The organism is Tepidicaulis marinus, assembly GCF_000739695.1.
In the GTDB taxonomy this organism is placed as follows: domain Bacteria; phylum Pseudomonadota; class Alphaproteobacteria; order Parvibaculales; family Parvibaculaceae; genus Tepidicaulis; species Tepidicaulis marinus.
Window position 1 is genome coordinate 1 of the sequence record NZ_BBIO01000017.1, and the last position, 86,743, is coordinate 86,743.

78 protein-coding genes, 1 tRNA gene and 3 pseudogenes are annotated in these 86,743 nt (G+C 60.2%); 45 read left to right on the forward strand and 37 right to left on the reverse strand.

All coding sequences use genetic code 11. From position 1 onward, the window contains the following. Positions 1-788, reverse strand: a pseudogene (locus M2A_RS13835) (IS3 family transposase); the annotation flags it as partial. Positions 789-989: 201 nt separating this feature from the next. Between M2A_RS13835 and M2A_RS13845 the strand changes: the two are divergent. From M2A_RS13845 to M2A_RS18215, 6 genes are all read left to right on the forward strand, one after another. Beyond that, complete coding sequence (locus tag M2A_RS13845; RefSeq protein ID WP_045448687.1) at positions 990-2,165, forward strand: thiolase family protein; 1,176 nt, start codon at positions 990-992, stop codon at positions 2,163-2,165. Beyond that, positions 2,162-2,554 carry a Zn-ribbon domain-containing OB-fold protein gene (locus tag M2A_RS13850; protein WP_045448689.1) on the forward strand — a complete coding sequence of 131 codons (393 nt, stop codon included), beginning with the start codon at positions 2,162-2,164 and terminating at the stop codon, positions 2,552-2,554. The genes M2A_RS13845 and M2A_RS13850 overlap by 4 nt, the downstream gene beginning before the upstream one ends. A 171-nt stretch (positions 2,555-2,725) precedes the next feature. Beyond that, complete coding sequence (locus tag M2A_RS13855) at positions 2,726-4,336, forward strand: acyl-CoA synthetase (protein WP_045448691.1); 1,611 nt, start codon at positions 2,726-2,728, stop codon at positions 4,334-4,336. Between the two features lie 57 nt (positions 4,337-4,393). Beyond that, on the forward strand, positions 4,394-5,146 hold the full coding sequence (locus M2A_RS13860) for a glucose 1-dehydrogenase (protein WP_045448693.1): 753 nt from the start codon (positions 4,394-4,396) through the stop codon (positions 5,144-5,146). 256 nt (positions 5,147-5,402) lie between these two features. Continuing rightward, positions 5,403-5,600, forward strand: a complete 198-nt coding sequence (locus M2A_RS18410; protein WP_244444464.1) for a Rieske 2Fe-2S domain-containing protein — start codon at positions 5,403-5,405, stop codon at positions 5,598-5,600. Positions 5,601-5,912: 312 nt separating this feature from the next. Continuing rightward, positions 5,913-6,266 (forward strand): 4-hydroxythreonine-4-phosphate dehydrogenase PdxA, encoded by a 354-nt coding sequence (locus M2A_RS18215; protein WP_052379509.1) that lies wholly within the window; start codon positions 5,913-5,915, stop codon positions 6,264-6,266. 18 nt (positions 6,267-6,284) lie between these two features. Here the strand turns inward: M2A_RS18215 and M2A_RS13875 are convergent, their stop codons facing one another. The 4 genes from M2A_RS13875 to M2A_RS13890 form a co-directional block, all read right to left on the reverse strand. Then, positions 6,285-6,731 carry a MaoC family dehydratase gene (locus M2A_RS13875; RefSeq protein WP_244444460.1) on the reverse strand — a complete coding sequence of 149 codons (447 nt, stop codon included), beginning with the start codon at positions 6,729-6,731 and terminating at the stop codon, positions 6,285-6,287. Between the two features lie 109 nt (positions 6,732-6,840). Beyond that, entirely contained in the window at positions 6,841-8,106 is a 1,266-nt protein-coding gene (locus M2A_RS13880) for a cytochrome P450 (protein ID WP_045448696.1), read from the reverse strand. 217 nt (positions 8,107-8,323) lie between these two features. Further along, complete coding sequence (locus M2A_RS13885) at positions 8,324-9,178, reverse strand: enoyl-CoA hydratase/isomerase family protein (RefSeq protein WP_244444461.1); 855 nt, start codon at positions 9,176-9,178, stop codon at positions 8,324-8,326. Between the two features lie 92 nt (positions 9,179-9,270). Next, on the reverse strand, positions 9,271-10,059 hold the full coding sequence (locus tag M2A_RS13890) for an alpha/beta fold hydrolase (protein WP_244444462.1): 789 nt from the start codon (positions 10,057-10,059) through the stop codon (positions 9,271-9,273). 240 nt (positions 10,060-10,299) lie between these two features. Here M2A_RS13890 and M2A_RS13895 point away from each other — a divergent pair, with 240 nt between their 5' ends. The 6 genes from M2A_RS13895 to M2A_RS13920 all read left to right on the forward strand — a co-directional run bounded on the left by M2A_RS13895 (position 10,300) and on the right by M2A_RS13920 (position 16,445). After that, on the forward strand, positions 10,300-11,118 hold the full coding sequence (locus M2A_RS13895; RefSeq protein ID WP_197052951.1) for a FadR/GntR family transcriptional regulator: 819 nt from the start codon (positions 10,300-10,302) through the stop codon (positions 11,116-11,118). Between the two features lie 115 nt (positions 11,119-11,233). Continuing rightward, positions 11,234-12,367, forward strand: a complete 1,134-nt coding sequence (locus M2A_RS13900; protein ID WP_045448700.1) for an NAD(P)H-dependent flavin oxidoreductase — start codon at positions 11,234-11,236, stop codon at positions 12,365-12,367. Positions 12,368-12,419: 52 nt separating this feature from the next. Then, positions 12,420-12,866, forward strand: a complete 447-nt coding sequence (locus M2A_RS13905; protein WP_045448702.1) for a PaaI family thioesterase — start codon at positions 12,420-12,422, stop codon at positions 12,864-12,866. 110 nt (positions 12,867-12,976) lie between these two features. Then, positions 12,977-14,617, forward strand: a complete 1,641-nt coding sequence (locus M2A_RS13910) for a flavin-containing monooxygenase (RefSeq protein WP_045448703.1) — start codon at positions 12,977-12,979, stop codon at positions 14,615-14,617. 161 nt (positions 14,618-14,778) lie between these two features. Beyond that, on the forward strand, positions 14,779-16,032 hold the full coding sequence (locus M2A_RS13915; protein WP_045448704.1) for a cytochrome P450: 1,254 nt from the start codon (positions 14,779-14,781) through the stop codon (positions 16,030-16,032). A gap of 86 nt (positions 16,033-16,118) precedes the next feature. Beyond that, positions 16,119-16,445 (forward strand): 2Fe-2S iron-sulfur cluster-binding protein, encoded by a 327-nt coding sequence (locus tag M2A_RS13920; RefSeq protein ID WP_045448706.1) that lies wholly within the window; start codon positions 16,119-16,121, stop codon positions 16,443-16,445. A 159-nt stretch (positions 16,446-16,604) separates the two neighbouring features. Here M2A_RS13920 and M2A_RS13925 read toward each other — a convergent pair whose 3' ends face one another. The 4 genes and pseudogenes from M2A_RS13925 to M2A_RS13935 form a co-directional block, all read right to left on the reverse strand. Continuing rightward, positions 16,605-16,838 (reverse strand): hypothetical protein, encoded by a 234-nt coding sequence (locus M2A_RS13925; protein ID WP_045448708.1) that lies wholly within the window; start codon positions 16,836-16,838, stop codon positions 16,605-16,607. Between the two features lie 271 nt (positions 16,839-17,109). Beyond that, positions 17,110-17,452 (reverse strand): annotated as a pseudogene (locus M2A_RS18415) (IS3 family transposase); the annotation flags it as partial. A gap of 22 nt (positions 17,453-17,474) precedes the next feature. Then, the gene (locus M2A_RS13930) at positions 17,475-18,563 is read right to left on the reverse strand and encodes an LLM class flavin-dependent oxidoreductase (RefSeq protein WP_045448710.1); all 1,089 of its coding nucleotides are present in this window, start codon (positions 18,561-18,563) and stop codon (positions 17,475-17,477) included. Between the two features lie 39 nt (positions 18,564-18,602). Further along, the gene (locus M2A_RS13935) at positions 18,603-19,415 is read right to left on the reverse strand and encodes an enoyl-CoA hydratase-related protein (protein ID WP_045448711.1); all 813 of its coding nucleotides are present in this window, start codon (positions 19,413-19,415) and stop codon (positions 18,603-18,605) included. A gap of 158 nt (positions 19,416-19,573) precedes the next feature. Between M2A_RS13935 and M2A_RS13940 the strand changes: the two genes are divergently transcribed. Genes M2A_RS13940 through M2A_RS13950 form a run of 3 tightly spaced genes read left to right on the forward strand, consistent with a single transcriptional unit; the run spans position 19,574 to position 23,326 of the window. After that, entirely contained in the window at positions 19,574-20,677 is a 1,104-nt protein-coding gene (locus M2A_RS13940; RefSeq protein ID WP_045448713.1) for an amidohydrolase family protein, read from the forward strand. Between the two features lie 58 nt (positions 20,678-20,735). Beyond that, the gene (locus tag M2A_RS13945; RefSeq protein ID WP_045448716.1) at positions 20,736-22,418 is read left to right on the forward strand and encodes an N-acyl-D-amino-acid deacylase family protein; all 1,683 of its coding nucleotides are present in this window, start codon (positions 20,736-20,738) and stop codon (positions 22,416-22,418) included. A 14-nt stretch (positions 22,419-22,432) separates the two neighbouring features. Next, positions 22,433-23,326, forward strand: a complete 894-nt coding sequence (locus tag M2A_RS13950; RefSeq protein WP_045448718.1) for an alpha/beta hydrolase — start codon at positions 22,433-22,435, stop codon at positions 23,324-23,326. Here M2A_RS13950 and M2A_RS13955 read toward each other — a convergent pair whose 3' ends face one another. Genes M2A_RS13955 through M2A_RS13970 form a run of 4 tightly spaced genes read right to left on the reverse strand, consistent with a single transcriptional unit; the run spans position 23,327 to position 27,759 of the window. Then, the gene (locus M2A_RS13955; protein ID WP_045448720.1) at positions 23,327-24,166 is read right to left on the reverse strand and encodes an IclR family transcriptional regulator; all 840 of its coding nucleotides are present in this window, start codon (positions 24,164-24,166) and stop codon (positions 23,327-23,329) included. Between the two features lie 55 nt (positions 24,167-24,221). Further along, positions 24,222-26,267, reverse strand: a complete 2,046-nt coding sequence (locus tag M2A_RS13960) for an NADPH-dependent 2,4-dienoyl-CoA reductase (protein ID WP_045448826.1) — start codon at positions 26,265-26,267, stop codon at positions 24,222-24,224. A gap of 19 nt (positions 26,268-26,286) precedes the next feature. Then, on the reverse strand, positions 26,287-27,135 hold the full coding sequence (locus M2A_RS13965) for a MaoC/PaaZ C-terminal domain-containing protein (RefSeq protein ID WP_052379510.1): 849 nt from the start codon (positions 27,133-27,135) through the stop codon (positions 26,287-26,289). A 54-nt stretch (positions 27,136-27,189) separates the two neighbouring features. Beyond that, positions 27,190-27,759 (reverse strand): carboxymuconolactone decarboxylase family protein, encoded by a 570-nt coding sequence (locus M2A_RS13970; RefSeq protein ID WP_045448722.1) that lies wholly within the window; start codon positions 27,757-27,759, stop codon positions 27,190-27,192. Between the two features lie 149 nt (positions 27,760-27,908). On the opposite strand from M2A_RS13970, the gene M2A_RS13975 reads away from it, so the two are divergent. From M2A_RS13975 to M2A_RS14000, 6 genes are all read left to right on the forward strand, one after another. Next, positions 27,909-29,003 (forward strand): zinc-dependent alcohol dehydrogenase, encoded by a 1,095-nt coding sequence (locus M2A_RS13975; protein ID WP_045448724.1) that lies wholly within the window; start codon positions 27,909-27,911, stop codon positions 29,001-29,003. A gap of 30 nt (positions 29,004-29,033) precedes the next feature. Further along, a complete protein-coding gene (locus tag M2A_RS13980; RefSeq protein WP_244444463.1) occupies positions 29,034-30,260 on the forward strand; it encodes a thiolase C-terminal domain-containing protein in 1,227 nt (408 codons plus the stop codon). 2 nt (positions 30,261-30,262) lie between these two features. Then, positions 30,263-30,685: a Zn-ribbon domain-containing OB-fold protein gene (locus M2A_RS13985; RefSeq protein ID WP_045448726.1), complete on the forward strand. Its 423-nt coding sequence runs from the start codon at positions 30,263-30,265 to the stop codon at positions 30,683-30,685. Between the two features lie 38 nt (positions 30,686-30,723). Beyond that, positions 30,724-31,917 carry an acyl-CoA dehydrogenase family protein gene (locus M2A_RS13990; RefSeq protein ID WP_045448729.1) on the forward strand — a complete coding sequence of 398 codons (1,194 nt, stop codon included), beginning with the start codon at positions 30,724-30,726 and terminating at the stop codon, positions 31,915-31,917. A gap of 11 nt (positions 31,918-31,928) precedes the next feature. Then, on the forward strand, positions 31,929-33,014 hold the full coding sequence (locus tag M2A_RS13995) for an acyl-CoA dehydrogenase family protein (protein WP_045448731.1): 1,086 nt from the start codon (positions 31,929-31,931) through the stop codon (positions 33,012-33,014). Positions 33,015-33,247: 233 nt separating this feature from the next. After that, positions 33,248-34,447, forward strand: a complete 1,200-nt coding sequence (locus M2A_RS14000) for an acyl-CoA dehydrogenase family protein (protein WP_045448833.1) — start codon at positions 33,248-33,250, stop codon at positions 34,445-34,447. A 27-nt stretch (positions 34,448-34,474) separates the two neighbouring features. On the opposite strand, the gene M2A_RS18060 is transcribed toward M2A_RS14000, so the two are convergent. Further along, a complete protein-coding gene (locus M2A_RS18060) occupies positions 34,475-34,828 on the reverse strand; it encodes a hypothetical protein (protein ID WP_197052952.1) in 354 nt (117 codons plus the stop codon). A gap of 230 nt (positions 34,829-35,058) precedes the next feature. On the opposite strand from M2A_RS18060, the pseudogene M2A_RS17850 reads away from it, so the two are divergent. Continuing rightward, positions 35,059-35,917 (forward strand): annotated as a pseudogene (locus M2A_RS17850) (integrase core domain-containing protein). A 4-nt stretch (positions 35,918-35,921) separates the two neighbouring features. On the opposite strand, the gene M2A_RS18220 reads toward M2A_RS17850, so the two are convergent. Further along, positions 35,922-36,080: a hypothetical protein gene (locus M2A_RS18220; RefSeq protein WP_158597206.1), complete on the reverse strand. Its 159-nt coding sequence runs from the start codon at positions 36,078-36,080 to the stop codon at positions 35,922-35,924. A 446-nt stretch (positions 36,081-36,526) separates the two neighbouring features. Here M2A_RS18220 and M2A_RS14020 point away from each other — a divergent pair, with 446 nt between their 5' ends. The 3 genes from M2A_RS14020 (at position 36,527) to M2A_RS14030 (ending at position 42,021) form a co-directional block, all read left to right on the forward strand. Beyond that, a complete protein-coding gene (locus M2A_RS14020; RefSeq protein ID WP_052379511.1) occupies positions 36,527-39,079 on the forward strand; it encodes a sensor histidine kinase in 2,553 nt (850 codons plus the stop codon). A gap of 249 nt (positions 39,080-39,328) precedes the next feature. Then, positions 39,329-39,784 carry a (2Fe-2S)-binding protein gene (locus M2A_RS14025; protein WP_045448735.1) on the forward strand — a complete coding sequence of 152 codons (456 nt, stop codon included), beginning with the start codon at positions 39,329-39,331 and terminating at the stop codon, positions 39,782-39,784. An 11-nt stretch (positions 39,785-39,795) separates the two neighbouring features. Further along, positions 39,796-42,021, forward strand: a complete 2,226-nt coding sequence (locus tag M2A_RS14030) for a xanthine dehydrogenase family protein molybdopterin-binding subunit (RefSeq protein WP_045448737.1) — start codon at positions 39,796-39,798, stop codon at positions 42,019-42,021. A 62-nt stretch (positions 42,022-42,083) separates the two neighbouring features. Here M2A_RS14030 and M2A_RS14035 read toward each other — a convergent pair whose 3' ends face one another. From M2A_RS14035 to M2A_RS14045, 3 genes are all read right to left on the reverse strand, one after another. Next, positions 42,084-43,430 (reverse strand): DUF2254 domain-containing protein, encoded by a 1,347-nt coding sequence (locus M2A_RS14035; protein ID WP_052379512.1) that lies wholly within the window; start codon positions 43,428-43,430, stop codon positions 42,084-42,086. A gap of 112 nt (positions 43,431-43,542) precedes the next feature. Further along, positions 43,543-43,863: a 2Fe-2S iron-sulfur cluster-binding protein gene (locus M2A_RS14040; protein WP_045448740.1), complete on the reverse strand. Its 321-nt coding sequence runs from the start codon at positions 43,861-43,863 to the stop codon at positions 43,543-43,545. 70 nt (positions 43,864-43,933) lie between these two features. After that, positions 43,934-45,166, reverse strand: a complete 1,233-nt coding sequence (locus tag M2A_RS14045) for an NAD(P)/FAD-dependent oxidoreductase (protein WP_045448743.1) — start codon at positions 45,164-45,166, stop codon at positions 43,934-43,936. Positions 45,167-45,457: 291 nt separating this feature from the next. On the opposite strand from M2A_RS14045, the gene tsaE reads away from it, so the two are divergent. The 6 genes from tsaE (at position 45,458) to trxA (ending at position 54,781) form a co-directional block, all read left to right on the forward strand. Then, positions 45,458-45,982, forward strand: coding sequence for a tRNA (adenosine(37)-N6)-threonylcarbamoyltransferase complex ATPase subunit type 1 TsaE (tsaE, locus tag M2A_RS18420; protein WP_081875647.1), 525 nt, complete (start codon positions 45,458-45,460; stop codon positions 45,980-45,982). A 2-nt stretch (positions 45,983-45,984) separates the two neighbouring features. Then, positions 45,985-47,097 carry an aminoglycoside phosphotransferase family protein gene (locus M2A_RS14055; protein WP_052379513.1) on the forward strand — a complete coding sequence of 371 codons (1,113 nt, stop codon included), beginning with the start codon at positions 45,985-45,987 and terminating at the stop codon, positions 47,095-47,097. 3 nt (positions 47,098-47,100) lie between these two features. Beyond that, positions 47,101-47,814 carry a nucleotidyltransferase family protein gene (locus M2A_RS14060; RefSeq protein ID WP_045448745.1) on the forward strand — a complete coding sequence of 238 codons (714 nt, stop codon included), beginning with the start codon at positions 47,101-47,103 and terminating at the stop codon, positions 47,812-47,814. A gap of 24 nt (positions 47,815-47,838) precedes the next feature. Next, entirely contained in the window at positions 47,839-50,877 is a 3,039-nt protein-coding gene (gene addB, locus M2A_RS14065) for a double-strand break repair protein AddB (protein ID WP_045448748.1), read from the forward strand. Then, the gene (gene addA / locus M2A_RS14070) at positions 50,874-54,308 is read left to right on the forward strand and encodes a double-strand break repair helicase AddA (protein WP_045448750.1); all 3,435 of its coding nucleotides are present in this window, start codon (positions 50,874-50,876) and stop codon (positions 54,306-54,308) included. Before addB ends, addA begins: the two co-directional genes overlap by 4 nt. Before the next feature lie 152 nt (positions 54,309-54,460). After that, positions 54,461-54,781, forward strand: coding sequence for a thioredoxin TrxA (gene trxA / locus M2A_RS14075; protein ID WP_045448752.1), 321 nt, complete (start codon positions 54,461-54,463; stop codon positions 54,779-54,781). A gap of 254 nt (positions 54,782-55,035) precedes the next feature. Here trxA and M2A_RS14080 read toward each other — a convergent pair whose 3' ends face one another. The 13 genes from M2A_RS14080 to aroA all read right to left on the reverse strand — a co-directional run bounded on the left by M2A_RS14080 (position 55,036) and on the right by aroA (position 67,194). After that, a complete protein-coding gene (locus M2A_RS14080) occupies positions 55,036-56,379 on the reverse strand; it encodes a bifunctional folylpolyglutamate synthase/dihydrofolate synthase (RefSeq protein WP_045448755.1) in 1,344 nt (447 codons plus the stop codon). A 45-nt stretch (positions 56,380-56,424) separates the two neighbouring features. Further along, on the reverse strand, positions 56,425-57,339 hold the full coding sequence (accD, locus tag M2A_RS14085; protein WP_045448757.1) for an acetyl-CoA carboxylase, carboxyltransferase subunit beta: 915 nt from the start codon (positions 57,337-57,339) through the stop codon (positions 56,425-56,427). Positions 57,340-57,380: 41 nt separating this feature from the next. Beyond that, on the reverse strand, positions 57,381-58,223 hold the full coding sequence (gene trpA, locus M2A_RS14090; RefSeq protein ID WP_045448759.1) for a tryptophan synthase subunit alpha: 843 nt from the start codon (positions 58,221-58,223) through the stop codon (positions 57,381-57,383). After that, a complete protein-coding gene (trpB, locus tag M2A_RS14095) occupies positions 58,220-59,437 on the reverse strand; it encodes a tryptophan synthase subunit beta (RefSeq protein ID WP_045448847.1) in 1,218 nt (405 codons plus the stop codon). Before trpB ends, trpA begins: the two co-directional genes overlap by 4 nt. Before the next feature lie 5 nt (positions 59,438-59,442). Further along, positions 59,443-60,114: a phosphoribosylanthranilate isomerase gene (locus M2A_RS14100; RefSeq protein ID WP_045448761.1), complete on the reverse strand. Its 672-nt coding sequence runs from the start codon at positions 60,112-60,114 to the stop codon at positions 59,443-59,445. Positions 60,115-60,147: 33 nt separating this feature from the next. After that, positions 60,148-60,861, reverse strand: a complete 714-nt coding sequence (pyrF, locus tag M2A_RS14105) for an orotidine-5'-phosphate decarboxylase (protein ID WP_045448764.1) — start codon at positions 60,859-60,861, stop codon at positions 60,148-60,150. 59 nt (positions 60,862-60,920) lie between these two features. Further along, the gene (locus M2A_RS14110) at positions 60,921-61,418 is read right to left on the reverse strand and encodes a YtoQ family protein (RefSeq protein ID WP_045448767.1); all 498 of its coding nucleotides are present in this window, start codon (positions 61,416-61,418) and stop codon (positions 60,921-60,923) included. A gap of 164 nt (positions 61,419-61,582) precedes the next feature. Next, positions 61,583-61,885, reverse strand: coding sequence for a LapA family protein (locus M2A_RS14115; protein WP_045448770.1), 303 nt, complete (start codon positions 61,883-61,885; stop codon positions 61,583-61,585). 46 nt (positions 61,886-61,931) lie between these two features. Then, on the reverse strand, positions 61,932-62,240 hold the full coding sequence (ihfB, locus tag M2A_RS14120; protein ID WP_045448773.1) for an integration host factor subunit beta: 309 nt from the start codon (positions 62,238-62,240) through the stop codon (positions 61,932-61,934). Positions 62,241-62,293: 53 nt separating this feature from the next. After that, complete coding sequence (gene sppA / locus M2A_RS14125) at positions 62,294-63,244, reverse strand: signal peptide peptidase SppA (protein ID WP_045448775.1); 951 nt, start codon at positions 63,242-63,244, stop codon at positions 62,294-62,296. Between the two features lie 86 nt (positions 63,245-63,330). After that, positions 63,331-65,037: a 30S ribosomal protein S1 gene (rpsA, locus tag M2A_RS14130; RefSeq protein WP_081875643.1), complete on the reverse strand. Its 1,707-nt coding sequence runs from the start codon at positions 65,035-65,037 to the stop codon at positions 63,331-63,333. Between the two features lie 193 nt (positions 65,038-65,230). Continuing rightward, entirely contained in the window at positions 65,231-65,866 is a 636-nt protein-coding gene (gene cmk, locus M2A_RS14135) for a (d)CMP kinase (protein WP_045448777.1), read from the reverse strand. Further along, the gene (gene aroA / locus M2A_RS14140) at positions 65,863-67,194 is read right to left on the reverse strand and encodes a 3-phosphoshikimate 1-carboxyvinyltransferase (protein ID WP_045448780.1); all 1,332 of its coding nucleotides are present in this window, start codon (positions 67,192-67,194) and stop codon (positions 65,863-65,865) included. The genes cmk and aroA overlap by 4 nt, the downstream gene beginning before the upstream one ends. 180 nt (positions 67,195-67,374) lie before the next feature. On the opposite strand from aroA, the gene M2A_RS14145 reads away from it, so the two are divergent. The 6 genes from M2A_RS14145 to M2A_RS14170 all read left to right on the forward strand — a co-directional run bounded on the left by M2A_RS14145 (position 67,375) and on the right by M2A_RS14170 (position 71,966). Continuing rightward, positions 67,375-67,740, forward strand: a complete 366-nt coding sequence (locus tag M2A_RS14145; RefSeq protein ID WP_045448783.1) for a TIGR02300 family protein — start codon at positions 67,375-67,377, stop codon at positions 67,738-67,740. 172 nt (positions 67,741-67,912) lie between these two features. Beyond that, a tRNA-Ala gene (locus M2A_RS14150) sits at positions 67,913-67,988 on the forward strand. A 252-nt stretch (positions 67,989-68,240) separates the two neighbouring features. Beyond that, the gene (locus M2A_RS14155; protein WP_045448785.1) at positions 68,241-69,377 is read left to right on the forward strand and encodes a helix-turn-helix domain-containing protein; all 1,137 of its coding nucleotides are present in this window, start codon (positions 68,241-68,243) and stop codon (positions 69,375-69,377) included. Beyond that, on the forward strand, positions 69,352-70,623 hold the full coding sequence (locus tag M2A_RS14160; RefSeq protein ID WP_045448787.1) for an erythromycin esterase family protein: 1,272 nt from the start codon (positions 69,352-69,354) through the stop codon (positions 70,621-70,623). The genes M2A_RS14155 and M2A_RS14160 overlap by 26 nt, the downstream gene beginning before the upstream one ends. Before the next feature lie 3 nt (positions 70,624-70,626). Further along, positions 70,627-71,307, forward strand: coding sequence for an alpha/beta fold hydrolase (locus tag M2A_RS14165; protein ID WP_156101774.1), 681 nt, complete (start codon positions 70,627-70,629; stop codon positions 71,305-71,307). Beyond that, positions 71,304-71,966, forward strand: coding sequence for a phosphoribosyltransferase (locus M2A_RS14170; RefSeq protein WP_045448789.1), 663 nt, complete (start codon positions 71,304-71,306; stop codon positions 71,964-71,966). The genes M2A_RS14165 and M2A_RS14170 overlap by 4 nt, the downstream gene beginning before the upstream one ends. A gap of 39 nt (positions 71,967-72,005) precedes the next feature. Here M2A_RS14170 and recQ read toward each other — a convergent pair whose 3' ends face one another. The 5 genes from recQ to doeB2 all read right to left on the reverse strand — a co-directional run bounded on the left by recQ (position 72,006) and on the right by doeB2 (position 79,126). Then, positions 72,006-73,802 carry a DNA helicase RecQ gene (gene recQ, locus M2A_RS14175; RefSeq protein ID WP_045448791.1) on the reverse strand — a complete coding sequence of 599 codons (1,797 nt, stop codon included), beginning with the start codon at positions 73,800-73,802 and terminating at the stop codon, positions 72,006-72,008. Between the two features lie 133 nt (positions 73,803-73,935). Continuing rightward, positions 73,936-75,306, reverse strand: coding sequence for an NAD-dependent succinate-semialdehyde dehydrogenase (locus tag M2A_RS14180; protein WP_045448793.1), 1,371 nt, complete (start codon positions 75,304-75,306; stop codon positions 73,936-73,938). A gap of 3 nt (positions 75,307-75,309) precedes the next feature. Beyond that, positions 75,310-76,572 (reverse strand): ectoine hydrolase, encoded by a 1,263-nt coding sequence (gene doeA, locus M2A_RS14185; RefSeq protein ID WP_045448797.1) that lies wholly within the window; start codon positions 76,570-76,572, stop codon positions 75,310-75,312. Position 76,573: 1 nt separating this feature from the next. Beyond that, positions 76,574-77,812, reverse strand: coding sequence for an aspartate aminotransferase family protein (locus M2A_RS14190; RefSeq protein WP_045448799.1), 1,239 nt, complete (start codon positions 77,810-77,812; stop codon positions 76,574-76,576). 126 nt (positions 77,813-77,938) lie between these two features. Then, entirely contained in the window at positions 77,939-79,126 is a 1,188-nt protein-coding gene (gene doeB2 / locus M2A_RS14195) for a N(2)-acetyl-L-2,4-diaminobutanoate deacetylase DoeB2 (RefSeq protein ID WP_197052953.1), read from the reverse strand. 214 nt (positions 79,127-79,340) lie between these two features. Between doeB2 and M2A_RS14200 the strand changes: the two genes are divergently transcribed. Continuing rightward, positions 79,341-80,186 (forward strand): hypothetical protein, encoded by an 846-nt coding sequence (locus tag M2A_RS14200; RefSeq protein WP_045448801.1) that lies wholly within the window; start codon positions 79,341-79,343, stop codon positions 80,184-80,186. A gap of 151 nt (positions 80,187-80,337) precedes the next feature. Here the strand turns inward: M2A_RS14200 and M2A_RS14205 are convergent, their stop codons facing one another. Then, on the reverse strand, positions 80,338-80,907 hold the full coding sequence (locus tag M2A_RS14205; protein ID WP_052379516.1) for a TetR/AcrR family transcriptional regulator: 570 nt from the start codon (positions 80,905-80,907) through the stop codon (positions 80,338-80,340). A 129-nt stretch (positions 80,908-81,036) separates the two neighbouring features. On the opposite strand from M2A_RS14205, the gene M2A_RS14210 reads away from it, so the two are divergent. From M2A_RS14210 to M2A_RS14245, 7 genes are all read left to right on the forward strand, one after another. After that, positions 81,037-81,621, forward strand: coding sequence for a hypothetical protein (locus tag M2A_RS14210; RefSeq protein WP_197052954.1), 585 nt, complete (start codon positions 81,037-81,039; stop codon positions 81,619-81,621). After that, the gene (locus tag M2A_RS14215) at positions 81,618-83,165 is read left to right on the forward strand and encodes an FAD-dependent oxidoreductase (protein WP_045448806.1); all 1,548 of its coding nucleotides are present in this window, start codon (positions 81,618-81,620) and stop codon (positions 83,163-83,165) included. The genes M2A_RS14210 and M2A_RS14215 overlap by 4 nt, the downstream gene beginning before the upstream one ends. A gap of 10 nt (positions 83,166-83,175) precedes the next feature. Continuing rightward, entirely contained in the window at positions 83,176-83,553 is a 378-nt protein-coding gene (locus tag M2A_RS14220; protein WP_045448808.1) for a hypothetical protein, read from the forward strand. Then, a complete protein-coding gene (locus tag M2A_RS14225; protein WP_045448811.1) occupies positions 83,546-83,923 on the forward strand; it encodes a hypothetical protein in 378 nt (125 codons plus the stop codon). The genes M2A_RS14220 and M2A_RS14225 overlap by 8 nt, the downstream gene beginning before the upstream one ends. 836 nt (positions 83,924-84,759) lie before the next feature. Continuing rightward, positions 84,760-85,248, forward strand: coding sequence for a hypothetical protein (locus tag M2A_RS14235; protein ID WP_045448816.1), 489 nt, complete (start codon positions 84,760-84,762; stop codon positions 85,246-85,248). Between the two features lie 97 nt (positions 85,249-85,345). After that, positions 85,346-85,849 (forward strand): hypothetical protein, encoded by a 504-nt coding sequence (locus M2A_RS14240; protein WP_045448819.1) that lies wholly within the window; start codon positions 85,346-85,348, stop codon positions 85,847-85,849. 116 nt (positions 85,850-85,965) lie between these two features. Then, positions 85,966-86,538, forward strand: a complete 573-nt coding sequence (locus M2A_RS14245; protein WP_045448822.1) for a TetR/AcrR family transcriptional regulator — start codon at positions 85,966-85,968, stop codon at positions 86,536-86,538. The last annotated feature ends 205 nt before the right edge of the window (positions 86,539-86,743 follow it).

The window sequence follows — 86,743 nt, forward strand, 5'->3', positions numbered from 1 at the left end:
TCGGCTTGCCCCGGCGATGGATGAGAACATCGAGTTCGCGGGCGACACGCATGCCCGAGAGCGAGGTGTCCGCCACGAGGCAGAGGCACTCACGCGTGTAGTCATCGGCCACGGCCAGGATCCGGAAGCGGCGGCTGTCCGTCAGCGTGTCGCTGAGAAAGTCCAGCGACCACCGCTGGTCTGGTCCTTGTGGCAAGGTCAGCGGCGCCCGTGTCCCAAGAGCTCTCTTGCGCCCGCCCCGGCGTCGCACCTGGAGGCGTTCTTCCCAGTAGAGCCGTCTCAGCTTCTTGTGGTTCAGCCTCACTCCTTCCCGCGCCAGCAGGATATGAAGGCGGCGATAGCCGAGCCGGCGGCGCTCAGCGGCCAGCTCCCACAAACGCTCGCGGATATCTCCATCATTCGGGCGATGCGAATGTTGCCTGACCGAACTGCGGTCGGCTCCGATGACGGAACACGCCCGGCGCTGGCTCACGCCGTGCTCCTTGCACAGGTGAGCCACGGCTTCCCGCCTGGCTCCGGGCGCTACCATTTTTTTGAAGCGATATCCTTCAACATGGTGTTGTCCAGCATGGCTTCGGCCAGAAGCTTCTTCAGCCGGGCGTTCTCGTCTTCAAGGACCTTCAGCCGGCGGGCTTCCGAGACGCCATGCCACCATACTTCGCCTTGTACTTGTAGAGGGTCGCTTCGCTGATCCCATGCTTGCGGCAGACATCAGCCGTCTTCACGCCAGACTCCCGCTCCCGCAGGATCGCGATGATCTGCTCTTCCGTGAACCTCGATCGCTTCATCGTCCGTCTCCTTCTTCTCGACGGACTCTACCTATTTTTGGAGGAGTTTGCGGGGCTCACGTCACGTCCCCCATCCGTCCCTCCCTCGCTCGACATGTCCTTCCGATCGGCCATAACCGACGCTTCCGTCTTTCGTGGACGGGGTGGACGTATCCCCCATGAATGCGCTAAGCAATAAGAAAATCATGATAAGGGATAGAGATGGGTATCAACGGAAAGTCCTATATAGTCGGAATCTACGAGCATCCGTGCCGCGCGGCGCTGGACAAGACGCTGCCGCAACTTCATGCCGAGATCGCGAAGGGCGCGCTGGCGGACGCTGGTCTTTCAAAGGACGATGTTGACGCATATTTCTGCGCCGGCGACGCACCGGGGTTGGGCCCGATCAACATGATCGAATATATGGGCCTCAACAATGTGCGTCATATGGACAGCACGGAGACCGGCGGGTCTTCCTACATCGTCCATGTCAATCACGCAGCGCAGGCCATCGCCGCGGGGCATTGCAATGTGGCGCTGATCACACTGGCAGGCAGGCCGGTTGCCGACGCGAAAGAAGGTAAGCCCGTCCGTTACTACAACCAGCAAGCGCCGGACTTTCCGTTCGAAATGCCCTATGGCCCCAACGTCACGAATATGTACGCCATGTGTGCGATGCGGCATATGTACGAATACGGCACTACCAGCGAGCAACTCGCATGGATCAAGGTCGCCGCATCCCATCACGCCCAGTACAATGAACATGCCAGGCTCCGCGACGTTGTGACCGTGGAGGATGTCGTCAATTCGCCGATGATTGCCGATCCATTGCACAGGCTCGACTGTTGCGTCATCACCGACGGCGGCGGCGGCATTGTGATGGTGAGCCCGGAAGTGGCGAAGTCGCTGAAGCGTACCCGCGTCAAGGTTCTCGGTGCCGGTGAGGCACCCAAGCATCTCGCGGCGGGCCAGGTCGATCTGACCTATTCCGGCGCGCGTTGGAGCGGGCCCAAAGCGTTCGCTGAAGCCGGTGTCACGACCGCCGACATTAAATACGCCTCCATCTATGATTCTTTCACTATTACAGTGCTGGAAACGCTCGAAGATCTGGGTTTCTGCAAAAAAGGCGAGGGCGGGAAGTTCGTCTCGGACGGCAATCTGATTTCCGGCGTCGGCAAGTTGCCCTTCAATACGGATGGCGGGGGATTGTGCAACAATCATCCGGGCAATCGCGGCGGCATGACCAAGGTTCTTGAAGCGGTTCGTCAGGTTCGCGGTGAGGCTCATCCGAAGGTTCAGGTTCGCAACTGCGATATTGCACTGGCGCATGGAACCGGCGGGCTTCTGGGATCGCGTATGGGCAGCGCAACCGTTATTTTGGGGAATGAAGACGCATGAGCACCGAGCAGAAAAACAAGATCAATCTTGTGGCCAATTCCGAGAGCAAGCCCTATTGGGAAGGTGCCGCCAAGGGGCAACTCCTGATCCGGACTTGCAACGCCTGCGGCAAGGCGCATTACTATCCGCGGACGATTTGCCCGCATTGCTTCTCGGAGGACACGGCATTCGTCGAGGCTTCGGGCAATGGCGTGATCTACAGCTATTCGGTCACGAGGCAGGCCAAGCCGCCTTATGTCATCGCTTATGTAACGCTTGACGAAGGGGTTTCGATGCTCACGAATATCGTCGATTGCGAAATCGACAAGATTAGCATCGGACAGAAAGTCAAGGTCAAATTCAACGAGGCCGAAGACGGATATGCGCTGCCGGTGTTCACGTCCGCATGATGCGGAATTTTCGTCAAACGGCATTCCGGCGGGTTTGACTTCCTGCCGGAACGTCCGGCGACGGGTCGGTTGAGACAACGGACGGTTAAGACAACGGACGGTTAAGGACGGAACGGCTTGATCGCAAAAAAAAGCCGACCCCCGAGGACCGGATTTTTCAGGGAGGATTATATGGCGTGGAATTTCGGCGACATTCTCGACAGTATCTCGGCGGTTTTACCGCAGGATGCGCCTGCCCTAATTCATGGTGATCGGGTGATCACATGGGGAGAGACGACACGGAGGTCCAACAATCTCGGGCACGCGCTTATCGCGCGCGGAGCCAGGCCCGGCGACAAGGTCGCGTTCTATATGCGAAACCGGCCCGAATATGTCGAGACCATGGCGGCCTGCTTCAAGAGCCGTCTCGTCCATGTCAACATCAACTACCGCTACAAGGCGGACGAAGTTTTCTACATCTTCGATGACTCCGACGCGCAAACGGTCGTTTACGGTTCCGAGTTCCGGGACATCATCGTCGAACTGAAAGACCGGCTGACGAAAGTCGTCACTTTCATTGAGGTGAACGAAAACGGATCCGCCGCGCCCTTCGCGGAAAATTACGAAAAGATCGTCACTGGCGGAGATGGCGCGCCGCTCGGCATCGAGCGGTCTCCGGACGATTTACTGTTTATCTATACGGGTGGCACGACGGGCATGCCCAAAGGCGTCATGTGGCGCCACGACGACATGCGCGAAGCTCAGCTTACGACGCTTCGAGCGCTGGGCCCGATCCCGGAGACACTTCCTGCGTTGGTCGAATTTATCAAGACTTCCGGTCCGGGCCCCAAGGCGATGCCTGCCTGCCCGCTGATGCATGGCACCGGCTTCATTACGGCTATCGGCAATATGATGAGCGGCGGCTGCATCGTTACGCTGGAGAGCCCGACCCTCGACGCGCATGAACTCTGGTCGGTGGTTTCGCGCCGTGGTGTCAATTCGCTGGCGATCGTCGGCGACGCTTTCGCCCGGCCGATGCTGGCGGCGCTCGACGAGGCGCCGGGCAAATACAACTTGGCCAGCGTCGTCTCGATTGTTTCTTCCGGTGTTATGTGGAGCACGGAAGTGAAGCGCGGCCTGCTCAGGCATTTGCCGAATGTCATCCTGATGGATTCCTTCGGCGCCTCGGAGGGACTGGGTTTTGGCAGTTCGATCATGACGAGCGCCGGCGAGGTCAAGACCGCCAAGTTCCAGATCGGCGGCCGGTGCCGCGTGTTCGATGAAAACGATCAGCCGGTCGAACCCGGCAGCGGCAAGCCGGGCATCATCGCCCTGGGTGGGCCGATTCCCGTTGGCTATTACAAGGATCCGGAAAAGACCGCCAAGACCTTCAAGACCATCGCCGGGGCCCGCTATTCCATTCCCGGCGACTGGTGCGTTGTGGAAAAAGACGGCAGCCTGACATTGCTGGGACGCGGCAGCGTCTGCATCAACACGGCGGGCGAGAAGGTCTACCCGGAGGAGATCGAGGAAATTCTGAAGACGCATCCCGCCGTCGAGGATGCGCTTGTCGTCGGTGTGCCCGACCAGAAATGGGGTCAGGCGGTCACCGGCATCGTCATGCTGGCGAGCGGCGCGAAGTTCGACGAAGAGGATTTGCGCAAGCACGTCCGCTCGCATCTCGCTGGCTACAAAACGCCCAAGCGCATTCTGGTTGGCGCCGTGCCTCTTCGCGCGTCGAACGGCAAGGCCGACTACAAGAGCGTTACCGATTTCGCAAAGCGCGAGCTTGGGGTTGCCTAGACGACAACTTGAGTGACTGCGCCGGAGACGGCGCGGCATCTGCAACGGGAGGACTGCATGGGACGGGTAGACGGGAAAATCGCCTTTGTGACGGGCGGCGCCAACGGCATGGGGCGTTCCCACGCCTTGCTGCTTGCGCGCGAGGGCGCAACGCTGATCGTGACCGACATGGACGAGAAGGGCGGCAACGCCGTGGTCGAGGAGATTAACGATCACGGTGGGCAGGCGCGATTTTTCAAACACGATGTGTCGAGCGTCTCGGATTGGGAACGGATTTCACAGGAGGCGATGTCCACTTTCGGACGCGTCGACATCCTTGTGAACAATGCCGGTATTCTCGTTTTTTCTGCTGTCCAAGACACCTCGAATGAAGACTTCGCACGTGTTCTCGACGTCAATGTAAAAAGCGTATTCTATGGTACGAAGTATATATTACCCGCGATGAAGGCGGCTGGCGGTGGTTCGATCGTCAATATTTCCTCGATCTACGGACTGATTGGCGCGCCTGCCACGGCGGCGTATCAGGCATCGAAGGGTGCCGTTCGCCTGCTGACAAAATCGACGGCTGTGGATTATGCGCCTTTCAAGATTCGTGTGAATTCCGTACACCCCGGAATCATTCGCACAAATATGACCAAGGATCTTCTCGGCGATGCGGATGTCGCCAAACAGGTCTTGAGCGCCACGCTTATTGGTCGGCCGGCCGAACCCGTCGAGGTTTCCTATGCGGTCCTGTTTTTGGCATCCGATGAGTCCTCTTATATGACCGGCTCCGAGGTTGTCGTTGACGGAGGCTACACGACCATATGATGCGTTGCGATGCGACGGACTCCTGATTCGTTGAAGGTCGAAGGAGGGTTGTCGCTGGGGTGGAAAAACAATCGCGTGCCGGTCTTGTGGCCGGCCAAACGGCGAGGAAGGAAGCGCTATGAGTACATCCGCTGTGAGCAACTCATTCAACCGCATTCGCCACGATCTCGATTCGTGTCTTGTCGAGGACCCATCGAGCGGTCGCTTCATGCTCGACCGCGCCATATTCACTGATCCTGAATTGTTCGATCTCGAGATGAAGCACATCTTTGAGCGCAGTTGGGTGTTTCTCGCCCATGAAAGCCAGCTCGTCAACGAAAGCGCCTTTCTGACCCTGACAATCGGTCGTCAACCCGTGCTTCTGATCCGGAACCGGCCGGGTGATTTGAAATGCTTTGAAAATGCGTGCACGCATCGCGGTGCGCGGCAGGGAGGCGTTGGCGCCGTGGCTTGACGAAACGAGCGCCCTTGCATCCGGCGGTACCATAGCGGCTGGCGTCATGGCGCCAATCAACTACGGTTCCCTCAAACTTGCCCGCAAGGTGCCGGGCATCGCCAGTCCGGCCCACCGGCGAAAGCTATCTTGTTCTACTGATCGGACCGTTCCGCGTCCCGCATCAGACCGACCATATTCCGCTTCGGCGCGTTTGCGAAATCATCAGCCCCGATCTCGTGGCGCTTGCCTTGCGGCAGATAGTGGGCGCCGTGCGGAACTGGGGGGATCGCCCGTCCGCAGATTGTTGTCGCAGGTCTCAACCCTCACGCGATGGGAAATGAAGATTGCGAAGCCATCGCGCCCGGCGTCGCGCGGGCGTGGGCAGAAGGCATCGATGTTGAAGGGCCAGTAAGTCCTGACGCCGTGTTCCGGCAATGCGTCGAAGGTCGATACGACATCGTTCTCGCTATACATCACGATCAGGGACACCTCGCGGTCAAGACATGGGGCTTTTCCGGCAATTGCGCCATCATCCTCGGGCCGTCCTACCTGCATGTGACGGTCGCGCATGGGGCGGCCTATGACATTGCGGGCAAGGGCATCGCCGATCCGGTGATGATGCTGAGCGCCATGCGCACGGCGGCCTCTCTTGCTGCGGGCCGGGGATTTCCCGAGGAACGCTGACGGGCCGGACGCCGGGTTTTATGTTCGGGCGGCGTCAGACCGGCCAGCCACCATTCGCAATGGCGTATATTCGATCACCGTTTCGTTCCGTTGAGTCACGATCCGGTTGTGGGTGCGCACCAGACCGTGACCCTTGGATGTCGGTCGCGCCTGAAGCACTTCGCATTCCACATGAATCGTGTCGCCGACAAATGTCGGTCCGTTGGCGTTAAAATCCATGTGAAGAAAGGCGAGGCCCGTCTCCTGCATCATCGACTGAACGAGCAAACCTTCCGCCATGCAATAGACCAGCGCCTCGGACACCACACGACCGTTCATAGGGCCGTGGGCCTTGAGATATTCGACATCGGTGAAGAGAACTTCCACCATACCTGTCGTATTGATGAAATTGATCAGGTCGGTTTCGGTGATCATCCGGCCGATGGTGCGGAACTCCTCGCCGGCGGTGAGGTCGTTCCAGCACATGCCAAGTCCTATTTTTCGCATGCCCTCTCCTTGCAGGTAGCGGCGGCGACACGGCCCCGCCCGCGATATCCTGTGACTGATGCCCGGAAATGCGTTCCGGTGTTTTGCATCAGCCTGGAATTCTGACCGGCATGCTCGAGTAACCCTTGATCAGATTTGAAAAAACCCGTGTCGGTTCGCCGACCACTTCGATCGGCTTGTCGGGCCAGCGTTTCAGGATTTCCTCCCAGACGACGCGGAGCTGCATTTCCGCCAGCCGGTTGCCGACGCAGCGATGGATGCCGAAGCCGAAGGACAGGTGCTGGCGTGGGTGCTTGCGGTCAATGATGAAGCTGTTGGCGTTTTCGATTGCCTCCTCGTCCCGGTTTCCCGAGACGTACCACATGACGACTTTGTCGCCTTTCTTGATCTGCTTGCCGCCAAGCTCCGTATCCTGAAGCGCGGTGCGGCGCATATGCGACAAGGGTGTCTGCCAACGAATGATTTCGGGGACCATGGATTCGACGAGCGCCGGGTTGTCCCGCAGCTTCTTGTATTGAACCGGGTTCTCGTTCAGGGCCAGAAGGCCGCCGGTGATCGAGTTGCGGGTCGTGTCGTTGCCGCCGACGATCAGGAGAAGAATGTTTCCCAGATACTCCATCGGCCCCATGTTTTTCGTCGCTTCGCCTTGGGCCAGCATGGTGATGAGATCGTTGCCCGGCTCGGTTGCGTTGACGCGCTGATTCCACAACTCGGTGAAGTAGGCGGCGCAATCGCGCAATTCATTCCTGCGGGCCTTCTCGGCCTCCTCGTCGCCGAAGGCGGTGCCTGCGGTGGCGACATCAGACCAGCGGGTGAGCTTCCGGCGTTCTTCCCAAGGGAAATCGAAAAGGGTAGCGAGCATTTGCGTCGTCAACTCGATCGACACGCGGTCCACCCAGTCAAAGGTTTCATTGATGGGCAGGGAATCGAGAATTTTGCCGGCGCGCTCGCGGATCGTGCTTTCGAGTTTCGCCAGATTGCCGGGTGCGACGATCGGGCTCACAACCTTGCGCTGCGCGTCGTGCTTCGGCGGGTCCATCATGATGAACATGGGCAGGAAGAAACCTTCTTCCTGATTGCGGAGGGCGACGCCGCCCAGGGTCGCTTCAGACGAATAGATGCCGTGGTTGGTGTCGACATGCATGATGTCTTTGTATTTTGTCACCGACCAGAACGAGCCGTATTCGCTTTCCTTGCAGTAATGGACCGGATCTTCGCGGCGCAACCGCTCGAAATACGGCCAGATCGCATTCGCCCTGAAGAGCTCCGGATTGCTGACATCGATCTTCTCAAGCGGGATCGCGTAGGCGTCCGCAATCGGCTTGTCTCGATCGGCACCCAGGGATTCACTCATGACGGCGTCTCCATTGCGTTTCCAGAAGCCTGCGAATGCGTGACATAGGGGGTGCCGGTTAGCCGACTCTCTCCCATTAAATCATTATAAGCATATTCCCGTGGATTGTCAGGTTGCATTTCCGCATCGTCTGGGAAGAAATTCTGAAGCGTCGGCCCGACAAGCCGATCGAAGTGGTCGGCGAACCAAAGCGGGTCTTTTCCAACTTCATCAGGGGCTATAAGGAATTGTCGGTAAGAATCCCGGGCTGAACATGGATGAGGCGGGTGGAAAACGTCCACCCGCCACATAAGATCGAAGGAGGTCGAAGGCAGCGCGGCGCGTGGCCGCCGTCATTTTTTCCGAATGAGGCGACCCGTTCGCGCGCGTCGTAGCAGGCACCGGGGCTATGCGCGAGTTCGTAGGCCAGTCCCGCCTGGGCGGTCATGCCATCGGTCGCGCCCAGCAGACTTTTGTTGACCTGATTGCTGTAGGTTGAATTGACGGCGATACGCTGAGCAAGGTCATTTGTCGCCTGTTCCAGTTCGGCATCGTCGACACACATGTCGACCAGCCCCATGCGCTCGGCCACCTCCGCCGTGAAAATATCGGAGGTAAACATCATCTGCTTGGCCTTCGACAGCCCGACGCGACGTGGCAGTCTTTGCGTCATGCCCCAGAGCGGGCTCAGTCCCCACTTGCTATGCGTGTCGCCGAACTTGGCGGAGCGCGCAGCGATGATGATGTCTGCCGCGAGCGCAAGTTCCAGTCCGCCAGTATAGCAATGCCCACGGATGCAGGCGACGACCGGTTGCGGCAGTTCGGCCAGCGCCTGAATGATCTTCGCCTGGAAATGCGGTTCCGGCTGGCGCTCGCCTTTCTGGATGTCCTTCAGGTCGTGGCCGGCTGAAAAAGCCTTGCCCGCGCCCGTGATGATGACGCATGCCACCTCGTGAACCTGTCCACGAAGCGCATCTACATGCATGCGCAATTCTTCGAACAGCGGGACATTGAGCGCGTTCAAAGTTTCCGGACGGTTGAGCGTTAGCGTACAAACACGTCCGCTGTCCTTGCGAAGAATCAGATTCGACATCGGCTTTCTCCCTTCTTCTTCTCGATCTTTATTTGTTTGGGTTGTCTTCATCTGTCGAAGACGTACACGCGTGAATGAATCCACCCGTGGAGCTACGATGTGCTCGCGGCAGGCGCCATTCGCGTCAGAAAATCCAGAACGGCGCTTGTAAATATGTCGTTCTTGTCGCCCGCTACCATATGGCCCGCATTTGCGACATCGATAAACTCGGAATGAGGAACAATTTCGGCGAATTGTCGCGCCGCTTCGACCGTCACGAGGTCGCTGTCGCGGCCCCGGACAAGGAGCGTCGGTATTTTCAGGGAACGTGCCGCCATCTGGAGGCGTTCGGGTTCGCGGCTGCCTTGCGGCTTTTGCGTGCCGGTGATGAAACGTGGATCCCAATGCCAGTAGTAGCGGCCGTTTTCCCTGAGGCGAAGGTTCTTTGCCAGTCCGCTCAGGTTTTTGGGGCGAGGCCGACCGGGCATGTAGCGCGAGATCGTATCGGCTGCTTCCTCAAGCGAGGCGAAGCCTTCTTCCAGATTTGACGCCATGAATCCGAGGATTTTCTGAACCCCCTCCATGTTCATCTGAGGGGTGATGTCGACGAGGACCAGCGCCGCAAACCCGCGCCGTCCGGCCTTTGCGTATTCTCCCTGCGCGATCATGCCCGCGATGCCGCCCAGAGATGCGCCGACCAGGACCGGAGGCACGGAGAAGCCGTCCGCGATGTCGAGGAGATCCTCCGCAAAACGCTCCATCCTGTAGTCTCCGTCCGGAGACCAGTCGCTTTCGCCGTGCCCGCGCAAATCGACGGAGAGGGCGTAATACCCGTTTTCCCCCAACCTTTTACCGCAGGCTTGCCAAGCGTGGCGCGTCTGCCCGCCGCCATGGGCGAGCATGACCGGCCGCGCCTGGTCGGGACCGAATGCGTCAGCGGCAATTTTGAGATTTTGGGCAAGGGTGAACAAGGTCCGGTTTGCTGACATCAAACGCTTTTTCCAATGCTTTTCGTGTGTGTATTAAAGGCCAAAATCCATTATGATGAATTTCTGAGATGTTGCAAACACCGACGACGGTGTTGTAGTCGGCTTCTCCCGACCGTTCCCTGATCAGGGGGAGATTGGTCTTGAAAATGAAAAATGCGGGTATCTGAAATGAAAGCAATCTTGTCCGGTTCACGAGTCAGCCGATTTCCGAAAGGGTCCGGCAAGCGTGCCCTCACAGTTGCGAGGCAAATTGTCGACGACATTGAGCAGCAAGGTGCCGAGGTCGGAGATCGCTTGCCACCGGAACAGGAGATGCTCTTACGGTATGGCGTGGCCCGCGCGACTTTGCGGGAGGCGCTCAGGTTTCTGGAACTGCAGGGCATCATTTTTCTGCGGCCCGGCCCCGGCGGCGGGCCGGTTGTTCAGGAGCCTCGACCGAAAGATTTTGCCAGTACAATGGCGTTGCTGCTGCAGTTTCTCGGCACCACATTCCGTTCGCTGATTGAAGTGAGGCAAGCGGTCGGCCCGACCATGGCGGCGCTTGCGGCGGAGCGTGCGTCCGATGAGGATATCGACAAGCTGAACACGTCATTGGCCACTTTGAAGACGCTGTCCGTATCTTGCGACTCCTATGCGGAGGAGAACAGGCGTTTCCACGATGTGCTTGCATGGGCGTCGGGCAATCCCTTGATCGGATTCTTGATCAGTTCGCTTCACAACATTACGAATGCGTCGGAAGTTGGCATAACTTATACAGAGGGTGAGCGTGACTATCAGATCAAGGCGTACGGACGACTTCTCAAGGCGATTGAAGATCGCAATCCAGACCTCGCTTTCACCGAAATGTCCCGGTTCATAAGCCGATCCGACAAGTATCTGGAAGCTCGTCATCCCGACATTATGTCCAAAATCGTGCGTTGGCAGGATGCGGACGACCTGAGTGTGTCGCGGGTTCCCCGACGGAAACGCTAGGCGAGTGTTCGCGATTTCGATGTCGTTTTTGCGACACTTGCGCCGCTCCTCTGGCGTCGCTAATTTATGATCATAAATAACGCGGCCAACGAAGTCGCCCCATGGGAGGTTATCTATGACTCTGCATAGTCGAGTATGTGATATTCTGGGTATTAAATACCCGATCTTGCTGGCCGGTATGGGCGGCGCGAGCGTTCCACGGCTTGCGGCGGCAGTATCGAATGCGGGCGGTCTTGGTGTGCTTGGTGCGGCTGCTTGTTCTCCCGATCAGTTGCGCGAATGGATTCGCGAAACGCGATCATTGACAGACAAGCCATTTGGTGTGGACACCCTGCTACCAGCCTCCGTGCGTAGGGAAGCCTACAAAGGCAAGGCCGGTCCGTCTCCGATGGATCTGCTGCCTGAGTACCAAAAATTCGCGCAAGATTTTCTAAAGAAAGAAAAGATACCGCCGTTGAAATCGAGACAGCGGGAATCCGAGGAAGCTCACCGGTCGTCCAAATCGAACGCGCCTCTTTTTTCGAAAGAATTCTTCGAAGCGCAAATGGAAGTCATTGTTGAGGAGCGGGTTCCTGTCTATGCGGCGGGTCTTGGCAATCCAGGTCCTTGGCTTGATCGGCTCCACGCCAACGGCACCAAGGTGATGGCAGTTGTCGGCGCGGTAAAGCATGCACTGCAGGTGGTCAATTCCGGCATCGATCTGATCGTCGCGCAAGGCCATGACGGAGGCGGGCACAATTCACCTGTCGGAACGATGGCGCTCATCCCGCAGGTTGTCGATGCGGTTGCGGGCCGCATTCCCGTGCTCGGCGCGGGCGGCATTTCCGACGGGCGCGGGATCGCGGCTGCAATGATGCTCGGCGCCGAAGGTGCCTGGATCGGTACGGCGTTTCTCGCGACCGACGAGGCGGGCATCGAGGACTTCCAGAAGGAAGCGATTGTCGAGTCGGGTGACGGTGACACACTTGTTTCTCGAACGGTCACCGGAAAGCCGGCCCGGATCATTCGCAACAAGTGGTCCGAGGCTTTTGCCGAGGCGGGGCTGGAGCCGTTGCCCATGCCGTTCCAGCCTATGGTAGCGATGCCGGTTCTGGCGGCGGCGGCGGCGGTAAAGCGGAAAGACATCGCTCCCGGTTTCGCAGGGCAGGGCATGGGCCTCATTCACAAGGTAAAGCCGGCTGCAGAAGTCATGGCCGATCTCGTGAAAGATGCCCAGAGCTCGTTGAGCAGCGCAAACGCCTATCTGTAAGCCTCGGCTGCGCGCCCTGGGGATCATTTATTGAAGGTTCGGAGAAAACGAAATGACAATTGTTGCAAAACTGCCGGAGTTCAACCGGGAGATCGCAGAGGGCTTCATAAACGCCAGCAATTCAATGAAAGGGTTGCCCGAATTTCTGGGAGTCCGCATCACGCATATCGAGCCGGGCAAGCTCACTGCCGAGATGGAAGTTTCCGACCGGCTGTTGACGCCGATCGGAAACATGCATGGTGGGGTGCTGGCTGCGATGTGCGACCATGTTCTCGGCTGCGTTTGCTATCCGCATATGCGGAAAGGGCAGTGGGCGGCCACGACGGAGTTTAAGCTCAATCTGCTGGCGCCGGTATCTTCGGGTAAGGTGACAGCGGTGGCCGAACTGATTGCGATGACAAAATCGACTGCGGTGGTCCGTATTGACGTGACGAACGAGGGCCGAGCCTGTTGTGCGGCCCAGGGCACCGTTCTCATTCGTGATCCAAGGCCCGCTTAGGCATCGCACCCCTCTACCGGCGTTGCGAGAAAGATTGCTTGCGACAGAATATGGTTTAGATAACGACACTGACCGCTTCGCGGCGGGGGATATGAAGGGATGTGGTTTCCATGAGTTCGGTACAATCCAGCCAGACGCAAAAACAAAAAGATGATGATGCCGAAGTATTGGATGCCCTCATTGTCGGAGCGGGATTCAACGGCATTTATCAGCTTCACCGCTTGCGGCAAGAAGGTTTCAAAGTGCGCCTGTTTGAGGCCGGTGCCGACATGGGGGGCATCTGGTACTGGAACTGCTATCCTGGCGCGCGGGTCGATTCTCATGTCCCGATTTATGAATTTTCGATCGAGGAATTATGGCGCGACTGGAACTGGACCGAGAGGTTTCCGGCTTGGGACGAGCTGCGCCGCTACTTCCACTACGTCGACAAAAAACTCGATCTCAGCCGTGACATAAGATTTGGCACGCGCGTCTGCGCGGCGGAATTCGACGAAGCGCGCGATCAATGGGTCATCCGCACGACCGATGGCGCCGTAGTGCGCGCCCGGTTCTTTATCCTTTGCACAGGTTTTGCGTCGAAACCCTATATTCCGAACTACAAGGGTCTTGAAAGCTTCGCGGGAGAATCATTTCACACGGGATTGTGGCCTCAGGAAGGCGCCAGTTTCACGGGCAAGCGGGTTGGCGTCGTGGGAACCGGAGCGAGCGGCGTTCAGGTGGTACAGGAAGCCAGCAAGGATGCGGCACATCTGACGGTGTTCCAGCGCACGCCGATCCTCGCTCTGCCGATGCAGCAGCGCAAGCTCGATGTCGAGACGCAGCAGCGGATGAAGGCCGATTATCCGGAGATATTCCGTGTACGGCGGGAGACGTTTGGCGGATTCGACATCCTGAGGGACGAAAGGTCCGCGCTGGAAGTGCCGCCGGAAGAGCGCTGCGCGCTTTATGAAAGGCTTTGGCAGAAAGGCGGCTTCCACTACTGGATTGGTGGATTTTCTGACATCCTGACGAATGAGGAAGCAAATCGTACCATGTACGATTTCTGGCGCGACAAGACCCGCGCCCGGATCAAGGATCCGGCATTGGCCGACAAACTCGCGCCGATGGAGCCGCCACATCCCTTCGGCGTCAAGCGGCCTTCGCTGGAGCAGTGGTATTACGAAGTGTTCAATCAGGACAACGTCAGCCTGATCGATGTGCGCGAGACGCCCATCGCGGAAATAGTTCCCGAAGGCGTGCGCACGGCAGATGGTCTGGTTGAACTCGATATGCTTGTTCTGGCGACGGGATTCGACGCCGTGACCGGCGGGTTGACACAGATCGATATACGCGGGACGGGCGGTGTGACGCTCAAGGAAAGATGGACCGAAGGCGCGCGTACTTATCTCGGTTTCGCGACGTCGGGATTCCCGAACATGCTTTTTCTTTACGGTCCGCAGAGTCCTTCCGGATTCTGCAACGGCCCGACATGCGCCGAATTGCAGGGTGAGTGGGTCGTCGGTTGCCTCAAACATATGCGCGAGAATAACAAGCGGCGGATCGAGGCGACCGCTCAAGCGGAGGAAGAATGGACGCAGTTCCTGAACGCCATCGCCGACATGACGCTCTTTCCCCGGGCCGATTCCTGGTACATGGGTGCCAACGTTCCCGGGAAGCCGCGTCAGCTTCTGAATTTCCCCGGCGTGCCCATGTATATGGACCGGTGCAATACCGTTGCGGCCAAGGATTATGAGGGATTCGTCTTGGATTGATGGATCTGCGGCAGCCTCGCTGCCGGTTTTTGGGAGCGCCTGCAGGACAAAAGCGTTTGACGCTGAATCGTCCATATGATTTATTATAATGAATTACACAAAAGATTGCATGCGCCATGACGGGGGGATGCCGCGTAGCTGTCGATCGGGAGGACGGAGAGATGACGACCGACACATTGACTAGAGATCCGGCTTCGACGGTCCCGCTTTCTCAGATGGATGTCAGCGATCCAAAGCTCTTTCAAAGCGACACGATCGGGAGCTACTTCACACGGCTGCGGCGGGAAGACCCCGTCCATTATTGCCCCGAGAGCGCCTATGGCCCTTACTGGTCGGTAACGAAATTCAACGACATCATGCAGGTCGAAGTGAACCACCAGACGTTCTCCTCGGAGTCTAAACTTGGTGGTATCACCCTGCAGGACATGCAAAGCGGCGAAGCGTCGCTTGAACTTGAGATGTTCATTGCGATGGATCCGCCCAAGCATGACGCTCAGCGCAAGGCAGTCAGTCCGGCTGTCGCCCCGTCCAACCTTGTTCTGCTGGAGCCCATCATCCGCGAGCGCGCGGGGTTTATTCTCGATTCGCTTCCCGTCGGCGAGGAGATCGACTGGGTTGACCGGGTTTCCATCGAGCTTACGACGATGACGCTGGCGACACTGTTCGACTTCCCCTGGGAGGAGCGGCGCAAGCTCACTCGCTGGTCGGATGTTGCGACCGCGACGCCGGAGACGGGCGTGGTTTCTTCGTTTGAGCAGCGCCGCGAGGAGCTCCTCGATTGTGCGCAATACTTCAAGGGCCTTTGGGACAAGCGGGCCAACGAGCCGCCGAAGCCCGATCTGATCTCGATGATGGTGCATTCGCCCGCGACGCGGGACATGCCGTATCTCGAATTTCTGGGCAACCTGATTCTCCTGATCGTCGGCGGTAACGACACCACGCGCAATTCCATCAGCGGCGGGGTGCTCGCCCTTAATCAGAACCCGGCCGAATACCGCAAGCTCATGGCCGATCCAGGCCTCATCCCGAAAATGATCCCCGAGATCATCCGCTGGCAGACGCCGCTGACGCATATGCGTCGGACGGCACTCATGGACGCCGAAATCGGTGGCAAGAAGATCAGAAAGGGCGACAAAGTCGTTATGTGGTACCTCTCGGGAAACCGGGACGACGAGGTAATTGACCGCCCGAACGAGTTCATTATCGACCGCCCGAATTCCCGTCACCATCTTTCCTTCGGTTTCGGCGTCCATCGCTGCATGGGGAACCGCGTGGCGGAGTTGCAGTTGCGCATCATCTGGGAAGAAATCCTGAAGCGTTTCAGCAAGGTGGAGGTCGTCGGCGCGCCCGAGAGAACGCTGTCCAACTTCATCCGCGGGTTCACCCGTCTGCCGGTGAAGCTGCGCGGGCATTAGTTCGCGACGGAGCGGCGCCCCCGATTCATCGCGAAAACGAACGCTCCACTCGCCGTTTCATCCAGCATGATCGAAAAGAGAAAAATATGCCCACAGTCATTTTCATCGAGCCGGACGGCGCTGAATATCCTATCGCGGTCAAGAGTGGCACGACTGCGAGGGACGCCGCGGTCAACAACGGTGTGCCGGGCATCGACGGCGATTGCGGGGGCGAATGCGCCTGCGCGACCTGCCATGTGCATGTCGATGCCGCCTGGATGTCCCGGGCCGGCATGGCCGAGCCGGGCGGCATGGAAGCCAACTTGCTACAATTTGCCGAAGGTTCGACGGAAAACAGCCGCCTTGCTTGCCAGATCACAATGACCGACGATCTCGACGGTCTCATGTTGAGAATACCCGACGGTCAGCACTAGTCGCAGTCGGCGTGCGGATTTCGAGGTTCCTCCCCCGATCCTCCCCTTGAAAGACGGGCGTCGACTGCCCCTTGGGTCGAGATGGATCTCCCCGACCCGAACCTCGTCTTCGTGCTGATCCCGAAAGTCGGCAGCGTTGGAACGCTGAATCAAACAAAATCATTTGCCTTCGACGGCGCCGCTCTTCCCGGGTATCAGCATAACAGCCCTGTTATCGTCTTTTCCGGCCTGCGAAGTTTGTTTATTTCGTGAGGGTTCTATCTTGCGTGTGCCGTCTATGAACATTCCGTCGATCGCGAATTTGAGCAGTACATGCATGTCATTCTTGAGGGCACTGTGGCTGACATCAGAGCCCAGCCAGGTTTGCGGCTGCTGACAGCGGGCGGCGAACATGCATCGCGCTGCTTCGACCGGATCAAATTCCGCGCGAATTTCGCCGCGTACCTGAACCGCCGCGGCAGAACATACGCTCGATGACGTTGTAGCCCTTGTAGGCGTTCGTGTTGTCACGATGCGGATGCTTGCGGGTCGGGTTGGGCGGGATCCCGGCCTTGATGCGGCGCAGGGCGAGTTCATCGCGCAGGTTTTTGGCGTCGTAGGCCCTGTCGGCCAGCAGGGAACGCGGACGGCGGACTGGGCTGCTGCCGGTCTCGCAGATGTCGAGTTAAGCTAACAGAATCTTCTTTTCGAACTCCATGGGCTCAGATACCCGAGCGTCGAGTGCCGGCGCAGGAGATCATAGAAGTGTTCGATGCCATCCGATGCGTCGGCCCAGACCCGGTCTCTTGTGTGGTCAATCTTGCGGGCCACGCCTTCGATCTTAAGCGAGGAGAGGCGCTCGCCATCGCTGCACTGTCCCGGCAATTTCCAGACCGGCTCATCGAGCATGCATCCCTGTGATCGGAGAAATGCATCGGCGCATCCGGCTTTCCACGCCGCCAGATCGCCGTTACCAAGACATCGACGACAAGCCGGGTCGTCGCCGAATTCATGGACCAGACCGCCACGAGGCTTCCAGAAGCGGACGCGTCAAGCCACCTTGCGTTTGCTGCTCTTTCTCAGGGCCGGTATGACGTGTCTGGCAAACGAACGCATGCTTTCGGCTGCTTCCTCGTAGCTCATGCCACCGAAAAGGAAGCAGGGATTGATGTCGAATTCGCCCAGAAGCGATTTGCGATATTCGAACTTCTCGACGATTTCCTTGGGCGTCCCCCAGGCAGTGACATCGAGGTAGGTCTTGGCCATTCCATCCTTGCCGAGCGCGCGAATGGCGTCGACGGCCTGGGCGTAGGACTCGTAGCCCTTGGCGTTCTTAAAATGCTCGCCGGCCAGTTCATAGTGATCGAGTACCGAAAGCAGATAGTTGGTCACATATTTCTGTCCCAACTCCTTCGCGCGAGCAGGATCGGTGTCGCAATAGGTGAAGTCGCATATCATGATCGGCGGTGCGTCTTCGCCATGCTGCGCCTTGTACGCAGCCTTGTATTCCTTGACGGCCTCGGCCTGAGCTTCCCACGGCTTTTGAGCAAAGATCACCATCCGCGCGCCAGCCTTCGCGCACTGAAGAACGGATTCCGGCGACATGGCGACCTGATAGATGCGCCCCTTGAAGGAGCCGCGCGGATTGGGACGGATTTCTATCCGCTTCTGCGGATAGAAGGGGCCGCTTCCTTCGATGAAGCCGGTCTCGAGAGCGTCTATAATCATCGGGCTTGCTTCATCGAAGCGTTGGCGGGCTTCGTCCATGTTCACGCCCATGCCGTCATATTCCTTGCGCGCCAGGCCGCGCCCCATCCCGAAGAGCGTTCGGCCTTGGCAAAGGTGATCCAGCAGGACGACCTTTTCCGCGATCCGAACGGGCACATTCCAGGGAAGGATGACAGCGCCGGTGCCCAACTTGATGCGTTTGGTGCGCGCCGCCATGTAACTCAGGAACTGGGTGTTGTCGGGACAAAACGAATAGTCCTCGAAATGATGCTCGACGGGCCACAATGCGTCGAAGCCGAGTTCTTCCGCCAAAAGCCCGAGACGGATCTCCTCGTCATAGACCTGGCCGTCGGTTACGCCGGAGTTGGCTCTGTCGAAATTCTGAAAAACCATCTGAATGCCGAACTGCATCGGAATGTCTCCCCGTGGTAATGATTTCGGTTTCTTGCTTCAACGGCCCTTATAGTTTGGCTTGCGCTTCTCCATGAATGCCTTGGGGCCCTCGCGGGCATCCTCGGTCTTGAACACGGGGGCTGCGAAGCGCGACTCCATACCCATCGCCTCGCTCTCGGGGCGTCCCAGACATTCGCGGGCGGATTTGCGAATCGCCTGAACGGCGATCGGCCCATTCGCGGCGATCTTCTCCGCGAGTTCGAATGCTGCGTCGAGCACCTGCTTCTGGGGGACGACACGATTCAGGAATCCCAGATCGTAGGCCTCCTGCGCGCTGATCAGGTCGCCGGTGAGCAGCAGTTCCATCGCCCTTGCATAAGGTATCTGGCGCGGAAGACGCACCGTTGAGCCGCCGCCCGGAAAAATCGCCCATTTGACCTCCTGCACGCCGAGCTTTGCCGTATCCGCGGCGATACGCATGTCCGTTCCTTGCGCCAGCTCCATCCCGCCTGCGACGGCAAAGCCGTTGATCGCGGCGATGACCGGCTTTGTCACATCGAATGTGCGCAACAGGCCTTTGGCCAGGATATTCGGATCGTCCAGAATTTTCTGGTCCCATTCGTTTTGCGGTTTGCGTGCGCCATTTATGAGCGGGATGAGTTGCCCGAGATCGGCGCCCGAACAAAACGCCTTGTCTCCGGCGCCGGTGACGATGGCGACGCGGATATTCGCGTCGTCGCGCACTTCTTCCCAATGACCGGCAAGCCGGACCAACATTTCCGGACTGAACGAGTTACGTGCTTCCGGGCGGTTGAGCGTGATCAGCGCGATATGGCCCCTTTTTTCGAGCAGGGCCGGTTCCATCGTCATATTCGCGTCTCCCCTGAATAACAGATATGTGTTTTTGATTGCATGAATATAATTTATCTGGACTCGGGTTGTGCCGCCAGCGAAGATTTATGATCAGAAATTGTCAAATTATAAAGAGTCGCGACCTTGAAACCAAATGCGACGCTGGGAGAGCGCCAATGATCAAGAAGCCCATATCCGCGGATTCGCACATCACCGAACCTCCGCATTGCTATGTTGATTACATTGATCCCAAATTCCGCGATCGCGCGCCGCGCATCCAGAGGATCGACAAGATTGGCGATGCTTTCATCGTCGAGGGTATGGGGTCTCCAGTTCCGATGGGGCTGGTGGCCGCCGCCGGCAAGGATCCGGCGGAGATCACGACAGACGGCGTCGCCTTCGAAGACCTGTGGAAGAGCGGCTGGGACGCCAGATTCCGCGTCGCGGACCAGGAGAAGGACGGCGTTGCGGCCGAATTCATCTATCCGACGGTCGGAATGGTGATCTGCAACCATCCCGACTTCGACTACAAGAAAGCCTGCTTCGAGGCTTATAATCGTTGGCTGCAGGAATACTGCGCTGAGGCACCCGACCGTCTTTACGGTCTTGCGCAGGTTTCCATGCGATCACCGGAAGATGGCGTTGCGGAAATCAGGCATGCGAAGGAGATGGGCTTCAAGGGTGTGATGATGCCCGGAAACCCCGCCGTCGAGGATTATGATTCAACTGTATACGACAAGGTCTGGGCGACCGCTGTCGAGTGCGACATGCCACTCTCGTTCCACATCCTGACCGGCAAATCGGACAGTCTTTCGGGGCAGGTCCGGGGTCCGCGTATCAACGGCTTCCTGTCGATCATTCGTGGCTGCCAGGACGTGATGGGCACTTTCATATTCGGCGGTGTCTTCGATCGCTTCCCCGACCTCAAGGTTGTCTGCGTCGAGGCCGATGCGGGCTGGGTTCCGCACTACATGTATCGCATGGACCATGCCTACAAGCGTCATCGCTACTGGATGAAGGCGCCGCCGCTCAAGCGGATGCCGAGCGACTATTTCAACGACAACATCTATGTGACGTTCCAGGACGACTGGGTTGCCTTCAGGATGAAGGATATGTGCAATGTTCGCCGTTTGATGTGGGCGAACGATTTCCCGCATTCGGATTCGACCTGGCCCTGGTCGCAGGCAATGCTGGAAGAGCACACGAAAAATCTGAGCGAGCAGGAACGCAATTGGATATGCCACGACAACGTCGCTGAACTCTACAAGCTCGCCGTTTGACGATCCGTATGCTGATGTCAAGGCGCGGGTTTTTTTGATTCACGGGGAGGACGTTTTCATGGGCTACGATCTGAAGATCGTGGGTGGATTCATTGTCGACGGCACCGGCTCTCCGGGCTATGCCGGAGACATCGGTATTCGCGACGGCAAAGTTGTGGCTATGGGGCAGGCCCCCGCCGGGGCGAGGACGGCTATCGACGCCCGGGGGCAGGTCGTTGCCCCCGGCGTCGTCGATATACATACGCATTACGATGCCCAGCTTCTGTGGGACAGGAATCTGTCGATCTCGCCGTGGCACGGTGTGACGACGGTCGTGGTAGGCAATTGCGGGTTTGGCATTGCGCCGACGCGCAAGGAGCATCGCGGTCTTATTTTGCGGACGCTCGAAAATGTCGAGGGCATGAGCGTCAAGGCGCTGGAGGCCGGTCTCGGCGACGAATGGGGGTTCGAGACGTTTCCCGAATATCTCGACGTCGTGGAAAAGAAGGGTACGTTGATCAACGTGGCCGTTCTTCTGGGGCATACGCCGCTTCGCCTCTATGCCCTCGGGCCTGAATCCACCGAACGGGCGGCGCGGCCGGAGGAGGTCGGGCATATGAAAAGCCTGATGCGCGAGGGCCTCGAAGCGGGCGCACTCGGTTATGCGACATCGAAATCGCCGACGCATGTAGGCTACGAGGGCAGGCCGGTTCCAAGCCGGCTGGCGGCGTTCAGCGAGATACGGGAGATTGCGTCGGCGCTGGGCGAGGCGGGCGAAGGCGTGATACAGGCGACTGTCGGCAAGGAACTGTCATTCGACGAATTCGCGGAATTGAACCGCGTTTCCGGTCGCCATGTCAGTTGGACGGCGTTGCTGGGCGGTGGCGGGGTGCTGAATGTCGGCTCCGCAGCCGAGCAGTTGGCGCGCTCAAACGAACTTCAGTCGGCTGGTTACGCGGTATTTCCGCAGGTCACCTGCAGCCCGCTCAATTTTGAATTTCGATTCGATCAGCCGTTTCTGTTCCAGAGCATGCCGGTCTTCGCGCCGGTGAACAAATCGGACCACGCGGAAAAACTGAAGCTTTACGCCGATAACTCTTTCCGGGCGGGATTCCGGGATGCGATGCGTGGTCCGATCCTCAATGCATGGGACAAGGCGGTCATCGCTTATTTTCCGGATCGGCCGGAATTCGCGGAACGGCTGGTGCGCGACGTCGCAGCGGAACTCGGATGCAACTCGATCGATCTTGCGTTGGATCTCTCGATTCAAAGCGATCTGCAGACACGGTTCCGCCTGCCTGTCGCAAACGCCGACGAAGACGAAGTGGCAGCGTTGCTGCGCGATTCCTGCACGGTGCTCGGCCTCTCGGACGCAGGCGCGCATGCGAGCCAACTCTGCGATGCATGTTTTTCCACGCATCTTCTCGGAAGATGGGTCCGTGAAAAGCGCGTTTTGACGCTGGAGGAGGCGGTCCGGATGCTGACATCGCGGCCCGCCGAGGTGTTCGGCATCAAGGATCGCGGTCGCCTCGCTGTGGGAATGCCCGCCGATGTCCTGATCTTCGACGCCGAAACGCTTGGCGCAAGTTCCCTTCGCAGGGTCTATGACCTGCCTGCTGGCGAAGACCGGCTGATTTCCGATGCCTCGGGCATTTCGGCCGTCGTCGTCAACGGGACATTGATCCGGCGCAATGGCGTCGATGTGTTGGGCGCCGAAGGTCGTTTGCCGGGCCGTCTGCTGCGCCATGGCGCAGCAGCCTGAGGAGGGCGTGAAGAATGAGTCTTGAGGAACTTGCTGTCGTTCGTCAGCTGCTTGCGGGCCTTGTGACCGGGGAGGCTCGTTCTCTTGAGGATTTTCGTACCTCGTATGACGAGGCTGGCAAGGCGTTCGGTCTTCCCGAAGGCGTGACGGTCACGCCGGTTTCCGCCGGCGGGGTTCCCGGCGAATGGCTGGCGCCGGCTGCCGGTGCCGGCAAGCGGGTTTTGCTCTATCTGCATGGAGGAGGCTATGCGCTTGGTTCTCTCGACTCGCATCGCCATCTTGCGGCGCACACAGCTCTTGCCCTGAATGGCCGGGTTCTGCTGATCGACTACAGGCGGTCTCCAGAGCATCCATTTCCGGCGGCGGTCGATGATGCGCTTGCTGCTTATCGCTGGTTGATCGAGACGGGCGTCGACCCGGCGAAGCTCGCTGTGGCGGGAGATTCAGCCGGCGGCGGCCTGACGGTCGCCGTGCTTCTGGCGGCGCGCGATGCCGGTCTCAGACTTCCGGCTGCGGCCGTTTGTATTTCGCCGTGGGCCAATCTTGAAAATAAAGGTGCCTCTTATGGCGCGAAAGCGAATGTGGACCCGATGGTGCGCTATGCCGATCTTGAGCTATGGACGGCGGCCTATCTGGGAACTTCAACCCCGCGCAGGACGCCTCTGGCATCGCCGGTATATGCTGATCTCAAGGGATTGCCGCCATTCCTGATTCAGGTAGGCAGTTCGGAGGTTTTGCTCTCGGATAGCCACTTATTGGCCGATAGATTGAAAGAGGCTGGCGTATCCGTCAATCTCCATGTCTGGCCGGAGATGATTCATGTCTGGCACTGGTTTGCGCCGGTCTTGACCGAAGGCCGCGCGGCGATCGACGAGATGGCCAGCTTCCTGAATACAAAGCTCGGATGATTATGGCGCTGTATCGTCGTCGATTTCAAGTTGGTCCTCGTCGTCTACAGTCTCCTTAAAGCCTTGCCCGTTTTGTGATATGTGCTCGGCGATAGCGTTTTTCAGTAACGTCGTGAACGGTTGTTTACGATTGCGAAAATACTCGTTGGGAGCGGCTATGCCGATCGCGACCGAGCGTCCGGACGGACCCATCGGAATGGGCATCGCCAGCATGGTCGCTCCCGGCGTCACGAGATCGCTGTAAAGCGCAAGCCCGCGTTTTCTGATTCTTTGCAGTTCGTCTTCGATCTCCTGCATCGATTCCCGCCGCTCTGGCATGGCGGCAAGGGCATCATGAATCAAACGTCTCGCTTCGGGCAACGGAAGTTCGCTCAGCAGAACGCGGCCAATCGTCGAAAAAGCGAGCATTCGCTTGGTGCTTGGCTTGACATGGAAGCGGATGGGCGACGTACCTTGAATCACCTTCACATATTGAGCATAAGCCCCTAGACTCGCAGCGAGGATGATCGTGCATCCCGTATCGGCCGAAAGCCGTCTCATAAGGCGCTGGACATTCCGGATCGGTAACGCCTCGGCTTCCACCCAGTTTCCCAGCAGAGATATCCGGATGCTTGGAAAAAAAGTTTTGCCCCGGTCGTCGTGCTCCAGATAGCCGAGGCTCACGAGGCTTTTCAGAAGGGCGGCGGTGCTGGAATGAGGATAACTCAGCGCCTGCGCTACGTCTTGAATCGTCACCGGGCGTCTTACTTCGTCGAAATACTCGAAAATCTCCAGAACACGGGTCGCGGATTTTACCGTTGCAGCCGAGGGCTGTTCGGATTTGAGGACGTTAGCGTTCATGGCGACAACTCTGATTTATATGGTCTCTTCCGCGCCTCGTTTTTCGTTTGCTTCCTCAAAGAGAGAGCGCGAGGCGCATGCCATCTTCGATCGCCCTCACAGCATCGAGTTGTTGAGGCTTGTCGACACCGCCGATTGCGTGAACGGGTTTGCCCAGGGACCGCGCCAATGACAACGCATCGTCCGCCGATTCCTGTCCGGCGCAGACGACAATTGTGTCGACTTTCAACGTCTGCGGCTTGCCGCCTGCCTCGATGTGGAGCCCGGCATCGTCGATCTTCCGATAGGTTACATCGCCGGTCATCGTAACGCCGCGGAACATCACCTCCAGAAAATTCGCCCATCCCCTGGTCTTGCTCAGGCTGGCACCGAAGCTGGCACGCGGCTTGCGCTGGAGAAGATGAATCTTGCGCGATGAAGACCATTGATGATTGGCCGGCAGCAAAGCGCCTGGCTGCGTATAGCTCAAGTCGATTCCCCACTCGGAGGAAAATCCTTCGATATCGGGATGCGACGGATCGTGCGGGCCGTGCGGATGAGACAGGAGCGTCGCCACGTCGAAGCCTATGCCGCCGGCACCGACAATGGCAACCTCGGCACCGACGCGTGCGGTGTCCGTGATTGCCTCTACATAGGTCATAACCGATGGGTGATCCGCACCTGGAACGTCGAGATGGCGCGGGCGAACTCCGGTTGCGACGACGATTTCGTCAAATCCCCCGCTCTCCAAGTCGGCGAGTGAAGCCGGCCGGCCGCAATGGACCTCGACGCCCAGTTCGTCGAGCCGGTTCCTGAAATAGCGGATAGTCTCGGCATAATCCTCCTTGCCGGGAATCCGCCGTGCCAGATTGAATTGACCGCCGATATCGATGTCGGCTTCGAATAGCGCAACCTTGTGGCCACGTTCGGCCGCCGTTACCGCGCAGGCAAGACCTGCCGGGCCGCCGCCAAGGACCGCAATGCATTTTCCTCGGGTCGCTGGTACAATCTTGAATTCGACTTCCCGGCATGCCGCAGGGTTGACCATGCAGGTCGTCAGCCGTCCGGTGAAGGCGTTGTCGAGGCAGGCCTGATTGCAACCTATGCAAGTATTGATTTTCGACGATGCGCCCGATGCCGCTTTCGCAACAAAATCGGGATCGGCCAATAGTGGACGCGCGAGCGAAACCATGTCGGCTTGTCCGTGTGCAATCAGTTGCTCCGCTTGCTCCGGCGTATTGATCCGGTTGGACGCGACCACGGGTATCGCGACTTCCGCCTTGAGCCGCTTGATCGCCCAGGTGAAAGCTCCGCGCGGCACCATATGAGCGATCGTCGGCACACGCGATTCATGCCAGCCTATGCCGGTATTGAGGATGTTTGCTCCGCTTGCCTCGACATCTTTTGCGAGGGCGGCGACGTCCGGCCAGGAATTGCCCCCCTCGACAAGATCGAGAACGGATATCCGGTAAGCGATAATGAAGTCCGGTCCGCAACGCTTGCGGACACGCCCGACGACCTCAACCGGCAAGCGCCGCCGGTTCTCCGCCGAACCGCCCCAGCTATCTGTGCGCTGATTTGTACGTGCCGCGGTGAACTGATTGAGAAAATAGCCCTCCGAACCCATGACTTCAACGCCGTCATATCCGGCTTCGCGTGCGAGCGCCGCAGCAGTGCCAAAATCCTCGATGGTCTGGAGGATTTCATCTTCGCCCAAGGCGCGGGGCGTGAGCGGATTGATGCGGGATCTGACAGCGGAGGGAGCCACCAGTTCTTCATGTCGACCGTAGCGCCCCGCATGCAGGAGCTGGAGAACGATCTTTCCGCCCTCATCGTGGACGGCGCGTGTAATTACACGATGACCCTCAACGAGGTCTTCAGTCATGACCGACGCGCGCTCCGCAAGCCTTCCCGCCCTGTTCGGCGAGATACCGCCGGTGACAAGAATTCCGACGCCACCCTTAGCGCGTCTTGCGAAGAATTTTGCCTGTCTCTCGAAACCGTCAGGCATTTCCTCGAGGCCGGTATGCATTGACCCCATCAACACGCGGTTTCTGAGCGTAGTAAACCCGAGATTAAGTGGTGCAAGCAGATGAGCAAAGATATCTGGCGTTTTTTTCACTTCGACCAATTTCCGTCCGTCAGGGCTTGAATGCCGCTTTGGCCTGAGACAGCACGACATTACCGTTTTGCGTCTCGGCCTGCACGATTGCGACTCCGTCGCCCGTTTTCCAAATCTTCGTTATAATGGTGTCGCCGAAATAGACCTGAGCGGCAAAGCGTCCGCTGAGAGATTTGAAGCGGGCGGGATCGTTGCCGCAAAGCTCGCGCAGCACCGCACGGCCTACGAAGCCATATGTGCAAAGCCCGTGAACGAAGGGCTTTTCAAAGCCACCCAGTTTGGCGAAGTCCGGATCGATGTGGATCGGATTGCGGTCGCCCGAGAGGCGGTAGATTGCCCCTTGCTCGGGGCGCGTCACATCCTCGACCACGGCGTCAGGCGTCCGGTCCGGCGGCGTCGAGTCGACGCCCGAAGGGCCGCGCTCTCCGCCGAATCCGCCGGCGCCGCGCACAAATAGTGTTGCGTGAGTTTTGAAGAGGGGCCCCTTCTCGTCGGAACCTGTGCTCTCAACCCCGATAACGGCCGCCTTGCCTTTGTCCCAAACCTCGGAAACGCGTCCCGTTACCTTGATCTTGGCCGATGAGGGCAGGGGACGCAGCAACTCGACGGATTGCTCGCCATGCAGCAGCATTTCCAGCTTCATCTCGACGCCGCTCATCAGCCCGGCGAGCCCTCGCCCGCCAGGGATGACGGCGTAAGTCGGCAAAACTTTCGGTCCCCGGCCTTCGTAAATGAAATCAAGCCCGTCGGCGGGACGAGCGCCGACGCCGAGTGCATAGAGCATCGTGTCCTTGTCGGACCATTCCACATCGACGGCCGGAAACGTCATGCCGACCAAATCCTTCGAAATCGCCTTTTTTCCGCTCATTGTCGCGATCCTGTTCTTGAATTGTTATTCCTCGAATTGTTATTCCTCGCCAGATCAAGGCTTCTTGCCATCCGGTGGCCAGGCGACGACGCCATCCTCAAGCGGGATTTTCAGGCTTTTGAGCAGTTGCGAGAAAAGCGTCCAGTTGCCGATGGCGACAACCAGTTCGATGCGTTCTTCGGCCGTTTTCAGGTGTGCCGCACAGGCAGTCCATGTGGCGTCCGAAATCATGCCGCCGTCGAGCGTCTCGTCGGTCGCGGCGAGAACGGCGCGGTCGGCGTCTGACAGGCAGGAAGCATTTTTCCAATCCCGCGTGGTGACCAGATCCGCCTCCGGAATGTCCAGCATGCGGGCGACCCGCCAATGTTGTGTCCATTCATAGAGCGATTTCGTCTTCCAGCCGATACGCATGATGATGAGTTCGCGCAGTCTTGCATCGAGCCTGTTGCCCTGGAAAAGCAGGGTGTTCAGCGTCGAGGCAAGCTCGCTCGCTACATCGGGATGCCGGAGCAAGACCCTGAAGACGCTGAGTGGCGCCATTTGTTCGGATATGCCGGCCTTCGCGGCCGCGGCCGCCGCTTCCGCCATCGACAGCAGGGGAACCCTGGGCGTTTCATCGGTCATTATTATTTTGTCCTCCCCAAAATTTTGTGAAGCCGGAAGTTTAGGGCTTCGCATCCTACCTTTGAGCCTCTATAACACATACGAAGATAAAAAAATATATATGTGTTATCGACGCGTCGTCGGCGCCGACACGAAACAGGGAGTTGAAAATGTTGCCGAAAAAATCGATGGCGATGGTGCAAACGGCTCCGCGCAAACTCGAAGCCCGCGATTTACCGATCCCCCAGATCGCCGACGACAGCGCCATCCTCCGCATCGAAGCCTGCGGCATTTGCGGCAGTGATTACGAACAATACGAAGGGGTCTTGCAGACTCCGATGCCGGTGATTCCGGGCCACGAACCTCTCGGGATTATCGAGGCAATCGGCGACAAGGCCGCCAGGCGCTGGGGCGTCGATGTTGGTGATCGGGTCGCCATCGAGACGATGTTGTCATGCCATTGCTGCGACACCTGTGTCGGCGGGCATTATCACCTCTGCGACCGTCGCCAGATCTACTCATATATTCCGCTCACGGAGTCACCGGGCCTCTGGGGTGCCTATTCGCAATATATGTATCTCGCGCCCAACACGATCCTTCACAAGATGGACAAGAACCTTCCGGCGGAACTGGCGGTCATGTTCAATCCGCTGGGCGCCGGTTTCCGCTGGGCGGTAGAGATTCCGCAGACGCAGGTTGGCGATACCGTTTTGATTTTTGGGCCCGGACAGCGCGGGCTTGCGAGCGTCGTTGCCGCACGTGAAGCCGGCGCGGGAAAGATCATAGTCACGGGGCTTGCGGCCGATTCAAACAAGCTCCAGATGGCGCTTGCTCTGGGCGCCGATCACATCATCGACGTGCAGAACGAAAATGTTGTCGATCGCGTGCGGGCGTTGACAAACGGAAAGGGCGCGGACGTCATCGTTGAGGTTACATCCTACGCGACTCAGCCGGTCCGTGAAGCCCTGGATTGTGTCCGTATGGGCGGAACGGTCGTCCTTGCCGGCGTCAAGGGATTTAAGCCCGTCTCCGATTTTGTGTCCGACCTTATCGTCATGAAGGAAATCACCATCAAGGGCGCGATCGGCGTTACGTCGTCGGGATACAAGAAGGCGATCGAGATGATCGAGCGCCGCAAATATCCTCTTGAGCTCATGCACACTCATAATTTCGAGCTTGAGGAAGCTGAACTGGCGATCAAGACGCTGGCGCGCCAGATCGAGGGGCAGGAATCCGTCCATTCCTGTCTCATTCCGGCGACTTGATCTGTCTACAGAATATTTTCTACGGAAGGTGTGCGGCGGATCAACGAAAAGGCTGCGTGCCTGGGCAATGATGATGAGGGCAGTTTCGTGAAGAATTTCAGCGACAAGGCTGCGATCGTCGGGATCGGCGAGACCGGCTATGTAAAAGGGTCGGACCAGACGGCCGTGGCCATGATGCTAGACGCCGCCAGGCGAGCCATCGCGGATGCGGGGCTGAAGCCTGGGGACATCGACGGCATGGTGCCGCCGCCCGTCTATACAACCTCGGAGGAACTGGCCGCCAACCTTGGCGTCGATGTGCTGCGATATGCATCGACGGTCAACATGGGAGGCGCGAGCCCGACTACGGCGTTGCAGAATGCCGCCATGGCCGTGGCCTCCGGTATCTGCGACAACGTGCTGGTCACGCTCGGCTGGAATGGCTACTCGGCGCTGCGTCCAAAAGCGGGGGTGCCGCCAAGCCGGCCAATGAACATGAACACGCTGACCTCGACCATCCGGGGTTACTATCTCCCCTATGGCGTTCTGTTGCCGGTGCAGATGTATGCTTGGCTCGCGACGCGGCACTCGAAACTTTACAATGTTGGCCCCGAGGCGACGGGTTGGATTGCGATGGCGTGCCGCAAGCATGCCCAACTCAACGACCGCGCCCTGACCTGCGGTCAACCGATGACGATGGACGATTACATGCGGTCGCGCATGGTATCCTCGCCGTTCCGTTTATTCGATTGCTGTCTCGAGACGGATGGGGCCTGCGCCGTCGTGGTGACGAGCGCCGAGCGGGCGAAGGACTTGCCTCACAGGCCAGTCTATATCTCCGGCGCGGCCGAGGGCCATCCTTATCCTGCCGACGATATTCCGTCACGGCCGGATCCTTTCAAGATCGGTTTGAGCTACGCCGCGCCACGCGCTTTCGCCATGGCCGGCGTGACACCGAAGGACATGGACTTTCTGCAGGTCTACGACTGTTTTACCTATGTCGTGCTGCTCCAGCTCGAAGCCTTGGGTTATTTCGAGCCGGGTGGCGCACTCGATTTCGTCAAGGATGGACAGATCGAGCTCGGCGGAAAGTTCCCGCTCAATACGCATGGCGGGCTTTTGAGCGAGGCGCATGTGTGGGGCCTCAATCATGTGCTTGAGGCGACCCGCCAATTGCGCGGCGATGCGGGCAAGCGGCAAATTCCGGATGCCGAAATCGGACTCGTGACCGGATGGGGCGATCTCGGCGATGGTAGCCTCGCGATTTTGAGGAGGTAAAAATGGAAATTGAGCAACCGAAATATCCTCAGCCCGCGACCGTCGATCCGGTCGACGCGGAGTTCTGGAAGCTTTGCCAGGACAGCGTCCTGCGGTTTCAGCAGTGCAGCCATTGTGATACCTGGCGGTTCCTTCCGCGCTACATGTGCGCAAAATGCGGTTCGCCGGATTACGAGTGGATGCCGAGCAGCGGGCGCGGGCGCATTTTTTCCTGGACGGTGACCTACCAGCCCTTTCATCCGGCTTTCGCACGCGACGTGCCCTACATAGCGGCGGTCGTGGAATTGGAAGAAGGCGTCCGCATGGCGACGCGCTTGCTCGACTGCGACCCGGAGGCGGTTGAACTGGACATGCCTGTGGTCCTTGTCTTCAGGGATATCGGCGACGGATTCATGCTTCCGTGTTTCAAACCTGCGCCGAAATAAAAGCAAAGCCAATCGCATCTACGCATCGGAGATCGAAAATGGATCTGGCATACAGCCCCAAATACGAGGCCTTCCGGGAAGAGGTCAGGGCGTTCCTGACGAAATACAAGAGTCAGGCGCCTAAGGGTCTCGGTGCTGCCGGGCGCCCGTCTCCCGAAGCCTGTTCCTGGCAGCAACTGCTGATCCAGCACGGCTATGCCGCGCGGACGATTCCGAAAGACTACGGAGGCTATGGTGCAAAGCCGGATATTCTCGAATCGCGCATCATCGCGGAGGAATTTTCCGCTGCTCGTGTTCCTTCGGCGTTGCAGAACCAGGGTATCTCCATGCTGGTGCCGACGCTTCTCGAGCTGGGCACCGAGGAGCAGAAAAAAAAATGGGTGAAGCCGACGCTTCGCGGCGAGGTGGTCTGGTGCCAGGGATATTCCGAGCCTGGTTCGGGTTCGGACCTCGCCAGCCTTCAGACAAGGGCGACTGTCGATGGCGACGATTTCGTCATCAACGGCCAGAAGATCTGGACCAGCACCGCGCATGAGGCAGACATGATCTTCTGCCTGGTGCGCACCGAGCCCGACAAGCCGAAGCATGAAGGCATTTCCTATCTGATTTTCTCGATGAAGACGCCCGGCATCGAAGTCCGTCCGCTCACCACCATGACGGGCCATGCCGAATTCAACGAAGTCTTCTTCACCGATGTGCGCGTGCCGAAGACGCAGATCGTCGGCCAGCGCGGGCAGGGGTGGTTCGTCGCCAACGCAACACTGAAACACGAACGCGGAATGCTGGGCGATCCGGTCGCTATGGAAACCAGGTTCCAGGCCCTTGTCGATCTGATGCACGAGGAGACTGTCGACGGGCAGCGGGCCATCGACAATCCAATTTTCCGGGACCGCCTAGTAAGGCTTCAGGCAGAACTTGCTGCCATGAAGTTCAATGGGCTCCGGCTGCTGACCAGCGCCAGCAAGGGTGAGGATCCCGGCTTGGCGCGTCTGATCGTGAAGCTTCAGTCCTGCGAACTTACCCATCAAATATCGGCGCTCGCGATCGACGTCATGGGAGAGCTTGGCGTTCTCTACGACGACAGCCCCTATCTGCGTAGCCACGGCTCGTGGCAGTGGGGATACATGTTTCAGCTTGGGCTCATCATCGGCGGCGGCACGGCGCAGATTCAGAAAAACATTATTTCGGAACGTGGGCTTGGAATGCCGCGCGAACCGAAGCTGGCAAAATAGGAATTTATCCGATGGAATTTGCATTGTCGGAAGAGCAGTGCCTGTTGCAGGACAGCGTCCGCCGTTTTCTTGAACAGAATTCGCCGCTTGACAAGGTGCGCCTTGCCGCCGGGAACACGCATACCGTTCAGCGGTCCCTGTGGGCGGGCGCCAGCGAACTGGGTATCCCTGGAATGCTGATTCCGGAAGATTTTGGCGGCATGGGTCTTGGGTTTCTCGACGCGGCGATCGTTTACGAGATGTTCGGTCGGTATGTGGCGCCGCTGCCTTTCCTTGGGACCGCCGTCATGGCGCCGCTCGCGCTGATGCTTGCAGGCAGCGAGGCCCAGCAGGAAAAGTGGCTGCCGAAGATCGCCGCAGGCGAGATTATCGCAGGCGTGGCCGTCACGGAAAGCATCGGCGTCCGCGAAGATGCCGGCGTGAAAGCCGGGAAGGGAACGCTCACGGGCAAGGTCCTCTTTGTAATCGACTGGGCTGAGGCCGATCTCTACATCGTGGCCGACAGCGACCATGGACTTCATCTCGTTTTGCCCGGCGCGAAGGGTTTGTCGCGGCGGGCGCTCGACACCATCGACAAGACCCGATCGGTTGGCGAACTTGTTTTCGACCAGGTCTCGGCTGAGCCCTTGCCTCGATCCAGCGCCGACGCGGTTGCGCGGGTGATAGATGCAGGTAGGGTCATGCTTGCTGCCGACACCCTCGGCGCGGGTCAGATGATGATCGAGAAGTCAGTTGCTTATGCGGGAGAGCGCAAGCAGTTCGGTCGTGTGATCGGGTCGTTTCAGGCCGTGAAACACCTCTGCGCCGAGATGGCGGCCGCTCTCGAACCATCGCGTTCGCTGGTGTGGTATGCGGCCCATGCGCTGGACGAGGTGCCGGGCGACGCGCGCCTCATGGCATGTCATGCCAAGAGCCATTTGTCGGAAGTGGGCCGCTTCGTCGCGCGCACCGCGACCGAGGTTCATGGCGGCATGGGCTTCACCGATCTGCTTGGCCTGCATTACTGGTTCAAGCGTATTGGTTTCGATCGGCAGCTGTTGGGTGGGCCGGAGCTGGTTCGTCTCGAAGCGGCGCACTTGCAGGGCTGGGCTGCCTAGACCCCGACCCGGGTATCGGGAAGCATGGATACGGTTGTCGATGTGTGTTGCCGCGACTCACGGCGCGGTAATATTCGCATCGGCCCGGAAATGGGGAGAGAGGCGCATTTATCGCGGCCAACCTTTCGACGGAATTTTTGAAAGAGGCGGACAATTCGGTCTTTTGCCCGCCCGGAGAAATTCACTATAATAAAAATACAATCACCCGGATCGTCGCCGCGAAAGGTCAGCAGATGGATATCGAGCTTACGAAAGAGGACGATGCCTTTCGCGCGGAAGTCCGTCGGTTCATTTCGGAAAAACTCCCCAGGGAGCTCGCGGAGAGAGAGACAGTGGGCGCGTCTGGCGAGCGCGGGGCGCTCAGGCGCTGGCAGAAGGACCTCCACGAGAAAGGCTGGGTAGCGGTCAATTGGCCCAGGCAGTATGGCGGCACTGGATGGACGCCGCTGCAGAAGCATATTTTCAACGAGGAGATGGCCGCCGCTAACGCGCCGCGTCTGTCGCCTTTCGGTCTGTCGATGGTCGGGCCGGTGATTTACACTTTCGGCAACGAAGAACAAAAGAAGCAGCATTTGCCGAGTATATTGTCGGGAGATGTTTGGTGGTGCCAAGGCTATTCGGAGCCAGGATCCGGATCGGACCTCGCCTCGCTGAGGACCAGGGCCGTGCGTCAGGGCGACCATTACATCGTCAACGGCCAGAAAATCTGGACGTCGTACGCCCACGAAGCCGATTGGATATTCTGTCTCGTGCGAACGGATGAGACCGCTAAACCGCAGGAAGGTATCTCGTTCCTTCTGATCGACATGAAGACGCCCGGCATTGAGGTGAAGCCCATCATTTCAATCGATGGCCTGCATCACTTGAACGAAGTTTTTTTTACTGACGTCAAGGTGCCGGTGACGAATCGCATCGGCGATGAAAACAAGGGCTGGACCTATGCGAAGTTCCTGCTTGTCAATGAGCGCACCGGCATTGCAGGTGTTCCTGAGTCCAAGCGCAAGATCGCGCACCTCAGAAAAATCGTGAAACAGGAAAGGCTCGGCGATGGCGCGGCGCTGGCGGACGAACCGGCATTCATGACGAGGCTCTCCGAAATCGAGGTAAAGCTTACAGGTCTCGAATATACCAATCTGAGGATCGTCGCGGAGGAGGTGGCGGGCCGCCCTGCGGGCCCCTCTTCTTCGACCTTGAAGATTGTCGGGACCGAAGTTCAGCAGGCGTTGTCGGAGCTTGCCGTCGAAGCAGCCGCCTTCTACGCCATGCCGTTCCAGAGGGAACATTTGATGGGAATCGCCAATGAAGCGCCCGTCGGGCCCGCCTATGCGGTGAGCGTGACAAGTGCCTATAATTTCGGTCGCGCCGCTTCGATTTATGGCGGCTCGAACGAAATCCAGCGCAATGTCATCGCAAAGGCCGTTCTGGGACTTTGACGGCCCATCCGGGATGCGGCCCTTGTGTCAGTCCGCCAATCTGTCGATCTCGGTGGCCTGTGAATAGGGCTTGAGCTGGTGATTGACATTGCCGAACTGGATGTCGATCACGGTGAGGTGATTGTAGCGGCCGACATTGAGTTCGTCGGTCATGCCCATGTAGCCGACCGCTTCGGCGGAGAACGCCGCAATTGCCTGATCGGTCGCCTTCTCGACGAGTGGAAGCCCTTTCTTCTGCGCCAAGCCGCGCATCGGTGCCGACCTTGATGTTTTCGAAGGTGATTTCCAAGGCGCGGCGACCATCGATTGTCGGATAGTCGCACACCGAGACGCCGTCGCGGTCGCGCCTGGCGTGTGGGCCATGACGACGAGCTTCTGCACACAGGGCGCGCCGCGATGACGACTTCCTTGTCGCCGCTGATGACGTAGCCGGTGCCATCCTTATTCGCGGTCGTGGTGAGATCGGCCAGATTCTGCGACTCGTGACGTGAGCCCAAATTTTCATCCAGCTGGAAACAGAGTCCTTTATATTTTTGAACTTGCCCCCAACCTTGGACCGGTTGGGCTGGTAAATTCTAATTTACCGTTCCTGGCCGGGCGGAGGATTTTCCATGAAGAAGACGAAGTTCAGCGAGCAGCAGATAGCCTTCATTCTGCGACAGGCGGAAGAAGGCGCGACGGTCGGGGAGGTCTGCCGGAAGGCGGGGATTTCCGAAGCGACCTACTACAACTGGCGCAAGAAGTATGACGGTCTGATGCCATCGGAGATGAAGCGCCTGAAGCAGCTCGAAGAGTAGAACCAGCGCTTGAAGAAGCTGGTGGCCGAGCAGATGCTCGATGCGGCGGCGATGAAGGAACTGCTGGCAAAAAATGGTGAGGCCCGCCGTGAAGCGCGCGGCTGTTGCGCATCTGCAGGCTCGGATGGGTCTGTCGGAACGGCGGTTCCGCTTCCTCAACGTGGTCGATGATGTTACTCGGGAGTGCTTGGCGGCGATCCCGGACACCTCGTTCTCGGGACGACGCGTCGCACGAGAACTGGCTCGGGTGATCGAACGGCGTGGCAAGCCTGGCATGATTGTCAGCGACAATGGCATCGAACTGACCAGTAACGCGACCTTAACCTTTGCTGCCGAACGCAACATCGAGTGGCACTACATCGCTCCGGGCAAGCCGATGCAGAACGGGTTCGTGGAGAGTTTCAACGGCAGGATGCGCGATGAGCTTTCGAACGAGAGGATGTTCCGCAGCATGGCCCACGCCAGAACGGTGATCCGCTCATGGGCCACCGACTACAACGAGGAGAGACCGCATTCGGCCCTCGGCTACCAGACGCCCAAGGCGTTCGCCGAGGACCTGGTCACCGCAACCGACAGTCGCGCTGCGCCACTTGAAAGCTCCACGCATCTGTCGGTTGCTCCACCTGCGCAAGTCGGCGTATCAACCCAAAGGGCTCCGGTTCTAGATGGATGAAAGTTCAGTGGCAGGTCACAATGGCTCTTGTTTCTTTGTCGAATGCGCGTATCAAATCTGCGAGCGCTTTGGCAGTTCTGGCATGGCCGCCGCCAGCGAACGCATCGGATTGTGCAGGTCGGTCATAAATGATTTCGCGGCTTACTTTCTTTGTTTCAGACATGCTGCCCCCAAGGCCATTTTTGTCTTGTTGTGCACGACCTGAGTATACATATCTAAAACCGCTGTTCCTCCATGGTCTTGAGTAGGCGTTTTCGACGTATCGTTTGTTTCTGCTGAGATGCGGTTCCCGTTGACAGACCTCACCCATCGATTCGGCTGCGCAATGAAGTGTGGTCTTTGAGACTCACTTGCCCGCGATTTCGGTTAAGATTTTCTCCGCACCTGTGCCCAAGCTATAGCAATGCCTGAGCTTGGCGGTGTAACGTATTGGCAATAGGGGAAAATCGGTGCGGCGGCACGGGCGGGCAGGCTCGCCGGGTGCTGCGCCGCGTTGGGGTAGCCACGTAAAGCGGCAGCAGGCAAGGCGGCAATGAGCCATTCGAGGCAGGGCAGGGACAGCCAGCTTAAAAGCATGGGGGCGGGAAAAGGCGCGCGGCGCGCGCGGCCTTGGTCTTTGCCGCTTGCGCTCTTTTGGCCGCGCCCTTTGCCCCAGCCCCCGCCCAGGCCCATGAAGGCGGGGCGGCGCCGGGCTGGCTCGGCGGCTGGGCGGAAAATGCCGCGCCTTTCCTTGAAAGCATCGGGGTCGATCCGCATCTGGCCGCCGATCCTTCTTATGTCGCCGGGCTTTCCTTTGCGCTCGCCGCCGTGGTGCTCGCCAATCTTTTCGCCTTCTGGTCCCTGCGCTCGGTGCGTGCGGCCCGGGGCGCGGAGGCCCGCCGCGCCGAGGACCTCGAAGGCCTGATGAAACGGGTGAACGCCGCCGAGGCCATTCTCGCCGCCGAGCCCGATGCGGTGTTCATCTGGACGCCGGAAACCATGAAGGCCTCCCCCGGCACCTTGCAGGCGCGCCCGCGCATTGTCGGCTCCACCTCCGCCATCGTCGATCCGTCATCGGGGGCGGTGGATTTCGATTATTTCGTCTCCCGCCTTGTCGGCGAACATGGCGCCAAGCTGCGCGATGCGGTGAACCGGCTGCGCTCGCGCGGGGCGCGCTTCTCGCTCATCCTGCAAACGGTGCAGGGCCATATTTTCGAGGCCGAGGGGCGGCCCGCCGGCGCCCAGGCCGTGCTCTGGCTGCGCGATGTGACGGGCGAGCGCGCGGAAGTCTCCCGCCTGATGGAGCGGATCAAGAGCGCGGACAGCGCGCAGCTGCGCCTGACCGAGCAGCTCGGCCTTTTGCCCATGCCCGCCTGGCGGCGCAGCTTCGACGGCAATCTTCTTTGGGTGAACGAGGCTTATGCGCAGGCGGTGGATGCGGCAAGCCCCGGCGAGGCTTTGGAAAAACAGACGCGCCTTGCCCCGGACGCGCTGCAGCGCGAGCTCGACAAGGTGCTCGAAGAGGGCGGCCGGGCGAGCGGCCAGGGCCGCGTCGTCATTGCCGGCGAGCGGCGCAATATGGAGATCACGGAATTTCCCATCGGCGAGGGGCAGGTTGCCGGCATCGCCGTCGATGTGAGCGCGCTGGAAGAAGCCCGCCAGGAACTGCGGCGCCATATCGAGGCGCACCGCACGACGCTCGACAAATTGACGACCGCCGTTGCGATTTTCGGCCCGGACAAGCGGCTGAAATTTTACAACGAGGCCTATGTCTCTCTCTGGGGCCTCGATGAAGCGCTGCTGAAAGAGGAGCCGACGGAGGGCGAACTTCTCGACCAATTGCGCGCCGCCCGCCGCTTGCCCGAACAGGCCAATTATCAGGACTGGCGCGCCCGCCGCCTCGAGCTTTACCGCTCGCCCGAGCCCTTGGAGGAATATTGGCACCTGCCCGACGGGCAGACCGTGCGCGTCATGGGCCAGGCGCATCCTTTCGGCGGGCTCATCTATGTCTATGAGAACGTCACCGAGAAGCTGCATCTGGAAAGCTCCTACAATGTGCTGGAGCGCGTGCAGCGCGAGACGCTGGACAATCTGAAAGAGGCGGTGGCGGTGTTCGGCTCGGACGGGCGGCTGAAGCTGCACAACCCGGCTTATGAGGAGATCTGGAATTTCGCCGCCGCAGAGCTGGAAAACGAGCCCCATTTCAACGAGCTCGCCGAAGCCTCCACCTATCTTTACGACAATGAGGAAGTGTGGGGCGATTTGCGCGCGCGCATCACCTCCGCCGGCGCGGTGCGCGCGGAACAGTCGGGCCGGGTGGAGCGGCCGGACGGCACGGTGATCGATTACGCCCTCGTGCCGCTACCCGACGGGGCGACGCTGCTCACCTTTGTCGATATGACCGATTCCACCCGCATGGAGCGCGCCCTGCGCGAGCGCAACGAGGCGCTGGAAACGGCGGACCGGCTGAAATCGGAATTCATCAGCCATGTGTCCTATCAGCTCAGAACGCCGCTCACGAATATCATCGGCTTCGGCGAAATTCTGGAAGCGGAAATGTTCGGCGAACTGACGCCCAAGCAGCATGAATATACAGTCGGCATTCTCGACAGCTCCAACCAGCTCCTCGATCTCGTGAACGATATTCTGGACCTTGCCACCGTCGAGGCGGGGGCCATGGCGCTGGAAGTGTCGGACGTGGATATATTCGACGTGGTGCGCGCGGCCGAGGAATTCGCCCATCGCCCGGCGCAGAAAAACAAAGTGACGCTGAAAGTCGAATGCCCTAAGGATATCGGCGCGCTCAAGGCCGATGAGCGGCGCATCAAGCAGATCATGCTCAATCTGCTCTCAAATTCCCTCGCCTTCACCCAGGCGGGCGACACGATCGTCATCGGCGCGGCGCGCTCGGACAGCGAGGTTGCCCTTTTCGTGTCCGATACGGGCGACGGCATCCGGCCGGAACATCAGGCAACGGTTTTCGACCGCTTTGAAGCGCGCAGCGGCCCGGACGGCCATTCGGGCGCGGGCCTCGGCCTCTCGCTCGTGAAAAGTTTCGTCGAGCTGCATGGCGGCTGGGTGACGCTGGAATCGGCGCCGGAAATGGGCACGCGCGTCACCTGCCATTTGCCGCTTCATGCCCCGCAATTGCGCGCCGGGACGACGCTGCAGGTGGGCAGCTAGGCACCCCCGGCAGCGCCCAAGCCAATTGGGTCAAAAAGACTGACCGGCTCAACAGTCACAAAAATTTGCCTCCCCTGTTCAAAAACGGCTCTTGCGCGAGGCTCAAATTGAACCATATGGTTTAATCAGGAACAGCCCCGGCAGGGCCGCGCCGCGTAATCGTTGGGCGCCGGCAGACCGCTGCGGGCTTGCGTGTGGCCTGGCCTGTGAGTTGGCGGGCCCGCAGCTACCGGACGGGGAGAGGACCTCATGATTTCTTTGCAAGTAAATGGCGAGTGGCGCGAGCTCGATGTCGAGCCCGAGATGCCGCTGCTTTGGGCGCTCCGCGATGAGCTGGGGCTCACGGGGACGAAATTCGGCTGCGGCATTGCCGCTTGCGGCGCCTGCACGGTGCAGGTCGATGGCGTCGCGCAGCGCTCCTGCGTGCTGCTGGTCGGCGCGGTGGACGGTGCCTCGGTGCGCACGGTGGAGAATCTCGGCACTGCCGACAATCTTTCCCCGCTGCAAGCCGCCTGGATCAAACATCAGGTGCCGCAATGCGGTTATTGCCAGTCCGGCATGCTGATGGCCGCCGACGCGCTGCTGAGCGAGAACCCCAATCCGAGCGATGCGGATATCGATGCGGCCATGACGAATATCTGCCGCTGCGGCACCTATCAGCGGGTGCGCGCGGCCATTCACGACGCGGCGAAAGCCAAGGCATAAGGGAGAGGCAGATGAAACGGCCATCAAGACGTCAATTTCTCATCGGCGGCAGCGCGGTTGGCGGCGGCCTGCTTCTCGGCTATGGCTTGCTTTCGCCTGAGCGGCGCGAAGTGGCCGGCAGCATTATCGGCGGCGAGGGCGCGCAGCTGACGACCTGGGTGCGCATCCATCCCGACAACACCGTTACCTTCTATGTGCCCCACGGCGAAATGGGCCAGGGCGTCCATACCGCGCTGCCCATGATGGCGGCGGAGGAAATGGAAGCCGACTGGGACCTCGTGCGCATGGAACAGGCGCCCGCGACCCCCACTTTCGCCAACGGCCCGCTCGGCAAAGGCTATCTGACGAATGGCGGCGGCGTGCCTTCAGCGCTCAACGGCGCAGCGAATTTCGCCACTTACAAACTTGCCGAGCTCATGAACCTGCAAATCACCGGCGGCTCGACCGCCGTGCGCTTTACCGGCCAGTTCGGCATGCGCGTAACGGGGGCTGCGGCAAAAGAAATGCTGATCAAAGCCGCCGCGGAAAAATGGGGCGTGGCGGAAGAAGAATGCACCGCGCGCCTTTCCCATGTGCTGCATGAAGCCTCGGGCCGAAAGGCGACTTTCGGCGAACTTGCCGAACTTGCCGCCGAATTCTCGCCTTCCGCCAATCCGGTGCTTAAGAACAAGAAAGATTACACGATCGTCGGCACCGCGAAGCAGCGCTTCGACATTCCGGCGAAAGTGACGGGCGAAAGCATGTACGGCATCGACGTCAAAGTGCCGGGCATGCTCTATGCCGCGATCAAGCAGGTACCTGTGATCGGCGGCAGCGTCGCCCGCGTCAATGACACCGAAGCCTTGGCGGCGCGCGGCGTGCGCGCCGTGGTGACGCTGGAAGACGGCGTTGCGGTAGTGGCGGACAATACCTGGCGGGCGAAACAGGCGCTCGATCTTCTGGAGGTCGAGTTTACCGATGGCGGCAATGGCCACGTCTCGAGCGACAGCATCTTCGCGCAGTTCGACAAAGCGCTGGCCGAAAACGACGGCGAGGAAGATGTGGAGAAGGGCGAGGGCGCAGAAGCGCTTGGCAGCGCCAAGACCGTGGTCGAGGCCGACTACCGCGTGCCTTTCCTTGCCCATGCCACGATGGAGCCCATGAACTGCACCGTGCGCATAGAGAACGGCAAATGCGATGTCTGGATCGGCACGCAGGACGGGCTCGGCACGCGCGCCGTGGCAGCGCAGGCGGCTGGCCTCAGCGATGACGATGTCACCATCCACCCGCTGATGATGGGCGGCGGTTTCGGGCGGCGTTCGCCCGGCTCGCCCAACCACATCATTCAGGCGGTCAAGATCGCCAAGGAAGTTGGCGCGCCGGTCAAGCTGACCTGGAGCCGCGAAGACGACATGCAGCATGATTATTACCGCCCGGCGGTTTCCGCGCGCATGTCTGCCGGCTTCGACGAGGAAGGCAATCTCACCACCTGGGTCAACCGCTATATCCGCAAGGACGAACCGGCGGAGGCAAGCCACATTCCTTACGCAGTGGCGAACCAGTCGATCCGCTATGTGGAAAGCGAAGTGCATATCCCTTACGGGCCCTGGCGCTCGGTGGCGCATACCCAGCACACGTTCTTCAATGAAAGCTTCGCGGATGAGCTTGCCCATGCGGCGGGCAAGGACCCTTATCAGTTCCGCCGCGACCTTTTGAAAGATCAGCCGCGCCATCTGGCGGTACTGGATCTTGCCGCGAAAAAAGCCAATTGGGGCGGCCCGCTGCCCGAAGGTCATGCACGGGGCATTGCCGTTCAGGAAAGCTTCCAGACCATTGTGGCGGAAGTCGTGGAAGTCTCGCTCGATGAGAACGGGCGCCCGCGTGTGCATAATGTCACGGCGGCGGTCGATTGCGGAGAGGTGATCAATACCGACACCGCCCGTGCGCAGGTGGAAAGCGGCATCATTTACGGCCTGACCGCCGCGCTATACGGCGAGATCACGGTCGAGAACGGCGCCGTCGTCGAGGAAAATTTCCCCGATTATGAAATGGTGCGCCTGGCGAACACGCCGAAAATGGACGTGCATTTCATAGAATCGGGCGCCAAGCTCGGCGGGCTGGGCGAGCCCGGCACACCGCCGGTCGCCCCGGCGCTGGCCAACGCGCTCTTTTCCCTGACGGGCCAGCGCATCCGCTCGCTGCCCTTGAAGAACCACGAGTTCTCCCGCTCGAACCGGCTGGCACAAGCAGCCGACTAAGAGCGCGGAAGGAAGAGACGATGACGGCCTCCCCTTTCAGGCGGAGGCCGTTTTCATATGCGTCAGCCCAGATGCTTATGCGCCGGGCGCGCGGCTTCGAGCGATTTGCGCAGCTCGCTCAGCCGTTGCAGAAGATCGTCCGTATCAGAACTTTCGGCGAAATAGGTCTCCAGACTGCTTTCGATCTTGTTCGCCTGCGCGCTCAGCACTTGCCAATGCTCATCCGTGCGGATGAATTCCCCAAGCCGCGTGATCGTTTCGATCAAACGCAAGGTCACGGCCACATTGTCCCGTGCTGCCTGGCGGATTTCGTTGAAGGCACAGTCGATGAAGCCTTCGAAGGAAACGATATCGCGCCAGAGCCGCGGCGTGTTCTCTTTGTCGCAAAGAAGAGGAGGGGGCGCCTCGCCCTGCATGGCGCGGGCGGCTGCCGCCGTCAGCCAATCGATACAGGCGATTGCCGTGCGCGGATCGTTGATGCCGGGGGAAAGCGCCCGGAGCGCGATTTCGACAAGGGCGGTCACGGCAAATTCGATATCCTGCGCCGCGCTGCGCTTCGGGCCGAGCACAAAAGCGGCGCGGACCTTCTCATAATCGCTTTCCTCGATTGCGGTGCCGCAATAAGCAAGGGTGCTGCCTGCGACGATATAGTGGCCCGGCCGGTAGAGAAGGCGGATGAAGCTGCCGCGCTTTTCCGCAAGCTCGGCGAGCGGGCCGGGGCTCAGCGTTTGTACATAGCCTGATTTTTCCGCCTTAACGGCAAGAGGGGCAAGATCACTTAAGGCTTTCAGCGTTTCCTCTTGCCTGGCGCGGGCGGCGCTGCGGCTTTCTGCATCACTTTCTTCCGGAAAGGCGCGCGGCATGGCGTTTAAAAGATCATCGGCCACGGAAAAGATCACCCAGTCCGCCTGAATGATGATGGCGACATGGTGGATAAAGGCAATGAGCAGCCCGAAGCAGAAGAGCGTGCCGAGAATGGCAAAATGCAGCGAAAGAACGGGCACGAACGCCTCTTCCCCTCCCGCCACCGAGCGCAGCACGATCAGCGCATAGGAAAATGTGCTGACATAACTGCCGAGCGTGAATTGCACCAGCCGGTCGGAGATGAACTTGCCGATGAGCCGCGGCCCGAGCTGGGAGGAGGCCATGGTCAGCGTCACGAGGGTGAGAGAGAAGACAAGGCTCGTGACGGTGATGAGCGAGCCGGCGATGGTGGATAAAATGGCCCGCGCCCCGTCCGCATCCACATCGAAAAAGGGAAGCGGGCTGAGAAAGGCCGCGCCGATCCCGGCATGATCCGCCCAAAGCGTCATCCCCGCCATGAAAAGAGCAAAGAGCCACATCAGCGACGGCGTGAACCAGAAACTGTTGAGCGCCTGATATTTGAAATAGCGAAGATGGCTGAGCATGATCTCTCCCTTGAGCTCAGCTTAGCGGGCGCGGGCACCGGCAGGAAGAGAGGCGGCCAAAAGAAAAGGGACGGCCAAGCCGTCCCTCATCCAAACCGTGAACTTTCAGGTCTCAGTGCTGGGAGGCGGGCATGGAGACCCGGATACCCTCCAGCGCGTCCGTCACCTCGATCTGGCAGGCAAGGCGCGAGTTCTCTTTGCTGTGGTCGCAGAAGTCGAGCATGGTCTCTTCCATGTCTTCTTTTTCCGGCAGCTTCGCCGCCCATTCTTCCGGCACATAGATCATGCAAGTCGCGCAGGCGCAGGCGCCGCCGCAATCCGCGTCGATGCCGGGAACGAGATGTTTCGTGGCCGCTTCCATGAGGTTGGTGCCGTTTTCCGCATCCACTTCATGTTCGGTGCCGTCATGCTCGATGAAAACAACCTTGGTCATAGATACTCCGTCTTCAGATGTCTGCCCCAGTGGGTGTTGAAGGGCAGCTCCCGTTAAGGCCGCGCGGCGTTCATGTCGCGTAGGCGGCCATTTCCTTCATATTGATGCTTTCGTCCCTCAGCTTCTCCGCCGGGATGGAAACGCCCTTGGCGATGAGCTGTTTGGACATCATGAATTCCGGCGCGCGGTTGATCGCATCGACGGCGATGAGCCGGCCTTCCTTCAGATAAAAGACCGCGAAAGAGCGCCCCTCATCCGGATTGCCGCGCACAACGGCCTGATCATAGCCGGCGGACAGCCCGACGATCTGAAGTTTCAGATCGTATTGATCGGACCAGAACCAGGGGATCTGTGCGTAAGGCTTTTCCTTGCCGCAAATGGCCGCCGCTGCCGTTTTTGCCTGCTCGAGCGCGTTATGCACGCTTTCAAGGCGCAGCCTTTCACCCAAAAGCGGATTGGGATGGTTCGTGCAATCGCCTGCCGCATAAATATCGGGATCGGAGGTGCGGCAGCATTCATCGACCGCAATGCCGTTTTCCACCTTGAGATTGGCTTCAACGGCAAGTTCCACATTGGGCAGAATGCCGACGCCGACCACCACGAAATCCGCCTCATGGGCGGTCCCGTCGGCGCAGGTGACTTTCGTGAGCTGGCCGTTCTTGCCTTCAAAGCCCGAGACGGCGGCACCCGTGACGATCTTCACGCCTTCTTCTCTATGCACGCGCTCGTAAAAGCGCGAGACGATGGGATCGACCACGCGGGCCATGACCATGGGCGCCATTTCCAGCACGGTGACATCGATGCCGTGTTTGGCGGCAACAGCGGCCACTTCAAGGCCGATATAGCCGCCGCCGACAATGACGCATTTGCCGCCCTTGTTGAAATAGGATTGGATGCCTTCGACATCGCCGACATTGCGCAGGTAAAAAACGCCCTCAAGGTCGAAGCCCGGCAGGTTGAGCTCGCGCGCGCGGCTGCCTGTCGTCAAAAGCAGTTTGGAATAGGTGAGCGTTTCGCCTTTATCCGTGTGAACGGTCTTGGCGTTGCGGTCGATTTCCGTCACCCGCGTGCCGAGCTTCACGGTGACATTTTCTTTTTCGTAGAATTCCGGCGGTTTGAAATAAACCCGGTCGATGCCGATTTCCCCGGCAAGGAATTTCTTGGAAAGCGGCGGGCGCTGATAGGGGATGTAGGGCTCGTTGCCGATCATCGTGATCGCGCCCTCATAGCCTTCCTGGCGCAGGCTCGCCGCCGCCTGTCCGGCCGCATGGCCCGCGCCCACAATCACCACATGATCGCTCATTGCCGCTCGCTCCCTTTCCGGCGCCTTTTGAGGCTGCCCATGACGTTCCTACCCCGGTTTTCTTGCGATTCTTCTAAAAGTGACGGGGGCGTCATGTTTTGTGTCCGTAACATGCCGCCTCCCCCCGCCCAAATCAACCCCAGAGTCGCCGGGAGAAATGCAGCGGGGGTCGCAATGCGGAGTTCCCCAACGCATTCTAACGCGCATCGGCCGGAAAGGCCCGTAAAAGTGCGGTTTGCGCGGGCACATCCGGTTGTGGGCGCTTATGGGGCAGCGTAAAACGGAGCCATGATGGATGAGCAGGTGATTCTGCCCGATATGACAGGCGCTTATGAGGCGGTACTGCCGGACGAGGCGGCCACCAGGGCGCTCGGCCGCGCGCTGGCGGGGCTCGTAGAGCCGGGCGATCTCATTGCGCTCTGGGGGGACCTGGGCATGGGTAAATCCGTGCTGGCCCGCGCGCTCATTCAGGAAGCCCAGCGCCTGGCAGGCGGACAGGTAGAAGACGTGCCGAGCCCGACCTTCACCCTCGTCCAGACTTATGAGGCAGGCGGTCTCAGCCTTGCCCATTTCGACCTTTACCGGATCGGCGCGCCGGAAGAGATTTACGAGCTCGGCCTCGATGAGGCGCTGGAAACGGGCGCCGCGCTCATCGAATGGCCGGGACGGCTCGAAGATCTGCTGCCTGAAGAAAGGCTCGACATCCTGATCGAAGAACGGGACAAGGAACGGGCCGCGCGCCTGAAAGGGCCGGCGCGGCTGATCGAAGGGGTGCGCGCCGCGCTTCGGCAAAAACGACCCGCAGGAGAAAAATAAAAATGAGTAAGGAGCGGGAAAAGAAGATCGCGGCTTTCCTGAATAAAGCCGGTTGGGGCCGGGCCGCTCGCGCGCCGCTCGCAGGCGATGCCTCGACCCGCGCCTATGAGCGCCTTTCGGGCCCTGAAGGGCCCGCCGTGCTGATGAACGCTCCGGCAGGCCCCGACGGGCCGCCGCTGGAAGGCAGCCGCAAAGCCTATTCCGCCATTGCCCATCTGGCAGAAGATTGCCGCCCTTTCGTCGCGGTGGGCGAGCACTTGCGCGCGCTCGGTCTTTCCGCCCCGCGCCTTTTGGCTCATGACATGGAAGCAGGGCTTCTGCTTCTGGAAGATCTCGGCGATGACCTTTACGGGAAAGCCATTGAAACGGGCAAAGCGGGCGATGGCACGCGACTCGATGAGCTTTACCGCGCCGCCATCGACGCGCTTCTTCTGCTGCATCAGGCAAGTACGCCCGCTGCCTTGCCGCTGCCGGGTGGCAGCACTTACAAAGTGCCCTCTTACGATGACGCCGCGCTTGCCATCGAAACCGAGCTTCTGACCGACTGGTATATCCCGGTGAAAAAAGGCACGGCGCTGGCAGCGGAGGAAAAAGACATCTACCGCGGGCTTTGGAAAAAGCTTTTCCCGAAAGCTGTAATCGGCGCGCCCGTTCTGGTGCTGCGCGATTATCACTCGCCCAACCTGCTTTGGCTCGGAGAAAGAGAAGGCGCGGCAAGGGCCGGCATGCTCGATTATCAGGACGCGCAGGCGGGCTCGCGCGCCTATGATCTTGTCTCGCTTCTGCAGGATGCGCGCAAAGACGTGCCCGAGGCGCGCGAAGAGGAGATGCTTGCCTATTACATCGATCGGGCGGGCAAAGCCGACACCAGCTTCGATGAAGAAGCTTTCCGCGCCGCCTATGCGGTGCTGGGCGCGCAGCGCAATGCCAAGATCATGGGGATTTTCGTCCGGCTTTGGAGAAGGGACGGCAAGCCCGGTTACCTCGCCCATTTGCCGCGCGTTTCCGCTTATCTCGAGCGGGATTTGCGCCATCCGGTCTTGAGCGAGATGAAGGCCTGGCTCGACACGCATGTGCCCGCGGCGCTGCGGAAAGAAATTCTGCAGGCGGAGTAAGAGATGAGCGACATCAGCCGCGCGATGATCATGGCGGCGGGCATGGGAAATCGCATGCGCCCGCTTACCGACAAAATGCCGAAACCGCTCGTGCCCTTTCTCGGCAAGCCGCTGATCGACCATGCGCTGGATAAGCTCGCTGCCGCTGGGGTGAGCGACGTCATCGTCAATCTTCACTATAAAGCGGAAATGCTGGAAGCCCATTTGAAAGGGCGCGCCTGCCCGCGCATTCATTTTTCGGATGAACGGGACAAGCTGCTCGACACGGGCGGGGGGCTTAAAAAAGCCCGCCCACTGCTGGGTGAGGCGCCCATCTTCGTCATGAATTCCGACACGGTCTGGGCCGAAGGCCTGAGCCCCATCTTGGGCCGGATGAAAGCCTTTTGGGATGCGGAAAAGATGGACGCGCTCTTGATGATGGCGCCCGCCGTCACCACGATCGGCGAGTGCCGGCGCGGCGATTTTATGATGGACGGGCTTGGCCGGCTGACGCGGCGGCGCGAGGCCCATGTCGCGCCTTTCATGTTTGCGGGCGTGCAGATTTTCCATCCCCGCCTTTTGGAGGGCGCGCCGGAAGGGGCCTTCTCCACCAATCTGCTCTGGGACAAGGCGGCGGAAGAGGGCCGTCTCTTCGGCCTGCGCCTCGATGGGGTATGGATGCATGTCGGCACGCCCGGCGATCTTGCCGAGGCCGAAGCCTTCATGCGCGACCTTTAGGCCCGTCCGCGCTAGACTGGCATCATGGCACCTTCATCCCGCAAAGCCGCGCCCGCTCTTTTCACGATGCCCTCCGGGCTCGCCTTTGCCGATGTGATGGCGCGGGCCCTGAGCGAGGATGCATCGCTCGGCGGGCGCTTTGACGGGGCGGCGCTTGCCGACATCACGATCCTCTTGCCGACGCGGCGCGCGGTGCGCACGCTTTCGGAAGCCTTTCTGCGCCAGTCGGGTGGGCGGGCGATGATCCTGCCATCCATCCGTCCCATGGGCGATGTCGATGAAGAAGAAATGCTGCTCGATCCGGGCTTCAGCTTCCGCGAGGAAGGCGCCGCCTTCGGCGCCGAGCTGCCGCCTGCCATGGAAAGCCTCTCACGGCAGATCGTACTCACGAAACTCATCAATGCCTGGGGGGAGGTGAACCCCGATGCAGGCGCGATGAGCGCAGGCCAGGCGGCGGCGCTCGCAGGCGATCTTGGCCGCTTTCTCGATGCGGTGGAAACCGAAGGCGTGGAGCTTTCCGCGCTGCAGGATCTCGTGCCCGGCGATTATGCGCAGAACTGGCAGATCACGCTCGAGTTTCTGCAAATCATCACCCGCTACTGGCCGGATATTCTCGCCGACAAAGGGCTGATCGATCCGGCCCGCCGGCGCACCTTGCTGCTCGAAGCGCAGGCTGCGGCCTGGGCCGCAAAGCCGCCGCAAGGCCCGGTTATTGCAGCAGGTTCCACGGGCTCGGTGCCTGCGTCTGCCAAACTTCTCTCCGTTATTGCGGGCCTGCCGCAAGGGGCGGTGGTGCTGCCGGGGCTCGATCTTGACCTGGCACCGGAGGCCTGGGAGGCGGTCGGCGAATCTCATCCTCAATTCGGCATGAAGCAATTGCTTGAGCGCCTTGGCGCGGGCCGGGACGATGTGGCGCTCTGGCCGGGCGCGCAAACCGCCGCCGCTGAGAAAAACGCTGCAAGGGCCCGGCTCTTGAACGAAGCTTTGCGCCCCGCCGAGGCAACGGATGGTTGGCGCGCCGTGCTGGCGGCCGAGGGCAAAGACATAGCGGGCGCGCTTGAGGGGCTGCACCTCATCGAAGCGGCGAATGCGCGCGAGGAGGCGCTTGCCATTGCGCTTATCCTGCGCTCGGTGCTGGAAGAAAAAGAAAAGACGGCGGCGCTCGTCACCCCGGACCGCTCCCTTGCCCGGCGCGTTGCTGCCGAGCTTGCCCGCTGGGGCATCGAAGTGGACGATTCCTCCGGTGTGCCATTGGCAGAAACGCCGGTCTTTATTTTCCTCCGCTTGCTGCTCGAGGCGGTGGAAGAAGACTTCGCGCCGGTGCCGCTTCTCTCGCTCCTCAAACACCCCCTTGCCGCAGCGGGCATGGCGCCCGGCGATTTCCGCGCCGATGTGCGCCGCCTTGAACGCGCGCTCCTGCGCGGCCCCCGCCCGGCGCCGGGGCTTGAGGGGCTGGAGCTTGCGTTGAACGCATACGAAGAAGAACGCAAGCGGGACGAGCCGCGCCTGCGCGCGCTCATTGCCCAGTTGAAAGAAGCCACCGCGCCGCTTTTGCAGCTTCCGCTTTTTGAAAAACAGGAGGCGGGCGCGCTCCTGAGCGCGTTTCTTGGAGCAGCAGAGGCTTTGGCCGCGCGCGATGAAGTAGAAGGCGCGGCCCGGCTTTGGGCCGGGGATGACGGGGAAGCAGCCGCCGCCTTTTTTGCCGCGCTGATGGAAGCGGCGAACGAAGCCCCCGCCCTTGCGCCTGCGGGCCTGCGCGCTTTCATGGAAAGCCTGGCGCTTGGGCGTGTGGTGCGTCCGCGCTTCGGGCGCCATCCCCGCCTCATGATCCTCGGGCCCTTGGAAGCGCGTCTTCAGCAGGCGGACTGTCTTATTCTCGGCGGGCTCAATGAAGGGGTGTGGCCGGCAGAAACGAAAGTCGATCCCTGGCTCAGCCGGCCCATGCGCCGCAATCTCGGTCTTTATTCGCCCGAACGGCGGATCGGCCTTTCCGCTCATGACTTTGTGCAGGCCGCTGCCTGTCCGCGGGTTTTTCTGACGCGGGCGCTGAAAGTGGAAGGCGCGCCCGCCGTTCCCTCGCGCTGGCTCTTGCGGCTTGAAAGTTTTCTGAAAGGCGCCGGGATAGACGGATTGCCGCTTGCACAGAAGTGGACGCATTGGGCCCGGGAAATCGATGTGCCATCCGCCCGCCAGGCGGCATTGCCGCCGCGCCCGGCGCCGCCGCTTCATGCAAGGCCCGATAGGCTCTCGGTGACGGATGTGGAAACCCTCATCCGCGATCCTTATGCCTTTTATGCACGCCGTGTTCTGGGGCTGAAAGCGCTCGATGCCATCGACGATTTTGCGCCCGCGCGGGACAGAGGCATCCTCATTCACCGCGCGCTCGACACATTCGTGAAGCGCTATCCCGAAACCCTGCCGGAGAATATCGAAGAGGTGCTTCTGGAAATCGGCGAGGAAGTTTTCGCCGATGCGCCGGACAGGCCCGAGGTCATTGCCTTCTGGCAGCCGCGTTATGAGCAGATCGCCCGCTTTCTTGCCTCGGCGGAACCTGAATTGCGGCAGGATGTGCTCAAGGCTTATGGCGAGATCGAAGGCATGCTGGAAATCGGCGGGCTGAAACGGCCCGTCAGTCTTCATGCCCGCGCCGACCGGATCGATGTGAAGCGCTCCGGCGCGCTTCACATCATGGATTACAAGACGGGCGGCGTGCCGAGCGCGGCGCAAGTGGAAAGCGGGCTTTCCCCGCAGCTTTCCCTTGAAGCGGCCATGGCCGAAGCGGGCGGCTTCGAAAACGTTCCGAAAGGCCCTGTGGAAACGCTCACCTATCTGCATCTGGCGGGCGGCGAGCAGGGCGGGGCAGTGAAAAAGATCACCGAAGAAGGCAGTCGCTTGGCTGCGGAGGCGCTGGGCGGGCTCAAGGGTTTGCTGGCCTCTTACGAAAACGAAAGCCTGCCTTATCTCTCCCGCCCCCGCGTGCAATTTATCGGGCGCTATAGCGATTACGATCATCTGGCGCGGGTGAAAGAATGGTCCGCCTCGGATGGGGAGGAGGGCGCATGAGCGGGATGAACCGGTTTGCCCAGACGCTGGAAGACCAGCGCCGCGCTGCAGATCCCGCTGCCTCCGTCTGGGTGTCGGCGAATGCCGGGGCGGGCAAGACCCATGTGCTCATCAACCGCGTCATCCGTCTCCTCTTAAGCGGCACGCCGCCCGAACGCATCCTGTGCCTGACCTTCACCAAAGCGGCGGCCTCTGAAATGGCGGCCCGGCTTTACCGCGAGCTCGGCTCCTGGGCGGTTCTGGAAGACGGCGCGCTTGCGCAAAAGATCGAGGCGCTCGATGGCGGCGGGGCCACTCCGGCGCGCCTTAAGGCCGCGCGGCTTTTATTTGCGCGCGCCATCGAGACGCCGGGCGGGCTTAAAATTCAGACCATCCATGCCTTTTGCGAGCGCCTGCTTGGCCGCTTTCCGCTGGAAGCGGGCGTGCCGCCCCATTTTGACATTCTGGATGAGCGCGCGACGGATGAATATATGGCTGAAGCGCAGCATGCGCTTTTGGAAGAGATCGGCGAGGACGATCTTGCAGGCCATGAAACGCCGCTGACCTTGGCGCTCTCTCATGTCAGCCGCGTTGCCGGCGAATTCGGTTTCGAAACGCTCTTCAAAGCGATTGTCGGCGAGCGCGGCCGTATCCACCGTTTCCTGGAGCGGGCAGGCGGGCTCGAAGCGGCCATTGAGCAGCTGCGCGTGGCGCTCGGCGTCAAAGAAGGGGTGAGTGAGAGGGGTCTTATTGCGGATGCGCTCTCGCGCGTGCCGCGCGCGCGGATTGGCGAGGCGGCAGACGTGCTTGCCGGCGGCACGGTGACGGACCAGAAGAAAGAAGCCATCTTCCGCGCCTTCCTTGCCGAGCGGGACGAAGCGGCGGCCTTTTCGCTTTATTGCAGCGCGTTTTTGAAGGCGACGGACGGCGAGCCTTTCAAAGACCTGATGACGAAGAAGCTGCGCGAGGCGAACGGCGCGCTTGAAGAAGAACTGCGCGCCGAGCAATCGCGTATCCATGATCTAACCTTGGCGCTGAACGCGGTGCGCGTGGCCGAGGCGAGCGAGGCGATGCTCCGGCTCGGCGATGCGCTGCTTGCCTCTTACGAAAGCATCAAGCGCATATATGCGCGGCTCGATTATGAGGACCTCATCGAGCGGGCGCGGGCCTTGCTGACGAACCGGCAGATGACGGCCTGGGTGCTTTATAAACTCGATGGCGGGCTCGACCATATTCTCGTCGATGAAGCGCAGGACACGAGCCCGGCGCAATGGGAAGTGATCGCGGCCCTTGCCGATGAGTTTATGTCGGGCAGCGGCGCGCGTGAGACGGTGCGGACCGTCTTTGCAGTGGGCGATGAGAAACAGTCCATCTATTCCTTTCAGGGCGCCGCGCCCGAAAAATTCTCCGCCATGCGCGCCTATTTCGAAAAGCGCGTGAAGGAAGCCGAAGGCACCTGGTCGCCGGTGCATCTGCTTCTTTCTTTCCGTTCCGTGCCGGAAGTTTTGAACGCGGTCGATCTCGTCTTTAAAGGCGAGGCGGCGCGGGCGGGCCTGAGCGCGGAAGACGATCCCGTCGCTCATTATGCCCGCCGCGAGGAAGAAGGCGGTCTTGTCGAGCTTTGGCCGCTGGAAGAACCGGAAGAGGAGGAAGAGGAAAATCCCTGGGATGCGCCGCTCGATTATCCGACAGGCTCGAGCCCGCGCGCCCGGCTTGCCGCGCGCATTGCCGATCAGGTGGCCGAATGGCTTCAAAACGGCGAGCGGCTGCACGCCAACGGCCGGAAAATTAAGCCCGGCGACATTATGGTGCTGGTGCGCCGGCGCGATCTCTTCGTCGAGGAAATGATCCGGGCCTTGAAAGCGCGCGCCATTCCCGTTGCCGGCGCCGACCGGATGATGCTGGCCGAGCAGATCGCGGTGATGGACCTTCTCTCCCTCGGCCGTTTCGCGCTTTTGCCCGAAGACGATCTAACGCTTGCCGAAGTGCTCAAAAGCCCGCTTATCGGTTTCAGCGAGGAAGAGCTTTTCGATCTGGCATACGGGCGCACGGTCTCGCTCTGGGGGGCGCTCATCAAGCGCGCCGAAGAAAAGCCCGTCTTTGCCAAGGCCTATGCTTATCTTTCCCATGTGCTGGCCGAAGCCGACCAGCGCCGCCCCTACGAGTTTTATGCGCGCCGGCTGATCGGCGAGCGGGGGCGGGAAAAACTTCTCGCCCGGCTCGGCGAGGATGTGAACGATCCCGTCGATGAATTTCTTTCGCTCGCCCTCCAATATGAGCAGGGCCATGCAGGCGCGCTGCAAGGCTTTTTGCACTGGATCGAAACCGGCCATGTGCAGATCAAGCGCGATCTCGATCAGGGCGCGAATGAAGTGCGGGTGATGACGGTGCATGGGGCAAAGGGGCTGGAGGCGCCCATCGTCTTTTTGCCGGATACTTGCGCGGTGCCCGCCGCCCGTTTCGATCCGGTGCTGCTGCCCGCTCAGCATCGGGGCGAGGACTTGCCGCTCTGGCCGGTGCGCAAGGCAAATGACGAGGCCTTGGCCGGCGCGGCGCGCGAAAAGGCCCGCGCGCTGCAGGGTGAGGAATATAGGCGCCTCCTTTATGTGGCGATGACGCGCGCCCGCGACCGGCTTTACGTCTGCGGGCATAAAGGCGCGAAGAAACTCCCCGATGCCTGCTGGTATGCGCTGATCCAAGAGGGGTTGAAAGACGCGCTTGAGCCGGTGGAAACGCCGCGCGGCACCGTCTGGCGCAAGGAGGGCAAGCGCGCCGCCCCCGCCGGGGATAGCGTGACGGCTGAGGCGCTGCCGCCGCTGCCCGCCTGGGCGCATCAGCCCGCGCCCGAAGAAGCCGTGCCGCCCCGGCCCCTTGCCCCCTCGCGCTTTGAAGGGGAGGCGGGCGCCGAGCCGCCGGTTCTCTCTCCTTTGGGCGGGGACACGCAAAAAAGGTTCAAGCGCGGGCGCATCATTCACCGCCTGCTCGAAACCCTGCCCGAAATTGAAGCGGGAAAATGGGATGCGGCGGCGGCGCGCTTTCTTGCCGCCCCTGGCCACGATCTTTCTGAGGCTGAGCGCAAAGAAATCTGGCAGGCGGCGCGCGCGGTTTTGGAGGCGCCGGATTTCGCAGCGCTTTTCGGGCCGGGCAGCCGGGCGGAAGTGCCGGTGGTGGGCATTGTCGAAATGCCCTCGGGCCCCCTTTCTTTTGCCGGGCAGATCGACCGGCTCGTCGAGCGCGAGGGGGAAATCCTCATCGTCGATTACAAGACGAATCGCCCGGCGCCCAAAACGCCGGGTGAGGTCAGCCCGGCCTATATCGCCCAGCTTGCCGCCTACCGCGCGCTTTTGGCGCAGTCCCGCCCGGGTTTTGAGGTGCGCTGCGCCCTTTTATGGACGGATGGGCCGCGGCTTATGGAAATTCCGGCGGAAAACCTCGAAAAATATCTGCGCTGAGAAGCGCAAAACGGCACTATTCTCACATGCCCGTGCGCCTTCCTTGACGTTGGAACCTGCCATTCCTAGATTTGTGGCAAGCTGAATACGAACCGAGGCGTCTTTGCCGCGCGAAGCGGGCCGGACGTATCAGAAAGTAAAGAGGTATGAGAATGGCTACCACGAAAGTAACCGACGGCAGCTTCGAATCGGATGTGATCGATTCCTCGACGCCGGTGCTTGTCGACTTCTGGGCCGAATGGTGCGGCCCGTGCAAACAGATCGGTCCGGCTCTGGAAGAAATCGCGGCCGATCTCGGCGGTAAAGTAACCATCGCCAAGATCAATATCGACGAGAACCCCAACACGCCGACAAAATATGGCGTGCGCGGCATCCCGACGCTGATGCTTTTCAAGGATGGCCAGGTGGCCGCGACGAAAGTGGGCGCGCTGCCGAAGGGCAAGATTCAGGAATGGATCGAAAGCTCGCTCTAAGATTTGGAGCGCAAACGTTTAAGAAAGCCCGGCCTGGAAAATCAGTGCCGGGCTTTTGTTTGTTGCAGCGTCAGTATGGACCCCGGCACGTAGGCCGGGGTGACAAAAGAGTTTGCAGTGACCCCGTGCATTTCATCGGGTGAGGCTGTCACCCCGGGCTTGTCCCGGGGTCCAAGCAACCTCACCGCTTGCCGCAGCTTTCGCATGGACCCTCGCGTCGCGCGCGAGGGTGACGGGAGCGAAGGCGGCAAACCTCACCCATGCTCCCGGAGCACTTGGCCCGCCAGATAAAGCGAGCCGCAGATAAGGATGCGCGGTGCGGTCTTGCCGTCCTGCGCGCTTTTGGCGATGCGGGTCATGGCAGCGGCGAGGCTCTGCGCCTCCTCGCCGTGAAGTCCCGCCTTCTGCGCGGCAGCGGCAAGCTCGCCCGGGGTGAGCGCATTCGCCTCTCCCTCGATGGGCACGGCAACGGCCATGGCGGCAAGGTCTTTGAAGGCGGCGAGAAACCCCGTGGCGTCCTTGGTCGAAAGCATGCCGCAAATGAGATAGAGCGGGCGCGGGGCGCGGTCGTTCATCTCGGCGAAAGCCTGGGCGATGGTGCGCCCGGCGGCGGGATTGTGCCCGCCATCGAGCCAAAGCTCGACCCCTTCCGGAAGCGCGGCAAGGAGCGGGCCTTCTTTCAGGCGCTGCATCCGCGCGGGCCATTTTGCCGTCAGCAGCCCTTCTTCGATGGCCTCATCGGAAACGGAAAGCCCTTCAGCTTGACGGAGCGCCGCAATCGCTCCGCCCGCATTTGTAAGCTGATGGCGTCCTTGCAGTGCCGGGAAGGGGAGATCGAGAAGACCGTCCGTATCCTGATAGATAAGGCGGCCATGTTCCTCGAAAGCCATCCAGTCCTGCCCGTGGATGAAAACCCGCGCGCCGGTGCGCTCGGCCTTTTCAAGAAGCACTTCCAAGGCTGCTTCTTCCTGCGGGCCGATAATGGCCGGCACATTATGGCGAAAGATGCCGGCTTTTTCGCCTGCAATCTCGCCCAGCGTTTCGCCCAGAAACTGCTGATGATCGAGCCCGATAGGCGTGATCAGTGTGGCGGCGGGGCGGGCAACGACATTCGTCGTATCGAGCCGCCCGCCCATGCCCGTTTCAAGCAGCAGCGCATCGGCAGGGAGGCGCGAAAAGGCAAGAAGCGCGGCAACGGTTGTGATTTCGAAATAAGTAATGGGCGCGCCTTCGTTCGCGCGCTCGCATTCCTCCAGCACTTCGATCAGCGCCTCTTCGCCAATGAAGGCGCCGCCGCCTTTTCCGCCGAGATAGATACGCTCATGAAAATGCACGAGATGGGGCGAGGTATAGGCATGCACCGCCTTGCCATCCGCCTCCAGCATGGCTTTGAGGAAGGCCAGAGCCGAGCCTTTGCCGTTCGTCCCGGCGATATGAATGACGGGCGGCAGATGCTCTTCGGGATGGCCGAGCGCGGCCAGCAGCCGGTGCACTCTTTCCAGCGAGAGGTCGATCAGTTTCGGATGCAGCTTCGAGAGGCGTTCCAGCACCACATCGCTGTAAGGGGCAAGGGGCGGCGGGGTGTTGGAGGCGCTCATGGAGTGAGTTCAGATGTGATGTCAGCCGCGATTTCAGATGCCATTTCAAGCAACGGGGGCGGGCGGATTGGGCCGCGTGGCGGGCAGCGTTTCCTGCTTCAGCGCCGAACCCGGCCGGTGAGTGAGAAGGCGGATCGTGCGCGCCAGCGTCGCTTTCAGCTCGTGGCGGTGGACGACCATATCGACCATGCCGTGTTCAAGCAGATATTCGGCGCGCTGGAAGCCCTGCGGCAACTTCTCGCGGATCGTTTGTTCGATGACGCGCGGCCCGGCAAAACCGATCAGGGCGCCCGGCTCGGCAATCTGCACATCGCCCAGCATGGCATAGGAGGCGGTGACGCCGCCGGTGGTCGGATCGGTGAGCACGACGATGTAAGGCAGGCGTGCCTCGCGCAGCATCTGCACGGCAACGGTTGTGCGCGGCATTTGCATCAGCGAGAGAATGCCTTCCTGCATCCGCGCGCCGCCCGCCGCGGCCACGACGATGTAAGGCGCCTTGCGTTCCAGCGCTTCGCGGGCGCCAACGACGATCGCCTCGCCCGCCGCCATGCCGAGCGAGCCGCCCATGAAGGCGAAATCCTGCACGGAAATAACGGTCTCGATCCCATCGAGCGCGCCATGGGCCACGGTCACCGCGTCATTGCGCCCGGTTTTGGCGCGCGCATCTTTCAACCGTTCAGGATAGCGCTTCTGGTCGCGGAATTTCAGCGGGTCGGCGGGCACCTCCGGTATCGCGATTTCTTCGTATTCGCCATTGTCGAAGAGCTGGCCGAAACGCTCTTTCGTGCCCAGTTTCATATGGAAGTCGCAGGAGGGGCAGACATTGTAAGCGGTGATGAGATCGCGGTGAAAAACCATCTCCCCGCAATTGGAACATTTCACCCACAAATTGTCCGGCGTGTCCCGTTTTTTGAAGACCCGCTGAATTTTCGGCCGGACGACATTGTTAATCCAGTTCATGTCCCACTTCCTCCATCTGGCCTTTCCAAAAGGCTCGAGACTTATTCCGCTGCCGCGCGCCGGGCACTATGGGCGCCGTCGGCAAGAGCGCGTACTTTTTCCAGCACCCGGCCCGTGCCGCCCGGCTTCATTTTGCCGTCCGCGCCGAGTTCCCCGCGCACCGCATCGACAATGGCCGAGCCTACCACGGCCCCGTCCGCAACCGCGCCAAGTTCTGCGGCCTGCGCCGGCGTTTTTATGCCGAAACCGACCACGACAGGCAATTGCGTATATTTGCGGATGCGCGCCACAGCCGCTTCCACATCGCCTGTTACCGCGCTTGCCGCCCCGGTAATGCCGGTGATCGAGACGTAATAGATGAAGCCCGTCGTATGGGCGACCACGGCGGGAAGGCGTTTATCGTCCGTCGTCGGCGTTGCAAGACGGATGAAATTGACGCCCGCCTTGATGGCGGGCAAACACAGTTCTTCGTCTTCCTCGGGCGGCAGATCGACGATGATGAGCCCGTCGACACCCGCTTCCACGGCATCTTTCAGAAAGGCATCGACGCCGTAGCGGTAAATGGGGTTGTAATAGCCCATCAGCACGATCGGCGTTTCATTGTCGCCGCCCGCGCGGAAGCGGCGCACCATGTCCAGCGTCTTGATCATGGTCTGGCCCGCTTTAAGCGCGCGGATGGTGGAGGCTTGCACGGAAGGGCCGTCCGCCATCGGGTCGGTGAAAGGCATGCCAAGTTCGATAATGTCGACGCCTGCGCCGGGCAGCCCCGCAAGCAGTTCATAGGAGCTTTCCAGGTCCGGATCGCCCGCGGTAATGAAAGCCACGAAGGCGGTGCGTCCTTCCGCTTTCAGTTTTTCGAAACGGGCATCGACACGCGTGCTCACAGGCTTACCCCCAGATGTTCGGCGACCGAAAAGACGTCCTTGTCGCCGCGCCCGCACATATTCATCAGGATGATGTGATCCTTCGGCAGTTTCGGTGCGATCTTGACGACATGGGCAAGCGCGTGGGCCGGCTCGAGCGCGGGAATGATCCCTTCAAGGCGCGTGCAAAGCTGGAAGGCATCCAGCGCCTCGTCGTCGCGTATGGACACATATTTCGCCCGGCCGATTTCCTTCAGCCAGGAATGTTCCGGCCCGATGCCCGGATAATCGAGCCCGGCGGAAATCGAATGGCCGTCCTTGATCTGTCCATCATCCGTCTGCAGAAGATAAGTGCGGTTGCCATGGAGGACACCCGGCTCGCCGCCTGCGAGAGAGGCGCAATGCTCGCCCGTCTCGATGCCTTTACCGGCCGCTTCCACGCCGAGAATTTCCACGGACTTGTCGTCTAGGAAAGGATGGAAAAGGCCGATCGCATTCGAGCCGCCGCCGATGCAGGCAACCAGCGTGTCGGGCAGGCGCCCTTCGCGTTCCTGCATCTGTTCCTTGGCTTCCTTGCCGATGACGGATTGAAAATCGCGCACCATTTGCGGATAAGGGTGAGGTCCTGCCGCCGTGCCGATAATGTAGAAGGTATCGGCGACATTCGTGACCCAGTCGCGCAGCGCCTCGTTCATGGCGTCTTTCAGCGTGCCGGTGCCGGAGGTGACGGGCACGACTTCCGCGCCCAAAAGCTTCATGCGGAAGACATTCGGCTTTTGCCGCTCGATATCGGTCGCGCCCATATAGACGACGCACGGCAGGCCGAAGCGTGCCGCCACCGTCGCCGTCGCAACGCCGTGCTGGCCCGCGCCCGTTTCGGCGATGATGCGTGTCTTGCCCATGCGCCGGGCAAGCTGGATTTGCCCCAGGCAATTATTGATCTTGTGCGAGCCGGTATGGTTGAGCTCGTCGCGCTTGAAATAGATTTTCGCGCCGCCCAGATGCTCGGTCAGCCGCTCGGCATAATAAAGCGGGCTCGGGCGCCCGGCATAATGGCGGGCCAGATCGTCGAGTTCGGCATGGAAGGCCGGATCGTTTTTCGCGTCCTTATAGGCCTGCTCCAGATCGAGGATCAGCGGCATCAGCGTTTCGGCGACGAAGCGCCCGCCGAAAATACCGAAATGGCCGCGCTCGTCCGGACCGGTCCGGTAGGAATTGGGCTCGAGAGCACTCACGCTGATCACTCCTTTACTTTGACCATATCGGCATCTTGCTTGGCAGCCCGGATAAAGGCCTCGACAAGCGCCGCATCCTTTTCCCCCGGCGCGCTTTCGACGCCCGAGGACACATCCACCATGGTTGCCCCGGCGGTGCGTATCGCCTCGGCCACGTTCAAGGGGGTCAGACCGCCTGAAAGCATCCAGGGCTTGCGCGGTTTGCGCGTGCCGATCAGCTCCCAGTCGAAGGCAAGCCCGTTGCCGCCGGGCAAGGCGCCCGCCATGGTTTTAGGCGGTTTGGCATCGAACAGCAACATATCCACAAAAGGCTCGTAAGCCTCTGCGCCCGTTACATCTTCCGGCCCCGAAACGGCGATGGCCTTCATCACGGGAATATGGGTCCGGGCCCGTATCTCGGCCACCCGCTGCGGGCTTTCCTTGCCATGCAGCTGGATGACGTCGGGGTGCACGTAAGTCACGAGATCATCGAGCAGGGCATTATCCGGGTCGACGAGCAGCGCCACCACCCACACCCCTTCGGGCACCGCCCGGCGCAGCTTCATCGCCTCACCCATGGTGAGATAGCGCGGGCTCTTTTCAAAAAAGACGAAGCCGATGGAATCCGCCCCCGCCGCTGCCGCCGCGCGGATCATTTCTTCCGTTTTCAGGCCGCAGATTTTGACGTGAAGGCTCATCGGTTTCCCCAAGGGTGGGCTCAAAAATTAAGATCAGGCGGCGGGCGGCAGATCGGCCAGAATGTTTTCCACCGCTGCCGCAGGGTCCGCCGCGCGGATGATGGGGCGGGAGATCACTAGAATATCGGCCCCATGCACCAGCGCATCGGAAGGGGTCATGACGCGTTTTTGGTCATCCGCGCTTTCGCCTTTCATACGGATGCCGGGCACGATCAGTTTGAAATCGGACCCGCAATCCTGGCGCAGCACTTCGACTTCCTGAGGGCTGCAGACCACGCCGTCGAGCCCGGCTTCTTGAGCGGCGGCGGCAAGGCGGCGCACCTGATCCGACGGGCTGCCTTGGGCGCCCAGCCGGGCAATGTCGCCGGCATCGAGGCTGGTGAGCAGCGTCACGCCGATCAGCCAGGGCCGCCCGTCGCCTTCCTCTTCCACGACACCGCGCGCGCGCTTCATCATCTCGATGCCGCCGCTGGCATGCACATTCATGATCGCCGGCTGCAAGGAAAGGAGAGAGCGGATGCCGCCTGCTACGGTATTGGGAATATCGTGCAATTTGAGATCGAGGAAGATCGGCACGCCCGTCTCCGCGATCCGCTCATAGCCCGAGCGCCCGAAGGCGTAGAAGAACTCAAGGCCGATTTTCAGTCCGCCCACGACCGGCACCAAGGTTTTGGCAAGGCGCTCGGCTTCATCCAGATCATGCGTGTCGAGACCGCAAAAAATCGGGTTGCGAAAGAGCTTGGACATGGGTCTCTCCTTCATCTGCGGCCTTGATCCTTGGTCTTCGGCCTTGAGGCGCGGTTGCCTTATTCGGCCGCTGCCGCGCGGCGGCTGGCAGGCAGCGCGCCATTGATCACGTAATCCAGAATTTCAACGATCTGGCCGGGCTCGCTCGCCACGGCCATGGCCGCGCCGTCCACTTCTTTGAGCGCATGGGTCAGCGCCGGGTCATGCAGCGTGATGATCGATTTGCCGAGCGCGGCCGCATAGCCTGCATCGAAAGCCGCGTTCCATTGTTTATATTTATCCCCGAAACGCACGACCACAATATCCGATCTTTCCATTAACGCGCGGGTGCGAATGGCGTTCACCTTGGCGCCCTTGTGGTCCGTCCAGAAATTGCTTTCTTCATTGCCCAGAATGCGCACGCCGCATTCGTCCGAGGAGGCATGGTCGGTCACGGGCGACACCAGGGTGACGGGCAGGTTTTTTGCCCGCACGCCTTCGGCAATCTGCTCGCGCCAGTCCGTGTGGATTTCACCGGAAAGATAGACGGTCCAATTTTGCGTCCCTGTCTGGCTCATGTGATATCTCCTTCTGTCGCGGTCGGCGGCCCCAGGCGGGCGAAGTGTGGGCCTTATAGCAGCCCCGGCGCAGCTCGGCCATAAGCCGGGCAGGGCGGGTGCCTTGGGGGCAAAGGCGTAAAGGAACGGGGCGGTCTAACGGGCGGTCTTAAGAGAGCGGGGCGTCAGCCCATTTTGCTGGGTACAATGGCGGTTGAGCCTCCCGCGGCGGGGGTTTTGGCGCTGCTCTTTGCCTTGCGGGCACGGTCTTTGCGCCATCGCCCCGTCAGAACGGCGGCGCCGCCGATCAGCATGCCCAGAAAGATCGCGGCGAGCACCACCAGGAAAAGCGGCATTTCAAGCGCGATGGCCGGATTTTCCGGCTCGAAGGCATCAAGGCTGAAAAGCACGCTGTGCCGGTTGGCCACCGCCAGATAGAGCGTGACCAGACAAAGCGGCAAAAGCAAAAGCCAGGACAAAATTCTCAAAGACCGCTCCTATTGCGGGTCCCGGCGCATCATCCGCCGGCAGGACTCAATTATCGTCGTCGTCGCTGCCGCCATCGCCGTCATTCAGCCGCTCGCGCAGTTCCTTGCCCGTCTTGAAGAAAGGCACGAACTTCTCGTCCACATGCACGGGCTGACCGGTGCGCGGGTTGCGGCCGGTGCGCGCGGGGCGGGACTTCACGGAGAAGGCGCCGAAGCCGCGCAGCTCCACCCGGTCGCCTCTGGCCAGTGCCGCGCTGATCTCATCGAAGACCGTTGCGACAATGCGCTCGACATCCCGCTGGAACAGATGCGGATTGGCTTGCGCCAGCTTGGCAACGAGTTCCGACTTGATCATGGCTCCCAACCCCTTTTTTGGCGCGGGAGGGGCAGCCATGCCGCCTCAACCCGTCAGCGGCGGTCAGGGTGCCAAACGCTTATCAGCCCGTCAAGCGTAAGTCCCTCTGTCTGCAACGTTTTTTGGGTTGTTTCGGCAATTGCCTGCGAAAATGCCTCACCCATGGCCCGGCCCATGAAAGTGGCCAGTTCATAAGGTTCCTCGCGCACTTCCCAGTCTTCCACGGGCAATTCGCTGTTGATTTGCCGCTCCGCCGAGAGCCAGGCAAGGGCTTCTTCCTCCCCGCCAATGGCATCGATCAGGCCGTTTTCCTTGGCCTGCCAGCCGGTATAGACCCGCCCGTCGCCCAGCTCGCGGGCGCGGGCCTTATCGAAGCCCCGCCGTTCCTGGACAAGGCCGAGGAACCAGTCATAGGAAGCGTCGATCATGGCCTGGGTGGCGCGGATCGCCTCGCGGGAGGGTTCGGAGAAGGGATTGGGTTCGGCTTTGAGCGGGCTCGATTTCACCTCTTTCATCTCGATGCCGATATGGCCGAGCAGCTCTTTCATCTGCGCCCATTGGAAAAGCACGCCCACCGAGCCCGTGATCGTGTTGCCCCGGGCAACGATATGATCGGCGGAAATGGCGGCGATATAGCCGCCCGAGGCGGCAACCGTGCCGAGCACGGCGACGACCGGTTTGACCTCGGCTACGTCGCGGATTTTTTCGTAAAGGGCTTCCGAGCCCGTGGTCGTGCCGCCGGGACTGTCGATGCGCAGGATGAGCGCGGAGACGTTCTCGTCTTTCTTGATCTCATCGAGCATGTCCTGGACGCGGGTGTCGTCGACGATGACGCCGGAAACCCAGACGCGGGCGATGTGCTGATGAGAGGGGCCGAAGCCTGCATTTTGCGCGAAGAAGGCGAAAAGGCCGGCAGCGAGCAGGATAATAGCGGCGAAGCGCCAAAAAGACAGGCGGCGCTTGAGACGCCGCCTGTCGATAATCAGATCGGTATCGAGCGACACAGGATCATCCTCTTGATCGGGCGGACTGGTTTACGGAGGCCAGCCTAACCCGAACGGAGAATTTTGTCCCGCCCGGTCAACGGGGATTATTCGTCCCCGCCGCCCTGCTTTTCTTTCAGGGCCGCGCCGAGGATATCCCCGAGCGAGGCGCCCGAATCCGACGAGCCGTACTGAGCCACAGCCTGTTTCTCCTCGGCGATTTCCAGCGCCTTGACGGAGAGGCTGAGACGGCGGCTTGCCTTGTCGATATTGGTGATGCGGGCATCGACCTTGTCGCCGACCGCGAAACGGTCCGGACGCTGGTCGCCGCGGTCGCGGGCCAGATCGCCGCGGCGGATAAAGGCGGTCATGCCTTCTTCGCCCACGGTCACATCGATGCCGTTCTCATGAATGGCGGCAACGGTGCAGGTAACGGTCGCACCCTTGCGCAGTTCGCCGGCAGCCGCTTCGAAGGGATCGCCGTCGAGCTGCTTGATGCCGAGCGAGATGCGCTCTTTTTCCGTGTCCACGTCGAGCACCACGGCCTTGACCACCTGACCCTTCTGGTAGTCCTGGATGGCGTCTTCGCCGGCCCGGTTCCAGTCGAGATCGGACAGGTGCACCATGCCGTCCACATCGCCGTCGAGACCGATGAACAGACCGAATTCGGTGATGTTCTTGATCTCGCCTTCGATCTGCGTGCCGGAAGGATAGCGCTCTGCGAAAGCGGCCCAGGGATTGTCCATGCACTGCTTGAGGCCGAGCGAGATGCGGCGCTTGGCCGGATCGACTTCGAGCACCATGACTTCCACTTCCTGGCTGGTGGAAACGATTTTGCCAGGATGGACGTTTTTCTTGGTCCAGCTCATTTCCGAGACGTGCACCAGGCCTTCGACGCCCGCTTCCAGTTCCACGAATGCACCGTAATCGGTGATGTTCGTGACGCGGCCGGTGAAACGCGTACCCACCGGGTATTTCGCTTCGACGCCTTCCCACGGATCGGCTTCAAGCTGCTTCATGCCGAGCGAGATACGCTGCGTGTCCGGATTGACCTTGATGACCTGCACTTTCACGGTCTGGCCGATGGACAGAACCTCGCGCGGGTCGTTGACGCGGCGCCAGGAAATGTCGGTGACGTGCAACAGCCCGTCGAGGCCGCCCAGATCCACGAACGCGCCGTAATCGGTGATGTTCTTGACCACGCCGTCGCGCACATCGCCTTCTTTGAGGTTCTCGATGAGCTCCTGGCGCTGTTCGGCGCGGGTTTCTTCCAGCACGGCGCGGCGCGAGACAACGATGTTGCCGCGGCGCTTGTCCATTTTCAGGATCTGGAAAGGCTGGGGAATGTTGAGAAGCGGACCGACATCGCGCACCGGGCGGATATCGACCTGGCTGCCGGGCAGGAAGGCGACGGCGCCGTCGAGGTCGACCGTGAAGCCGCCTTTGACGCGGCCGAAGATCTGGCCTTCCACACGTTCGGTGGCTTCGTAGGCTTTTTCCAGGCGCACCCAGGCTTCTTCGCGGCGCGCTTTCTCGCGGCTGAGAACAGCCTCGCCCATCGCGTTTTCGATCCGGTCTAGGAAGACTTCCACTTCATCGCCGACGGACAGATTGGCGGGATGGCCGGGGGTGCTGAATTCTTTAAGGGCAACGCGGCCTTCGGTTTTCAGGCCGACATCGATAATGGCCAGGTCGTTTTCGATACCAACGATGGTGCCTTTGACAACCGAGCCTTCTTCGGCGGAATTGCGCTCGAAGCTTTCTTCGAGCATGGCCGCGAAATCGTCGCGGGTCGGGTTGAGACTTTCTGACAAGTCGTTTCTCCTAACGTCATCAATAAATTTCCGGCCGACGGTTGGCTCCGGCGGTCTTCCCCGCGGTCATTCGGTGCCTCGGGGCATCGAGGAAACAAGGGTTTTAAGCTAATCAAAGCATCCGGCGGGGCTCTTAAAGCTCCCCAGGATCGGCAAACGCCTCAAGGTGCGCCTTCACCGAAGGAACACGCACCTACGTCCGCCCACTCTCTATTATGGCAAGAGCGGCCTTGAATGCCGCTTCTATACTCAAATCCGAGGTATCGAGCAAGTGCGCATCGGCGGCGGGCAGGAGCGGGGAATGGGCCCGTTCCCGGTCGCGCTTGTCCCGCTCGCGTACTTCTTCCAGTACTTGTGTCTCGGAGACCTTAGACCCCGAATTCTTGAGTTCGAGCCAGCGCCGGTGGGCTCTGACCTCCGGGCTTGCCGTGACGAAAAGTTTTAACTCCGCCTCGGGGCAGACCACGGTGCCGATATCCCGCCCGTCGAGCACCGCGCCGGGGGCGCCGCCCGGCGGGTTTTCGGCGAAATTGCGCTGAAAAGCCAGGATTGCGTCCCGGACGGGCTGCATGGCCGCCACGATGGAAGCGGCCTGGCCGATTTCACCGGTGCGGATGGCTTTGGGGTCGATGGCGGCCGGATCGAGCTCTTTGGCGGCTTTCAGCGCTGCGGCTTCATCGCCAGGCTCTTTTCCCGCCTTAACCACGGCATGGGCAACGGCCCGGTAAAGCGAGCCGGTATCGAGATAGGCATAACCGAAATGATCGGCGATCTGGCGGGCAAGCGTGCCTTTGCCGGCGGCAGCCGGTCCGTCGATCGCGATGATCATGCGTTCGCTCCGGATTCCAGCTGCGCGCCCAGCCGGCGCATGAGCCCGGTAAAGTCCGGAAAGCTCGTGGCGATCATCTCGCCCGCATCGATGGTGACGGGTTTTTGTGCGCCGAGCCCGAGCGTGAGGAACGACATGGCGATGCGGTGGTCCATATGGGTGGCGACATGGCCGCCCCCTTCCACGGTGCCTGCGCGCCCTTCGACGATCATGCCGTCCGGCAGGTCTTCCACTTTCACCCCATTGGCCCGGAGGCCGGCGGCGGTGGCGGCAATCCGGTCGCTTTCTTTTACCCGCAGCTCCTCGGCCCCGCGCATGACCGTTTTGCCTTCTGCAAAAGAGGCGGCGACGGCCAGCACCGGATATTCATCGATCATCGAGGGCGCGCGCTCCGGCGGCACCTCGATGCCTTTCAGCTCGCTTGCCTTGACGCGCAGATCCGCCACCGGTTCGCCGCCTTCCTGGCGCTGGTTCAGGATCTCGATATCTGCGCCCATCTCGATCAGCGTCGTATAGAGCCCCGATCTATGCGGGTTGAGGGTGATGCCGGTCACGGTAATGTCCGAGCCCGGCGTGATCAGCGCGGCGACGACGGGAAACGCCGCCGAAGAGGGGTCCCCCGGCACGGCCAGCGTGCAGGCTTTCAGCTCCGGCTCGCCGGTGACGCGGATAACGCGCACGCCTTTCGGACCTTCTTCCGTCGCGACCTGCGCGCCAAAGGCTTTCAGCATCAATTCGGTATGATCGCGCGTCGGCGCGGGCTCGATGACCGTCGTCTGGCCCGGCGCGTTCAGCCCGGCAAAAAGCACGGCGGACTTAACTTGAGCGGAAGCGACGGGCAGCGGATAGGTGATGGGCAGCGCGCGCTCGGCCCCGGTCAGGGTGAGCGGCAGGCGCCCGCCTTCGCGCGCATGGATATGGGCGCCCATTTCGGTGAGCGGCGTGATGACGCGGCCCATGGGGCGCTTGGAAAGCGAGGCATCGCCGGTAAAGGTGGCGGTGATGGGGTGGCCCGCGACGATCCCCATCATCAGCCGGACGCCGGTGCCCGAATTGCCGAAATCGAGCACGGTTTCAGGCTCTTTCAGCCCGCCCACGCCGACCCCCCAGATCGACCAGGTGCCGTCTTGATGGCGGGTGATCTCGGCGCCCATCCGGCGCAGCGCCTCGCCGGTGGCGAGCACATCCTCGCCCTCCAGAAGCCCGCTGACGCGTGTCTCGCCCACGGCCAGCGCCCCCAGCATCAGCGCGCGGTGGGAGATCGACTTGTCGCCGGGCACGGCAATGGTGCCTTGCAGGGCGCGGGAGGGTTGGGCGGTGAGGGTCATGACCAGGCGGCCTCGGAACGGGGCTTGAGAGGATGTGTGCGGCGCAGCGCGGCGCCCTTAAGCGGTTGCAACCGGACGAAAAAAGACAAACTTGGCGGGCAACACGCGAATAGGTTTTGACAGGAGCCTTGCTTCATGGCAATGGGAAAATCTGTTCGTAAGTGCGGGGAGCAGTGAACTGTGGCGAAGCCAGAACTTGGAACGAAACGCGACTGCCCGGAGTGTGGCGCGAAGTTCTACGACCTTACCAAAAATCCGGCGCATTGTCCCAAATGCGGCCACGAATTCGTGCCCGAGGACGTGACGGCCAAGCGCACGAAAGCGCCCAAACCGCCGGTGGAAACACCGAAGCCGAAAAAGCGTGCCGAGCCCAAGGTGGTGGACGAGGACAGCGATGAGGACGAGATCGATTTCGACGACGATATCGATATCGATGTCGATGTGGACGATGATGAGGACGACGACTTCCTCGACGATGACGAGGACAGCGATGACGGCGTTTCCAGCATCGTGCGCGGCGGCGTGGCGAAGGACGACGAGACTTAAGCGCGGGTAAAGGGTGCGCCGGGCTGCAAGTTTTCCTTGATCTGGGGCAAGATGCAGCCTATATCCGCCCCCCTAGACGCCAGCGGCTGAATCGATTAGAAGAGCCGCAACAAACCGGCGCCCGGCCTTTCAAGGCCCGCGGCATCCCAAATCCGGTTCACCGAGATGGTACGGGGCCATAGCTCAGTTGGGAGAGCGCTTGCATGGCATGCAAGAGGTCGGCGGTTCGATTCCGCCTGGCTCCACCACTCTCTAGCCACCCAAAGAGTCATAACACGGCGATTCTACTACGAAACGCCGGTGAGCCAGCAAGCCCTAATTGAAGGGACGGCTACGATTTTGGCTTGATGATTTCCGAAAAGTAAAAACCCCGCAGCTGGAACTGCGGGGCTTTTGAAAACGCTTGGAATGCGCTCCTTCAATCATGAGCACGATTCTAGGCGACGGTTTCCTGTTGTCAACTGCTTGATGCAGTGCGCAGGACTTTAAGCCGATGCCGAATGCAAATGGAAATTACTGGATGTGAAATTCACGCTGGCGCCGAGGCTGTAGTTGCAAAAGGTTTCGTGAAACGTGCCGGCAACTTTGAGGCAGTGAACATGCTTGCAGAAGAATTTGCCGGAGAACCTGGTTACGCATCGATCAAGGCTTTCGCTCTTGTGGGAATGGCGTTCTCGCTCCTGGAGCCGGACCTGCCTGGTAAGGCCAAAGAAGTTCTGATCGTGTTGATCCAGCACACACAGCGGGATACGTGGAAAACCGGAAACGTCAAAACCACTATCAGCAACGCACGTCTCGCCGGTCTTTGCGGTCTAACCGAGCGATCGGCCAGAAGGTTATTAGGCCAATTGGAGGAGCATGGATGGCTGGTGCGTCGCTACACAAATGCTAACCAGAGGTATGGTGCTGGCGGTATTGACTTGCGCCCTCTCGCGAGACGATTGCCGGAACTCGAAAATGCTCTTGTGGAATTTGACGACAAGAAGCGTAGGGAGCGGGAGCGGTTGAATGAAGAACGCATTGATCTTCCGGCTCCTTCAGGAAGCCCGGACGACCCCGACCAAGAGAAGTCCTTCTGTGCCCGACGGGCGGATACGGGCGTCCACCTAAACCTTTACAATAAAACCTCTGGTCTTACAGACCTTGTACAAGGGCAGGCAGAAGGGGCGCGGCCAAGCCCTCCCCCTTTCCAAATTCACTCCTCTCGAGCTGATAGCGACAAGGACCTCGTCTGTCTGATGACCGAGGCCTCCCCCACATTGCAGCGGCAACTGTCGAGGGACCATCTGGACGAGCTGCTTTTCGGAGACCCCTCTCCTTCGGCCATTCAGGAGGTGTCGAGGTCGATTGTCTGGTTGCTACGCCAATACGTTCGGATAAGGCCTGAGGTGTGGCAGAAAGCAGTTGCCAAACATGGTTGGGCGGCGCTAGCTGCAGTCCTTGTCGCAGTCGATAAGCGTGGCATCAAAAACCCAGCAGCCTATCTCTACTCCATGCTGCAATCTTCAATCCTACGGGAAACGATCCATCACAATCTGCGAGCGCTTAGCCAGCAGGATGGCGGCCATGCCTGGGCTGCTGCCGGTTTATCGGACACGAAGTTAAGGTGTCATGATGGAACCGCTTCCACCTCCTGAGAATGCAGAGGCTTTTGGATGCCTTTTTTCCCGCTTTGGTGCGGCTCGTGTGGTTCTGCTTGGCGAAGCAACGCACGGCACGGCCGAGTTCTATAAAGCGCGCGCCGCCATTACCCGGGAACTCGTCCAGAACCACGGCTTCAATATTGTCGCTGTTGAAGCAGATTGGCCGGATGCGGCGCATTTGGACCGTTACGTCCGTCACCGCGCCCCGCGCCCGGGCCGGAGCAGAGCCTTCAGCCGCTTCCCCTTTTGGATGTGGCGCAACCGGGAAGTTATGGACTTTCTCAGCTGGTTGCGTGCGCATAATGAACGCAGAGATGTGAAAGACCGCGCTTCGTTTCACGGTCTCGATGTCTATAGCCTCGGGGAATCCATTCATACCGTACTAACCTATCTCCGGAAAATCGATCCGCTAGCGGCAGAGAGGGCGCGCATGCGATATGGCTGTCTGACGCCGTGGCAAGATGATCCGGCGGGTTACGGCCATGCGGTTTTGTACGGAAGGGTAGAGTCTTGCGAAGAGGCAATTGTTGAACAGCTGATAGAAATGCTGTTCAGTCGGCTCGACTACATCCGCCAGGACGGAGATGATTATTTCGATGCAGCGCAAAATGCGCGCGTCGTCCGCGCGGCGGAGCATTATTACCGTATCATGTATCGCGGCGGCGCCGAGTCCTGGAACCTGCGGGACAGGCATATGTTCGATACGCTGGTATCTCTGCTTGATATGCGAGGACCGGAATCCAAGGCTGTCGTCTGGGCGCATAATTCACATATCGGCAATGCCGCGGCTACCTCCATGGGATGGGCGGGCGAGTTCAATATCGGTGAGCTTTGCAAGAAGTCATTCGATAAAGATGCCATTGCGATCGGCTTCGGCACGGACCGGGGCCGTGTCATGGCGGCAAGCGATTGGGGCGGTCCGGCGGAGATCAAGACGGTGCGTCCTGCGCGCGAGGACAGCTATGAATTTGCTTTCCGCAAAACGGGGGTCACCCGTTCCTTGACCGATTGGAGCGTACCGTCGCGGCGCGCGCTGGCGGATACGCTAAGTATGCCCTTGCGCGAGCGGGCAATCGGCGTGGTGTACCGGCCGGAGAGCGAATTTTTGAGTCACTATTTTCAAGCGGTGCTTTCCGATCAATTCGATGCCTATGTCTGGTTCGAGGAAACCTCTCCCGTAACTCCTTTGCGGATGGAGCCTTCACATGGAGAGCCGGATACTTATCCATTCGGTCTTTGAGCGATGATGAACTTGCAGGGTCAAAGCGAAGTCGAGTTCGGTTCCATGAAACTGAAGGGACTTCTCGGCGTGCCGGAAAAAGCTCAAGGCGTCATTATTTTCGCCCATGGCAATGGTAGCGGAAGGTTGAGCCCGCGCAACAATCATGTAGCAGCAGCTCTGAGGAAAGAGAAATTTGCCACGCTCCTTCTCGATCTGCTGACGGCAGAGGAAGAAGAGGACCGGCGGAACATATTCGATATTGCGCTTTTGGCACGGCGTCTGCTGCTCGCGACGGCCTGGGTAAGAGAACAGAAAACATTACACGAATTGAATATTGGCTATTTTGGAGCAAGCACGGGCGCAGGCGCAGCGCTTGTAGCAGCAGCGGATCCGGCAGCTCGTATCGCCGCGGTTGTTTCGCGTGGCGGGCGGCCGGACCTGGCAGGCGATGATCTCTTGCAAGTGCATGTGCCGGTGCTTTTGATCGTTGGCGGGCGCGACGATGTGGTGTTGGATTTGAACCGGCAGGCTTGTAAACGCCTTCCTGGTACGAAAGAGCTGCGTATCATCCCTGGAGCAGGACATCTTTTCGAAGAACCGGGAACGCTTGATCAGGTGGTGGATCATGCGGTGCGCTGGTTCCGCGCCTTTTTGCCGCCCGAGGCGGTAAGGCGCCCCGCAGCCGGGAGGCATACATCATGAAAGAGTACTTTGAGGACAGGCGGGAAGCCGGCCGGGAACTTGCCAAAGCGCTGCTCGAATATAAAGACAGCCATCCGATTGTGCTGGCATTGCCGCGCGGCGGCGTACCCGTTGCCTTTGAGGTCGCCAAGGCGCTTGAAGCGCCTCTCGATGTACTTTTCGTTCGGAAGATCGGTGCCCCCGGCCAGCCCGAATTCGGTATTGGCGCGGTCGTGGATGGCTTCAACCCTCAGCTTATCATGAATGAGTCCTTGGCGTCGCTTTTCGGTGTCACCTCCGCCTATGTCGATATGGAAATGGCTCGGGAGTTGCGGGAAATCGAACGCCGCCGAGCGCTTTACCGAAGAAATGCCCCGCCGCTCGATCTATGGGGACGGACAGTCATTGTGGTCGATGATGGCATTGCAACAGGGGGTACGGTAAAGGCGGCGCTAAGTGGTGTGCGGCGTAATACGCCTCTTCATCTGGTTCTGGCTGTCCCCCTTGCGCCTGCCGAAACGCTCGAAGAATTGAAGCCGTTGGTAGACCGGATTATCTGTTTGATAACGCCCCAGCCTTTTCAAGCGGTGGGGTTGCACTACCGTGACTTTACACAGACCAGGGATGAAGAAGTAATCGCCTTGTTGGAAGCGGCAAGCGCTTGGACCCAAGCTGTGTGAACGGCCCGGCGCCATCATTGCCGGCCCCCCCAAAAAAAGTTAAATGGCCGCTTCCCGGATCACGGTCAAAAAGGCCGCGCCGTATTTAGCGCGTTTGGATTCGCCGATGCCGGAGATGAGTGACAGATCGCCATTGTTCTGGGGGCGCATCAGGGCCATTTCGGCGAGCGTCTTGTCGTGGAAGATGACGTAGGGCGGCACGCCCTGCTCGCGGGCAAGGGCAAGTCGGGTCTCGCGCAGTTTTTCGAAAAGTACCTGGGCTTCTTCCGGCAGGGTCATCAGCGCCTCGCGCCGCGCGCCTTTCTTGCCTGTGCGCTTCTTGGGTTTGCGCAGCTCGAGCGTTTCTCTTTCTTTGAGGAAAGTGCGGCCCTTCGGCGTGATGGAAAGCCCGCCATGGCCGGTCACATCGACCGCGATCAGCCCATGCGCCACGAGCTGGCGCAGGATCGAGCGCCAGCCATTGGCATCATGCTCGGTGCCGATGCCGAAAGTGGACAGCCGGTCATGACCCCATTTCGAGGTGCCCTCGGTCTCCTTGCCGAGCAGCACATTGACGACATGCGCCTGGCCGAAGCGCTCGCCCGTGCGGTAAATGCAGGAGAGAAGTTTCTGCGCGGCGATCGTACCGTCGAAGGTTTCGGGCGGCTCAAGGCAGGTGTCGCAATTGCCGCAAGGTACGCAATCGTCGGAGAAATAGCGCAATAGAGACTGGCGGCGGCACTGCGTAGTTTCGGCAAATCCTAAAAGCGCGTCGAGCTTTTGATGTTCCATGCGCTTGCGCATATCCGGCGCATCGGAATTGTCGATAAAGCGCCGCCGCAGCGCCATGTCGGAGGCGCCGTAAAGCATCAAGGCTTCGCTTGGCAGCCCGTCACGCCCGGCGCGTCCCGTTTCCTGATAATAGGCCTCGATGCTGGCGGGCAGATCGAGATGCAGAACGAAGCGCACATCCGGCTTGTCGATACCCATGCCGAAGGCGATGGTTGCCGCCATGATGACGCCGTCTTCAAGCTGGAAGCGGCGCTGGTTTTCCTCGCGCTGACGCATGTCGAGGCCGGCATGATAGGGAAGCGCGGTAAAGCCGTTTTCGTTCAGCGTTGCGGCGACTTCCTCCGTCTTCTTTTTGGCAAGACAATAGACGATGCCGCTTTGGCCTTTGCGGGGGCCGAGAAATTGCAGCATCTGTTGCGTGGCGCTCGTCTTTTCCGCCGCGCTATAGCGGATATTGGGCCGGTCGAAACCGGCGATGAAGGCGTTTTCTTCGCCGATATTGAGATGCGAGAGAATCTCCGCGCGCGTCGGCGCATCGGCTGTGGCGGTGAGCGCCAGGCGCGGCACGCCGGGAAAGGTGTCCGCCAGCATGTCGAGGGCGCGGTATTCGGGGCGGAAATCGTGCCCCCATTGGGAAAGGCAGTGCGCTTCGTCGATGGCAATGAGCGAGAGCGGCAGGCGGCGGAGGCGCGCCAGCGTGCCGTTTCTCAGCAAGGTTTCAGGCGCCATATAAAGAAGATCGAGCGCGCCTTCTTCCGTCTCCCGCCAGAGTAGATCTTTCTGCGCCCCTTCCAGCCGTGAATTGAGCGCTGCCGCCTTGACGCCGGCCTGATTGAGCGCGCTCACCTGATCTTCCATCAGCGCGATGAGCGGGGAGACGATAAGCCCGAGGCCCGGCCGGCAAAGCGCGGGGATCTGATAGCAGAGCGATTTACCCCCGCCTGTCGGCATCAGCACGAAGGCGTCATTACCGGCAATCACATGATCGATGATCTGGGCCTGCCGCCCTCTAAAGGCGTCATAGCCGTAAACGGTCTTGAGAATTTGGAGGGGTTCTGGGGGCACGAAACTACTTTGGAAGGAGAAACGGAACGTTCCCCCTCATAGCCGGTTTTGGCGGTGGATGCACCCCATCCGCAAAAGTTTGAACGCGGGTCTGCGCGCGTGATCCGCAGTTCCCTTGAAAACCGGTAAGGTTTTACGTTCGGGCGGGCCCGACCCAGACTTGCTGCGCGTTGACGAATTCCTTTATGCCGTGGGGACCGAGTTCGCGGCCATAGCCGGATTTCTTGATGCCGCCGGAAGGAAGACGCGGGTCGGTTTTGACGATGCCATTGACCGAAACTTGCCCGGCCTCGATCTCGCGGGCGATGGCCTCGCCTCGTTCGCTCCCCGTCCAGACGCTGGCAGCCAGGCCGTAGGGCGTGTCATTGGCAAGCTCGAGCGCGCGCTTTTCATCCGGCGTTTTGATCAGCACGGCGACGGGCCCGAAAGTTTCTTCGTTAAAAGCGCACATGCCGGGTGTGACATCGGACAGTAATGTCACCGGATAGAAGAAGCCGGGTCCCTCCGGTATCTTGCCGCCCAGGTGAAGGCGCGCCCCTGCCTTCACCGTCTCGCTGACCTGGCGGTGAAGTTCATCGCGCAGATCGGCGCGGGCGATAGGGCCGATATCGGTGGCCGGATCGGCAGGATCGCCGACTTTTAGAGCCGCCAGACGCGCCTGCATCTTTTCGGTGAAAGCGTCATAGACCGGCTCTTCAATGATGAGCCGCTTTGCGGCGATACAGGACTGACCCGCATTGATGATGCGTGAAAGCGTCAGCACCTCGGCGGCTTTATCAAGATCGGCATCGGCCAGCACGATGCTGGGATCTGAGCCGCCAAGCTCAAGGACCGCCGGTTTGATTTCCGAGGCTGCAATGGCGGCAACCGCCGCCCCGCCCCGCGCCGAGCCGGTGAAGGAGACGGCCCGTACGCGGGTGTCCCGGATCACCGCTTCGACGGCGGGCGTTTCGATCCGCAGCGCCTGAAAAAGACCGGGCGGCGCGCCTGCTTCCTCGAAAACATCCGCGATGGCTTTCGCGCAGGCGGGTACATGCGGGTCGTGTTTCATGAGACAGGTATTGCCCGCCATGAGCGCGGGCGCGGCAAAGCGGAAGGCAAGCCAGAAAGGCGCGTTCCAGGGCAGGATGCCGAGAACGGGGCCGAGGGGCAGATATTGCACATAAGAGCGGGTGGCATCGGAGCCGATTTCCTCGCGGGCAAGATAGGCTTCGCCGTGCTCGGCATAATGTTCGGCGCACCAGGCCGCCTTTTCCACCTCCCCGCGCGCCTCGCGAATGGGTTTACCCATTTCCTGCGTCATGAGCGGGGCAAGCTCTTCCACCTTTTTTCGCATGATGCCGGCCACGGCGCGCAGCAGATCGGCCCGCTCGGCAAAAGAGGTTTGCCGCCAGGAGATGAAACGTTTCTGCGCCGCCTCGAGCGCGCTTTCGACGCTTTTTGCGCTGTCCGGTTCGATCTCCTGAATGATCTTTCCCGTCGCCGGGTTCGTGACAGTGAGCATGAATTACTCCCCGCTTTTTTGAATTTCCTTTTTTGCCGCGCGCCGGCGCGCGTCCTCGATCGTGTCCACATTGGCCGCGCCGCCGCCGCGCGCCGCGCCGCTTTCCGGTTTGACGGTGAACTCCCGGTCCATGGTGAAGAAGGATTTGCAGCCATCGGCGGTGACATAAACCGTGTCGGAAATACCGACGGTCTTGTTGCCGTCGACGCCCCAGACCCAGGGGATGAGATGGAAGGTCATGCCTTCCTTCAAGGTGGTGGAGACGCCCTGCATCAGGGAGACGATGTAGCCTTCATCCCAGCTTGGCGGGAAGGCGATGCCGATGGAATAGCCCGAGCGGGTGATGAGAATACCTTCATCCTCACTGCCCGAAATGATATCGCGCACGATATTGTCCGCATCCGACACGGTAAGGCCGGGGCGGATGGCGCTTTCGACTTTCTGCAAGGCCTCCAGCATGCGGTTCTGCGCCCGCTCCATGGAAGGGGAAAGCTGCCCTAGAACGGCGGTGCGCATCATCGCGGTGTGATAGCGCCGGTAGCAGCCGCCCACTTCCAGAAAGACATGCTCACCAGGCTCCACCCGGCGCCCTTCCCATGTCGCATGGCCGATCATCGAGCGGGGGCCGGAGGTGACATAAGGCATGACCGCCGGCGGCTCGCCGCCTGCCCGGAACATGGCATTGGAAATCGCCGCGCCGATTTCGTTTTCCGTCACCCCGGCGGCAACGGCATCGAGGCCCGCCTGCATACCCGCTTCCGTGGCATGGGCGGCTTTGCGCATTACTTCGATTTCGGCTGGCGATTTGCGGATGCGGCCTTCTTCGACAATGCCGAAACAGTCGAGAAGATGCCCGCCATTATAAGCGGTGCGCAGCCGGTCCTGGTGGTAGGCGGGGAAGAAATAGCTGTTGCGCTCATAGCCGATCGAGGCCTTGGCAAGACCGGATTCCTTCAAGCTGCCGACAAGACGCTGGATGGCATCGCCATTATCCTCATAAGGGCGCGTCTTCTCCACCCAGGTGCGGGCATAGACATTCGATTCTTCCAGATGCCGCGTCACCATGAAAGGCTCACCGTCGAGCGGCACGATCAGCGCCTGAAAGAAGGAATAGCCCGTGGTTTGATAGTCGGTCAGATACATGATGTTTTCCGGATCGGTGATGATCACCGCATCCAGAAGCCGTTCCTTCATCCGCTCGCGCAGTGCCCGGAGGCGGTTTTCATATTCCTCGAACGGAAAAGTCATGTCATCGCGTTCGATCATGTCATGCTGCCTCCCTGCCGACGGCGGTCAGCGCCGCTTCCAGGATGCCGAGCCCTTCATCCAAATCCTCATCCGGCGTGGTGAGCGGGGGAATGAGCTTGAGCACGCGTCCGCCCGTGCCGCAGGCACCGATCAAAAGGCCGTTCTTGAAAGCATGGGCGACGGCGGCTTTCGCCACATCGCCGTTTTTGACGTCGAGCCCGTAAAGCATGCCGCGCCCGCGCACTTCCATCCCAAGCGCTTTATGGGATTTGGCAAGGGCATTGAGCCGGGCTTCCATTTCCTTGCCTTTGCGTTTCACGTCTTTCAGGAAATCGTCATTCTCGAAATATTTCAGCGCCTCGCGGCCCGCGACGAAGGAAAAGCCCTGGCCGCGGAACGTGCCCGTATGCTCGCCCGGCTGCCAATGTTCGTCATGCTCCGGCTTGATGAGGTTCATGGCAAGCGGCGTGCCGAAGCCGCCAATGCCTTTGGCAAGGCAGACGATGTCCGGGTCGAGCCCCATATCATCGAAACTGAAATAGGAGCCGGTGCGCCCGCAGCCGGCCTGAATGTCATCGAGAATGAGAAGCGCACCATGTTTGCGGCAGAATTCCTGAAGGCCTTTCAACCATTCCGCGCTTGCGAGATTGACGCCGCCTTCCGCCTGAATGGGCTCGACAAGAACGGCTGCCGGATGCGCATAGCCGGAAGATGAATCCGCATAACGCGCTTCAAGATCATCAATGTCGCAGCCGAAAGGAAAGCGCGTCACATGTTCGAGCGGCACGCCTGCGGCATTGCGGAAATAATCATTGGCTGTGCAGGCGAGCGAGCCCAGCGTCATGCCGTGAAAGCCATGCGAGAAGGCAATGACATTGGTGCGGCCCGTGACGCGGCGGGCAAGCTTCAATGCCGCTTCTACCGCATTGGTGCCGGTCGGCCCGGTGAACTGCATTTTATACTTCATGTTCCGGGGTTTCAGAACCGTGTCCGCAAACGCCTTCATGAAGTCGCGTTTGACGCTGGTGGACATGTCGAGACTGTGGGCCGGCCCATCCGCTTCAATGAAGTCTATGAGCGCGCGTTTCATATGCGGGTTGTTGTGCCCGAAATTCAAAACCCCCGCGCCGCCGAAAAAGTCGATATAGGAACGCCCCTCTTCATCCACCTGCCGGGCGTTCGATGCGGATTTGAAAATGGTGGGGAAGGTGCGGCAATAGCCGCGCACATTCGATTCCCATTGCTCGAAAATATCCATGAAAGCCTCCTGCCAATAGGGGCGCCGGGGCGCCCGGTCGCGTGTCCACACTCAAGAAACGCCCTGCCGCACCGTCGGTTCGCCCGGCAGACCGTTCTTCTTCAGCCCTGACGGCTTAAGCCCGCGTCAGGGAAGCGGCGCGCCGGCAAGGCGCGCATAAAGCCGCGTGACAATAGGAATAAGGCTATCGTTAAAATCGTAGCGCGGGCTGTGGCAGGGCACATCGTGTCCTTTGCCGTCATCCGCGCCGATAAGCGCGAAGGCGCCCGGTATCTCTTTAAGGTAATAGCTGAAATCTTCCGACGCCATGATGGGCGCGGGGATGGTATCCGCATGCCAGTCCGCGCCGAGTTCGGCGCTGAGCGCCGCGCGCATCAGCGCAGCTTCTGCGCCATGATTGACCGTTGCATCATAGCGCGGCTGAAGCGTCACCTCGGCGGTGACGCCATAAGCAGCGGCGGTCTTCACCGCCACCTCTTCGATCAGCGCATTGATGATCTCCCGGTCCCCGCTTTGCGCCAGACGGATACTGCCGCCTATTTTGGCCGTATCGGGAATGACGGTCGGCCCGCTCGGCGCTTCGATGGAGGTCAGGCTCACCACGGCGGCATGTTGCGGCGCAAGGCGGCGGGCAACGATCTGCTGCAGGGCAAGCGTGATGGCGGAGGCGGCCAGCACCGGATCGCGGCAGGCTTCCGGCTGGCTGGCATGGCCGCCTTGGCCTTTCAAGAAAATCTCGAACGTGCCATTGCCCGCCATCACCGCGCCGTCCGGGCAAAGCGCCTGGCCGAAGGGGATGGCCGGCCAATTGTGCCAGCCATAGATCGCGTCGATGCCTTCGAGCGCGCCGTCCTCGATCATCTTCTTGGCGCCGTGGCCGCCTTCTTCGGCCGGCTGAAAGAGAAGGGTGACGGGACCGGGCAATTGTTCTTCATGCTGTTTGAGCCAATAGGCCGCGGCCATCAGCGTGGCGGTGTGCCCGTCATGGCCGCAGGCATGCATGCAGCCCTGATTGGCGGAGGTCCATGGCCGCCCGCTTGCCTCGGTAATGGGCAGGGCATCGAGATCGGCGCGCAGCGCGATGTGCCGCCCGGCAGCCTTGGGCGCGAGCGTTGCAAGCGTGCCCGTGCCCGCGCAGGTGCGCCAGGCAAGACCCGCGCTTTCAAGGCCCGCGCGCACGGCGGCAGCGGTCTTTTCTTCCTGCCAGGTAAGTTCGGGATGTGTGTGAAGCGCGCGCCGGAACGTGGTGGCGGCATCCATCAAGGCCGCCCAGTCCCGGCCGGTCATTGCAAACGGGGCATGCGCTTCCGTCACAGACATATTCATGAGAGTAGCGGTTTGGGCAGGCTTAGCAATGGATTATCACCGGCTTTGCTGGATTTATGCGCGCTGATCAGCTCCATTTCTTAGCTATATGCCGGTGGCCAGCGGCGTGCGGCCAGCACACGTTTTGACACACGGTATGCTGGACAGCGGCGGCACGTCCCATATGATGAAACATGTCGTTTAATTTTATTACGGATTGCATATGGAGATTTTAAGGAGCGGGCGCTCCGGGGTTTTGTCCTGGCCAGGACACGCGCAGCAGAGGGCCTGGCTAAAATCATCAGGCAGTTTGTTGGGGGCAATTGCCCTCTTTCTCATGTTGAGCGGCTGTTCCAGTGCTGGGCTTGTTTCAATCCTCGTGCCGACGGCGAGCGCCGAGGACAGGCGCATTGCCCAGCAGCAGCTTGATGAATTCTGTAAAGAGCTGAACGTCGGAACGCATGTCGAAAAACGCATCCCCGGTGTTGAAGGGTTTGAGGTGTTGTCGGATGGCACTTATGGCAACGGCCGTGATAAGCCTGTCACCGACAGTGCGCTATATGGGTGTTTCGTCGGTTGCGTCGATTATCTCGTCAAGGGGTATGCATACGTTGAAAATCATGTTGAAGAGGGGTGGAAACCCAGCGCTGGGATTAGATATTTCCATACGGAACCTGGAAAGTACCGGCACGCCATTGTCCCCCGCACGCCCGAAGCTTGCGCGGTGTACGACCGAATTATCCAAACCAGTCAGACTCTGCGCGGGTATGTGAATGATTATCCCGAGCTTTTCAAAGATAGCTGCATAGGCATTGAAAAGGTTTCGGCCTTCCAGTCCCGCTATGCGTATCAGAGACATTTCCGGGATAAAGCGGTTCAGTTGCCAGGCGGTTTGATCGCTTGGCCTAGTGGGTCGCGGGTGATCGATAAGGTCACGGGTGAGGAGATTGCGGTTAAGCTGGGTGTTGCGGGGTATGACACCCGTGTCACCAATCAATATGTCGCCGCTTGCAATCAAAACTTCGCATTGGACGTGGCGGAGGTTCTTCTGCCTCTGGCGGGAGAATGAGGTTGGTTCAACGCGTTTTTCATCGTCGCAAGGCGAGTGCGGACAGATTGCCTTCCAAAGTTTTGGGTGCGGGCATTGGTATTTTTCTGGGGTTCACCCTGCCGGTTGCAGCCACTGCTGAGTAGGAAATCCGGGGGGGTGCGCATCGCCATCACCCCGCCGCGATGCGCGTGACGGCCTCCACCACGTCCTTGTCTAGCTGGCGGGCGGGAATGTCGAGCCGCCCTTCCACGCCGCGAAAAAGCGAGAGGCCTTCCATCAGGCTCATGATCAAGACGGCGCGCCGCCGCCGCGCGCCGGGGGCAAGGCCGGGCACGGCTTTTGAGAGCACATATTCGATCTGCTTTTGGTACTGCGCGTAATAGCGCGCCATGACCGCGTTGATCTCTTCGTCCCGCGCGGCGAGCGCCCAAAGCTCCCAGAACATCAGGCAGTAGTCCTGCGGCTGCTGCTCATCCAGGATGAAGCGGATCAGGTCTTCAAGGCTGCCCTGTGCCGGGCGGCTTTTGAAAGCGGCGATGGAGCGTTCCAGCGCCCGGTCGAAAAGCGCGCTGAGCAGTTCCCCCGGCCCGCCGAAATAATATTGAACATTGCTGAGCCGCATGGAAAGCGCCTCCGCCACCCGGCGCATGGAAAAGCCGCCATAGCCCTCTTCCACCAGGATCTGCGTTGCGGCGTCGAGGATTTCCTCCGCCCGTTTTTTGCCCTTGGCGCTTTTCATGGTCCCTTCCGTTTCGTGTCCGCCCGTCCCTCCATCTTCTAGCCCAAAAGGGTCTCTTGACCAATTTCTTGAAAATATGGTCATGTGACCTAAATAAAGGTCAGTTGACCAAATCTGGCGGAGGATGCAGTGACACGACAGGCAACCGGCCCCTCGCGGCGGGGTTTTTTGATGCTGGGCGGCGCGGCGGCGGCAAGCGCCGCAATCATGGGGCTGGCGGGCATTGCCGCGCCGGGGGGCGAGCATTACGGCGCGCTTTTGAACGGGGAAGTGCCGCAGGTTCTCAGCGAAAAGGAACTGGCGGTCTTGAGCGTGGCGGCGGAAACTCTGGTCGGCCCCATTCCGGGCCTTCCCTCCATTTATGAAACGCGCACGCCCGCGCGTATCGACCGGGAACTTTCCTTAAGCCGCGGCACGCTGCTTTCGGACATGAAAGCCTCGCTGCTTTATCTCGAATATAGCCCGCTCATGGGCATTTCCCTTTCCCGCTTTTCTTCCATGGGCGCGCAAGAACGTGAGGCGCATCTTCGCGCGCTTTCCCGCTCCGAGGATCCCTTGGAGCGGGCGATCTATAACGGCGTGCGCTTCCTCGTTTTCTTTTTCTATTACACGGACCCGCGCACCTGGGCGCATCTCGGTTATGAGGGCCCGCAAATGCCCGCGAAATTCTTTCCCGCCGGCAACCGCATTGAAAATCTGGAGGCGCTGTCATGATCCGCGAAGGCCATGAAATAAAGCACGACCTTCGCGAAGAGGTGGATGTCGTGATCATCGGCTCGGGCTGCGGCGGCGCGGCCGCCGCCAAGCATCTGGCCGAAGGCGGCCTTTCCGTCCTCATTCTGGAGAAGGGCGGCTATTACACCGCCGCCCGCGGCGATTTCGACCAATTGTCGGACAATATGCTCGCCCGGATCGATGGCGGACGCGGCCTCGACACCAGCACCAATGGCGAACTTGCGCTGATGTATGGCAATTGCGTGGGCGGGGCGAGCGTTCACTATTGGGCCGATAGCTGGCGCCTGCCCGAAGACCGGGCCCGCATCTATGAGGAAAAAGGCGTAAGCGGCCACGAGCATGAGGTGCTCGCGCCGATTTTCGATGAGATCGAAAAAGACCACAACGTCCATCCCGCCGACCCCGTTTACCGCAACCGCATGAACGAGCTTTTCATCGAGGCGGGCGGGCGCCTTGGCTGGCATATCGAAGATGTGCCGCAGGCAAGGCGCGGCTGCGTGGCAAGCGGGCATTGCTATCAGGGCTGTTCTTACGATGCCAAGCAAAGCCAGCTGGTGACTTACGTGCCTGCCGCGCTGAAGGCCGGCGCGCGGCTTTATGCCGATTGCGAGGTGACGGCGATAACCCGCGAGCCCGGCACGGGCCGGGCAAGCGGCGTCTCGGCCCGCTTTCTCGACCGCGCAACGGGCCGCCCCGCCGGGCCGAAGCTCGAGGTTAAAGCGCGCGCCGTCGTGCTCGCCGCCGGCGGCTATGCCTCGCCCGTCATCTGGATGCGCTCGGGCCTGCCGAACGGCTCGGGCGAGGTGGGGCGCAATCTTTTCACCAATCCCAATCCTTATCTTTATGCGCTTTACGATGAAGAGATTTATCTTTGGCATAATATTCCCGCCGCCGTCGGCACATCGGATTTCCGCCTGCCGCGCTATGAGAACGGGCGCTATGTGGAAGGCGGCTATTTGCTGCACCCGAACCAGATTCAGCCGGAATTTCTGGCCGTCACGCTGCCCGGCTTCGGCGGGGCCCATGCCGGGCTTGTTGCGCAGTTGCCGCGCCTTGGCAGCGCGGTGGCCTGGATCGACGATGAGCATGGCGGCGAGGTGACGCTGCGCGAGGACGGCACGCCCTCTTATCATTACGCGCTGCAGGGCGATGATGTCCTCAAAGCCCGCGACGCGCTGAAAAAACAAGCCCAGCTTCTTTTTGAAAGCGGCGCGCGGGAAATCTTCGTGCCGGACAGCGCAGGCACCAGGCTGCAAGGGCCGGAGGAGATCGCGCAGCTCGATACGCTGGAGATTCAAAACGGCGCGATGCTTTTTGCCGCGCCCCATCCGGCCGGCACGTTGCGCATGGGCGATGACCCGTCCCGCGCCGTTGTGGCAAGCACCCATGAAGCGCACGAAGTGCCGGGGCTTTATGTCGCCGACCCCAGCGTCTTTCCCCTGCCGCCCAGCGTCGATCCTTCGCTGACCATCATGGCGTTTTCCGTCATCGCGGCCCGCAACATTCTTTCCCATCTTGCCTAGGAGGCCCGCGATGAAAAACTGGCCCTTCTTTCTCTGGTGCGCCTTCTTTCTGATCCTGGCGCTCAATTTTGCAAGCACGGTGCTGGCGATCCTGGGCGGGGATTTCGACGGCACCGGCTTGCCGCTGGAAATGACGGTCATGGAAGCGGTGGCCAACGGTTTTGCCGCGCTTGGCTGGGCAGCGGTGCTGATCAGCGCGCTGTTCAAGCGCTATCTCGTCTCCGCGCGGCTTGCGGTTTTTCTCGCCGGTTTTTTCTTTTTCGATGTGATCACGACATTCGTGCTGCCCATGCCGCTGCCGCCTTATTTTCTGATCTGGGGCAGCGCCGTCGCAGGGCTCATGCTGCTGGGCGCGCGTCATTTGCAAAAGGAGGCGCGTCATGCGTGAGGAAAGTGAAAGACATTACGGCCTTGCCGCGCTCTTTGCCGGGATCGGCCTTATCTTCTGGGCCAATGTGCCCGCGCTTTTTGCCGGTCACTTTGCCGCCACCGGCCTGCCGCCCGCCACCATCCCGCTCCACGCCTTTGCCAACGGGCTTGGAGGCACGGGCTGGTTCGCCGCCGCCTTCCTCACCCTCAAAGGGCGCTTTGAGGCGGCCAGCTGGCTCGGCTATTTCTGCGCCGGGCTCTGGGCCTGGGACATGGTGACGACCGCCTATCTCCCCGCCATGCCCGTCCCGCCCCACCAATGGCTCTGGGGCCCCATCAGCGTACTCCTCATGTGCCTCGCGCTGCGGCGGCTCTCCGCAGCGGCCTAATCTCACGCGGCTCCAGCGCTTGCTTGGTGTGATCGGGTCCGTGCCCCGCGAAACCGCCTCGGATGCCCCGGCGTCCTGTGAGAATGACAATCCGTTTACGGCCATGCCGTTCACTGTCTATATTGGTGAAACGATCATGTCAGTTCTCGGGGGCGACGGGTTTGGGATTCTTCTGGCTAATTCTAGCGTGGGGGCTGGTGTGTGACACATGGTCATTCGCTGTCGATACCTGGGCAGAGCCTTACAGCCTTTCGAGCCCGCGGCCTGAGGGAGCTTTGGAGATTCCAATAGCGAACAACTCCAAAAATTTGCGTGTGGCAAAGTTGCCGAGCAATGAAAAAGAGTTGCGCCGAGCGATCGTGATGGGGAGTCCGGAGGACTGGTTGGGTGAAGCAGAGCGGGCAGGTTGCGATATTGGCGAGATCAAGAGTCAGGAGCTCACTTTTGATCATATGGCAACCGTGTGGATAGAACTGGCGGTCAGTGACGTGGATGTTACTCGGCGACTATTCGACGTATTTACTAGATCTCGCCGAGTTGAGCCAGTGTTGAAGTACGAAAGACCGGATTCAATGTCGAGCACATTTCTTCTCAATCTGACGTCAGAGGAGGGCGGACTGGTCTTTAGCGAGTGTTATTACGCAGGCTCCGGCAGTTTGTGCACAGTCTATGGGCAAATAACTACTCAGGTCTCGGGGAAGGTTTTCCTTAGAAAGTCCGAGAAAGAAGAGTGGCCCGCGCAGTTTGAAGTATTGGCGTGTGTCATTCGCCGCACAATCCTTATGACGCAACAAGCCGGCTAGGAGAAAGAACAGCCTCAGACCGAAGAGGAAAATATGAAACCGGTCGAAGAAAGCGCAAAAGAAATGCTGGAAATGGAAATGCCTTTCCGCATTAATCCCAGCACGTTTAACGTGGAAAGTGATGATCCCAGAATATTCATTACAGGAGGGCATAATTGGTCACCAGAAATGGGACGCCAATTTGTCCTGCACGTTGGTGATGCGGCTTACGGTTTCCGGACGTCTGAAGATATTGAGAAACAGAAAATTGAAAACCTGGACGATGGTACAGTCATCTGGTGGTTCGATGATATCTTATGCAAGCTTTACGAGCATATAAAAGGAAAAGGATTACAACTAGTAACGAACAGGTATTCCTTTGAAAACGCCAAAGAGCAGGAACTTATTCTAAGTCTGTTTTTCAAAGCTATTCAAGCTTATGACCTCGACGTTGTGGCTGGTATTAAACAAGAACCGAAATCTAAAGGTTTTCTAACTCCACGAGCAGAGCAGCAGATCGTTTCGGGGAAGTTTCTCGCGTGAAATGACCTTGGCCAGCTGTGCCTCAACGGGGCTCCACCTCGGCCGTGTGCGGGATTAACCCAAAGAGAATGAGCGGTCTCGGACCGGGGGGGAAAATATGAAACCGGTCGAAGAAAGCGCAAAAGAGATGTTGGAAATGGAAATGCCTTTCCGCATTAATCCTGAGACTCTTGATGTAGAGAGCGATGACTCAAGAATTTATATGATCGGCGGGAGAAGTGCAGGGCCTGAGCAGGGGCATCATTTCGTTCTGCATGTTGGGGACAAAGTATTTGGTTTCTGTACAGCAGCTGACCGAGATAACGAGAAAACCGAACTGCTTGATGATGGTACACGCGTTTGGTGGTTTAACGACCTTCTCTGTCCGTTGAGCGGCGCGGAGCGAAAAGCGGGTGGAGGATACACAGCGTATAGGGTGCTGACGAACACCTATTCTTTCACCAATCTTGAAGAGCAGAAGATGGTTCTCGGACTTTTCTTCAAAGCTATTCAGGCCTTTGATCCTCGAGTTGCGATGGGAACCATAAAGGAACCGAAAGTAGTTGCGCGTTTGACTCCTCATGCTGCGTTCAGGTTGGAGTCAGGAGATTTTCTCGCATGATTGACTGCCCGGACAAGTAATCCCTACGCACATGGATAAACGCCAAGGCACGCCCTTAAACTGTTGGAATAGCGCCGGTTTTTCGATATGATATATATCATAAAGAGGAGCCGGCCATGCCCTATACAGCCGAACATAAAGCCCAGACCCGTCAGCGGATTATCGAAAGCGCGGCGCATCAGCTTTGCGAAAAAGGTATAGGCGGGGTCAGTGTTGCCGAGCTGATGAAAGAAGCCGGGCTTACCCATGGCGGCTTTTATGCGCATTTCGGCTCCAAGGCCGCGCTTGTGGCGGAGGCGGCAGCCTATGCGCTGGGCGCTACGACGCAGATGCTGGATGAGGCCGCCGAAGGCGCGCCGCCGAGCCGCCGCTTGAAGGCGCTGGTCGATACGTATGTGAGCCGCCATCATGTCGCCCATCCGGGCGAGGGCTGCGCCATTGCAGCGCTCGGCCCCGAGCTTTCCCGCGAAACGCCGAAGACGCGCAAAGCGTTTGGCCGCGTGCTCGATAAAATGATTTCCATGGTCGCCTCCCATACCGGCGCGCGTAGCGAAAAGGCGGCGCGGGAACAGGCCATCGCCACGATCGCGACAATGGTCGGCACCATTGTCATGGCGCGGGCGGTGGACGATAAAGATTTTGCCAATGAAATTCTGAAAACGGGCCGGGAGGCGGCGCTGCGCCACTAGGCGCTACGTCACGAGGCATTGCGCTACCTCCCGGATTTACCCGGCGGTCACACGGCCGGGGCGACCCGGCCCGTGAGTGTGCCGAAGGAAAGACGCGTGCCGTCCGCGCCCATGGCCGTAGCGCCGATGATCACCTCATCGCCGTCCTGAAGCCAGCCGCGCGCCGTGCCGTCGGGCAGGGCGATTACGTCTTTGCCGCCTTGAG

Excerpts from the sequence above, each read along its gene's own strand:
- M2A_RS13845 (WP_045448687.1), top strand. The coding sequence starts at position 990 with ATGGGTATCAACGGAAAGTCCTATATAGTCGGAATCTACGAGCATCCG.
- M2A_RS13850 (WP_045448689.1), top strand. The coding sequence starts at position 2,162 with ATGAGCACCGAGCAGAAAAACAAGATCAATCTTGTGGCCAATTCCGAG.
- M2A_RS13855 (WP_045448691.1), top strand. The coding sequence starts at position 2,726 with ATGGCGTGGAATTTCGGCGACATTCTCGACAGTATCTCGGCGGTTTTA.
- M2A_RS13860 (WP_045448693.1), top strand. The coding sequence starts at position 4,394 with ATGGGACGGGTAGACGGGAAAATCGCCTTTGTGACGGGCGGCGCCAAC.
- M2A_RS18410 (WP_244444464.1), top strand. The coding sequence starts at position 5,403 with ATGAAGCACATCTTTGAGCGCAGTTGGGTGTTTCTCGCCCATGAAAGC.
- M2A_RS18215 (WP_052379509.1), top strand. The coding sequence starts at position 5,913 with ATGGGAAATGAAGATTGCGAAGCCATCGCGCCCGGCGTCGCGCGGGCG.
- M2A_RS13875 (WP_244444460.1), bottom strand. The coding sequence starts at position 6,731 with ATGTGCTGGAACGACCTCACCGCCGGCGAGGAGTTCCGCACCATCGGC.
- M2A_RS13880 (WP_045448696.1), bottom strand. The coding sequence starts at position 8,106 with ATGAGTGAATCCCTGGGTGCCGATCGAGACAAGCCGATTGCGGACGCC.
- M2A_RS13885 (WP_244444461.1), bottom strand. The coding sequence starts at position 9,178 with ATGTCGAATCTGATTCTTCGCAAGGACAGCGGACGTGTTTGTACGCTA.
- M2A_RS13890 (WP_244444462.1), bottom strand. The coding sequence starts at position 10,059 with ATGCTCGCCCATGGCGGCGGGCAGACGCGCCACGCTTGGCAAGCCTGC.
- M2A_RS13895 (WP_197052951.1), top strand. The coding sequence starts at position 10,300 with ATGCGGGTATCTGAAATGAAAGCAATCTTGTCCGGTTCACGAGTCAGC.
- M2A_RS13900 (WP_045448700.1), top strand. The coding sequence starts at position 11,234 with ATGACTCTGCATAGTCGAGTATGTGATATTCTGGGTATTAAATACCCG.
- M2A_RS13905 (WP_045448702.1), top strand. The coding sequence starts at position 12,420 with ATGACAATTGTTGCAAAACTGCCGGAGTTCAACCGGGAGATCGCAGAG.
- M2A_RS13910 (WP_045448703.1), top strand. The coding sequence starts at position 12,977 with ATGAGTTCGGTACAATCCAGCCAGACGCAAAAACAAAAAGATGATGAT.
- M2A_RS13915 (WP_045448704.1), top strand. The coding sequence starts at position 14,779 with ATGACGACCGACACATTGACTAGAGATCCGGCTTCGACGGTCCCGCTT.
- M2A_RS13920 (WP_045448706.1), top strand. The coding sequence starts at position 16,119 with ATGCCCACAGTCATTTTCATCGAGCCGGACGGCGCTGAATATCCTATC.
- M2A_RS13925 (WP_045448708.1), bottom strand. The coding sequence starts at position 16,838 with ATGTTCGCCGCCCGCTGTCAGCAGCCGCAAACCTGGCTGGGCTCTGAT.
- M2A_RS13930 (WP_045448710.1), bottom strand. The coding sequence starts at position 18,563 with ATGCAGTTCGGCATTCAGATGGTTTTTCAGAATTTCGACAGAGCCAAC.
- M2A_RS13935 (WP_045448711.1), bottom strand. The coding sequence starts at position 19,415 with ATGACGATGGAACCGGCCCTGCTCGAAAAAAGGGGCCATATCGCGCTG.
- M2A_RS13940 (WP_045448713.1), top strand. The coding sequence starts at position 19,574 with ATGATCAAGAAGCCCATATCCGCGGATTCGCACATCACCGAACCTCCG.
- M2A_RS13945 (WP_045448716.1), top strand. The coding sequence starts at position 20,736 with ATGGGCTACGATCTGAAGATCGTGGGTGGATTCATTGTCGACGGCACC.
- M2A_RS13950 (WP_045448718.1), top strand. The coding sequence starts at position 22,433 with ATGAGTCTTGAGGAACTTGCTGTCGTTCGTCAGCTGCTTGCGGGCCTT.
- M2A_RS13955 (WP_045448720.1), bottom strand. The coding sequence starts at position 24,166 with ATGAACGCTAACGTCCTCAAATCCGAACAGCCCTCGGCTGCAACGGTA.
- M2A_RS13965 (WP_052379510.1), bottom strand. The coding sequence starts at position 27,135 with ATGAGCGGAAAAAAGGCGATTTCGAAGGATTTGGTCGGCATGACGTTT.
- M2A_RS13970 (WP_045448722.1), bottom strand. The coding sequence starts at position 27,759 with ATGACCGATGAAACGCCCAGGGTTCCCCTGCTGTCGATGGCGGAAGCG.
- M2A_RS13975 (WP_045448724.1), top strand. The coding sequence starts at position 27,909 with ATGTTGCCGAAAAAATCGATGGCGATGGTGCAAACGGCTCCGCGCAAA.
- M2A_RS13985 (WP_045448726.1), top strand. The coding sequence starts at position 30,263 with ATGGAAATTGAGCAACCGAAATATCCTCAGCCCGCGACCGTCGATCCG.
- M2A_RS13990 (WP_045448729.1), top strand. The coding sequence starts at position 30,724 with ATGGATCTGGCATACAGCCCCAAATACGAGGCCTTCCGGGAAGAGGTC.
- M2A_RS13995 (WP_045448731.1), top strand. The coding sequence starts at position 31,929 with ATGGAATTTGCATTGTCGGAAGAGCAGTGCCTGTTGCAGGACAGCGTC.
- M2A_RS14000 (WP_045448833.1), top strand. The coding sequence starts at position 33,248 with ATGGATATCGAGCTTACGAAAGAGGACGATGCCTTTCGCGCGGAAGTC.
- M2A_RS18220 (WP_158597206.1), bottom strand. The coding sequence starts at position 36,080 with ATGTCTGAAACAAAGAAAGTAAGCCGCGAAATCATTTATGACCGACCT.
- M2A_RS14025 (WP_045448735.1), top strand. The coding sequence starts at position 39,329 with ATGATTTCTTTGCAAGTAAATGGCGAGTGGCGCGAGCTCGATGTCGAG.
- M2A_RS14030 (WP_045448737.1), top strand. The coding sequence starts at position 39,796 with ATGAAACGGCCATCAAGACGTCAATTTCTCATCGGCGGCAGCGCGGTT.
- M2A_RS14035 (WP_052379512.1), bottom strand. The coding sequence starts at position 43,430 with ATGCTCAGCCATCTTCGCTATTTCAAATATCAGGCGCTCAACAGTTTC.
- M2A_RS14040 (WP_045448740.1), bottom strand. The coding sequence starts at position 43,863 with ATGACCAAGGTTGTTTTCATCGAGCATGACGGCACCGAACATGAAGTG.
- M2A_RS14045 (WP_045448743.1), bottom strand. The coding sequence starts at position 45,166 with ATGAGCGATCATGTGGTGATTGTGGGCGCGGGCCATGCGGCCGGACAG.
- tsaE (WP_081875647.1), top strand. The coding sequence starts at position 45,458 with ATGGATGAGCAGGTGATTCTGCCCGATATGACAGGCGCTTATGAGGCG.
- M2A_RS14055 (WP_052379513.1), top strand. The coding sequence starts at position 45,985 with ATGAGTAAGGAGCGGGAAAAGAAGATCGCGGCTTTCCTGAATAAAGCC.
- M2A_RS14060 (WP_045448745.1), top strand. The coding sequence starts at position 47,101 with ATGAGCGACATCAGCCGCGCGATGATCATGGCGGCGGGCATGGGAAAT.
- addB (WP_045448748.1), top strand. The coding sequence starts at position 47,839 with ATGGCACCTTCATCCCGCAAAGCCGCGCCCGCTCTTTTCACGATGCCC.
- addA (WP_045448750.1), top strand. The coding sequence starts at position 50,874 with ATGAGCGGGATGAACCGGTTTGCCCAGACGCTGGAAGACCAGCGCCGC.
- trxA (WP_045448752.1), top strand. The coding sequence starts at position 54,461 with ATGGCTACCACGAAAGTAACCGACGGCAGCTTCGAATCGGATGTGATC.
- M2A_RS14080 (WP_045448755.1), bottom strand. The coding sequence starts at position 56,379 with ATGAGCGCCTCCAACACCCCGCCGCCCCTTGCCCCTTACAGCGATGTG.
- accD (WP_045448757.1), bottom strand. The coding sequence starts at position 57,339 with ATGAACTGGATTAACAATGTCGTCCGGCCGAAAATTCAGCGGGTCTTC.
- M2A_RS14100 (WP_045448761.1), bottom strand. The coding sequence starts at position 60,114 with ATGAGCCTTCACGTCAAAATCTGCGGCCTGAAAACGGAAGAAATGATC.
- pyrF (WP_045448764.1), bottom strand. The coding sequence starts at position 60,861 with ATGTCCAAGCTCTTTCGCAACCCGATTTTTTGCGGTCTCGACACGCAT.
- M2A_RS14110 (WP_045448767.1), bottom strand. The coding sequence starts at position 61,418 with ATGAGCCAGACAGGGACGCAAAATTGGACCGTCTATCTTTCCGGTGAA.
- ihfB (WP_045448773.1), bottom strand. The coding sequence starts at position 62,240 with ATGATCAAGTCGGAACTCGTTGCCAAGCTGGCGCAAGCCAATCCGCAT.
- cmk (WP_045448777.1), bottom strand. The coding sequence starts at position 65,866 with ATGATCATCGCGATCGACGGACCGGCTGCCGCCGGCAAAGGCACGCTT.
- aroA (WP_045448780.1), bottom strand. The coding sequence starts at position 67,194 with ATGACCCTCACCGCCCAACCCTCCCGCGCCCTGCAAGGCACCATTGCC.
- M2A_RS14155 (WP_045448785.1), top strand. The coding sequence starts at position 68,241 with ATGCAAATGGAAATTACTGGATGTGAAATTCACGCTGGCGCCGAGGCT.
- M2A_RS14160 (WP_045448787.1), top strand. The coding sequence starts at position 69,352 with ATGATGGAACCGCTTCCACCTCCTGAGAATGCAGAGGCTTTTGGATGC.
- M2A_RS14165 (WP_156101774.1), top strand. The coding sequence starts at position 70,627 with ATGATGAACTTGCAGGGTCAAAGCGAAGTCGAGTTCGGTTCCATGAAA.
- M2A_RS14170 (WP_045448789.1), top strand. The coding sequence starts at position 71,304 with ATGAAAGAGTACTTTGAGGACAGGCGGGAAGCCGGCCGGGAACTTGCC.
- M2A_RS14180 (WP_045448793.1), bottom strand. The coding sequence starts at position 75,306 with ATGCTCACTGTCACGAACCCGGCGACGGGAAAGATCATTCAGGAGATC.
- doeA (WP_045448797.1), bottom strand. The coding sequence starts at position 76,572 with ATGATCGAACGCGATGACATGACTTTTCCGTTCGAGGAATATGAAAAC.
- M2A_RS14190 (WP_045448799.1), bottom strand. The coding sequence starts at position 77,812 with ATGGATATTTTCGAGCAATGGGAATCGAATGTGCGCGGCTATTGCCGC.
- M2A_RS14200 (WP_045448801.1), top strand. The coding sequence starts at position 79,341 with ATGGAGATTTTAAGGAGCGGGCGCTCCGGGGTTTTGTCCTGGCCAGGA.
- M2A_RS14205 (WP_052379516.1), bottom strand. The coding sequence starts at position 80,907 with ATGAAAAGCGCCAAGGGCAAAAAACGGGCGGAGGAAATCCTCGACGCC.
- M2A_RS14215 (WP_045448806.1), top strand. The coding sequence starts at position 81,618 with ATGATCCGCGAAGGCCATGAAATAAAGCACGACCTTCGCGAAGAGGTG.
- M2A_RS14220 (WP_045448808.1), top strand. The coding sequence starts at position 83,176 with ATGAAAAACTGGCCCTTCTTTCTCTGGTGCGCCTTCTTTCTGATCCTG.
- M2A_RS14225 (WP_045448811.1), top strand. The coding sequence starts at position 83,546 with ATGCGTGAGGAAAGTGAAAGACATTACGGCCTTGCCGCGCTCTTTGCC.
- M2A_RS14235 (WP_045448816.1), top strand. The coding sequence starts at position 84,760 with ATGAAACCGGTCGAAGAAAGCGCAAAAGAAATGCTGGAAATGGAAATG.
- M2A_RS14240 (WP_045448819.1), top strand. The coding sequence starts at position 85,346 with ATGAAACCGGTCGAAGAAAGCGCAAAAGAGATGTTGGAAATGGAAATG.
- M2A_RS14245 (WP_045448822.1), top strand. The coding sequence starts at position 85,966 with ATGCCCTATACAGCCGAACATAAAGCCCAGACCCGTCAGCGGATTATC.